110 protein-coding genes and 1 riboswitch are annotated in these 112,096 nt (G+C 64.3%); of the genes, 77 read left to right on the top strand and 33 right to left on the bottom strand.

Features of this window, described 5'->3' with window-relative positions:
* Positions 1-27 precede the first annotated feature (27 nt).
* Complete coding sequence (locus VGN93_RS16005; protein ID WP_319323400.1) at positions 28-726, bottom strand: B12-binding domain-containing protein; 699 nt, start codon at positions 724-726, stop codon at positions 28-30.
* A gap of 337 nt (positions 727-1,063) precedes the next feature.
* On the opposite strand from VGN93_RS16005, the gene VGN93_RS16000 reads away from it, so the two are divergent.
* The 5 genes from VGN93_RS16000 (at position 1,064) to VGN93_RS15980 (ending at position 6,966) form a co-directional block, all read left to right on the top strand.
* A complete protein-coding gene (locus VGN93_RS16000) occupies positions 1,064-2,650 on the top strand; it encodes a trimethylamine methyltransferase family protein (protein ID WP_327508222.1) in 1,587 nt (528 codons plus the stop codon).
* A gap of 107 nt (positions 2,651-2,757) precedes the next feature.
* Entirely contained in the window at positions 2,758-3,450 is a 693-nt protein-coding gene (locus tag VGN93_RS15995; RefSeq protein WP_327508221.1) for a ferredoxin, read from the top strand.
* Positions 3,451-3,556: 106 nt separating this feature from the next.
* Complete coding sequence (locus VGN93_RS15990; protein WP_327508220.1) at positions 3,557-4,249, top strand: phosphodiester glycosidase family protein; 693 nt, start codon at positions 3,557-3,559, stop codon at positions 4,247-4,249.
* Positions 4,250-4,330: 81 nt separating this feature from the next.
* Positions 4,331-4,852: an RNA polymerase sigma factor gene (locus VGN93_RS15985; RefSeq protein ID WP_319323393.1), complete on the top strand. Its 522-nt coding sequence runs from the start codon at positions 4,331-4,333 to the stop codon at positions 4,850-4,852.
* 14 nt (positions 4,853-4,866) lie between these two features.
* On the top strand, positions 4,867-6,966 hold the full coding sequence (locus VGN93_RS15980) for a VWA domain-containing protein (RefSeq protein ID WP_327508219.1): 2,100 nt from the start codon (positions 4,867-4,869) through the stop codon (positions 6,964-6,966).
* A 36-nt stretch (positions 6,967-7,002) separates the two neighbouring features.
* On the opposite strand, the gene VGN93_RS15975 is transcribed toward VGN93_RS15980, so the two are convergent.
* Positions 7,003-7,218, bottom strand: coding sequence for a hypothetical protein (locus tag VGN93_RS15975; protein WP_327508218.1), 216 nt, complete (start codon positions 7,216-7,218; stop codon positions 7,003-7,005).
* Positions 7,219-7,318: 100 nt separating this feature from the next.
* On the opposite strand from VGN93_RS15975, the gene VGN93_RS15970 reads away from it, so the two are divergent.
* Positions 7,319-8,203: a LysR family transcriptional regulator gene (locus VGN93_RS15970; RefSeq protein WP_319323387.1), complete on the top strand. Its 885-nt coding sequence runs from the start codon at positions 7,319-7,321 to the stop codon at positions 8,201-8,203.
* Here the strand turns inward: VGN93_RS15970 and VGN93_RS15965 are convergent.
* Positions 8,188-8,535, bottom strand: coding sequence for a hypothetical protein (locus VGN93_RS15965; RefSeq protein ID WP_327508313.1), 348 nt, complete (start codon positions 8,533-8,535; stop codon positions 8,188-8,190). The genes VGN93_RS15970 and VGN93_RS15965 overlap by 16 nt on opposite strands.
* A gap of 127 nt (positions 8,536-8,662) precedes the next feature.
* On the opposite strand from VGN93_RS15965, the gene VGN93_RS15960 reads away from it, so the two are divergent.
* The 3 genes from VGN93_RS15960 to VGN93_RS15950 are packed head-to-tail and all read left to right on the top strand — an operon-like array spanning position 8,663 to position 10,969.
* On the top strand, positions 8,663-9,307 hold the full coding sequence (locus VGN93_RS15960) for a helix-turn-helix transcriptional regulator (RefSeq protein WP_327508217.1): 645 nt from the start codon (positions 8,663-8,665) through the stop codon (positions 9,305-9,307).
* A complete protein-coding gene (locus tag VGN93_RS15955) occupies positions 9,304-10,437 on the top strand; it encodes a pyridoxal phosphate-dependent aminotransferase (protein WP_327508216.1) in 1,134 nt (377 codons plus the stop codon). The genes VGN93_RS15960 and VGN93_RS15955 overlap by 4 nt, the downstream gene beginning before the upstream one ends.
* Positions 10,438-10,489: 52 nt before the next feature.
* Entirely contained in the window at positions 10,490-10,969 is a 480-nt protein-coding gene (locus VGN93_RS15950) for a hypothetical protein (RefSeq protein ID WP_327508215.1), read from the top strand.
* Here the strand turns inward: VGN93_RS15950 and VGN93_RS15945 are convergent.
* From VGN93_RS15945 to VGN93_RS15920, 6 genes are all read right to left on the bottom strand, one after another.
* Positions 10,959-11,336 carry a DUF1330 domain-containing protein gene (locus tag VGN93_RS15945; RefSeq protein ID WP_327508214.1) on the bottom strand — a complete coding sequence of 126 codons (378 nt, stop codon included), beginning with the start codon at positions 11,334-11,336 and terminating at the stop codon, positions 10,959-10,961. The two genes, VGN93_RS15950 and VGN93_RS15945, sit on opposite strands and share 11 nt — an antisense overlap.
* A 155-nt stretch (positions 11,337-11,491) precedes the next feature.
* Positions 11,492-12,508 (bottom strand): betaine--homocysteine S-methyltransferase, encoded by a 1,017-nt coding sequence (gene bmt, locus VGN93_RS15940; RefSeq protein ID WP_327508213.1) that lies wholly within the window; start codon positions 12,506-12,508, stop codon positions 11,492-11,494.
* A gap of 212 nt (positions 12,509-12,720) precedes the next feature.
* Positions 12,721-13,764 carry a glycine betaine/L-proline ABC transporter ATP-binding protein gene (locus VGN93_RS15935; RefSeq protein WP_327508212.1) on the bottom strand — a complete coding sequence of 348 codons (1,044 nt, stop codon included), beginning with the start codon at positions 13,762-13,764 and terminating at the stop codon, positions 12,721-12,723.
* On the bottom strand, positions 13,757-14,668 hold the full coding sequence (locus VGN93_RS15930; RefSeq protein WP_319323369.1) for a proline/glycine betaine ABC transporter permease: 912 nt from the start codon (positions 14,666-14,668) through the stop codon (positions 13,757-13,759). The genes VGN93_RS15935 and VGN93_RS15930 overlap by 8 nt, the downstream gene beginning before the upstream one ends.
* Positions 14,669-14,924: 256 nt before the next feature.
* Positions 14,925-15,923 (bottom strand): ABC transporter substrate-binding protein, encoded by a 999-nt coding sequence (locus tag VGN93_RS15925; protein ID WP_319323365.1) that lies wholly within the window; start codon positions 15,921-15,923, stop codon positions 14,925-14,927.
* Positions 15,924-16,698: 775 nt separating this feature from the next.
* Entirely contained in the window at positions 16,699-16,842 is a 144-nt protein-coding gene (locus tag VGN93_RS15920; protein WP_319323364.1) for a hypothetical protein, read from the bottom strand.
* 234 nt (positions 16,843-17,076) lie between these two features.
* Between VGN93_RS15920 and VGN93_RS15915 the strand changes: the two genes are divergently transcribed.
* From VGN93_RS15915 to cobO, 9 genes are all read left to right on the top strand, one after another.
* Positions 17,077-18,540 (top strand): cobyric acid synthase, encoded by a 1,464-nt coding sequence (locus VGN93_RS15915; RefSeq protein WP_327508211.1) that lies wholly within the window; start codon positions 17,077-17,079, stop codon positions 18,538-18,540.
* Between the two features lie 141 nt (positions 18,541-18,681).
* Positions 18,682-20,577: a peptidoglycan-binding domain-containing protein gene (locus tag VGN93_RS15910; protein WP_327508210.1), complete on the top strand. Its 1,896-nt coding sequence runs from the start codon at positions 18,682-18,684 to the stop codon at positions 20,575-20,577.
* 71 nt (positions 20,578-20,648) lie between these two features.
* Positions 20,649-21,017: riboswitch (cobalamin riboswitch) on the top strand.
* A gap of 47 nt (positions 21,018-21,064) precedes the next feature.
* Complete coding sequence (locus tag VGN93_RS15905) at positions 21,065-21,241, top strand: CbtB domain-containing protein (RefSeq protein WP_256115483.1); 177 nt, start codon at positions 21,065-21,067, stop codon at positions 21,239-21,241.
* 12 nt (positions 21,242-21,253) lie between these two features.
* Positions 21,254-22,042 carry a CbtA family protein gene (locus VGN93_RS15900; RefSeq protein ID WP_327508209.1) on the top strand — a complete coding sequence of 263 codons (789 nt, stop codon included), beginning with the start codon at positions 21,254-21,256 and terminating at the stop codon, positions 22,040-22,042.
* Positions 22,039-22,563, top strand: coding sequence for a bifunctional adenosylcobinamide kinase/adenosylcobinamide-phosphate guanylyltransferase (gene cobU, locus VGN93_RS15895; RefSeq protein ID WP_327508208.1), 525 nt, complete (start codon positions 22,039-22,041; stop codon positions 22,561-22,563). Before VGN93_RS15900 ends, cobU begins: the two co-directional genes overlap by 4 nt.
* Positions 22,564-22,567: 4 nt before the next feature.
* Positions 22,568-23,617: a cobalamin biosynthesis protein CobW gene (gene cobW / locus VGN93_RS15890; RefSeq protein ID WP_327508207.1), complete on the top strand. Its 1,050-nt coding sequence runs from the start codon at positions 22,568-22,570 to the stop codon at positions 23,615-23,617.
* A gap of 255 nt (positions 23,618-23,872) precedes the next feature.
* On the top strand, positions 23,873-27,817 hold the full coding sequence (cobN, locus tag VGN93_RS15885; RefSeq protein WP_327508206.1) for a cobaltochelatase subunit CobN: 3,945 nt from the start codon (positions 23,873-23,875) through the stop codon (positions 27,815-27,817).
* Positions 27,817-28,203 (top strand): GFA family protein, encoded by a 387-nt coding sequence (locus tag VGN93_RS15880; protein WP_327508312.1) that lies wholly within the window; start codon positions 27,817-27,819, stop codon positions 28,201-28,203. The genes cobN and VGN93_RS15880 overlap by 1 nt, the downstream gene beginning before the upstream one ends.
* 1 nt (position 28,204) lies before the next feature.
* Positions 28,205-28,846, top strand: coding sequence for a cob(I)yrinic acid a,c-diamide adenosyltransferase (gene cobO / locus VGN93_RS15875; RefSeq protein ID WP_327508205.1), 642 nt, complete (start codon positions 28,205-28,207; stop codon positions 28,844-28,846).
* A gap of 5 nt (positions 28,847-28,851) precedes the next feature.
* On the opposite strand, the gene VGN93_RS15870 is transcribed toward cobO, so the two are convergent.
* Positions 28,852-29,637 carry a TSUP family transporter gene (locus tag VGN93_RS15870; protein WP_327508204.1) on the bottom strand — a complete coding sequence of 262 codons (786 nt, stop codon included), beginning with the start codon at positions 29,635-29,637 and terminating at the stop codon, positions 28,852-28,854.
* Between the two features lie 165 nt (positions 29,638-29,802).
* Between VGN93_RS15870 and VGN93_RS15865 the strand changes: the two genes are divergently transcribed.
* The 7 genes from VGN93_RS15865 to VGN93_RS15835 all read left to right on the top strand — a co-directional run bounded on the left by VGN93_RS15865 (position 29,803) and on the right by VGN93_RS15835 (position 36,254).
* Positions 29,803-30,864, top strand: a complete 1,062-nt coding sequence (locus tag VGN93_RS15865; protein ID WP_327508203.1) for a serine hydrolase — start codon at positions 29,803-29,805, stop codon at positions 30,862-30,864.
* A 200-nt stretch (positions 30,865-31,064) separates the two neighbouring features.
* Positions 31,065-31,541 carry a cobalamin biosynthesis protein gene (locus VGN93_RS15860; protein WP_327508202.1) on the top strand — a complete coding sequence of 159 codons (477 nt, stop codon included), beginning with the start codon at positions 31,065-31,067 and terminating at the stop codon, positions 31,539-31,541.
* The gene (gene cobA / locus VGN93_RS15855; RefSeq protein WP_327508201.1) at positions 31,541-32,383 is read left to right on the top strand and encodes a uroporphyrinogen-III C-methyltransferase; all 843 of its coding nucleotides are present in this window, start codon (positions 31,541-31,543) and stop codon (positions 32,381-32,383) included. Before VGN93_RS15860 ends, cobA begins: the two co-directional genes overlap by 1 nt.
* Positions 32,380-33,687, top strand: coding sequence for a cobyrinate a,c-diamide synthase (locus VGN93_RS15850; RefSeq protein ID WP_327508200.1), 1,308 nt, complete (start codon positions 32,380-32,382; stop codon positions 33,685-33,687). The genes cobA and VGN93_RS15850 overlap by 4 nt, the downstream gene beginning before the upstream one ends.
* Positions 33,684-34,697 (top strand): threonine-phosphate decarboxylase CobD, encoded by a 1,014-nt coding sequence (cobD, locus tag VGN93_RS15845; RefSeq protein ID WP_327508199.1) that lies wholly within the window; start codon positions 33,684-33,686, stop codon positions 34,695-34,697. The genes VGN93_RS15850 and cobD overlap by 4 nt, the downstream gene beginning before the upstream one ends.
* Positions 34,694-35,674, top strand: coding sequence for an adenosylcobinamide-phosphate synthase CbiB (gene cbiB / locus VGN93_RS15840; RefSeq protein WP_327508198.1), 981 nt, complete (start codon positions 34,694-34,696; stop codon positions 35,672-35,674). Before cobD ends, cbiB begins: the two co-directional genes overlap by 4 nt.
* A gap of 151 nt (positions 35,675-35,825) precedes the next feature.
* On the top strand, positions 35,826-36,254 hold the full coding sequence (locus VGN93_RS15835; protein WP_256115500.1) for a L,D-transpeptidase: 429 nt from the start codon (positions 35,826-35,828) through the stop codon (positions 36,252-36,254).
* Between the two features lie 14 nt (positions 36,255-36,268).
* Here the strand turns inward: VGN93_RS15835 and VGN93_RS15830 are convergent, their stop codons facing one another.
* Entirely contained in the window at positions 36,269-36,994 is a 726-nt protein-coding gene (locus VGN93_RS15830) for a Crp/Fnr family transcriptional regulator (protein ID WP_319323331.1), read from the bottom strand.
* Positions 36,995-37,194: 200 nt separating this feature from the next.
* On the opposite strand from VGN93_RS15830, the gene hemN reads away from it, so the two are divergent.
* The 8 genes from hemN to VGN93_RS15790 all read left to right on the top strand — a co-directional run bounded on the left by hemN (position 37,195) and on the right by VGN93_RS15790 (position 45,103).
* Positions 37,195-38,535 carry an oxygen-independent coproporphyrinogen III oxidase gene (gene hemN, locus VGN93_RS15825; protein WP_327508197.1) on the top strand — a complete coding sequence of 447 codons (1,341 nt, stop codon included), beginning with the start codon at positions 37,195-37,197 and terminating at the stop codon, positions 38,533-38,535.
* 124 nt (positions 38,536-38,659) lie between these two features.
* Positions 38,660-38,944 (top strand): acyl carrier protein, encoded by a 285-nt coding sequence (locus VGN93_RS15820; protein WP_256115503.1) that lies wholly within the window; start codon positions 38,660-38,662, stop codon positions 38,942-38,944.
* 115 nt (positions 38,945-39,059) lie between these two features.
* Positions 39,060-39,542 (top strand): 3-hydroxyacyl-ACP dehydratase FabZ family protein, encoded by a 483-nt coding sequence (locus tag VGN93_RS15815; protein ID WP_327508196.1) that lies wholly within the window; start codon positions 39,060-39,062, stop codon positions 39,540-39,542.
* Complete coding sequence (locus VGN93_RS15810; protein ID WP_327508195.1) at positions 39,539-40,738, top strand: beta-ketoacyl-ACP synthase; 1,200 nt, start codon at positions 39,539-39,541, stop codon at positions 40,736-40,738. The genes VGN93_RS15815 and VGN93_RS15810 overlap by 4 nt, the downstream gene beginning before the upstream one ends.
* Positions 40,739-40,748: 10 nt before the next feature.
* Positions 40,749-42,035, top strand: coding sequence for a beta-ketoacyl-ACP synthase (locus VGN93_RS15805; RefSeq protein WP_327508194.1), 1,287 nt, complete (start codon positions 40,749-40,751; stop codon positions 42,033-42,035).
* Between the two features lie 149 nt (positions 42,036-42,184).
* Positions 42,185-43,213, top strand: coding sequence for a zinc-binding dehydrogenase (locus VGN93_RS15800; RefSeq protein ID WP_327508193.1), 1,029 nt, complete (start codon positions 42,185-42,187; stop codon positions 43,211-43,213).
* Positions 43,214-43,223: 10 nt separating this feature from the next.
* Entirely contained in the window at positions 43,224-44,153 is a 930-nt protein-coding gene (locus VGN93_RS15795; RefSeq protein WP_327508311.1) for a lipid A biosynthesis lauroyl acyltransferase, read from the top strand.
* Positions 44,154-44,476: 323 nt separating this feature from the next.
* On the top strand, positions 44,477-45,103 hold the full coding sequence (locus VGN93_RS15790; RefSeq protein WP_327508192.1) for a PAS domain-containing protein: 627 nt from the start codon (positions 44,477-44,479) through the stop codon (positions 45,101-45,103).
* A gap of 1 nt (position 45,104) precedes the next feature.
* Here VGN93_RS15790 and VGN93_RS15785 read toward each other — a convergent pair whose 3' ends face one another.
* Entirely contained in the window at positions 45,105-45,587 is a 483-nt protein-coding gene (locus tag VGN93_RS15785; protein WP_327508191.1) for a hemerythrin domain-containing protein, read from the bottom strand.
* Between the two features lie 211 nt (positions 45,588-45,798).
* On the opposite strand from VGN93_RS15785, the gene ccoN reads away from it, so the two are divergent.
* The 4 genes from ccoN to ccoP are packed head-to-tail and all read left to right on the top strand — an operon-like array spanning position 45,799 to position 49,194.
* Positions 45,799-47,421 carry a cytochrome-c oxidase, cbb3-type subunit I gene (gene ccoN / locus VGN93_RS15780; RefSeq protein ID WP_327508190.1) on the top strand — a complete coding sequence of 541 codons (1,623 nt, stop codon included), beginning with the start codon at positions 45,799-45,801 and terminating at the stop codon, positions 47,419-47,421.
* A 10-nt stretch (positions 47,422-47,431) separates the two neighbouring features.
* Positions 47,432-48,163 (top strand): cytochrome-c oxidase, cbb3-type subunit II, encoded by a 732-nt coding sequence (gene ccoO, locus VGN93_RS15775; RefSeq protein WP_327508189.1) that lies wholly within the window; start codon positions 47,432-47,434, stop codon positions 48,161-48,163.
* 12 nt (positions 48,164-48,175) lie between these two features.
* A complete protein-coding gene (locus VGN93_RS15770) occupies positions 48,176-48,328 on the top strand; it encodes a cbb3-type cytochrome c oxidase subunit 3 (RefSeq protein WP_327508188.1) in 153 nt (50 codons plus the stop codon).
* Between the two features lie 2 nt (positions 48,329-48,330).
* Complete coding sequence (ccoP, locus tag VGN93_RS15765) at positions 48,331-49,194, top strand: cytochrome-c oxidase, cbb3-type subunit III (RefSeq protein WP_327508187.1); 864 nt, start codon at positions 48,331-48,333, stop codon at positions 49,192-49,194.
* 236 nt (positions 49,195-49,430) lie between these two features.
* On the opposite strand, the gene VGN93_RS15760 is transcribed toward ccoP, so the two are convergent.
* The 3 genes from VGN93_RS15760 to VGN93_RS15750 all read right to left on the bottom strand — a co-directional run bounded on the left by VGN93_RS15760 (position 49,431) and on the right by VGN93_RS15750 (position 51,052).
* Entirely contained in the window at positions 49,431-50,168 is a 738-nt protein-coding gene (locus VGN93_RS15760; RefSeq protein WP_327508186.1) for a GGDEF domain-containing protein, read from the bottom strand.
* A 117-nt stretch (positions 50,169-50,285) separates the two neighbouring features.
* Positions 50,286-50,642, bottom strand: coding sequence for a VOC family protein (locus VGN93_RS15755; RefSeq protein ID WP_319323303.1), 357 nt, complete (start codon positions 50,640-50,642; stop codon positions 50,286-50,288).
* Complete coding sequence (locus VGN93_RS15750) at positions 50,639-51,052, bottom strand: SRPBCC family protein (protein WP_327508185.1); 414 nt, start codon at positions 51,050-51,052, stop codon at positions 50,639-50,641. The genes VGN93_RS15755 and VGN93_RS15750 overlap by 4 nt, the downstream gene beginning before the upstream one ends.
* 228 nt (positions 51,053-51,280) lie before the next feature.
* On the opposite strand from VGN93_RS15750, the gene ccoG reads away from it, so the two are divergent.
* From ccoG to VGN93_RS15720, 6 genes are all read left to right on the top strand, one after another.
* Positions 51,281-52,852 carry a cytochrome c oxidase accessory protein CcoG gene (ccoG, locus tag VGN93_RS15745; protein WP_327508184.1) on the top strand — a complete coding sequence of 524 codons (1,572 nt, stop codon included), beginning with the start codon at positions 51,281-51,283 and terminating at the stop codon, positions 52,850-52,852.
* Positions 52,852-53,346: a FixH family protein gene (locus VGN93_RS15740; RefSeq protein WP_327508183.1), complete on the top strand. Its 495-nt coding sequence runs from the start codon at positions 52,852-52,854 to the stop codon at positions 53,344-53,346. The genes ccoG and VGN93_RS15740 overlap by 1 nt, the downstream gene beginning before the upstream one ends.
* Complete coding sequence (locus VGN93_RS15735) at positions 53,343-55,631, top strand: cation-translocating P-type ATPase (RefSeq protein ID WP_327508182.1); 2,289 nt, start codon at positions 53,343-53,345, stop codon at positions 55,629-55,631. The genes VGN93_RS15740 and VGN93_RS15735 overlap by 4 nt, the downstream gene beginning before the upstream one ends.
* Positions 55,628-55,783 (top strand): cbb3-type cytochrome oxidase assembly protein CcoS, encoded by a 156-nt coding sequence (ccoS, locus tag VGN93_RS15730; RefSeq protein ID WP_327508181.1) that lies wholly within the window; start codon positions 55,628-55,630, stop codon positions 55,781-55,783. Before VGN93_RS15735 ends, ccoS begins: the two co-directional genes overlap by 4 nt.
* Positions 55,784-55,951: 168 nt before the next feature.
* Positions 55,952-57,382, top strand: coding sequence for an NADP-dependent phosphogluconate dehydrogenase (gene gndA, locus VGN93_RS15725; RefSeq protein ID WP_327508180.1), 1,431 nt, complete (start codon positions 55,952-55,954; stop codon positions 57,380-57,382).
* Between the two features lie 172 nt (positions 57,383-57,554).
* Positions 57,555-58,541 carry a class I SAM-dependent methyltransferase gene (locus tag VGN93_RS15720; protein ID WP_319323289.1) on the top strand — a complete coding sequence of 329 codons (987 nt, stop codon included), beginning with the start codon at positions 57,555-57,557 and terminating at the stop codon, positions 58,539-58,541.
* 108 nt (positions 58,542-58,649) lie between these two features.
* Here the strand turns inward: VGN93_RS15720 and VGN93_RS15715 are convergent, their stop codons facing one another.
* Positions 58,650-59,675, bottom strand: a complete 1,026-nt coding sequence (locus VGN93_RS15715) for a LacI family transcriptional regulator (protein WP_319323287.1) — start codon at positions 59,673-59,675, stop codon at positions 58,650-58,652.
* A gap of 425 nt (positions 59,676-60,100) precedes the next feature.
* On the opposite strand from VGN93_RS15715, the gene VGN93_RS15710 reads away from it, so the two are divergent.
* From VGN93_RS15710 to mgrA, 8 genes are all read left to right on the top strand, one after another.
* The gene (locus VGN93_RS15710; protein ID WP_327508179.1) at positions 60,101-61,336 is read left to right on the top strand and encodes an ABC transporter substrate-binding protein; all 1,236 of its coding nucleotides are present in this window, start codon (positions 60,101-60,103) and stop codon (positions 61,334-61,336) included.
* 91 nt (positions 61,337-61,427) lie between these two features.
* On the top strand, positions 61,428-62,330 hold the full coding sequence (locus VGN93_RS15705; RefSeq protein WP_327508178.1) for a sugar ABC transporter permease: 903 nt from the start codon (positions 61,428-61,430) through the stop codon (positions 62,328-62,330).
* Positions 62,323-63,255: a carbohydrate ABC transporter permease gene (locus tag VGN93_RS15700; protein ID WP_414714097.1), complete on the top strand. Its 933-nt coding sequence runs from the start codon at positions 62,323-62,325 to the stop codon at positions 63,253-63,255. The genes VGN93_RS15705 and VGN93_RS15700 overlap by 8 nt, the downstream gene beginning before the upstream one ends.
* A gap of 3 nt (positions 63,256-63,258) precedes the next feature.
* Positions 63,259-64,347, top strand: coding sequence for an ABC transporter ATP-binding protein (locus VGN93_RS15695; RefSeq protein ID WP_327508177.1), 1,089 nt, complete (start codon positions 63,259-63,261; stop codon positions 64,345-64,347).
* A gap of 210 nt (positions 64,348-64,557) precedes the next feature.
* On the top strand, positions 64,558-67,017 hold the full coding sequence (locus VGN93_RS15690) for a glycoside hydrolase family 2 protein (RefSeq protein ID WP_327508176.1): 2,460 nt from the start codon (positions 64,558-64,560) through the stop codon (positions 67,015-67,017).
* A 15-nt stretch (positions 67,018-67,032) separates the two neighbouring features.
* Positions 67,033-67,794 (top strand): sugar phosphate isomerase/epimerase, encoded by a 762-nt coding sequence (locus VGN93_RS15685; protein ID WP_327508175.1) that lies wholly within the window; start codon positions 67,033-67,035, stop codon positions 67,792-67,794.
* Between the two features lie 11 nt (positions 67,795-67,805).
* Positions 67,806-68,939, top strand: coding sequence for a Gfo/Idh/MocA family oxidoreductase (locus tag VGN93_RS15680; RefSeq protein WP_327508174.1), 1,134 nt, complete (start codon positions 67,806-67,808; stop codon positions 68,937-68,939).
* A gap of 277 nt (positions 68,940-69,216) precedes the next feature.
* Positions 69,217-70,239 carry an L-glyceraldehyde 3-phosphate reductase gene (mgrA, locus tag VGN93_RS15675; protein ID WP_327508173.1) on the top strand — a complete coding sequence of 341 codons (1,023 nt, stop codon included), beginning with the start codon at positions 69,217-69,219 and terminating at the stop codon, positions 70,237-70,239.
* On the opposite strand, the gene zigA is transcribed toward mgrA, so the two are convergent.
* Both zigA and znuA read right to left on the bottom strand, forming a co-directional pair.
* Positions 70,240-71,445: a zinc metallochaperone GTPase ZigA gene (gene zigA / locus VGN93_RS15670; protein WP_327508172.1), complete on the bottom strand. Its 1,206-nt coding sequence runs from the start codon at positions 71,443-71,445 to the stop codon at positions 70,240-70,242. It lies immediately after the preceding gene.
* 251 nt (positions 71,446-71,696) lie between these two features.
* The gene (znuA, locus tag VGN93_RS15665; protein ID WP_327508171.1) at positions 71,697-72,713 is read right to left on the bottom strand and encodes a zinc ABC transporter substrate-binding protein ZnuA; all 1,017 of its coding nucleotides are present in this window, start codon (positions 72,711-72,713) and stop codon (positions 71,697-71,699) included.
* 102 nt (positions 72,714-72,815) lie between these two features.
* On the opposite strand from znuA, the gene VGN93_RS15660 reads away from it, so the two are divergent.
* From VGN93_RS15660 to VGN93_RS15650, 3 genes are read left to right on the top strand one after another with little or no spacing between them, the layout of a single operon-like run.
* The gene (locus tag VGN93_RS15660) at positions 72,816-73,748 is read left to right on the top strand and encodes a metal ABC transporter ATP-binding protein (protein ID WP_327508170.1); all 933 of its coding nucleotides are present in this window, start codon (positions 72,816-72,818) and stop codon (positions 73,746-73,748) included.
* Positions 73,741-74,571, top strand: a complete 831-nt coding sequence (locus VGN93_RS15655; protein ID WP_327508169.1) for a metal ABC transporter permease — start codon at positions 73,741-73,743, stop codon at positions 74,569-74,571. Before VGN93_RS15660 ends, VGN93_RS15655 begins: the two co-directional genes overlap by 8 nt.
* A gap of 11 nt (positions 74,572-74,582) precedes the next feature.
* Positions 74,583-74,978 (top strand): Fur family transcriptional regulator, encoded by a 396-nt coding sequence (locus VGN93_RS15650; RefSeq protein WP_327508309.1) that lies wholly within the window; start codon positions 74,583-74,585, stop codon positions 74,976-74,978.
* Positions 74,979-74,981: 3 nt separating this feature from the next.
* Here the strand turns inward: VGN93_RS15650 and VGN93_RS15645 are convergent, their stop codons facing one another.
* Together VGN93_RS15645 and VGN93_RS15640 are read right to left on the bottom strand one after the other, a co-directional pair.
* On the bottom strand, positions 74,982-76,997 hold the full coding sequence (locus VGN93_RS15645) for a caspase family protein (RefSeq protein WP_327508168.1): 2,016 nt from the start codon (positions 76,995-76,997) through the stop codon (positions 74,982-74,984).
* 98 nt (positions 76,998-77,095) lie between these two features.
* On the bottom strand, positions 77,096-77,626 hold the full coding sequence (locus VGN93_RS15640) for a gamma carbonic anhydrase family protein (protein WP_327508167.1): 531 nt from the start codon (positions 77,624-77,626) through the stop codon (positions 77,096-77,098).
* A 106-nt stretch (positions 77,627-77,732) separates the two neighbouring features.
* On the opposite strand from VGN93_RS15640, the gene dusA reads away from it, so the two are divergent.
* The 7 genes from dusA to VGN93_RS15605 all read left to right on the top strand — a co-directional run bounded on the left by dusA (position 77,733) and on the right by VGN93_RS15605 (position 82,813).
* Positions 77,733-78,824, top strand: a complete 1,092-nt coding sequence (gene dusA / locus VGN93_RS15635; RefSeq protein ID WP_414714096.1) for a tRNA dihydrouridine(20/20a) synthase DusA — start codon at positions 77,733-77,735, stop codon at positions 78,822-78,824.
* Positions 78,825-78,981: 157 nt separating this feature from the next.
* Positions 78,982-79,557: a J domain-containing protein gene (locus VGN93_RS15630; RefSeq protein ID WP_319323444.1), complete on the top strand. Its 576-nt coding sequence runs from the start codon at positions 78,982-78,984 to the stop codon at positions 79,555-79,557.
* Between the two features lie 294 nt (positions 79,558-79,851).
* Positions 79,852-80,061 (top strand): cold-shock protein, encoded by a 210-nt coding sequence (locus VGN93_RS15625; protein ID WP_306035620.1) that lies wholly within the window; start codon positions 79,852-79,854, stop codon positions 80,059-80,061.
* Between the two features lie 107 nt (positions 80,062-80,168).
* Positions 80,169-80,336: a hypothetical protein gene (locus VGN93_RS15620; protein WP_327508166.1), complete on the top strand. Its 168-nt coding sequence runs from the start codon at positions 80,169-80,171 to the stop codon at positions 80,334-80,336.
* 41 nt (positions 80,337-80,377) lie between these two features.
* On the top strand, positions 80,378-80,632 hold the full coding sequence (gene rpsU / locus VGN93_RS15615) for a 30S ribosomal protein S21 (protein ID WP_256115548.1): 255 nt from the start codon (positions 80,378-80,380) through the stop codon (positions 80,630-80,632).
* Positions 80,633-80,669: 37 nt separating this feature from the next.
* Positions 80,670-80,873: a hypothetical protein gene (locus VGN93_RS15610; RefSeq protein ID WP_256115549.1), complete on the top strand. Its 204-nt coding sequence runs from the start codon at positions 80,670-80,672 to the stop codon at positions 80,871-80,873.
* Between the two features lie 479 nt (positions 80,874-81,352).
* Positions 81,353-82,813 (top strand): AAA family ATPase, encoded by a 1,461-nt coding sequence (locus VGN93_RS15605; protein ID WP_327508165.1) that lies wholly within the window; start codon positions 81,353-81,355, stop codon positions 82,811-82,813.
* Between the two features lie 120 nt (positions 82,814-82,933).
* Here the strand turns inward: VGN93_RS15605 and uvrB are convergent, their stop codons facing one another.
* Complete coding sequence (uvrB, locus tag VGN93_RS15600; RefSeq protein ID WP_327508164.1) at positions 82,934-85,924, bottom strand: excinuclease ABC subunit UvrB; 2,991 nt, start codon at positions 85,922-85,924, stop codon at positions 82,934-82,936.
* Positions 85,925-86,035: 111 nt separating this feature from the next.
* Between uvrB and VGN93_RS15595 the strand changes: the two genes are divergently transcribed.
* A complete protein-coding gene (locus VGN93_RS15595) occupies positions 86,036-86,980 on the top strand; it encodes a DUF3137 domain-containing protein (RefSeq protein ID WP_327508163.1) in 945 nt (314 codons plus the stop codon).
* Positions 86,981-87,033: 53 nt separating this feature from the next.
* Here the strand turns inward: VGN93_RS15595 and VGN93_RS15590 are convergent, their stop codons facing one another.
* Complete coding sequence (locus tag VGN93_RS15590) at positions 87,034-87,666, bottom strand: hypothetical protein (protein WP_327508162.1); 633 nt, start codon at positions 87,664-87,666, stop codon at positions 87,034-87,036.
* Between the two features lie 204 nt (positions 87,667-87,870).
* Here VGN93_RS15590 and VGN93_RS15585 point away from each other — a divergent pair, with 204 nt between their 5' ends.
* Together VGN93_RS15585 and VGN93_RS15580 are read left to right on the top strand one after the other, a co-directional pair.
* Positions 87,871-88,962, top strand: coding sequence for a sensor histidine kinase (locus tag VGN93_RS15585; protein ID WP_327508161.1), 1,092 nt, complete (start codon positions 87,871-87,873; stop codon positions 88,960-88,962).
* A complete protein-coding gene (locus VGN93_RS15580) occupies positions 88,959-89,735 on the top strand; it encodes a LytTR family DNA-binding domain-containing protein (protein WP_327508160.1) in 777 nt (258 codons plus the stop codon). The genes VGN93_RS15585 and VGN93_RS15580 overlap by 4 nt, the downstream gene beginning before the upstream one ends.
* Before the next feature lie 9 nt (positions 89,736-89,744).
* Here the strand turns inward: VGN93_RS15580 and VGN93_RS15575 are convergent, their stop codons facing one another.
* A complete protein-coding gene (locus VGN93_RS15575) occupies positions 89,745-90,650 on the bottom strand; it encodes a LysR family transcriptional regulator (RefSeq protein ID WP_327508159.1) in 906 nt (301 codons plus the stop codon).
* 88 nt (positions 90,651-90,738) lie between these two features.
* Here VGN93_RS15575 and VGN93_RS15570 point away from each other — a divergent pair, with 88 nt between their 5' ends.
* Positions 90,739-91,326, top strand: a complete 588-nt coding sequence (locus tag VGN93_RS15570; protein ID WP_327508158.1) for an NAD(P)H-dependent oxidoreductase — start codon at positions 90,739-90,741, stop codon at positions 91,324-91,326.
* A 17-nt stretch (positions 91,327-91,343) separates the two neighbouring features.
* Here VGN93_RS15570 and VGN93_RS15565 read toward each other — a convergent pair whose 3' ends face one another.
* The gene (locus tag VGN93_RS15565) at positions 91,344-93,341 is read right to left on the bottom strand and encodes a putative bifunctional diguanylate cyclase/phosphodiesterase (protein WP_327508157.1); all 1,998 of its coding nucleotides are present in this window, start codon (positions 93,339-93,341) and stop codon (positions 91,344-91,346) included.
* 165 nt (positions 93,342-93,506) lie between these two features.
* On the opposite strand from VGN93_RS15565, the gene VGN93_RS15560 reads away from it, so the two are divergent.
* The 3 genes from VGN93_RS15560 to VGN93_RS15550 all read left to right on the top strand — a co-directional run bounded on the left by VGN93_RS15560 (position 93,507) and on the right by VGN93_RS15550 (position 96,576).
* Positions 93,507-93,860, top strand: a complete 354-nt coding sequence (locus VGN93_RS15560) for a DMT family protein (protein WP_319323230.1) — start codon at positions 93,507-93,509, stop codon at positions 93,858-93,860.
* A 63-nt stretch (positions 93,861-93,923) separates the two neighbouring features.
* Positions 93,924-95,393 (top strand): DUF1800 domain-containing protein, encoded by a 1,470-nt coding sequence (locus VGN93_RS15555; protein WP_327508156.1) that lies wholly within the window; start codon positions 93,924-93,926, stop codon positions 95,391-95,393.
* 10 nt (positions 95,394-95,403) lie between these two features.
* Positions 95,404-96,576, top strand: coding sequence for a DUF1501 domain-containing protein (locus VGN93_RS15550; protein ID WP_327508155.1), 1,173 nt, complete (start codon positions 95,404-95,406; stop codon positions 96,574-96,576).
* Here the strand turns inward: VGN93_RS15550 and VGN93_RS15545 are convergent, their stop codons facing one another.
* Together VGN93_RS15545 and VGN93_RS15540 are read right to left on the bottom strand one after the other, a co-directional pair.
* On the bottom strand, positions 96,577-97,167 hold the full coding sequence (locus VGN93_RS15545; protein WP_327508154.1) for a hypothetical protein: 591 nt from the start codon (positions 97,165-97,167) through the stop codon (positions 96,577-96,579).
* Positions 97,168-97,187: 20 nt separating this feature from the next.
* Positions 97,188-97,568: an acyl-CoA thioesterase gene (locus tag VGN93_RS15540; protein ID WP_319323221.1), complete on the bottom strand. Its 381-nt coding sequence runs from the start codon at positions 97,566-97,568 to the stop codon at positions 97,188-97,190.
* Positions 97,569-97,773: 205 nt separating this feature from the next.
* Between VGN93_RS15540 and VGN93_RS15535 the strand changes: the two genes are divergently transcribed.
* The gene (locus VGN93_RS15535; RefSeq protein WP_327508153.1) at positions 97,774-99,594 is read left to right on the top strand and encodes a methyl-accepting chemotaxis protein; all 1,821 of its coding nucleotides are present in this window, start codon (positions 97,774-97,776) and stop codon (positions 99,592-99,594) included.
* A gap of 275 nt (positions 99,595-99,869) precedes the next feature.
* Entirely contained in the window at positions 99,870-101,093 is a 1,224-nt protein-coding gene (locus VGN93_RS15530; RefSeq protein WP_327508307.1) for an extensin family protein, read from the top strand.
* Here the strand turns inward: VGN93_RS15530 and VGN93_RS15525 are convergent.
* Positions 101,052-101,441 (bottom strand): glyoxalase/bleomycin resistance/dioxygenase family protein, encoded by a 390-nt coding sequence (locus VGN93_RS15525; protein WP_327508152.1) that lies wholly within the window; start codon positions 101,439-101,441, stop codon positions 101,052-101,054. The two genes, VGN93_RS15530 and VGN93_RS15525, sit on opposite strands and share 42 nt — an antisense overlap.
* A 577-nt stretch (positions 101,442-102,018) precedes the next feature.
* Between VGN93_RS15525 and VGN93_RS15520 the strand changes: the two genes are divergently transcribed.
* Both VGN93_RS15520 and VGN93_RS15515 read left to right on the top strand, forming a co-directional pair.
* Entirely contained in the window at positions 102,019-102,945 is a 927-nt protein-coding gene (locus VGN93_RS15520; protein ID WP_327508151.1) for an ABC transporter ATP-binding protein, read from the top strand.
* Entirely contained in the window at positions 102,942-103,703 is a 762-nt protein-coding gene (locus VGN93_RS15515) for an ABC transporter permease (protein WP_327508150.1), read from the top strand. Before VGN93_RS15520 ends, VGN93_RS15515 begins: the two co-directional genes overlap by 4 nt.
* On the opposite strand, the gene VGN93_RS15510 is transcribed toward VGN93_RS15515, so the two are convergent.
* Genes VGN93_RS15510 through VGN93_RS15500 form a run of 3 tightly spaced genes read right to left on the bottom strand, consistent with a single transcriptional unit; the run spans position 103,700 to position 105,436 of the window.
* Positions 103,700-104,398, bottom strand: coding sequence for a TIGR02281 family clan AA aspartic protease (locus VGN93_RS15510; RefSeq protein ID WP_319323212.1), 699 nt, complete (start codon positions 104,396-104,398; stop codon positions 103,700-103,702). The two genes, VGN93_RS15515 and VGN93_RS15510, sit on opposite strands and share 4 nt — an antisense overlap.
* Positions 104,395-104,616 carry a DUF1289 domain-containing protein gene (locus VGN93_RS15505; RefSeq protein ID WP_256115577.1) on the bottom strand — a complete coding sequence of 74 codons (222 nt, stop codon included), beginning with the start codon at positions 104,614-104,616 and terminating at the stop codon, positions 104,395-104,397. Before VGN93_RS15505 ends, VGN93_RS15510 begins: the two co-directional genes overlap by 4 nt.
* A 37-nt stretch (positions 104,617-104,653) precedes the next feature.
* Entirely contained in the window at positions 104,654-105,436 is a 783-nt protein-coding gene (locus VGN93_RS15500) for an adenosylcobinamide-GDP ribazoletransferase (RefSeq protein ID WP_327508149.1), read from the bottom strand.
* A 128-nt stretch (positions 105,437-105,564) separates the two neighbouring features.
* On the opposite strand from VGN93_RS15500, the gene cobT reads away from it, so the two are divergent.
* Both cobT and VGN93_RS15490 read left to right on the top strand, forming a co-directional pair.
* Entirely contained in the window at positions 105,565-106,581 is a 1,017-nt protein-coding gene (gene cobT, locus VGN93_RS15495; protein WP_327508148.1) for a nicotinate-nucleotide--dimethylbenzimidazole phosphoribosyltransferase, read from the top strand.
* Between the two features lie 163 nt (positions 106,582-106,744).
* Complete coding sequence (locus VGN93_RS15490; RefSeq protein ID WP_327508147.1) at positions 106,745-107,122, top strand: diacylglycerol kinase; 378 nt, start codon at positions 106,745-106,747, stop codon at positions 107,120-107,122.
* Between the two features lie 16 nt (positions 107,123-107,138).
* On the opposite strand, the gene VGN93_RS15485 is transcribed toward VGN93_RS15490, so the two are convergent.
* A complete protein-coding gene (locus VGN93_RS15485) occupies positions 107,139-108,674 on the bottom strand; it encodes a HAMP domain-containing sensor histidine kinase (RefSeq protein WP_327508146.1) in 1,536 nt (511 codons plus the stop codon).
* Positions 108,675-108,843: 169 nt separating this feature from the next.
* Between VGN93_RS15485 and VGN93_RS15480 the strand changes: the two genes are divergently transcribed.
* The 3 genes from VGN93_RS15480 to VGN93_RS15470 all read left to right on the top strand — a co-directional run bounded on the left by VGN93_RS15480 (position 108,844) and on the right by VGN93_RS15470 (position 110,620).
* Positions 108,844-109,410: a thermonuclease family protein gene (locus tag VGN93_RS15480; RefSeq protein WP_327508145.1), complete on the top strand. Its 567-nt coding sequence runs from the start codon at positions 108,844-108,846 to the stop codon at positions 109,408-109,410.
* A 12-nt stretch (positions 109,411-109,422) separates the two neighbouring features.
* A complete protein-coding gene (locus VGN93_RS15475; RefSeq protein ID WP_319323197.1) occupies positions 109,423-110,064 on the top strand; it encodes a uracil-DNA glycosylase family protein in 642 nt (213 codons plus the stop codon).
* A gap of 67 nt (positions 110,065-110,131) precedes the next feature.
* The gene (locus VGN93_RS15470; protein WP_319323195.1) at positions 110,132-110,620 is read left to right on the top strand and encodes an Lrp/AsnC family transcriptional regulator; all 489 of its coding nucleotides are present in this window, start codon (positions 110,132-110,134) and stop codon (positions 110,618-110,620) included.
* Between the two features lie 5 nt (positions 110,621-110,625).
* Here VGN93_RS15470 and VGN93_RS15465 read toward each other — a convergent pair whose 3' ends face one another.
* Both VGN93_RS15465 and VGN93_RS15460 read right to left on the bottom strand, forming a co-directional pair.
* A complete protein-coding gene (locus VGN93_RS15465; RefSeq protein ID WP_327508144.1) occupies positions 110,626-111,000 on the bottom strand; it encodes a hypothetical protein in 375 nt (124 codons plus the stop codon).
* Positions 110,927-112,003, bottom strand: a complete 1,077-nt coding sequence (locus VGN93_RS15460) for an NAD(P)-dependent oxidoreductase (RefSeq protein WP_327508143.1) — start codon at positions 112,001-112,003, stop codon at positions 110,927-110,929. Before VGN93_RS15460 ends, VGN93_RS15465 begins: the two co-directional genes overlap by 74 nt.
* Positions 112,004-112,096: the final 93 nt, after the last annotated feature.

Here is a 112,096-nt window from a genome sequence, read left to right as displayed (position 1 = left end):
AAGACCGGCGCCATCGCAATTCGCGTTTCAGGCGCCAGCCAGCATGTTGTGCTTGCGCTTCATGAATTCCTTTGCCGTTTCGACCGCCACGGCCGCGTCGCGGCAATAGGCGTCCGCACCGACGGCCTTGCCGAATTCCTCGTTGAGCGGCGCGCCGCCGACGAGAACGACATAGTCGTCGCGCAGGCCCTTTTCCTTCATCGTGTCGATGACGACCTTCATATAGGGCATGGTGGTGGTCAAGAGCGCCGACATGCCGAGGATGTCCGGCTGTTCGCGTTCGATGGCTTCGAGGTAGTTTTCGACCGGGTTGTTGATGCCGAGGTCGACGACGTCGAAGCCTGCGCCTTCCATCATCATGCCGACGAGGTTCTTGCCGATGTCGTGGATATCGCCCTTGACCGTGCCGATGACGACCTTGCCCTGCTTCGGCGCGCCGGTTGCGGCCAGCAGCGGACGCAGGATCGCCATGCCGGCCTTCATGGCATTGGCCGAAAGCAGCACTTCGGGAACGAAAAGAATGCCGTCGCGGAAATCGACGCCGACGATGCGCATGCCTTCGACGAGGGCCTGGGTCAAGACGTCGTAGGGCGCCCAGCCGCGTTCGAGCAGGATGTTCGTGCCCTCTTCGATTTCCTCCTTCAGGCCGTCGTAGAGGTCGTCGTGCATCTGCTGCACGAGCTCTTCATCGGAGAGATCGGCGAGAATGATTTCGTCGTCAGCCATGGTGTTTCCTCGTCTCCAGTGGCACTGCGGGCAGCAGGCTCGTCGAACAAGGAATAACCTTCCTGTCGCGCGAACCTGATTTTGAAAGCGACGTCGCATACAGCGAAAAGCGACCCGCCGAACTCTTGTTCCACCCATAGCCCGCAAAGCCGTGAATTGACAGCGCAAACAAGCGAATGGCGCTACGATGGCCGTCGCATTCCCGCTATAGTCCGCGCCGAGCCGGTATCCAGCGTGCGCCACGGCTTGGCGCATTGAGAACCGTCCCGCCCCGGCGGCTTGCTAGCATAGGAAAAGAGGCGTCGCGATGCGCCGCGATAACAAGGAAAGACGGATCATGAGCGAGGAAATCCAGCAGGTGGCAGGCGAGGGCGCAAGCGAGGGCGGTGGCCGCCGTTCGCGTGGTGAGGGACGTGGTGCCGCCGCGCGGCGTGCATCGCGCACGGGGGGCGGTCCGGGCCCGTCGCTGCCCTACATCACCCGCAAGATCAAGGAATACGAGGTCCTCGACGAAGAAGGCCTTCAGCTCATCGAGAACAATGCCGACCGCGTGCTGGAAGAGATCGGCATCGAGTTCCGCGAAGATCCCGAAGCGCTTGCGCTCTGGAAGGAAGCCGGCGCCGATGTGCGCGGCGAGCGCGTGCATTTTCCCAAGGGGCTCTGCCGCGACCTCTTGAAGACCGCGCCGAACACCTTCACCTGGCATGCCCGCAATCCCGAGCGCAATGTGCAGATCGGCGGCAAGGCCACCGTCTTCGCGCCGGTCTACGGCCCGCCCTTCGTGCGCGACCTCGAAGGCGTCAGACGTTACGCGACGATCGAGGATTTCCGCAACTTCGTGAAACTCGCCTATATGGCGCCGTCGATGCATTCCTCCGGCGGCACGGTCTGCGAGCCGGTCGACGTGCCGGTGAACAAGCGCCACCTCGACATGATCTACAGCCACATCAAATATTCCGACAAGCCGTTCATGGGCTCGGTCACCGCACCCGAGCGCGCGGAAGACACGATCGCCATGGCCAAGCTCGTCTTCGGCGAAGAGTTCGTCGAGAACAATTGCGTGACGCTGAACCTCATCAACGCCAACTCGCCGATGGTTTTCGACGAGACCATGGTGGGCGCGCTGAAGGTCTATGCGCGCCATAACCAGGCCTGCGTCGTTTCGCCGTTCATCCTGTCGGGCGCCATGAGCCCGGTCACGGTTGCCGGCACGCTGACGCAGATCCTTGCGGAAGTTTTGGCCGGTGCCTCCTTCACCCAGCTCATCCGCAAGGGTGCGCCGGTGCTGTTCGGCACGTTTGCCGCGTCGATCTCCATGCAGTCGGGCGCGCCGACCTTCGGTTCGCCGGAGCCGTCGCTGGTGTCCTATGGTGCGGCCCAGCTTGCCCGCCGCCTCGGCATTCCGTTCCGCACCGGCGGCTCGCTCTGCGGCTCCAAGGTTCCGGATGCGCAGGCGGCGCACGAATCGGCCAACACCATCAATATGACGCTGCTCGCCGGCACGAATTTCGTGCTGCATGCCGCCGGTTGGCTCGAAGGCGGCCTCGTGTCGTCCTACGAAAAATTCATGATCGACCAGGACCAGCTCGGCATGATGCAGAAGCTTGCCGAGGGCGTCGACCTTTCCGAAAACGCGCAGGCGCTCGATGCCATCCGCGAAGTCGGCCCCGGTAGCCACTATCTCGGCTGCGCCCACACCCAGGCCAACTTCCAGACCGCCTTCTACCGCTCGCCGCTCGCCGACAACAACTCGTTCGAGCAGTGGGAAATCGAAGGCCAGAAGCGCATCGAGGAGCGCGCCAACGCGCTTTGCCGCACCTGGCTGGAAAGCTACGAGGCGCCCTATCTCGACCCGTCGATCGACGATGCGCTGCTCGCTTACGTCGCAAGCCGCAAGAACTCGATGCCGGACGCCTTCACCTGAAAGGGTCCCGATCGCGCCAGGGAGCAAGGCGGAGCGACGCGGGTGGCCGACATGATCCAGAAGGAAGTCTGGCGCCCGCATTATGAACTCAAGGGGGACGTGACCAAGTGAGGGCGCGTCGCCCCGATCTCGACAGCATCCGTGCGGCGCTTGCGCCGCACGGTCTTTTTTTGCGCGGTGCCGTGAATTTCGGCGAAGGCGAGGCGGCTCCGGCACTGGCGGATGGTCGCCCCGCCGCCAGCGTCGTGCTCGTCGGCAATATCGGCAGCTCGATCTGGTCGGCCTTTTCGCGCTGGCGGGAGGAGCAGCCAGACCGTGGCGGCGACGACCCGCTCGACACCTGGTCCAAAGCGGCCCTGCGAACCGTGGCCGCATCGGCTGGCGCCACCACCTGGTTTCCCTCCGATCCGCCCTGGCAACCTTTCCAGCAATGGGCCATGCGTGCGGAAAGCCTGAAGGCCTCGCCGCTCGGCATCCTGATCCACCCCGTCTACGGCCTCTGGCACGGCTATCGCGGTGCTCTCGGTTTTGCGGAGCCGGTGGAGGATGCGGCGCCACCTAGCGAGCCGCATCCCTGCGACCACTGTCCGGACAAGCCGTGCCTCACCACCTGTCCCGCGGGCGCCGTGCGGTCGGATGCCTTCGATGTGCCGGCGTGCCGAGGCCATTTGCGCTCACTGGGGGGGCCGGGCGGCTGCATGGCCTCCGGCTGTCTCGCCCGCGCCGCCTGTCCCGTCGGCGCCGGCTACCGCTATGAGGATGCCCAGCTTCGTTTCCACATGGCGGCGCTGTCGCTTTGAGCTTTCGCTGCTAAATTCGCCGCATTGCCATCCGAGCCAGGAGTTCATGCGCGCCCATCTGTTTCTCTTCACCCTGTTTGCCGTCCTTCTTCTGCGGAGCACCGCCATGGCCGAAGCGCCGAAATGCGCCGAGATCGAACATCTCTCCGGCCGCTACACCGTCTGCACCTTCGATCCGGCGACGGAGACGATCCGCCTCTACGGCGCGGCAACGCTCGGCAAGGACGGCGCGCGCTACGACCAGCTCAACACGCATCTCTTGCGCAACCGGCAGCACATGAGTTTCGCCATGAACGGCGGCATGTATCATGCGGACTATGGACCGGTCGGGTTGCTGGTGGAGCATGGCCGGCAAGTGGGCGCGCTGAACCGGGGCGATGCCTTCGGAAATTTCTTCCTGAAGCCGAACGGCGTGTTCTGGGTGGGCGATGGCAAGGCCGGGGTGATGGAAACGGAAGCCTATGCGAAGGCCGGGCTTTCGCCGCAGGAGGCGACGCAATCCGGGCCGATGCTGGTGGTGGATGGACAAATCCATCCGAAATTCTTGGCCGACGGCACGAGCTTCCAGATCCGCAACGGCGTCGGCATCCTGCCGGACGGGCGCGTCGCCTTTGCGATCTCCAACAGTCCTGTGCGCTTCCACGATTTTGCGACGCTGTTTCGCGACCGGCTGCACTGCCGGAATGCGCTCTTCCTCGATGGCAGCATTTCCAGCCTCTATTCCCCGGAAATCCGGCGTCACGATCGCAAGGCCGTCATGGGGACGATCATCGCCGTCGTAAAAAATCTGCCCGGTTGAGAAAAAAACGTGCGCCTCCACCCAAGGATTGCCGCCCGACGGACGTCGTAGGGAATAGTGCACTGCAATCGGGATGGACCCGTGGAAACAGAACTCGTCGAAAAGGCGGCCTTGGGCGACAGGCAGGCTTTTGCCGCGCTTGTCGAAAGCCGCTATGATTTCATCCATGCCGTCGCCTGGCGATGGTGCGGCGACCGGCAGGATGCCGAGGACGTGGCGCAGGAGGTGTGCATCCGTCTCGCCGCGGCGATCCGCGGTTTCAAGGGCGCCAGCCGGCTCAGTACCTGGCTCTATACCGTGACGCTCAACGCGGCGCGTGACCAGATGCGCAAGCGCCGGCGGGCCGAATGGCGCGACGCCGCCTATCTGCGCGAACAGGCGGTGCTGGACAGCCGGCCCGACGATGATGGCAGCGAGGAGTTGTGGCACGCCGTGCGCCAGCTTCCCGACAAGCAGCGTGATGCCGTGCTGCTGATCTACGGCGAAGGCCTGAGCCATGCGGCGGCAGCCGACGTGCTGGGCTGCGCCGAAACGACGATTTCCTGGCATGTGCACGAGGCCCGCAAGCGCCTGAAGGTGCTTTTGCGCGATGCGGCCGCGTGACGGAAGGATAGACGATGACCGATCTCGACCTCGACAAACTCGCCCGCCGCACACCGCCGGCTCCCGATGCGGATGCCCGCGCCCGTGCGTTCGCCTCCGCCATGCAGGCTTTCGACGGTGCGGAAAAAAATTCGGACCTCGCCCAAGGATCGACCGGCGGCGGGCGTCGAAGCTCCATGTTCAACCGGATATGGAGCCCTATCATGAACCGCAGACTTCTCGCCGGCTCGGCGCTTGCCACGCTTCTCGTCGTGCCAGTCGCCGGCCTCGTGACCTATGAAATGGTGCGCAACGGCACCGTGGCGCTGACATCAGAGACGGAGATCGCGGCAAAGCCGACCGATCAGGATCTTCGCCTCCGCAAGCCCACGACGGGCAGGGATGAGTTCTCCGCCGATGAAATTGCCAATCTTGTAAACCGTCCCAAGAGAGAAGCGGACGCGACGGCAAAATCGCAATCCTCCGCAGAAGCAGATGCGCGCGCGACCGCCGCCGACAGTGCTCAGTCCACGAACACGCTGGCCGTCGAGCCCGCGCCGCTTGCCGAAAGCAGCGAAGAAGAGGCGGTCGCAGCGGCGCCCGATTCCTATATGCTCGGCGGTGCCGCCACGACGCAGGCCCTGACGCGTAGCGTCGTGCAGCCTTCCGCCACGGCGGATGCCATGCCGACGCCCGTGGAAGACCGCGAGCGTTTCGCCTCCGCCGATGCGAACCCGGTGAAGAGCGTTGCGACCGATCCTGTGTCGACCTTCTCGGCGGATGTCGACACGGCGTCCTATTCCTACGTTCGCGGTGCGCTGCTCGGCGGCAGCCTGCCGGAGCAGGATTCCGTGCGCGTCGAGGAGATGGTCAACTACTTCCCCTATGACTGGAAGGGGCCGGAGACGGCGGACAAGGCGTTCAACGCCACCGTCACCGTCATGCCGACGCCGTGGAACAAGGACACGCAGCTTCTGCATGTCGGCATCAAGGGCTTCGAGACGGCGGCGACGGCGCAGCCTTCCGCCAACCTCGTCTTCCTCATCGACGTGTCCGGCTCGATGGACGAGGCCGACAAGCTGCCGCTGCTGAAGAGCGCCTTCCGCCTGCTCGTCGGCAAGCTGAAGGATACCGACACGGTGTCGATCGTCACCTATGCCGGCAATGCCGGCGTGGTGCTGGAGCCGACGGAGGCGAAGGAGCGCGACAAGATCCTGTCGGCCATCGACAATCTCCAGCCAGGCGGCTCGACGGCCGGCGCGGAAGGCATCGAGGCGGCCTATGCGCTGGCCAGGAAGGCCTTCAAGACGGATGGCGTCAACCGCGTCATGCTGGCGACGGATGGCGACTTCAATGTCGGGCCGGCGAGCGACGAGGACCTGAAGCGCATCATCGAGGCGCGTCGCAAGAGCGGCATCTTCCTCTCGGTGCTGGGCTTCGGCCGCGGCAACTACAATGACGGCATGATGCAGACGCTGGCGCAGAACGGCAACGGCACGGCCGCCTATATCGATACGCTCGCCGAGGCCCAGAAGACGCTGGTGGAGGAGGCGGGGTCCTCGCTCTTCCCGATCGCCAAGGACGTCAAGTTCCAGATCGAGTTCAACCAGGCGCGCATCGCCGAATACCGCCTCATCGGCTACGAGACCCGGGTGCTCAACCGCGAGGATTTCAACAACGACAAGGTGGATGCCGGCGATATCGGCTCCGGTCACCGGGTGACGGCGATCTACGAGGTGACGCCGAAGGGCAGCCCCGCCGTGCTGAACGATGCGCTGCGCTACGGCAAGGAGCAGGCGGCAGCGACACCGGCATCCGACGGCGGCGAACTTGCCTTCCTGAAGATGCGCTGGAAGAAGCCGGACAGCGACACGAGCGAACTCGTCACCATGCCGGTGACGGACGCCAATGCGGTCGCCGACATGAATGCGGCTTCCACGGACGTTCGCTTCTCCGTCGCCGTCGCCGCTTTCGGGCAGAAGCTGAAGGGTGTCTCCGCTCTTCAGGATTACGCCTACGGCTCGATCCTCGGCCTCGCGCAGGCCGCCAAGGGCGAGGATCCCTTCGGCTACCGGGCGGAATTCCTGAAGCTCGTGCAGCTCGCCGGCGGTCTTTCGGGGGAGAAGGCGCAGTAAAGCCTTTTCCGCTCCTACAATGGGGAGTGGCTGCTATCAGTCCCTCCGGTCACGCCCCGTGTCGCTTCGGCCCTTCCCCCCGCGGGGAGGGCCGATCGATTCGGCCTCATGCAGCGTCAGCCCGACATCGCGTAGCAAATGCTCGTCCTTGCGCGCCATGATCAGCCGCAAGGAATCCCGTTGCGCCCGGACCTGGCGGTAATTGTCGGCCCATGTTTTCAGTCCCTTGACCAGCGCCCGAAAGATATTCATCGCCTTCGCCCTTCCATTTTCCGGAGAGAGCCAAGCAAAGCGCTAGACATTTCACAAACGAATAGCGATTATGGCTGGCATCAGAAAAAGCGATGGCGCCATGTATCCACCCCTCGAAAGCGATCTGCTCAGAATTTTCGTTGCCGTGGCGCAGGCCGGCAATGTCACCCATGCGGCCGAGAGGCTCGGACGCACGCAATCCGCCGTCAGCATGCAGATACGCAAGCTGGAGGATTCGGTCGGCGCGACGCTTTTCGAGCGGGGCCCGCGCGGTGTCGCGCTTTCGCTGGAGGGCAAGCGGCTTCTGCCTTATGCGCGGCGCATCGTCGGTCTGGTCGACGAGACGACGGCGGCCATGCGCACGGCGCCGCTCGACGGGCCGGTGCGGGTCGGCATCCCGGAAGAGTACAACCAGACCGTCCTGCCCAATGCGCTCGCCGCCTTCGCCGAAATCCATCCGGGTACCGAGGTGACGGTGTTTTGCGGCTACACGGAACAGCAGATGGAGGCTTTGGAGGCCGACGAAATTGACCTCGCCGTCATCTTCGACTGGTGCGAAGGCACGTCCGGCGAGATCCTGGCAATCGATCCCACCGTCTGGGTGGCCTCCGTCGCGCACAAGCGCCATCTCGAACGCCCCGTGCCCGTCGCCGTCTACTGGCAATCAAACTGGTGCCGGGATTTTGCGTTGCGTTCGCTGGAGCAACATACGATCCCGTATCGCATCGCCTATACGTGCGATACCAGAGGGGGCTTGTGCTCGGCCGTTGCAAGCGGCCTCGCGATCGCGCCGCTCTCGCGCAGCAATATCCCGCCGGGCGCGCGCGAACTCACCGGCGCCGATGGCTTTCCGTCGATCGATTCCTCGCGTGTCGTGCTGAAGCGCAATCCGCGGCGCGGCGGGCCGGCGATCGACGGCATGGCGGACATGCTGCGCAAATCTTTCGGCCCGGTCGCGGCCGCGGCGAATCAGGCTTTCGGGTAAGCCCGTTCCAGGCCGCCGGAGCGGGTCAGCCCCGCGCGGAAGGCGGCATAGGTGGCGTGCTGGCTGGAACGGGCGGTTTCCGTCAGCCGCACTTGCAGGCGCGCCGGGGCAACGGTTCCAAGCCATTCGCCGAGCTTTTCCAGCTTAAGCGTGTTGAGGAAACGCGCGGTGGCGGCGTGGTCAAGATGCAACGCCAGCCCCTCCAGCAGGTTCTCGTCCTGCTTGGCGTTTTCCATCAGCAGGCGAAGATAGGCCTGGTCGGCCTCGCCGAGGCCCGCAAGCTTGTCGGCCACGGTCTGCCGGTCCGGAAAGGCTGCAAGGTCCGCGCTCATCGTCATCCCCCAGAGAATCGTGTCGCCTCTGGATAGGCCGCCGAAAAACCGGTCGCAAGCCTGCGGGGTAAGTTTGGATGAAAAATCCAATATTGACAAAATATCCATGATCGGATTGTTTGCCGCCATGTTCGACTCATCAAACGCCGATACGCTGCTTCGCCAGCACAGTGCCACGGCCGCGGCCATCTCGACCCTGTTCTATCCGCATGCCGAAATCGTGCTGCACGATCTCGAAACGGGCCTGATCGCCGGGATCTGGAATGCCTTTTCCGGCCGCAAGGCGGGCGTGGAATCGCTCGTCGAGGAGGCGCTGGAAGGGGCGGGGGAAGCGGGCGTCTACGGTCCCTATGAAAAGACCGGCGAGGACGGGCGGCGGTTGAAATCGGTGACGGCCGTGCTGAAGGACGATCACGGCCAGGCGATCGGCCTTCTCTGCATCAACATGGACGTCTCGCATTTCGACGCGGCTTCGAAACTGCTGGCGGCTTTTTCCGGGGTGGTGGCGCCACGCCCGCCCTCGCTTTTTGCCGGCGACTGGCGGGAGGAGATCAACACGGCGCTGCACGACTGGCTGCGCAGCCGCGGCCTGGCGCTAACGGCGCTCAAGAAGGGCGACCGGGTGGCGCTCGTCGGGGCCCTCGACAGCCGCGGCCTGTTCCAGACGCGCAACGCCGTCGATCACCTGGCCTCCCTTATCGGCACCTCGCGCGCCTCGATCTACAATTATCTCGCCGATGCCCGGCGCAGCCAGAAGGACAGGACATCGTGACCACGCTGCCGGATTTCCGCCTCGAAACCCATTTTTCGCGCTGGGAGTTCAAGGCGCGCCACCACATGACGGCGAGCGACGCCGAGACGATGACCATGTCCGACCTGCTGGCTCTGGCCGGCCCGGAAGACCTGGAGACATGGGAGCGCGTCTCGCTCGGCTATACCGAGACCTGGGGTGCGCCGGCGCTGCGCGAAACGATCGCCACCACCTATGACACGCTTTCCGGTGCCGATATCCTGACCTTCGCCGGGGCGGAGGAGGGGCTTTATTGCGCCATGCTGGCTTTGCTTTCGCCGGGCGACCACGCCATCGTCACCGTGCCGAACTACCAGTCGATGGAGACCATGCCGGTGACCATCACCGGCAATGTCACGGGTGTGGCGCTGCGGCCGGAAAACCGCTGGCAGCTCGATCTCGACGAGGTGCGCGCGGCACTCCGGCCCGAAACCAGGCTCATTGCTGTCAATTTCCCGAACAACCCGACAGGCACCATTGCCGACCAGGATATTTTCCGCGGCCTCGCCGAACTCTGCGCCGAACGCGGCATCCATCTCTTCTCCGACGAAGTCTATTGCGGGCTGGAGATCGATGGGGCCAAACGCCTGCCGCAGGCGGCGGACCTGTTCGACAAGGGCATTTCGCTCAACGTGATGTCGAAGGCCTATGGCCTGCCGGGCCTGCGCATCGGCTGGATCGCCTGCCGCGACCACGCGCTGCTGTCGCGCATGGAGAAGATGAAACACTACCTTTCCATCTGCAATGCGCGGCCTTCCGAAGTACTGGCCGGCATCGCCATCAAGGCGCGCGAGACGATCTTCGCCCGCAACCGCGTGCTCTGCGCGGAAAACATGGCAAAGCTCGGTGGTTTCTTCGCGGATTTTCCGCATCTTTACGAATGGGCCGCGCCGGATGGCGGCTGCGTCGCGTTTCCGCGGTATCTCGGCAAGGACGGCGTGGAAGAGCATTGCCGGCGGCTGGTGGAGGAAAGGGGCGTGCTGCTTCTGCCCTCCACCCTTTATGTCTCCGACCTCCTGCCCGTACCGATGGACCGCTTTCGCGTCGGCGTCGGGCGGCGCAACATCGATGCCGGGCTCGACGCGTGGCGGGCGTTCTTGTCGGGGGCTTGAGCGCGTCAGTTACCGCAGGGTAAGCTTCGCCACAGCCGAATGGAGACAGGGATTGGCCACAAAAGCAGGTTTTCTCTCATCCGCTATTGTTTTGCTCGCGCTCTTGGCATCGCTCTCATCTGCGTCATCCAAGGAGTTTAAGCAATGCGGCGTCGGGCGCCATGTGCCGGTGCTACGGGTTGTCGACAAGGTGCTTGGAAAGGATCCTTCCGGCCAAGTCTACGCAGATGTCTGGGTGATAATGAATACGGATTCTGCCTTCGTCCGGGATATGAAGGTGCGGCCCGATGCGGTGACGCAATTCAACGGCACGCTCCAATTTGCATTGCCCGACGAGGGAGGCGCTCACGGTGTCGGAATATCGCTTTCAAACCAGTCGATTACCGCTACGGTCCCCACAAAACTCCGCATCGCGGTAAAGCACAGAGCTTATCGAGAGAGGCTCCTGGCGATTCCGGCCAAACAGCTGGAGGCGTGGGTATGTCATCGATCTTTCACCTACGACGACGGAACCAGCATCATTATGAATTAATGGGTTTTCCCTCGCCAATTGCTGTGCTCCTGGGAGCAGGTTCCTTCTTCAGAATGTCGGTCGCTTTATGATCAGCGTCGACGCCGTCGATCAGCAGCACGTCGCCCACCGAATTCAGCGTGCGTAGCGGCAGGATCGCGCGGTAGGCCTCGGAGGTGTACCAGCCTTCAGCGTCCTTGCGCGTCGGGAACGACAGCATGATCACGTCGCCGGCGAAGCTGCCTTCGAGCACGCGTTTGTTGCCGTCGCCATGGATCACGAACTTGCCACCGAAGGGCGCCATGGTGGCGTCGATCCCCTCCAGATAGGCGACGATCTGCGGACCCATCGTGACATTGTGCAGGTGGGCGAGAGCGTAGGTGGTCATCGGGTTTCTCCTGTGAACGGGTTTAGTTGACAGGCAATCTAGGCAGTCGGGTGCGGCGGATCGATTACCTTTCAGGTAATGCCAAGGCCTACGCGCAAGAAAAAGCCGCCCGCGGCGTTGGCCGGGGCGGCTTGTGATATCGCGCTAGTGAGCAATTAGCCGCGGCGGCGGCTGCTGCGTTCGCGGGCCGGCTGGGCGGCGCTTTCGTCGGCGGTCTTGTTGCGCAGCGGGCCGATCCGCTCGATGATCGTTTCAAGCGCCGGGCGTTCGCGCGGCTCGTGCGCGTCGAGCGCCACCCGCATGGCGGCGAGGTGCTCGCAGGACGTGCCGCAGCAACCGCCGATGATGCGGGCGCCGGCATCGCGGGCAAGCCGCGCATATTCGGCCATCAGCGGCGGCGTGCCGGAATAATAGATTTCCGAGCCGCGAAATTCCGGAATGCCGCAATTGCCCTTGACGACGACGGTCGCCGACGGGTCGGCGCCGGTCATGTCGAGCAGCGAGGAGAGGATGTCGGAGGCGCCGACGCCGCAATTGGCGCCGACCGCGAGCGGGCCTTCGCCGATATCGCCGGCAACGCCGTGGATGTCCTTCGGGTGAAGGCCCATCATGGTCTTGCCGGCGGTGTCGAACGAACCGGTATAGACGAAAGGCATACCGACCTTGGCCGCACCTTCGGCCGCGGCGCGAATCTCTTCCGGCGACGACATGGTCTCGATCCAGGCGACATCGGCGCCGCCGGCCTTCAGGCCCTCGATCTGTTCGACGAAGGCGGCGACGGCGTCGTCATAGGTCATCGCGCCGAGCGGCACGAGCAATTCCCCCGTCGGGCCGACGGAGCCGGCGACGATGACCTTGCGATCGGCCTTGTCGGCGACGGCGCGGGCGATCTCGGCGGCCTTCCTGTTGAGGTCGAAGACGCGGTCCTGCGCGTGGTGCAGTTTCAGGCGATGACGCGTGCCGCCAAACGTGTTGGTGAGGATGATGTCCGCGCCGGCATCGACGAAGTCCTGGTGGAGCTTGGTGATGTTTTCCGGCTTGGCCTCGTTCCAAAGCTCAGGCGCTTCCCCGGCTTCGAGGCCCATGGCGAAGAGCGAGGTCCCGGTTGCGCCATCGGCAAGCAGGAAGGGCTTTTCGGCAAGAAGCTCGGCAAGCGGGTTCGTCGCGGTCATCGGCATATCCTTCTGTTTGTCGCATCATATAAAGATTTCTTTATGTGATTGCAATCGTGTCGACGGCAAAAGAAAAGAGCGCCCGCGAGGGCGCTCAAAAAAACAATACCTCACCTCGTCATGGTCGGGCTTGACCCGACCATCCATCCACCGGCACGCTGCGGACGTGGATCCTCGGGTCAAGCCCGAGGATGACGGAGGAGAGGCGTGCTTCAGGCCGCCTTCGCCTCGTGGCTCGTCGGCGTCACCATGCTGGAGATGATGGCGCTGAGGCTGAGGGCGCCGATCGGCTTGCCGGTTTCGTCGACGACATGGGCGAGCGTCTGGTTGACGGCGGTCATGGCGCGGGCCGCGACTTCCAGCACGGTTCCCTTGACGATCGGCATGCCTTCCGGGTTGCCGGATAGCGGTGCCATGATCGTCTCGACATTCACCACGCGGCCGCGGTTCACTTCCTTGACGAAGGCGGTGATGTATTCGTCGGCCGGGTTCAGCACGATTTCCTGGCCGGTGCCCTGCTGCACGACCAGACCATCGCGCAGGATGGCGATCTTGTCGCCGAGGCGCAGCGCCTCGTCGAGATCGTGCGTGATGAAGACGACGGTCTTCTTGAGTTCCTTCTGGAGATCGAGAAGCACGGTCTGCATGTCGACGCGGATCAGCGGGTCGAGCGCCGAATAGGCTTCGTCCATCAGCAGGATGTCGGCATCGTTGGTCAGCGCCCGGGCAAGGCCGACGCGCTGCTGCATGCCGCCCGAAAGCTGGTTCGGGTAGTGGTTCTCGAAGCCGGCAAGGCCGACGCGCTCGATCCACTGCTTTGCCCGTTTTTCACGGTCGGCAGCGCCGACGCCCTGGATTTCCAAGCCGTAGACGGTGTTTTCCAGAACGGTGCGGTGCGGCAGCAGCGCGAACTTCTGGAACACCATCGCCGTCTTGTGGCGGCGGAATTCGCGAAGATCGTTCTCGCTCATCTTGCAGACGTCGACGCCGTCGTAGAGCACTTCGCCCGCGGTCGGGTCGATCAGCCGGTTGATGTGGCGGATCAGGGTCGACTTGCCGGAGCCCGACAGGCCCATCACCACCATGATGCCGCCCGCCGGCATGGAGATGTTGATGTCGCGCAGGCCCAGCACATGGCCGTATTTCTGGTTCAGTTCGGCCTTGCCCATGCCGTTCTTGACGGCATCGACATGGTCGCCGCCGCGGGGTCCGAAGATCTTGTAGAGATTGCGGACCTCGATTGCATGACTAACCATGAATTACCTCCGAATGCTTCTGCAGCCGTCTGCCATAGGCCTGGCTCGTACGGTCGAAAATGATGGCGATGGCCACGAGCGCGAACCCGTTGAGGAACCCGACCGTGAAGAACTGGTTGTTGATGGCCTGCAGCACGTTCTTGCCGAGACCGCCCACACCGACCATCGAGGCGACGACCACCATGGCGAGCGACATCATGATGGTCTGGTTGATGCCGGCCATGATGGTGGGAAGGGCGAGCGGCATCTGCACGTTCTTGAGCTTCTGCCAACCGGAGGAGCCGAAGGCATCCGCCGCCTCCAGAACCTCCTTGTCGACGAGCCTGATGCCCAGGTTTGTAAGGCGGATCATCGGCGGCACGGCGTAGATGACGACCGCGATCAGCCCGGGCACCTTGCCGATGCCGAAGATCATGACGACGGGGATGAGATAGACGAAGCTCGGCATCGTCTGCATCACGTCGAGCACCGGGTTGACGAAGGACTGCACCCGGTCGGAGCGCGCCATGACGATGCCGATCGGTATGCCGACGATGATCGCGATCATCGTACAGACCGTCACCATGGCGAGCGTCACCATCGTGTCGTTCCACAGGCCGAGAAGGCCGATGGCAAGCATCGAGAGCGCGGTGCCGATGGTAATCTTCATGTTTCGGCTGCCGTAATAGACGATCGCCACCATGATGATCAGGATGATCGGCCAGGGTGAGCTGACGAACAGCCGTTCGAGATAGTTCAGGAACAACTGCAATGGCTGCACCATTGCATCGATAATGTTCACATATTCTCTGACGAGGCCCTTGAAGCCGTCGTCGATGACTTTTCGTGCCGCGCGGACGCTGGCGTCACTGAAGGCCGGAAACTTGCATAGAAAGCCTGGCAAAAATTCGCATATGCCTGCCATCCTTTTCCCCTCTTCTACCGGAAGTTATTGTCCCGCATCGCAATGAAACGAGTTTGCAATTGCGAACGGGACGGTGCGCACAGGGATATTCTTGTTCTGGTTCCCGGCTTGCAGTCCGTCTTCGCACGAACTGCCGCTTGATACTGTGCTGTTTGCGACCTCTGCAGTTTCTTGGGCGGGCGTCAGGCAAAAAGCCAGCGTCCTCGTTCAGGTCGCGAAAGGCCGGCAGCCGGGGAGGGCTGCCGGCGATGGTGCGTCAGAGAGCGGCCTTGACCTTCTCCGCGACGTCCGGGGCGACCCACTTGGTCCACATGTCCGGATAGTTTTCGAGGAAGTACTTCGCAGCATCCTCGTTCGTGCCCTGGTTGTCGGTCATCCAGGCGAGAACCTTGCCGACCGTGCCGTTGTCCCACTGGCGGGTCTTCATATAGTCCATCGCGACGCCGGCCTTTTCGGAGAAGGACTTGGTCACGACGGTGAAGACGTCCGAGGTCGGGTAGGAGTTGACCTTCGGATCGGGGCAGTCCGGAACCGCCGTGCAGGCATCCCAGTCGGCCTTGTTGTGTTCGACGCCGAAGGAGAGGCGCGTCATCTCGTACTTGCCGAGGATGGCGGTCGGTGCCCAGTAGTAGCCGAGCCAGCCGGCCTTCTTTTCGAAGGCGTTGGCGATCGAGCCGTCGAGGCCGGCCGCCGAGCCCGTGTCGACCAGTTCGAAGCCGTCGGCATCGGCGTTCAGCGCCTTGTAGAGGTTGGCGGTCGACACCTGGCAGTTCCAGCCCGACGGGCAATTGTGCACGGCGCCCTTCGAGGCGTCTTCCGGCGCCGGGAAGAGGTCCGGATGCTTCAGCGCGTCCTGAACGGTCTTGATGTCCGGATGGGCGTCGGCAAAGAATTTCGGAATCCACCAGCCTTCGACGCCGCCTTCCGAGAGAAGGGGAGCGAGCTGGATCAGCCGGCCTTCGCCGATGGCCGCGTCGAGCGGTGTGCGCACGGCATTCACCCACATTTCGGGTGCGACGTCCGGCTCGCCCTTTTCGTTCATCGAGGTGAAGGTCGGCATGGTGTCGCCGGTCACCAGCGTGACCGTGCAGCCGTAGCCGTTTTCGAGGATGAGCTTGTCGACATGCGCGGCAACGCCGGCAGACGCCCAGTTCATTTCGGCGATCGAGACTTCACCGCAATCGGCCGCCTGTGCGGCACCGGCAAAGCCGTAGAGGCCGGCAGCGAGGATAGTGGAAGCAAGGAGCTTCTTCATGAGTTTTAAGACCTCCCAGTCTTGGATGCAGCGATCAACCCGGAAGGCAGCGCAGGCTACTGCGTTGTCCCGTCTGCCCGAAAGTTTTACGGCAGCCATGGAGGTTCGATGCCAGGTGAGGCGAGCCAAATCCCCCTGCTGCAACGACGTCGAGCTTTTTTCTGGTCCGCCGGCGGAACCCTGTCACCGGCGTCGTATCCTCGTCCGTCACAGGGGTAGCCTACGGGTTCTCATTGAGAAATCAACCTCCTGCGCGTCCGTCCGCTGCCGGTTGCGGCCCGGCGGGCGGGCAAGATGCTGAAAAACCGGCAACCCTGTGGTGGAAAAAATGAGCGTTTGCTCGCATCGGGGCAAATGTCCGCGGGGTCGATTGCCCGGTTGCGCGCGATGGTCGTTGGATGCGGACATATCCTGTCCCGTATGCGCCGCTTTGAGCTTGCAAAAAATATTTTGCGATTTTTCAAAAAAAGTCGCGATTCATCTTTGCTTAAGCTCCCGATAACGGTCCGGTAAGGATGTGCCGCTATTGCTTTGGACATGGCGGGGGACACCGCCGTCCGCTCCGGAAAGGTCTAGCGTACCGGAGTGCCTTGGCTCCGATGCGTATTTGTCGGAAGCCGCCATGCGTATCTGGCAAGCCGTGCATCACTTAACGGGATGCACGGCTTTCGCCGTTCTGGCGGCACGTTCAAAAAGCAAAAATCCATAAAAAACGCCGCCTCCCGGAGAGAGGCGACGTTCCATGCGAGCGGACCTGACGTCGCGCTCGAAACAATCAGCCGACGGAGCGCGTGCGGATGAAGCCAAGCGGACCGAGTGGCGCGTCCATGACGACGTTGCGCACGCGGGACTGGCTCCGGGGGGCTTCGCCGTTCCAGGCGATCTGTACGAAATTCGGCTTGCTGAAGATGAACAGCATGGTCTTTGTCCTTGAAACCCGAAGCCACTCGCCTCGGCTGTGTGATGACGTGGATATAGGCATGTCCGGGGCGAAAGTCACGATCGTTCACGGCGCAAAATGTCGCAGAATGAACAGCAGATCTGCCATGCTCGAATTGCATGGCGTTCTGTTGCGCAATTGCATCTGCCGTCGCTCCGGAATTGCGGTAAGTCAGGGCTTTTCGGCGACGGAGCGGAATGCTAGGGGGGAGGCATGACAAGAACGATCATGCTGCAGGGAACCGGCTCCGATGTCGGAAAAACGGTATTGGTGGCGGGGCTCTGCCGCATCGCCGCAAACCGCGGCCTCAGGGTGCGCCCGTTCAAGCCGCAGAACATGTCGAACAACGCCGCCGTTTCCGCCGATGGCGGCGAGATCGGCCGGGCGCAATGGCTGCAATCGCTCGCGGCCCGCGTCCCGTCCTCCGTGCACATGAACCCGGTGCTGCTGAAGCCGCAATCCGACGTCGGCAGTCAGATCATCGTGCAGGGAAAAGTGTTCGGGCAGGCGAAGGGGCGGGACTATCAGGCGCTGAAGCCGAAGCTGATGGATGCGGTGCTGGAAAGTTTCGGGATCGTCTCGGACGGTGCCGATCTCGTCGTCGTCGAAGGCGCGGGCTCGCCGGCGGAAATCAACCTCCGGGCCGGCGACATCGCCAATATGGGCTTTGCGACGCGCGCCAATGTGCCGGTCGTGCTCGTCGGCGATATCGATCGCGGCGGCGTCATCGCCTCGCTGGTCGGCACGCACGCCATATTGCCGGCGGAAGACCGGCGCATGGTGACCGGCTATCTCATCAACAAGTTCCGCGGCGACGTGACGCTGTTCGACGACGGGATTACCGAGATCGGCCGCTTCACCGGCTGGCCCTGTTTCGGCGTCGTGCCGTGGCTGAAGGACGCTGCGCGCCTGCCGGCCGAGGATTCGGTCGTGCTGGAGCGGCTCGCCAAGGGCGGCGGCGGGGCCCTGAAGGTGGCCGTGCCGGTGCTGCCCCGCATTGCCAATTTCGACGATCTCGATCCGCTGAAGGCCGAGCCGCAGGTCGATCTCGTCTTCGTGCGGCCGGGCGAGCGTTTTCCGGCCGATGCCGGGCTCGTCGTGCTGCCCGGTTCGAAATCCACCATTTCCGACCTCGGCGATTTCCGCGCCGCCGGCTGGGACAGGGACCTCGCCATGCATATGCGCCGCGGCGGCCGCGTCATCGGCATCTGCGGCGGCTACCAGATGCTGGGTCACCGCGTCACCGATCCGCTCGGCATCGAGGGCAGCGAGCGCGAGGTCCAAGGCCTCGGGCTGCTGGCGGTCGAAACGGAAATGGCGCCGGAAAAGACCGTGCGCAACAGCACGGCCCGCTCGCTGCAATATGATGTGCCGCTGGAGGGCTACGAAATCCACCTCGGCCGCACCACCGGGCCGGATGCGCTGCGTCCCGCCGTCAGCATCGACGGGCGGGCGGATGGCGCGGTCTCGCCGGATGGCCGGGTGACGGGCACCTATCTGCACGGTCTGCTGTCGAGCGACGCCTACCGGGCGCGGCTGCTCGCCGACTTCGGCATCGAGGGCGGCGGCTTCGATTATCGGGCAGGCGTCGATGCGGCCCTGGACGGTGTCGCGGCGGAGCTGGAGGCCGTTCTCGACCCGGCCTGGCTCGACCGCCTTTTAGGCAGCGCTGATTAAATCGCGCGCCTGAAACGTTCAGCCATCGGGTTCCTGTGACGACCGGCCTGTCGCACCAAAGTTGCGCCAGAATTCGGTGCGAGGACAGATGGAAATCCGCCCGGTCGCCGGGCGCAGCGCCTTCGAAAGGGTGAGACGACTATGGGTTCTGGACCTCTCGCACGATCCGTTCTGGTAAGGATCGGCCTTGCAAGCCTCGTCGGGCTGACGCTCGCAGGCCAGCCGGCAATCGCCTTCGCCCAGGCCACCACCGGCAAGGAAACCGGAAGTGCCGGAAAACGCTGGGAAGAGGAGTTTTCGCTCTGGCAGAAGGTTTCCGCCGGCAGCGACCTCACGCAGTACGAAACCTATCTGAAGCAATATCCGAACGGCACTTTCGCCTCGATGGCGCGCCTGCGCATCGCCGAATTGCAGGCCGCCGCCAAGGTGAAGCAGACGACCGGCACCTCCACCGAGCAGGCCGAGGCGGACGCCAAGGCCAAGGCGGAACAGGCGGCCGCTGCCGAAAAGGCCAAGGCGGAAGAGCAGGCGGCTGCGGAAAAGGCCAAGGCCGAGGAAGAGGCCCGGAAGACCGCGGAAGCCGAGAAGGCGAAGGCTGAAGAGGAAGCGCAGAAGGCTGCCGAGGCTGAGAAAGCCAGGGCGGAGGCCGAGACGGCGCGTCTGAAGGCCGAGGCCGACGCGAAGAAGGCTGAAGAGGAAGCGCAGAAGGCGGCGGAGGCCGAAAAGGCCAAGGCTGATGCGGAAGCAGCGCGCCTGAAGGCGGAAGCCGAGGCGAAGAAGGCGGAAGAAGAAACCGCCGCCCGTGCGCTGGCCGCAGAAAAGGCCGCCGCCGAGGAGAAGGCAAAGGCGGAAGCCGCGGCCGCGGAAAAAGCCCGCACCGAAGAGGCCGCCCGCCTGAAGGCGGAAGCGGAACAGAAGGAAGCGGCTGCGCGCAAGCTGGCCGATGAAAAGGCTGCCGAGGCCGAGCGCCTGAAGGCGGAGGCCCAGGCGGCTGCGGACAAGGCGAAGGCGGAAGAGACGGCGCGCCTGAAGGCCGAAGCCGAACGCCAGAAGGCCGAAGAGGCCGCGGCCGCGCAGAAGGCGCGGGCCGAAGAGGAAGCCGCCGCCCGCCGCGAGGCCGAAGCCAAGCGCATCGAGACCGAGAAGGCCGCCGCCGAAGAAAAGGCGCGCATCCAGGAAGAAGCCGCCGCCGCGCGCAAGCTTGCGGAAGAAAAGGCTGCCGAAGTGGAGAAGCTGAAGGCCGAGGCCGCGAGGGCTGCGGCGGACGCCGAGGCCAAGGCAGCCGAAGCCGCGCGCCTTGCGGAAGAAGCGGAAAAACGCGCCGAAGAGGCTGCGGCAGCCGAAAAGCAGGCCGACACGGGTGAGGCCGCGACGGCCACCCGCGAAGCCGAAACGCAGGATGCCGAGCGGAAGGACCGCGGCCTTGCCATCGAACAGGCTGCCGATGCCAGGAAGCGCGAGGAAGACACGTTCGAAAAGGCCGTGCTCGGCGGCACGCGGGAATCGTTCCAGGCCTATCTCGACGAATATCCGAATGGTCGTTTCGTCGGGGATGCCCGCGAACGGCTCGCAGCCCTTGCCGATACCAGGCGCGAAGAGGCCGTGAAACCGAAGCAGGAAACCGAGACGGCCATCATCGACACCGAGCGCCAGGCCGTCGAGCAGCGGCCGGTCGTCGATCCCCGCGAGGCCTATATGGACCGTTCGGTTCGCGTGCAGGCGCAACGCTTTCTGAGCGCGCTCGGCTATAACACCTATGGCGTGGACGGCGTCTTCGGCCCGCGCACCCGCTCGGCGATCGCCGCCTGGCAGGGCTCTTCCGGCTATCGCGCCGACGGCTACCTGTCGCGTCCGCAATACCGCGCGCTGCGGCAGGCCGCGCAATATGCCGAGGCCCGGCAGAACCGCCAGCGCCGCTACCAGCGGGACTACGACGTGCTCGAAGGCCCGGTCGACGGGTACTACGAAGAGCGCGATTATCGTGGCGACAGCTACTACAACGATGGCGGCGGTCTGGTGATCATTCCGGGCTACTGAGATGCCAACGGCGGTTTCAGCACAGGCGATGCCGCTGCCGATCGATTGACTTGCGCGGCGTGGAAGCATAATCATCCGCAGTATTGGATGGTTCCCGGATCCGGAAACGGATCGGGGAGTAAATGGGAATGTGACGCGGCGGACCCAAATAGGGCGCTGCAATCACGGCCGACCCCGCGACTGTAGAGTGGCGAGGGACGTTCATCCGGAAAGCAGGATCCGGTGTGGGAGGAAGCAATGGTGCTTCAGGCCGCGCCGGGGAGAGCCAGCCGGAAAAGCCACTGGGTGGCATCGCGATAAGCCGGGGCCGGACGCCTCTCAGTCTACGAATCGTCCACCCTTTTGCGATGCGTCTGCCCGGGAAGGTGAGAATGTTCCGCAGGCGTTGAAAAACGCCCGACGCCGCGAGCCAGGAGACCTGCCAGCCGATGAGGGCATTTCGCCCGACCTGGGGAGGGGCTTCCCCAACGCCTGCACGGAGGTTGTCATGGCTGTTTCTTCAACGTCTTCTGTTACCCTTTCCGCAAACGACCGCCTTGTTGCCGGCGTTTTCGCGCTTCTGATCGGTGCTTTCCTCGTTTTCGGCGCGGGCCTGGCGAATTCGGCCGTGCTGCACGACACGGCGCACGACACCCGTCACTCCTACGGCTTTCCCTGCCACTAAGGAGTTTTTGACATGATCGTCCGTTATCTCCTGGCCGCCCTGGTGGCCGGGCTGTTCTCCGGCGTGCTGATGACAGCCGCCCAGGAGGCGCGAGTCGTGCCGCTCATTCTCCATGCAGAGGAATTCGAGGGCGGCGGGGAAACCGCGCCGGCCACCGAAGGCACCACGCCCTCCACCGATGGCGCCACCCAGACGCAGGAGCATTCGTCGCTTGGCGCCGTCCTTCTGAACGTGGCTTCGTCCTTGTCGCCGATCTCCGTTGCCTATGCCCATGAGGGCGAAGAGCACGAGGAGGGCGGCATCATGTTCGGCATGAGCCGGTTCTCCGGCACGCTGCTCGCAAACCTGGTGACCGGCTCGGGCTTCGCCCTGCTGCTCGCCGGCTTCAGCCTCGTTTCCGGCCACCCGATCACGGTGGCGAACGGTGCGCTGTGGGGGGCTGCCGGCTGGCTTGCCGTGCACATGCTGCCGGCCATCGGCCTGCCGCCGGAACTTCCGGGCTTCCCGGCCGCCGATCTCGGCGATCGTCAGGTCTGGTGGGTTGCGACCATCGTGCTTTCGGCGGCCGGGCTCTATCTGCTCTTCCTCAAGGACGGGATCGTCGCCAAGATCGCCGGCATCGTGCTGATTGCGGCGCCGCAGGTCTACGGCGCGCCGCAGCCAAGCGACATTTCCAGCAATGTTCCCGCCGTTCTCGGCGCGGAGTTCGCCGTCGCGGCGCTCGCCACGACGCTGTTCTTCTGGATCGTGCTCGGCCTCTCGCTGGGTTTTGCCAACGAGAAGATCGCCAAGGCCACATGACAACGACATCGCCCGGAGCCGTCCTGGTTCTGGGCGGTGCGCGTTCCGGAAAATCCGCTTTTGCCGAAAGGCTGGTCGCCGAGACCGGCCTTTCGCGTCATTACATCGCCACCGGCCGGGCATGGGACGACGAGATGCGCCAGCGCATCGCCAAACACCGCGAGGATCGCGGCGAGGGCTGGCAGACCCATGAGGAGCCGCTTGCGCTCGCCACGCGCATCAGGGATGTGGCACGCGAGGACCGGGCGGTGCTCGTCGATTGCCTGACGCTGTGGGTGACCAACCTGATGCTGGAGGAACGCGACATGGCCGCCGAATTCGCCGGTCTCGCGGAAGCGATCAAGGCGGCGCCGGGCCGGCTGGTCTTCGTCTCCAACGAGGTCGGCCTCGGCATCGTGCCGGAAAACCGCATGGCGCGCGAATTCCGCGACCATGCCGGGCGGCTGCACCAGCAGATCGCCGCCCTCGTGCCAGAAGTCTATTTCGTCGCGGCCGGATTGCCGCTGAAAATGAAGGGTTGAGCCTATGCTGCAACAGAAAATCCCCGCCACCGTCATCACCGGCTTCCTTGGTGCGGGCAAGACGACGCTGATCCGCAACCTGCTCCAGAATGCCGGCGGAAAACGCATCGCGCTCATCATCAACGAGTTCGGCGATCTCGGCGTCGATGGCGACGTGCTGAAGGGCTGCGGCGCGGAAGCCTGCACCGAGGACGACATTATCGAGCTCACCAACGGCTGCATCTGCTGCACCGTCGCCGACGATTTCATCCCCACCATGTCGAAGCTGCTGGAGCGCGAGAACCGCCCGGACCACATCGTCATCGAAACGTCCGGCCTTGCGCTGCCGCAGCCGCTCGTCGCCGCCTTCAACTGGCCGGAGATCAAGACGCAGGTGACGGTCGACGGCGTCGTCACCGTGGTGGACAGCGCCGCTGTCGCCGCCGGCCGCTTTGCCGACGACCATGACAAGGTGGATGCGCTGCGCGTTGAGGACGACAACCTCGACCACGAGAGCCCGCTCGAAGAACTGTTCGAGGACCAGCTCACGGCCGCCGACCTCATCATTCTCAACAAGACCGACCTGATCGACGCGGCCGGTCTCCAGATCGTGCGCGACGAGGTCGCATCCCGCACCGTTCGCAAGCCGGCGATGATCGAGGCGAAGAACGGCGACGTCGCCGCCGCCGTGCTGCTCGGCCTCGGCGTCGGCACGGAAGACGACATTGCCAACCGCAAGTCGCATCACGAGCTGGAGCACGAGAACGGCGAGGAGCACGACCACGACGAGTTCGACAGTTTCGTCGTCGAGCTTCCCGCCATTGCCGAGCCGGCTGCCTTCCTCAAGCGCCTCAAGGGCGTGATCGCCGAACACGACGTGCTGCGCCTCAAGGGTTTTGCAGACGTGCCCGGCAAGCCGCTGCGCCTGCTCGTCCAGGCCGTCGGCAGCCGCATCGACAGCTATTTCGAGCGCGCCTGGACCCCGGGCGAAAACCGCAGCACCCGCTTCGTCGTCATCGGCCTGCACGACATGGACGAAGCGGCCGTGCGCGCCGCCATCGCCGCGGCGGTGTGATTTCGGCATGAGGATGCGGCAGTCCCTCTCTTCGGCGCTTCGGGCGCGGTTTGCCGCGCCGGTGGATCCTCGGGTCAAGCCCGAGGATGACGGTGGGGAGGGGTGGCTGTCGGTCTATCGCGGGGCTTGCTTTGGCAGGCGGCGGTTTTCTTGCGGGGTGATTTTAGGTGCTCCGCAGCTACCACACCCTCCGTCATCCTCGGGCTTGACCCGAGGATCCACCGTCACGGCACGCTGGCAACCGGGAGGCGCCGCATGCACCTCCTGCTAGCCCAGAAGGGAACCATCGCCGACGGCAAGGAGGCGATCGACCTTGGCCAGACGCCGGGCGACATTCTCTTCCTCTCCGCCGCCGACACCGAACTCGCCGCGATCGCCGCCGCCCATCGCGGGCGGGATACGCAAACGCGGCTGCGCCTCGCCAGCCTCGCGACGCTCTCGCATCCGATGTCGGTCGATACCTATATCGATCGCACGGCGCGCCACGCCAGGCTCATCGTCATCCGCGCGCTCGGCGGCGCCAGCTATTTCCGCTATGTGCTCGAAGCCTTGCTGGCGACGGCGGTCGCCAACGGAATCACGTTTGTGGCACTGCCCGGCGACGACCGGCCGGACGACGGCCTCGTGCCGTTCAACCGCGTCGATGGCGAAGACCGCCAGCGTCTTTGGGCCTATCTGAACGAGGGCGGGGCGGACAATGCCGAGCGCTTCCTCGCCTATGCCGACGCCCTGGTCTTTGGCGGTGAGAAGCCCGATGCCGCGACACCGCTGGAAAAGGCCGGCATCTGGTGGCCGGGGCGGGGTGTCGTGGATATCGGGACGTGGCGCGAGGTATCCAAAGGGGTTGTGGTCCCGGAGGGACTCGAACCCCCGACCGCCGCAATCTCCTTCTACCGTGCCTACGTCCAGAGCGGTGAGACACGCCCCGTCGAAATGCTGATCGAGGCGCTTGCGGCCGAGGGGGTGCGCGCCTTGCCGCTCTTCGTCTCCAGCCTCAAGGAGCCGGCCTCCATCGAGACCGTGCGGGCGGCCTTCGCCGAAATCCGGCCGGAGGTCGTGCTGAATGCCACGAGCTTCGCCGTCTCCGCCCCCGGCGCCGGGCGCAAGCCGACGGTGCTCGACGAGACCGGTGCGCCGGTGCTGCAAGCCATCTTCTCCGGCTCGTCGCGGGCGGCCTGGGAGGCGTCGGGGCAGGGGCTGACGGCGCGGGATCTCGGCATGAACGTGTCGCTGCCGGAGGTGGACGGCCGCGTGCTCAGCCGCGCCGTCTCCTTCAAGGCGGCCGCGCGCTATGACGAGCGCGTCGAGACCAATATCGTCAGCCTCGATCCCGTGGAGGACCGCATCCGTTTCGTGGCGCGGCTTGCCGCCGGCTGGGCGCGGCTCAGGCGTGCGAAACCGGCCGAGCGGCGCATCGCCATCGTCATGGCCAACTATCCGAACCGCGACGGCCGCCTCGGCAATGGCGTCGGGCTCGATACGCCCGCCGGCACGATGGAAGTGCTGCGCGCCATGGCGGCGGAAGGGTATGCGATCGCCGATCTGCCGGCCGATGGCGACGCGCTGATCGCGCACCTGATGGCCGGGCCGACCAATGCCGCCAGCGACGGCCGGGAAATCCGCGAAACGCTTTCGGTGAATCATTACAAGGCGTTCTTCTGCTCTCTTCCCAAGCAGATTCAGGATGAGATGACGGACCGCTGGGGCATGCCGGAAGACGATTCCTTCGTCACCGGTGACGTCTTCGCCCTGCCGCTTGCCCGCTTCGGCGAGACGCTGGTCGGCATCCAGCCGGCGCGCGGCTACAATATCGATCCGAAGGACACGTATCATTCGCCGGATCTCGTGCCGCCGCATGGGTACCTCGCCTTCTACGCGTTCCTCCGCCGGCACTATGGTGCGCATGCCGTCGTGCATATGGGCAAACACGGCAATCTCGAATGGTTGCCGGGCAAGGCGCTGGCGCTGTCGGAAAGCTGCTATCCGGAAGCGGTGCTCGGCCCCATGCCGCATCTCTATCCCTTCATCGTCAACGATCCGGGCGAGGGCACGCAGGCCAAGCGCCGCTCCGCCGCCGTCATCATCGACCACCTGACGCCGCCGCTCACCCGCGCCGAGACCTATGGTCCGCTGAAGGACCTCGAAGCGCTGGTCGACGAATATTACGAGGCGTCGGGCGGTGATCCGCGGCGCATCAGGCTGCTGACGAAGCAGATCCTCGACCTCGTGCGCGACATCGGCCTCGACCAGGACGCTGGCATCGCCCGTTCGGACGGCGAGGAGGCGGCGCTGCAAAAGCTCGACGCCTATCTCTGCGATCTCAAGGAAATGCAGATCCGCGACGGCCTGCACGTCTTCGGTGTTTCGCCGACGGGACGTCTCCTCACCGACCTGACGGTGGCGCTCGCCCGCGTGCCGCGAGGCCTCGGCGAGGGTGGTGAGGCGAGCCTGCAACGGGCGATCGCGGCGGATGCGTTTGCGATACCCCCCTCTGCCCTGCCGGGCGTCTCCCCCTCAAGGGGGGAGATCGAAGGAGGAGAGATTTCGTCCTTCTCTCAAACGGAAGCGATAAGCGCAGGTGTTGCCGGGGAAGTCGGCGCCCACTCCTTGCCGATCTCCCCCCTTGAGGGGGAGATGCCCGGCAGGGCAGAGGGGGGTGCCCCACGTCACACCTTCGACCCGCTAGACTGCATCCCCTCCGACCCGTGGACCGGCCCGCGCCCGCAAAGCCTCGAAGCCCAGTCCGACGCTCCATGGCGCAGCAAGGGCGATACGGTGGAGCGCATCGAGCTGCTCGCCGCAAAGCTCGTGGACGGCACGCTTGCCTGCCCGGAGGATTGGCACGCCACCCGCGCCGTTCTCGACACGATCGAAAGCACCATCGGCCCCGCCATTGCCGCCTGCGGCGCGGCGGAGATCACGGCGCTCATGCGCGGCCTCGACGGCCGCTTCATCGAGCCCGGTCCCTCCGGTGCACCGACGCGCGGGCGGCCGGACGTGCTGCCGACGGGGCGCAATTTCTACTCCGTCGACAGCCGCGCCGTGCCGACGCCGGCGGCCTGGGAGCTTGGCAAAAAATCCGCCGAACTGCTGGTCACCCGCTATGCGCAGGACCATGGCGAATGGCCGACGGCCTTCGGCATCACCGCCTGGGGCACCTCCAACATGCGCACGGGCGGCGACGACATCGCGCAGGCCATGGCGCTGATCGGCGTGAAGCCGACCTGGGACATGGCCTCGCGCCGCGTCACCGGCTTCGAGATCATCCCGCCCGCCATGCTGCGCCATCCGCGCGTCGACGTGACACTGCGCATTTCCGGCTTCTTCCGGGATGCCTTCCCGGAGCAGATCGCGCTGTTCGACCGGGCCGTACGCGCCGTGGGGGCGCTCGAAGAGGACGATGCGGACAATCCGATTGCCGCTCGCATGCGCAGCGAGGCTGCAACGCTGGCCGCAAAGGGCGCGTCGGAAGCCGAGGCAATGAAACAGGCGGGTTTCCGCATTTTTGGCGCGAAATCCGGTGGTTATGGCGCCGGGCTACAGACGATGATCGACGAGGGCCTTTGGACGGAGCGGGGCGATCTAGCGGAAGCCTGGCTCGCTTGGGGCGCGCACGCCTATGACGGGACAAGCGACGGCGTGCCGATGCGCGAGCGGCTGGAGGCGCGCATGACGAGCCTGCAAGCCGTCGTGCAGAACCAGGACAGTCGCGAGCACGACCTGCTGGACAGCGACGAATATTACCAGTTCGAGGGCGGCATGGCCGCCGCCGCCGAGCACCTCTCCGGCAGGCAGCCCGTGATCTACCACAACGACCTGTCGCGGCCGGAAAAGCCGGTGGTGCGCACGCTGGAAGACGAGATCGGCCGTGTCGTGCGTGCCCGCGTGGTCAATCCGAAATGGATCGACGGCGTCATGCGCCATGGCTACAAGGGTGCCTTCGAGATCGCCGCGACGGTCGATTTCATGTTCGCCTTCGCCGCCACGACGGGTGCCGTGAAGGACCATCATTTCGAGGCCGCCTACCAGGCCTATATGCTCGACGAGCGGGTGCGCGATTTCCTGCTGGAGAAGAACCCGGCGGCGCTCGCCGAGATGGCTGCGCGCTTCGCCGAGGCGATCGACCGGCGGCTCTGGACACCGCGCTCGAATTCGGCGCGCTATGATCTCGACAGGATCGGAAAGAGGAGAGCATCGTGATGAACCTTACCGGCCGTTGCCTTTGCCGGTCTTTGGCGTTCGACGTGACCGGCGATATTCTTCGCACCGGGCATTGTCACTGCGAGAGCTGCCGGCGCGCCACCTCCTCGCCGGTGACGACATTTTTCTGCGTCGCGACCGCTGATGTGGCGTTTCGCGGCGACACGCTTCGTCACTATGCATCCTCGCCCGGCGTCAGCCGTGGCTTCTGCAACGGGTGCGGTTCTCCGATGAGCTTCGAGACCGAGGGACGACCGGGCGAGATTGACCTCTATGTCGCCTCGCTCGAGGACGCCACGGGCGTCGAGATCACCCAGCACTGGTATTGGAACGAGCGTGTCTACTGGCTTCATTGCGAGGATGACCTGCCGAAACGGGAAGACTGACATGACCGAGAACCACGACGAAACCGCCGGCATGAGCGAAGCCGAACTTGCCCGCCACTCGGAAAAGATGGCGAAGAAGAAGCACGCGCGTGAAAAGATCATGGCGACGAAGACGGACGAGAAGGGGCTCGTCATCGTCCATACCGGCAAGGGCAAGGGCAAGTCGACCGCCGGCTTCGGCATGATCTTCCGCCATATCGCGCACAAGAAGCCCTGCGCCATCGTGCAGTTCATCAAGGGCGCCTGGGCGACCGGCGAGCGTGATCTGATCGAGGCGCATTTTTCCGACATCTGCCAGTTCTACACGCTCGGCGAAGGCTTTACCTGGGAGACGCAGGACCGCGCCCGCGACATCGCGATGGCGGAAAAGGCGTGGGAAAAGGCGAAGGAACTGATCCGCGACGAGCGTAACTCCATGGTGCTGCTCGACGAGATCAACATCGCGTTGCGCTACGACTATATCGACGTCAAGGACGTGATCGCGTTCCTGCAGGCCGAAAAGCCGCATATGACCCATGTGGTGCTGACCGGCCGCAACGCCAAGGAAGAGCTGATCGAGATCGCCGACCTTGCGACCGAGATGGAGCTTTTGAAGCACCCCTTCCGCTCGGGCATCAAGGCGCAGCAGGGCGTCGAGTACTAAAAAACCTACCAGCCGAGCCAGACGCGGACCGGATGGCTCGGATCGGCCATCAGCCGGGTGGCGAGCGCCATGCAGGTGATGACGAGGAGGGGCTTTATGACCCTCGCGCCGACCTTCATCGCCACGCGCGAGCCGACCTGCGCGCCGAGGAACTGGCCGGCGCCCATCACCAGGCCGACCTTCCACAGCACGACGCCGTAGAACAGGAAGACGGCGAAGGCGCCGGCATTCGAGCCGAAGTTCAGGAGTTTCGTATGCGCGGTCGCCTTCAGCACGCCGAAGCCGGCGAGCGTCACGAAGGCCAGCATGAAGAACGAGCCGGTGCCCGGGCCGAAGACGCCGTCATAGAAGCCGATCAGCGGCACGATGGTGACGGTGAAGAGGAAGACGCCCATGCGGCGGTGTTTGTCGACATCGCCGATATTCGGCTTCAGCCCGAAATAGATGGCGATCGCCACCAGCAGAAAGGGCAGCGCCGCCTTCAGCACGTCGCCGGGAACGATGGTGGCGAGCAGCGCGCCGAAGACGGCGCCGAACGCCGAAATGGCCGCCATCGGCAATTGTTCGCCGAGCCGCACATGGCCGGCGCGGGCATAGGCGAGCGTCGCCGAGCCGGAGCCGAACAGCGATTGCAGCTTGTTCGTGCCGAGCGATTCGAGCGGCGGAATGCCGGCGATCAGCATGGCGGGAATGGTGATCATGCCGCCGCCGCCCGCAATGGAATCGATGAAGCCGGCGAGGAAGGCGGCAAGGAACAGGAAGAGCAGGATCTGGAGGGTGATGTCGGCCAAGGGGGGGTGCTCGAAGCGCGGGAAGGAGAGGCGTGGCCGGTCTTCTGTCAGAGTGCGCGGCAAAAGCAAGGCCTCACCTCGGCAAACCTCTTGTGCGTTGCGCGCAACGCGGATCAAACAGGCTGGCTGCTCGTGTGTAGAGTGGGCTCGCGAAAGAGAGGCGACATGGACGGATCAATGAACGCTTGGGTGACCGAGGCGGCCGAAGAGCTGGGGTTCGCCGCCGGGCTGGAGCGGAAACTGCTGGCTGGAATCGAGTCGGGGCTGATCCGTGATGTGCATGCCGTGTTGATCAGCCGTCGCGGCAAGCTGGTGCTGGAGCACTACCGCGCGGCGCCGGACGAGAGCTGGGGCATGCCGCTCGGCACCGTCGCCTTCGATGCCGGCACGCTGCATGACCTGCGCTCGGTGACGAAGAGCGTCGTCGGCCTGCTTTATGGCATCGCGCTCGATCGCGGTCTCGTTCCGCCGCCGGAGGCACCGCTGCTTGCCCAGTTTCCGGAATATCCTGACCTTGCGGCCGATCCGGCGCGTGCCGGCCTGACGATCGATCATGCACTGACCATGACGCTCGGGCTCGACTGGGACGAATACCGCTCCTATGCCGATCCGTTGAACAGCGAAATCGCGATGGAAAACGCGCCGGACCGCTATCGTTTCGTGTTGGCGCAACCGGTTCTGCATGCGCCCGGCACGCGCTGGGTCTATTCGGGTGGCGCGACGGCGCTGGTGGGCGCGGTGATCGAACGTGGAACGGGTCTGAGGATCGAGGATTTTGCCCGCGATGCGCTGTTTGCCCCGCTCGGCATCTCGCATTTCGAGTGGATGAGCGGGCGGGACGGTGTTGCGTCCCCCGCATCCGGCCTTCGCCTGCGGCCGGGGGATCTGCTGCGGATCGGCCAGATGGTGCTGGACCATGGCCTCGCCGGCGGCCGGCAGATCGTCTCGCAAGGCTGGATCGAGACATCATGTGCCCGGGTCGTCTCGACCGATGACGGGCTCGGTTATGGCCGCTTCTGGTTCACGGACGCGGCCTTCGTGCCGGCCTTCGGTGAGGTGCGGCCCTGGGTGGCCGGCTTCGGCAATGGCGGCCAGCGGCTGTGGCTGATGCCGGATGCGGAACTCGCCTGCGTCATTTTCTCCGGCAATTACAACGCGCCGGACGCCTGGGTGTCGCCGACGCGCATCTGGCGGGAGATCGTGCTCGCCAACCTGCAAACCATCTGAGGCGTGCCGCATCCGGCATCGTCGCTGCCGCAATCCGGTTTGACCGGTCTTGCGCCCTCCGGTACTAAGGAGGGTGCGACGGTGCCCGCCTGGCGGGCCGAGCGGTGTCCGGTGCGGCCGACCAAGACGGGGCTTCATCCGGAACTGTCGGAGACGGCATGGCCGGGCCCTTTCGCGTGGAATTTTGCGAGAGACCGCCAATGCGCCAAGAGGCCACATCAGGGGACGCCGGACGACGATCGCTCGTGCTCGGCCTCGGCTGCGAACGCGGCACGTCCCCCGCCGAACTCATCGATCTTGCCATGTCGGTCGTCGTGCGCCCCTCGGACGTCGTCTTTGTTGCGACGCTGGATGTGCGCGCCGACGAGCCGGCCATGCATGCCGTCGCGCGGCATTTTTCGGCCCGCCTCGTGACCTTCCCGGCGGCACGCCTTGAGGCGGAGACGCCGCGACTTGCCAATCCGTCGGCGGTCGTCTTCGCCCATACGGGCTGCCATGGTGTTGCCGAGGCGGCGGCGCTGGCGCAGGCCGGGGCAGGCGGCAGGCTGATCGTCGAGAAGACGAAGTCGGCGCATGCGACCGTGGCGATCGCGGAATCTTTCCAATCGTTTACGGGGGATTCTTCTTTAAGTGATTCCGTCTCCTCCTCCCTTGATTCAAGCCGGGACCACGCCTGATGCAGACCCTGTTTTCCGCCCTTCCGTCGATGGAAAAAGGCAGCGTCTGGCTCGTCGGCGCCGGGCCGGGCGATCCGGGCCTGCTGACGCTGCATGCCGCCAATGCGCTTCAGCAGGCGGATGTCATCGTGCATGATGCGCTGGTCAATGCCGAGTGCCTGTCGCTGGCGCGCGCCGGCGCCGTGCTGGAATTCGCCGGAAAACGCGGGGGCAAACCCTCGCACAAGCAGCGGGACATTTCGCTGCGGCTTGTCGAACTGGCGCGCGCCGGCCACCGCGTGCTGCGGCTGAAGGGCGGCGATCCCTTCGTCTTCGGGCGCGGCGGCGAGGAGGCGCTGACGCTGGTCGAACATGGCATACCCTTCCGCATCGTGCCGGGCATCACGGCCGGCATCGGCGGGCTTGCCTATGCCGGCATCCCGGTCACCCACCGGGAGGTCAACCACGCCGTCACCTTCCTGACGGGCCACGATTCCTCCGGCCTCGTGCCGGACCGCATCAACTGGGAAGGCATCGCCAAGGGCTCCCCCGTCATCGTCATGTATATGGCGATGAAACATATCGGCCAGATCGCCGCCAACCTGATCGCCGGAGGGCGCTCACCGGACGAGCCGGTCGCCTTCGTCTGCAATGCCGCGACCGCCGAACAGCAGGTGCTGGAAACGACGCTTGCCCGCGCCGAGAAGGATGTCGCCGCCGCCGGCATCGAGCCGCCCGCCATCGTCGTCGTCGGCGAGGTCGTGCGGCTGCGGCCCTCGCTCGACTGGCTCGGCGCCCTGACGGCGGGCCGCACGTTGGCGCCCGATCCGTTTCGCTCGCACGAGATGAAGGACCAGGCATGAGCGGATTGCTCATCGCCGCGCCCGCGTCCGGCTCCGGCAAGACGACGGTGACGCTGGGGCTGGCGCGCGCGCTGGCCGATGCCGGCCTTAGCCTCGTCTCCGGCAAGGCGGGGCCGGACTATATCGACCCGGCCTTCCACGCCGCCGCCAGCCGCAAGCCCTGCCTCAACTACGATCCCTGGGCGATGCGCCCGGCGCTCATCCGCGACAATGCCGCGACGCAGGCCGGCGCGGGGGATTTCCTGCTCATCGAGGCGATGATGGGCCTCTTCGACGGGGCCGCCGACGGCACGGGCGCACCGGCGGATCTTGCCGCGACGCTCGGCCTGCCGGTCGTGCTCGTCGTCGATTGCAGCCGCCTGTCCCAGTCGGTCGCGGCCATGGTGCTGGGCTACCGGGATTTCCGCCGCGATATCCAGGTTGCCGGCGTCATCCTCAACAAGGTCGGCAGCATCAGGCACGAGGCGATGCTGCGCGGCGCGCTGGAGGCAAGCGGCATCGAGATTTTCGGCGTGCTGGAGCGGGATCCGGCGCTCGCCCTGCCGGAGCGCCATCTCGGCCTCGTGCAGGCGGGCGAGCATGGCCGGCTGGAAAGTTTTATCGCGCATGCGGCGGATGTGGTGAAGCGCTGCTGCGACCTCGACCGGCTGGTTTCGGTGGCCTCAACACGGACCCCGCCGGCGCCGGCGCCGTCCGTCTCGCGCCTGCCGCCGCTCGGCCAGCACATCGCCATCGCCCAGGATGTCGCTTTCGCCTTCTCCTACGAGCACCTGCTGATCGGCTGGCGCGGGGCCGGTGCAAGCCTCTCCTTCTTCTCGCCGCTGGCCGATGAGGCGCCGGGCGCTGGTGCCGATGCGATCTATCTGCCCGGCGGCTATCCGGAACTGCATGGGGCCGCTCTTGCCAATGCCGGCCATTTCCGCCTAGGCATGCATTCGGCGGCGCGCCGGGGGGCGCGTATCTATGGCGAATGCGGGGGGTATATGGTTCTGGGGGAGGCTCTGGTTGCGGCGGATGGCTCCCGCCACGAGATGCTCGGCCTGCTGCCGCTCGTCACCAGCTTTGCCGAACGTCGCCGCCATCTCGGCTATCGCCGCGTCATGCCGCTTGAGGGCAGCGGCTTTGCCGCGCCGATGACGGCGCACGAATTCCACTATTCGACGGTCGTGCACGAAGGAGAAGCGGAGCGCCTCTTTACCGTGACGGATGCGATGGGCGACGACCTCGGCGAGGCCGGGCTACGGCGCGGCGGCGTCGGCGGCTCCTACATGCACCTGATCGACCTCGCGCCGGAGGCCGCATGACCGCGCCGCGCATCGTGCATGGCGGCGGCATTGCCGCGGCGGCCGCGCGTTACGGCGGCCGGCCGGAGGACTGGCTCGACCTTTCCACCGGCATCAACCCTAATCCCGCTATTCTCCCCGAAGTGGACATCACCGCCTGGCACCGCCTGCCGGATCGCCACCGGCAGGACGAAACCCGCGCCGCCGCCGCCCGCTTTTACGGCACGCCCAATGCGCTGCCGCTCCCGGTTGCCGGTACGCAATCCGTCATCCAGCTTCTGCCGCGTCTCGTCGCCGCCGGCCGTCGCGCCGCCGTGTTCTCGCCGACCTATGGCGAATATGCCCGCGTGCTCGGCAATGCCGGCGTGCCGGTGGATCGCGTCGCCAGCCCCGCTGAGGTGACGGGCGCGCATGGCCTCGTCATCGTCGTCAACCCGAACAATCCGGACGGCCGTCTGTTTTCGCGCGAGACGCTGCTCGACCTGCATGCCCGCGTCGCGGGCGAGGGCGGCCTGCTGGTCGTCGACGAGGCCTTCGGCGACATGCGCCCGGAAAGCTGCATCGCGCCGTATGCCGGCGATGGCCGGCCGGGGCTTCTCGTCTTTCGCTCCTTCGGCAAGTTTTTCGGCCTCGCGGGCCTGCGCCTCGGCTTCGTGATCGGCGAGACGGCGGTGGTCGAGCGTATCGAGGACGGGCTCGGCCCCTGGGCCGTCTCCGGCCCGGCGCTCACCATCGCGACCCGTCTGATGGGGTCCGACACCGCCGCCATCGGCCGCTCCATCGCGGCGCGCAAGGCGGCGCTCGATGCGGTGCTGACCGGCGCGGGCCTCGCGGTCGTCGGAGGCACGGGCCTCTTCTCGCTGGTGGAGCATGCGGATGCCGCAACCCTCCACGAAGCGCTGTGCCTCCGCCATACCCTTGTCAGGCCGTTCGACTACAATCCGCACTGGCTGCGCTTCGGTCTGACACCGGATGCCGCAGGGGATGTCCGGCTTGCAGCGGCGCTGGCGGAGGGGATGGCCGGCCGATGACGGAGACGCTTTTCCTGCTGTTCTTCGCCCTCGTGCTGGATCGCCTCGTCGGCGATCCGGACAAGATCTGGCGGCGCGTGCCGCATCCGGTCGTGCTGTTCGGCCGGGCGATCGGGCTGATGGACAAGCTCTTCAACGGAAAACGCCTCTCTGCCGATACCAAGCGTTTCAATGGCGCTGTCGGGATTGCCGTGCTGATTGCGGCAAGCGTCTTCCTCGGCGTCCTCGTGCACCGGCTTCTCGGCCCCCTCGGGCTCGTCGGCGCCGTCGTCGAGATCGTCGTCGTTGCGATCTTCCTCGCCCAGAAGAGCCTCTACGACCACGTGCGGGCCGTCTCGAGTGGCCTCAAGCGTGGCGGCCTCGACGGTGGGCGCCAGGCGGTGTCGATGATCGTCGGGCGCGATCCGGCGACGCTCGACGAACCGGCGGTCTGCCGGGCGGGCATCGAGAGCCTTGCGGAGAATTTTTCCGACGGCGTCGTGGCGCCGGCCCTGTGGTATGCGCTGTTCGGCCTGCCCGGCCTCTTCGCCTACAAGATGCTGAACACGGCCGATTCGATGATCGGCCACAAGAACGCGAAATATCTCGATTTCGGCTGGGCCTCCGCCCGGCTGGACGACCTTGCCAACTGGCCGGCCGCACGCCTGTCGATCGCCTTCATCGCCGCCGGCGCCTGGCTGCACAAAAGCCGGGCGGCGCCGCGGGCGGCCATCGGCACGGCGCTGCGCGACAGCGGCCTGCATCGCTCGCCGAATTCCGGCTGGCCGGAAGCCGCCATGGCCGGGGCGCTCGGCATCGGCCTTGCCGGCCCGCGCATCTACGGCGGCACGCGCGTCGACGAGCCGATGATGAATGCGAGCGGCCGCACCGTGGTGACGATCGCGGATATCGATCTGTCCTTGCGGATATTTTCCGCAGCCTGTGCTGCTCTTGCGGCTGTTGTATTGCTGGCGGCGCTTCTTTCCGCTCTGCTTTGAGCGACCGGGCCGCACTTCACTAAAATTTTACAGCTTAACTTCGTTTTCTTTTCGCCACCCCCGTCAATATTGCGGAAGGCTGAAACGTCTATATTCTGTCTCGCTGTGAGACATGGCGTTCAAGCCATGCCAATCGTTTCGAGGGGAAGTCATGCGTAAGTTATTTGCGACCGCAGTCGCATTCCTTCTTGTACTGTTTCAAACCCAGACCGCACTTGCCGCCAACATTACCGCGCAGATCAGCCTTTCTTCGCAAACCATGACCGTTACTCAGAACGGCGTCGTAAAACACCGTTGGCGCGTCTCCACCGGCCGCAAGGGCTATGGCACGCCGACCGGTGCCTGGAGCGCGAAATGGGCGTCGCGCAACCATCGTTCGCGCAAGTACAACAATGCGCCCATGCCCTTCGCGATCTTCTTCAAGGGGGGATATGCGGTGCACGCGACCTACGAGACCAAGCGCCTCGGCAGGCCGGCCTCGCATGGCTGCGTGCGGCTTTCGCCGGACAATGCGGCGACGTTCTACCAGATGGCGAACCGCAGCGGGCTTTCCAACACGCGCATCGTCATCACGCGCTGACGCGCGCGTCGGCCTCAGTCGTTGCCGGCGTGGCGCATCAGCCGGTCCATGTCGGGAACCGTGACGTGGCGGTTGTTCTCGATGCGGATGACGTTTTCCTTGCGCAGCTTGGTGAACTGGCGGCTGACGGTCTCGATCGTCAGCCCGAGGAAATCGGCGATATCGGCGCGCGACAGCGGCAGGTCGAACGAGGACATGTCGAGGCTTTCCGGGTCGATATGGGTGGCAATGAGATAAAGGAAGCTCGCGACCTTCTCCTGCGCCGACTTGCGGCCGAGCGTCAGCATCCAGTCGCGCGCCTCGTCCAGCTCCTTCAGCGCCTGCTGGTGCAGCCGGTGCTCCAGCTCCGGCGTTCTCTTGACCAGTCGGTCGAGCACGTTGCGCGGGAAATTGCAGATCTCGCTTTCGGTCGCCGCTTCCGCCGAGATCGCGCTTTCGGCAAGGAACGGCCGGCCGAGGAAATCGGGCGCGAACTGCAGGCCGACGATCTGCTGGCGGCCATCCGCCATCACCTTCGTCAGCTTCACCACGCCGCGCATGATGTTGGAATAGTTCACCACCGTCTCGCCCTGGCCGATCACTTCGGCGCCGCTGTCCAGCCGGTGGCGGGAGGAATGTTTGTTGAGCTCGGTCAGCTGCTCGGCCGTCAGCACGCCGCATACGCCGCCATGGCGCGCCTCGCAGGCGCGGCAGACAAGGGGGATATCGGAATTATGGATATCTTGGCGGCGAATTTCCATATCGGCTTCCTTTCGCCTTGCGGCGCATATGGCGGTGCTACCGCACGCAGACAGGAACATAAAGCGTGCCGCCTCGCGGCAAAATGGCGCTTCCTGACTATTGTCAAATCCTAGCCGAGTCATTCCGGCTTTCACTTGATCAAAATCAAATGGCGGCCGCCATTTCGGGTTTATTTGCCTTGGCGAGCAAGGAGATGACCATGCAGGATGCCCTCGTAGAACGCCTTTCGTCGCCAGTGCCGCGCTATACAAGCTATCCGACCGCGCCGCATTTCAACGATAGTATCGGTACGCAGGTCTATGCGGACTGGCTCGACCTGCTCGGGCGGGACAATCGGCTGTCGCTCTATGCGCACATTCCCTATTGCGACCGGCTCTGCTGGTTCTGCGCCTGCCACACCAAGCAGACGCTGCGCTACGAGCCGGTCGAGGCCTACCTGAAGGGGCTCCACGCCGAAATCGCCGCGGTCGGTGGCCGGGTTTCGCGGGATGCACCCGTTACCGCGCTGCATTTCGGTGGCGGCTCGCCGACACTGCTGCGGCCGGAGGACATGGTCGCGCTCAAGGCCTGTCTGGCGCAAAACTTCGCCTTCGTGAGCGATGCGGACATCTCCGTCGAGATGGACCCGAACGATCTCGACGAGGCCCGCCACGACGCACTTGCCGAAATCGGGATGACGCGCGCCAGCCTCGGCATCCAGGATTTCGATCCAAAAGTGCAGAAAGCGATCAACCGCATCCAGACCTTCGAACAGACGCGCGGCGTGGTGGAGGCGGCGCGGGGGCGGGGCGTGCGCTCGGTCAATTGCGACGTTCTTTACGGGTTGCCGTACCAGACGATGGAAACGCTGGCGGAAACCGTGCGCGCGGTCATCTCGCTGGCGCCGGACCGCATCGCGCTCTTCGGCTATGCCCATGTGCCGTGGATGAAGAAGCACCAGACGATGATCGACGAGGCGAGCTTGCCTGGCGTCGTTGCCCGTTTCCACCAGATGACGATGGCGGCGGAGATGTTGATGGCGGCGGGCTACGAGGCGATCGGCATCGACCATTTCGCGCTTCCCGCCGACCGGCTCGCCGTTGCGGCCCGGCAAGGCACGCTGCGGCGCAATTTCCAGGGTTATACCGATGACCAGGCGGATGCGCTGATCGGGCTTGGCGCCTCCTCCATCGGCCAGCTGCCGCAGGGCTATATCCAGAACATGCCGGCGACGGGCGAATATCTGCGCCGGGTGGAGGAGGGTGGTCTAGCGGCCGTGCGGGGCTATGCACTGACCGAAGAGGACCGCGCCCGCGCCTGGGTGATCGAACGCGTCATGTGCGATTTCGGCTTCTCCTTTGCGGACCTGCCGCCGGCGTTTCGCCGCACCATCCGCGCCGAAGCGTCCGGCTTTGCGGCCGCCGACAGGGACGGCCTCTGCCGCATCGAGGAGGACCGCTTTCTCCTGACCGCGACCGGCCGGCCCTTCGCCCGTACGGTCGCCGCCATTTTCGACGCGCACCTCGCCAGCGGCCGTGGCCGGCACTCCACTGCGGTCTGACCGTCGGTTGTGGCATGCTGTTTGCGCAACACAGCATCGCCGACTGCGCAGGGCCCTCATCAAACCCCATTGGCAATTGCGTCGGTTTTCCCTATAGGATCGCGCGACCAAAGATTCATGAGGTATGGGCGTGACTGCTACATTCGACAAGGTTGCCGACATCATTGCTGAGACGAGCGAGATCGATCGCGAGACGATCACGCCTGACAGCCACACGATCGACGATCTCGGCATCGACAGCCTGGACTTCCTCGACATCGTCTTCGCGATCGACAAGGAATTCGGCATCAAGATTCCGCTGGAACAGTGGACGCAGGAAGTCAACGAAGGCAAGGTCGCGACGGAAGAGTATTTCGTCCTGAAGAACCTCTGCGCCAAGATCGACGAACTTCGGGCCGCCAAGGCTTGAGGTTACGGCGCCCGCCTCGGCGGGATTGACCGGACGATCCCGGTGCCTTTGGCTCGCGGCCTGCCGACTTCGGCAGGCCTTTCGATTTCCGGACCTTGCCGGAGGTGATACCCCGATGCTGCTCGAATATTTCCAGATGATCGATCGCGTGGAAGCCGTCGACGGCGCGCGCCGCAGGCTTACCGCCCGCTCGGTCGTGCCCGCGCAAAGCCCCGTCTTCGAGGGCCATTTCCCCGGTATGCCGCTCGTTCCGGGCGTGCTGCTCATCGAGACGATGGCGCAGGCTTCCGGCTTCCTCGTGCTGGCGGCCACCGATTTTGCGGCCATGCCCTTCCTGATGACCGTCGACGGCGCCAAGATGCGCACCTTCGTCGAGCCGGACGCCGTGCTCGACATCGAGGCGGTGCTGGAGCATGACGGGTCGGGTTATGCGGTGACCAAGGCGAAGATAACGTCTGCCGGCAAGAAGGTCTGCGACGCGCAGCTGAAGCTGCGCACCGTGCCGTTCGCCGAGGTGCCGCTCGGCGATATCGTGCGCAAGCGCGCGGGCGAGGTGGGTTTGTTCGAGGCGCTCGAAGCGTCTGCGGAAGGAAAGTGAGCATGGCGAACAACGATGTGGTGATCACCGGCGTCGGCATCGTCACCTGTCAGGGTGTCGGGGCCGAGGCGCATGTGGCGATCCTCGGTGCCGCGACGGCGCCGGACCTGAAGATCGAGACGGAACGTTTCGCGCCCTATCCGGTGCATCCGATGCCGGAGATCGACTGGAACCAGCAGATCCCCAAGCGCGGCGACCAGCGCCAGATGGAGAACTGGCAGCGCCTCGGCGTCTTCACCGCCGGCCTCGCGCTCGACGATGCCGGCTTCAAGGACGATGCGGAGGCCTGCGGCACGATGGACATGATCGTCGCGGCCGGCGGTGGCGAACGCGACATCGCGGTCGATTCGCTGATCGTCGACGAGGGCCTGAAGCGCAACGACCGCGAGCGGCTGCTCAACGAGAAGCTGACCACCGAGCTTCGCCCGACGCTGTTCCTCGCCCAGCTTTCCAACCTGCTCGCCGGCAATATTTCCATCGTGCACAAGGTCACCGGCTCCTCGCGCACCTTCATGGGCGAGGAGGCGGCCGGCATCAGCGCCGTCGAGACCGCCTTCCACCGCATCCGCTCCGGCCAGTCGACGCATACGCTCGTCGGCAGCGCTCTCGTCGCCGAGCGGCAGGACGTCATCCTGCTCTATGAGGCCATCGGCGCGCATGCGACCGGCGGCTGGGCGCCGCTCTGGTCGCGCGACGAGGATGCCGGCGGCGGCATCATCACCGGCACGGCGGCGGCCTTCCTGATGCTCGAATCCCGGGCGCATGCAGAGGCCCGCAACGCGCGCATCTATGCGACGATCGATGCCATCGGCGGCGACCGCGGTTCGCGCGACGAGGGGCGGCTGGAAGCCCGCCTCGACCGGCTCGCCGAAGGGGCAACGGCCGGCGCCGACACCCTTATCCTTTCCGGCGCCTCCGGCCAGCATGACCCGACGGCACGGGAAAGGGCCTGGCTCGACCAACGCTTTCCCGGCAGCCCGGTGCGCGGCTTCAGCGCCGTCACGGGCCAGGCGCTCGAAGCGCAGTTTCCGCTTGGGCTGGCACTTGCCGCGCTGACGCTCGGCGCCGGTCTCGAGGTCGCTCCGTTCGATGCGGCGGCCGAGGCGGCCATGAGTGCGCCCGCGCGCGCCGCGGTCGTGACCACGGTCGGTCATTCGCGCGGCGAGGGCGTCGCAATTCTTGTCGCAGAGAAGTGAGGTTACGGCCATGACGAAAGCCGCTTACAGGGATCATCTCGGTCGCCCGATCGTCGCCATTACCGGCATGGGCGTCATCACCTCGCTCGGACAGGGGCTCAAGGACAACTGGGCGGCGCTGACCGGCGGCGTCTCGGGCATCCACGGCATCACGCGTTTTCCGGTCGAAGGGCTCAACACCCGTATTTCCGGCACCGTTGATTTTATAGACCTTCCCGTCGAAAACCCGGTCGAGCGTTCCTTCGCCTATGCCCGCGAGACGACGGACGAGGCTTTGGCGCAGGCCGGCCTGTCCGGCGATTTCGGCGGCCCGCTCTTCCTCGCCGCTCCGCCGATCGAGCCGGACTGGAGCGACCGCTTCGCGCTCGCCGACCGCGCCCCGCCCTCGCAGCGTCCGGGCGATGCCTATGACCGCTTCCTCTCCGTGCTGCGCGGAAAGCCCGAGCCTGCGCTGCACGAGGCCTGGGCTTTCGGCGCGATTTCCGAGCGCCTTGCCGATCGTTTTGGCACGCGCGGGCTGCCGGTCACGCTCTCCACGGCTTGCGCCTCCGGCGCTACGGCCATCCAGCTCGGCGTCGAGGCGATCCGCCAGGGCCGTACCGACCGCGCGCTGACCGTCGGCACCGATGGCTCGGTGACGGCCGAGGCCCTCATCCGCTTCGCACTGCTTTCCGCGCTGTCGACGCAGAACGACCCGCCGACCAGGGCCTCAAAGCCCTTCAGCAAGGATCGCGACGGTTTCGTCATTGCCGAGGGTGCGGCGACGCTCGTGCTGGAATCGCTGGAATCGGCGATTGCCCGTGGCGCCAAAGTGCTCGGCATCCTCAAGGGCTGCGGCGAGAAGGCCGACCATTTCCACCGCACGCGCTCCTCGCCGGATGGCGGCCCGGCGATTGCGACGATCCGCGCGGCGCTGGAAGATGCCGGAATCGACGAGAGCGGCATCGGCTATATCAATGCGCATGGCACCTCGACGCCGGAAAACGACAAGATGGAATATCTCTCCATGTCGACCGTCTTCGGCGACAAGCTTGCGGGCATTCCGGTCTCGTCCAACAAGTCGATGATCGGCCATACGCTGACGGCGGCGGGTGCCGTCGAGGCGGTGTTCTCCATCCAGACCATGCTGACCGGCACGCTGCCGCCGACCATCAACTACACGAACCCCGACCCGGCGATCGTGCTCGACGTCGTGCCGAACGTGAAGCGCGATGCGCGCGTCACCGCGGTTCTCTCCAACTCCTTCGGCTTTGGCGGCCAGAACGCCAGCCTCGTCATGACGGCCGAACCGGCCTAGACACCTGTCGAGTTCGAGACGAGGTGTTTTTTACCGTCATCCTCGGGCTTGTCCCGAGGATCTACCGACGCTACGCAATGACCGCTGGCAGATGCTCGGGACAAGCCCGAGCATGACGATGGTCTAAGTGGAAGAAAGAGCGAAATATCATGCGTGCCCTGCAGCTTCTCGACGACCGCAAACTCGAACTGACCGATATTCCGGAACCGGACGCACCCGGTCCCGGCGAGGTCACGTTGCGGGTCAAAGCCGTGGCGCTCAACCATATCGACGTCTGGGGCTGGCGCGGCATGGCCTTCGCCAAGCGCAAGATGCCGCTGGTCATCGGCGCGGAAGCGGCCGGCGTCGTCGAGACGCTTGGCCCCGGCGTCTCCAGCGTGCTGCCCGGCCAGCTCGTCTCGATTTATGGCGCGCGGACCTGCGGGCTTTGCAAGCCCTGCCGCGAAGGCCGCGACAATCTCTGCGAACATGTCGGCGGCGTGCATGGCTTCCACCTCGATGGTTTCGCGCAGGAGAAGGTGAACCTTCCCGCCCGCCTGCTCGTGCCGGCACCGCCCGGCGTGGATGCGGTCGCGGCCGCCCTTGCCCCCGTCACCTTCGGCACCGTCGAGCACATGCTATTCGACAATGCCAAGCTCGAGCCGGGCGAGACGATCCTCGTGCATGCCGGCGGCTCCGGCATCGGCTCCGCCGCCATCCAGCTCGCCAAGAAGATCGGTTGCACCGTCATCACCACCGTCGGCTCGAACGACAAGATCGAACGGGCCAAGGCGCTCGGCGCCGATCACGTCATCAACTACCGCGAAGACCGGTTTGAAGGCGTCGTGCGCAAGCTGACGAAGAAGAAGGGCGTCGACGTCGTCTTCGAACATGTCGGCAAGGATACCTGGGCGGGCTCGATGCTCTGCATGAAGCGCGGTGGGCGTCTGGTCACCTGCGGCTCCACCTCCGGCATCTCGACCGACATGAACCTGATGATGCTGTTCCAGCAGCAATTGAAGCTGCTCGGCTCCTTCGGCTGCCGCATGGAGAACATGGCGAATGCCATGCAGAAGATGGCGCGCGGCCTCGTGTACCCGGTCATCGACACGGAAATCACCTTCGACGGTATCGCAACCGCTTTGGAACGCATGGAATCGCGCCAGATTTTCGGCAAGATCGTCCTGAGGCTGGACTGACCCGGTGCGGATGGTCGTCACACGCCTGGTTCTGGCGGCAAGGAACACCAAGCAATGGCTGGTGGCGCAGTTCGCCTTCGGCCTGCTCAACCTCCTGAAGCTGCTGCCGGCGGATGGCGCCATCAACTTCGCCGACCGCTTCGCGCGCTGGATCGGCCCGAAGACGAGCCGCCACAAACTGACGCTCACCAACCTGCGCAATGCCTTCCCGGAGAAGTCGGATGCCGAAATCGAGGCGATCGCGCTCGATGCCTGGGGCAATATGGGCCGGCTTGCCGCCGAATATGTCTTCCTCGACCGGCTGTTCGACTTCGATCCCGCGCGCCCGACGCCCGGACGTATCGAGGTCTCCGGCATTCCGCTCTTCGTGGATCTGCGCGACAATCCGCGGCCCTTCATCGTCTTCACCGCGCATACCGGCAATTTCGAGCTGCTGCCGGTGGCGGGGGCGGCCTTCGGGCTCGACGTGACGGTGCTCTTCCGGCCGCCGAACAACCCCTATGTCGCGGAAAAGGTGTTCGAATTCCGCCGCGCGCGCATGGGCCACCTGGTGCCGTCCCATGCCGGTTCCTCCTTTACGCTCGCCCGCAAGCTGGATTCCGGCGGCCCGGTCGGCGTGCTGGTCGATCAGAAGTTCAACAAGGGGCTGCACACCAAATTCTTCGGCCGCGACGTGCAGACCAACCCGCTGCTCGCAAAACTCGTGCGCCAGTTCGACTGCGAGGTCTATCCCGCCCGCTGCATCCGCCTGCCCGGCAACCGCTATCGCCTGGAACTGGAACCGGCGATGACGGTGCCCCGCAAGGAGAACGGCGCCGTCGATGTCGATGCGACCGCGCAGATGCTGAACGACAAGGTGGAGCAGTGGGTGCGGGAATATCCCGGTCAATGGTTGTGGTACCACGACCGGTGGAATATCAAGCGCAGCCTTATTACTTGACTGCTCACGATTTCTTTCTTTGTATTCTAAATCTGAACGTATTCATTATTCCAGATTATACGACTTTGGGCTAATTAAGGGTTTGACATCCCTCCATACGCTGTTACCATTTTGCTAATTGAAGCGCTTTGGACGGCATATTTTCGGGAGGAAATATCGAAACCATATCCCCTTTCCAGAAGGTTTAAGTAGTGTAGTTATGAAATTGCTGTAGAGTTCAGCAATTCAGGGAGCAAGAATTGAAAGCTCTTGTAGAGTTGTTCTGGTTTAAGTATTCGCAACTCCAGCATGCCGTGAAGGTCGGAAACGAAAGGCTCGTTTCCATGCTGGACAGAGAAATCGAGCCGGCCCTGGCGGCCGTTTTGCAGAGGGAGGCCCGCGACGTCTCCGAACTCCGCTTCCAGTTCCAATTCGTGGTGGACCTCCTGCGCGAGGAATCGGAAGACAGGGCCTGCGTGCTCCGGCAGGCGCATAGTTTCAAGCTCTTGCTGGATCGTTATTTCGGCACCGACGAGGCCGCGCAGCCCTTCCGCGTGGACATGCCGGAGGTCGCGCGCCCTGTCGCCACGCCGCGCGTGGTGGAGGACGGTCTGTTGAACGAGGCGATCCTCGACAGCCTGCCGGATCGCGTGGCCGTCATCACGACGGATTATCGTTATCTCTATTCAAACCCGCTCAATGCCGAGCGTTTCAGCGAGAAGCCCATCGACCTCGTGGGGCGCCATATCGTGGAATTCATCGGCATGCAGCGTTTCGAGAGCCGCGTGAAGAAGCATCTGGACCGGTGTTTTGCGGGCGAGGTGGTGGAATATGACTACATGTCGCCGCGCCGGAGCAATTCCATCACCCGCTGCCGCATGACGCCCTGCATGTCGGCCGCCGGAAATGTGCTCGGCGCCATCCTCGTGCTCCAGGAAACGCTGGACGCGCGCGGGCCGATCGCGGCCTGAGCTACGATGCGAGCCCGGTGCCGCGCAGCATGAACTGCTGTTCGAAGGCGATGTGGCGCCGGATCGATTCAAAGAAGCCGCGGAGCATGTAGCCCGCGGCTTCCGCGTTGACGGTGCCGTCGCCGCTGCCGAGCCGCGTCAGCGTGTCGGTCAGCTCCTCCGCGAAACATTCGTCCTCGACATGTTCGAACTTCAGCCGCGCGATGGCGCCGGCCAGTTCCCCGTCATGGGCGCGCAGGCTTTCCAGCAGCGGAAACAGCGCCTCCTCTTCATAACGATGCACGCCATTGACCAGCGGAATCAGGGATTTCGCCGCATAGATGCATTTCTGCCGGTTGATGTTTGCCGGCAGGCTGTCGGCGATTTCCTCCAGCGCCGTGCAGAGCGTCAACTGGGCGTGATGGGCCTTCTTCAGCCAGTCCAGCGAAACCGTGTCCGTCGGGCGGTCCGAAAGCAGCCGGGCGATATCTGCATAGTCCGTCATCTCGTGCTTCCTCGTTTGGGAAGGGCCGCGGCGCCGTGCGACGCGCGGCTGCGTCAACCTGTCCCTTTGATGCCGCCGGCTTCCGTCCGCTGCCTTGATCCATGTCAAGGATGCTCGCCTGCGCATCTGCGAAGCCTCGATCGAGCGCAAGGGCCTGCTCCGCGAGGGAGCCGGCTTGAGCGGGAAATTGACCGGTTGGGGGATGCCAACGATGAAATTCATGACGGAAACGATCGTGCTGGCCGTGGGCGCGTTCATCGCGCTGCTCGGCGCGGCCTTTGCCGAGGACAGGCTCTTCGAGGCCCATATGTGGGTTCTCTTCTTCGTGTTGCTCGCCAGCACGCTCTTCATGGTGCGGCGCATTTCCTTTGCGCCCGCCGTCGCCGCCACGTCGCATTCGGATGACGACGGCTATTTCGACGAGGTCGTCAAGTACGGCGTCATCGCGACGGTGTTCTGGGGCATCGTCGGCTTCCTGGTCGGCGTCGTCGTGGCGCTGCAACTGGCCTTTCCCGATCTCACCATCGAGCCCTGGCTCAATTTCGGCCGCGTTCGCCCGCTGCACACCTCGGCGGTTGTCTTCGCCTTCTGCGGCAATGCGCTGATCGCGACGTCCTTCTACGTCGTGCAGCGCACCTCGCGCGTCCGGCTTTTCGGCGGCAATCTCGGCTGGTTCGTGTTCTGGGGCTACCAGCTCTTCATCGTCATGGCCGCCACCGGCTATCTGCTCGGCATCACGCAGGGCAGGGAATATGCCGAGCCGGAATGGTACGTGGACATCTGGCTCACCGTCGTCTGGGTCGCCTATCTCGTTGCGTTCCTCGGCACGATCATCAAGCGCAAGGAACCGCATATCTACGTGGCGAACTGGTTCTTCCTGTCGTTCATCGTGACGATCGCCATGCTGCACATCGTCAACAACCTGGCCATCCCCGTCTCGTTCCTCGGCGTGAAGAGCTACTCGGCCTTCTCCGGCGTGCAGGATGCTTTGACGCAATGGTGGTACGGCCACAATGCCGTGGGCTTCTTCCTAACCGCCGGCTTCCTCGGCATGATGTACTACTTCATCCCGAAGCAGGTGAACCGCCCGGTCTATTCCTACCGGCTGTCGATCATCCACTTCTGGGCGCTGATCTTCATGTATATCTGGGCCGGCCCGCACCACCTGCACTATACGGCGCTGCCCGACTGGGCGCAGACGCTCGGCATGGTCTTCTCGATCATGCTCTGGATGCCCTCGTGGGGCGGCATGATCAACGGCCTGATGACGCTGGCGGGCGCCTGGGACAAGATCCGCACCGACCCGATCGTGCGCATGATGGTCATGGCCGTCGCCTTCTACGGCATGGCGACCTTCGAAGGCCCGATGATGTCGATCAAGTCGGTCAACTCGCTCAGCCACTACACGGACTGGACGATCGGCCACGTGCATTCCGGCGCCCTCGGCTGGAACGGCCTCATCACCTTCGGCGCGATCTACTTCCTCGTTCCGAAACTGTGGAATCGTGAACGGCTCTACTCGATCCGCATGGTCAACTGGCACTTCTGGCTCGCCACCCTCGGCATCGTGGTCTACGCCGCCGTCATGTGGGTCGCCGGCATCCAGCAGGGCCTGATGTGGCGCGAATACGACGAGCAGGGTTTCCTCGTCTACTCGTTCGCCGAAACGGTCGCGGCCATGCTTCCCTACTACGTGCTGCGCGCCGTCGGCGGTGGGCTGTTCCTCCTGGGTGCGCTCATCATGGCCTGGAACGTGACCATGACAATCCTCGGCTACCAGCGTGACGAGGCCCCGATCCCGGGGGCTGCGCCCGCGCTTCAGCCGGCCGAATAGGAGGGACCCGATGTCCATTCTTGATAAACACGCCATCCTCGAACGCAACGCGACGCTTCTCCTCGTCGGCTCGCTCCTCGTGGTCACCATCGGCGGCATCGTTGAGATCGCGCCGCTCTTCTACCTGGAAAACACCATCGAGAAGGTGGAGGGCATGCGACCTTACTCGCCGCTGGAGCTCGCCGGGCGCGACATCTACGTCCGCGAAGGCTGCTATGTCTGTCATAGCCAGATGATCCGGCCGTTCCGCGACGAGGTGGAGCGCTACGGGCATTATTCGCTTGCCGCGGAATCGATGTACGACCACCCGTTCCAGTGGGGCTCGAAGCGTACCGGGCCGGACCTCGCCCGCGTCGGCGACCGCTACTCGAACGAGTGGCATGTCCAGCACCTGATCGAGCCGCGCTCGGTCGTGCCGGAATCGGTGATGCCGAGCTACGCCTTCCTCAAGGAGACGCCGCTCGAGGTGAAGACCATCTCCATGCACCTCTCGGCAAACCGCGCCGTCGGCGTGCCCTATACGGACGAGATGCTCGAAAACGCCGAGGCCGACATGAAGGCGCAGGCCGACCCGAATGCCGATACCTCCGGCATCGAGGCCCGCTATCCGAAGGCCAAGTTCGGCGATTTCGACGGCGATCCCAGGAAGCTCACCGAAATGGATGCGCTTGTCGCCTATCTGCAAATGCTCGGCACGCTGGTGGATTTCTCCACCTATGACGATGCCAGCGGCTACCGCTGAGGAGGCCCCCCTATGGAAACCTATACCGCCATGCGCCACTTCGCCGACAGCTGGGGGCTTCTCGGCATGACGCTGTTCTTCCTCGCCGTCGTCGTCTTCACCCTTCGCCCCGGCGCCCGCAAGGCCGCCGAGCGGGCCGCCGAAATCCCCCTCAAGGAGGACTGATCATGGCCGAGAAACACATTGACGACATCTCGGGCGTCGAAACCACCGGTCACGAATGGGACGGCATCCGCGAACTCAACAACCCGATGCCGCGCTGGTGGGTCTGGACATTCTACGCGACAATCCTCTGGGCGATCGGCTACACGATCGCCTTCCCGGCCTGGCCGCTGATCTCCGACACGACCAAGGGCATGCTCGGCTGGTCGAGCCGCGGCACGATCGCGACGGACCTTGCCGGCGCCAGGCAAGCCCAGGCCGGTTTTGTCGACCGGATCGCCAAATCCTCGCTTCAGGAGATCATGGCCGACCCGCAGCTCTCGCAATTCGCGATTGCCGGCGGCGCCTCGGCCTTCAAGGTCAACTGTGCTCAGTGCCACGGTTCGGGTGCTGCCGGTGCCGCCGGCTTCCCGAACCTCAACGACGACGACTGGGTCTGGGGCGGCACGGTGGACGCCATCTACCAGACGATCGCCCACGGCATCCGGCATCCCGGCGACGACGAGACCCGCATCTCGGAAATGCCGGCCTATGGCGACATCCTCCAGCCCGATGAGATCAAGCAGGTCGCGGCCTATGTCGTCAGCCTGACGGGTACCCCATCGGATGCGAGCCACATCGCGCCCGGCAAGCAGATTTTCGCCGATAACTGCGCCGCCTGCCACGGCGACGACGCGAAGGGCAACCGCGAGATGGGCGCCCCCGACCTTGCCGACGCCATCTGGCTGAAGGGCGAGGGCGAGGCCGCCATCGCCGCGCAGGTCAAGTCGCCGAAACACGGCGTCATGCCCGCCTGGCTGCCCCGCTTGGGAGACCCGGCGGTCAAGCAGCTCGCCGTCTTCGTGCATTCGCTCGGCGGCGGCGAGTAAGCGCCGCGCGTTCCGAACGGCAAGGCCGCGGGTTTGCGCGGCCCCAGACTGCCGACAAAGTCCGCCAACCTCTCTTCCGTCATGCTCGGGCCTGTCCCGAGCATCTGCAACGTCTTGATTTTTTTGAGATGTCGGCAGATCCTCGGGACAGGCCCGAGGATGACGGGAGAGTGTGACGGGAGGTTTTTCAACAAACCGAGGCCGCGGGTTTGCGCGGCCTTCGCCTTTTACGGCGCTCACGCGACGACCGTGTTCCGGCCTGCCGATTTTGCCCGGTAGAGATTGCGGTCGGATGCGGCGAGCGCCTCCACCGGATCGAAACGCGGCGCGCAATGGAAGGCGCCGATGCTGATGCCGAGCGCGATCCGTATTCCCTCCTGCGATCGCAGGTCGACGGCTTCCACCGCCTCGCGGATCGCCTGCGAACGATCGAGCATGCGCTCCGGCGAGGCCGCGTGCAGGAAGACGGCGAATTCCTCGCCGCCGAGCCGGCCGACCAGATCGTCTTCCGCGACCAGCCGGGACAGCAGGGTGCCGATGCGGCAGAGCGCCTCGTCGCCGGCCGCGTGGCCGAAGCGGTCGTTGACCGACTTGAAGTGATCCACATCGAGAAAGAGCAGGCCGCCATGCGCGCCGGCGCGGCTGCGTTCATCGAGCGCTGCCATGAAGGTTGCGCGGGTGAAGACGCCGGTCAGGGCATCACGCTGCGCCTGGTATTGCAGGCGGGCATAGGCGTCGGCCAATTCGTCCTTGGCCTGCGCCAGCGCGGCGTTCGCCGAGCGTACCTTTTCCGCCAGGTAGAAATGCACCAGCGAGGCCGGGATGGAGATGGCGATCGGGCAGACGATCGTCATGACGAGGCCGGCGCCCGCCACCTTGCCGCCCATCATGGGAACGAAGGCGAAGCTGATCATCAGCGATGCCAGCGTGGAGAGCACCCCCACCGCCAATGCCTTGCCCAGGATTTTGTACATAACGAGCCCGCGCCAATTGTTGATCGCGGGCTTGTCACTAGGAGCGTCTGATTGAAAAAGCCTGAATTGCTTCGATAAAAGTCTTCCGGCGATCACATTGACGCAACGGAAGGCATTCTAGCGGTCGGACCAGACCGCAAGCTCGTAGCCGTCCGGATCGGTGAACTGGAAACGCCGGCCGCCCGGAAAGTCGAAGATCGGCTTGACGATCGTCCCGCCCGCCTTTTCCACGCGGCCGAAGATGGCTTCCAGATCGTCCGCGAAGAGGATGACGAGCGGCCCGCCAACTGCATTGACCGGCGCGGTCGTCGTGAAGCCGCCGGTGAGGCGACCGTCCTGGAATTCGCAATATTGCGGGCCGTAGTCGGTGAAGGTCCAGCCGAAGGCATCGCCGTAGAAAGCCTTGCTCCTGGCGATATCCGCGACGTTGAATTCGATATAGTCGATCTTGCGATCCGCGCCTCTGCTGCTCATCGCGGTGTCTCCTCCTGTTCCATCAGTTTTGCGAGCGCCTCGAGGTCGCGCGTCACATGTGCCGCGTCCGACGCGAAGGCCGCATCGTCCATATCCGGCTGCCGCAGCAGTGTGAACATGACTTCGCATCCATCGCCATTCGGCACGATGCGCAGCGCGTTCTCCACCACCAGCCCGCTCGGTAGCGTTACCGTGTGGTCCACCACGCCAAAATCGTTCGGCGGCGCAAAGCGCACGCGGACATTGCCGATCGGGCCGCCATCGGCGATCCAGTCCTCGCCGTCGCGCGTCAGGCCGGAGGCGAGGCCGGACGCCCAGAGCGGCATGTTTTCCGGCTTGGCGGCAAAGGCATAGACCGCGCGCCAGTCGCGCTGGATGGTCCGGTGGATGATGCGGGCGGGCATGGTCATCGGTTGTCTCCTTCGGTGCGAACCATACGCGATCGGCAAGCGAAGTCTTTAACGAAACGGACAGTCAACCGCGCATCTGCCGCAGGATTTCGCCCGGCGTCAGGCTGGGCAGCGCCAGCACTGCGGCAACCCGCCACGCCGTGCCCTGCCGCAAACTTGACTTACATCAACGATGGCCGGGTTTGTTGGCGTCATTGTGGTGGCACAACGACAGGTGCCGCAGAAGCCATGCAACAGACTACCACCACGATCTACAATTCCGTCGAGCGCCATGACGCCGAACCCGTCAATTCGGCGAAGGTTCGCAAGCCGCTTTACGAGAAGCGCAAGAAGATCTTCCCGAAGCGCGCGGAGGGGCGGTTCCGGCAGTTCAAATGGCTGGTCATGCTGGTGACGCTCGGCATCTACTACCTGACGCCGTGGATCCGCTGGGACCGCGGCCCGCATGCGCCGGACCAGGCCGTGCTCGTCGATCTCGCCGGCCGCCGCTTCTACGTCTTCTTCATCGAGATCTGGCCGCAGGAGTTCTTCTTCGTGGCGGGCCTGCTCGTCATGGCGGGCTTCGGGCTCTTCCTCGTCACCTCCGCCGTCGGACGCGCCTGGTGCGGTTATGCCTGTCCGCAGACCGTCTGGGTCGACCTTTTCCTTGTGGTGGAACGGGCGATCGAGGGCGATCGCAATGCGCGCATCAAGCTCGATGCCGGGCCGTGGACGCTGGACAAGGTGTGGAAGCGCGTCAGCAAACACGCCATCTGGCTGGTGATCGCGGTCGCGACCGGCGGCGCGTGGATCTTCTATTTCGCCGATGCGCCGACCCTGCTCGTCGATTTCGCGACGCTTCGGGCGCCGCCGGTTGCCTACATGACGGTCGCCATCCTGACGGCCACCACCTATGTCTTCGGCGGGCTGATGCGCGAGCAGGTCTGCACCTATATGTGTCCCTGGCCGCGCATTCAGGCGGCAATGCTCGATGAAAGCTCGCTGGTCGTCACCTACAACGACTGGCGCGGCGAGCCGCGCACGCGCCACACGAAAAAGGCGGCGGCTGCCGGCGAGAGCGTCGGCGATTGCGTGGATTGCAACGCCTGCGTCGTCGTCTGTCCCATGGGCATCGACATCCGCGACGGCCAGCAGATGGAATGCATCACCTGCGCGCTCTGCATCGATGCCTGCGACAACGTGATGGACAAGCTCGGCCGGGAGCGCGGCCTGATCGCCTATGCCACGCTGTCGGATTATTCGAGCAACATGGCGCTCGCCACCGCAGGCGGCACGACGGCAATCGATCCCAGGCGCGTGCGGGACGCTAGAGGGCGTTTCAGCGACAAGATCCGCCATTTCGACTGGCGCATCATCTTTCGCCCGCGCACGCTTGTCTATTTCGGTGTGTGGTCGCTGGCCGGGCTCGCGCTCGTCTTCGCACTGCTGTCGCGCGACCGGCTGGATCTCAACGTCATCCACGACCGCAATCCGCAATTCGTGCTCGAATCGGACGGCTCGGTGCGCAACGGCTATGCCGTGAAGCTGCTCAACATGATCCCCGAGCCGCGCGTCATCACCGTGTCGATCGAGGGCATGCCGGGCGCCACCATGAAGGTCGCGGGCCACGACAGCGCCGATAGCAGGAGCGTCGATATCCCCGCCGATCCGGACAAGGTCACGGCGGTCCGCGTGTTTGTGACGCTGCCGAAGGATCGCCTCGCGGAGGCGGCCGACGGTTTCCGCATCATCGCCGAGGACCGGCAGGGCCACGAACGCGACGTCTATTCCGCCAATTTCAACACGCCGGGAGCGAAATGATGGCTACGCAACACAAACAAGATTTCGTCTTTACCGGCTGGCACATGCTCGGCGTCATGGTGCTGTTCTTCGGCACGATCATCACCGTCAACCTGATCATGGCCTGGAACGCCTCGCACAGCTGGAGTGGCCTTGTCGTGCCGAACACCTATGTCGCCAGCCAGCAGTTCAACGGCAAGGTGGCGGAAGCCGAGGCGCTTGCGGCCAGCGGCATCGAGGGCAGCCTGACGATCGAGGGCAACCGCATCACCTACACGGTCGTCGATGCGAAGGGCGGGGCGATCGTCGCCGACGACGTCCTGGCCGTGTTCAAGCGGCCGGTGGACGAACGCAAGGACTTTTCCGTCGATCTCCAGCCGGCCGGGCAGGGGCTTTTCGTGGCGGAATACGCCGTGCCGGCGGGCCAGTGGATCGTCGATATCAGCACGAAGCGGGACGGGGCGAAGGTTTTCCACCAGACGATCCGCACCGTTGCTGGCGGGGGCGTGCAATGAGCTGCTGCGCACCCGGCACGGAAGGCGCCGTCGAGGCGGCGCGCGCGGCTTTGCCCTCCTCGGAGGAACTGATGCTCGCCAGCCGCCCGGTCGGCGAGGGGCTGCGCCAGAGCGATCTCAGCGTGCCCGGCGTGTTCTGCGGCGCATGCATCTCGACCATCGAGGGCGCGCTGAACGCGCTGCCGGAAGTGGAGCGGGCGCGCGTGAACCTGTCCACGCGCCGCGTCTCCGTGGTCTGGAAAGAGGCGGTCGAGGGGCGGCGGACCGATCCGCAGGCGATCGCCGCCGCGATCGAGGCCACCGGCTATGATGCGCATCTCTTCTCGCTGGCCGCCGAGGGCGACGACCACCTGCGCAACCAGCTGATCCGCGCCGTCGCCGTCGCCGGTTTCGCCGCGACGAACATCATGCTGCTCTCGGTCTCCGTCTGGTCGGGCGCGGAGGCCGCGACGCGCGACCTGTTCCACTGGATTTCCGCTTTCATCGCCGGCCCGACGCTGATCTATGCCGGCCGCTTCTTCTACCAGTCGGCGTGGAAGGCGCTCTGCCACGGCCGCACCAACATGGACGTGCCGATCGCGCTCGCCATCACGCTCTCCTATGTGGTCTCGCTGTGGGAGACGCTGCACAGCGCGGAACATGCCTGGTTCGATGCGACGGTGAGCCTGCTGTTCTTCCTGCTCATCGGCCGCACGCTCGACCATGTCATGCGCGACCGTGCCCGTTCGGCGATCACCGGGCTTGCCCGCCTCTCGCCGCGTGGCGCCATGGTGGTGCGGGCGGATGGCACGCGCGACTATCGGCCGGTCGAGGAGATCGCCATCGGCGAACATCTTTCTATCGCAGCCGGCGAACGCATCCCCGTCGATTGCCGCGTGCTGTCCGGCGCCAGCGATGTCGACCGCTCGATCGTCAACGGCGAGAGCGATCCGCTCGCCGCCACGCCCGGCACGCGGCTCGAAGCCGGCGCGATGAATCTCACGGGCTCGCTGCTGGTCGAGGTCGTCGCTACGGCGCGCAATTCGTTCCTGTCGGAGGTCATCGGCCTGATGGAGGCCGCCGAAGGGGGCAGGGCGCGTTATCGCCGCATCGCGGATCGCGCGGCGCAGATCTATTCGCCGGCGGTGCATCTGCTGGCGTTCACCGCCTTCCTCGGCTGGGGCCTTTACGATGGTGATTGGAAACACGCCATGCTCGTCGCCATTGCCGTGCTGATCATCACCTGCCCCTGCGCGCTCGGCCTTGCCGTGCCCGTCGTGCAGGTCGTCGCGGCGGGGCGGCTCTTTGCCGGCGGCGTCATGGTGAAGGACGGTTCGGCCATGGAGCGGCTTGCCGAAATCGACACCGCCGTCTTCGACAAGACCGGCACGCTGACGCTCGGCAAGCCGCGCCTCGTCGATCGCGATAGGGTCACCCGCGGCCATCTGGCGCTTGCCGCAGCACTCGCCGCCCATTCGCGCCATCCGCTCTCGGTGGCGCTTGCGGGCGCCAATGCCGGTCCGATGCCGGTCATAGATGCGGTGGCGGAGATTGCCGGCGGCGGTCTCGAAGCCGCAACACCGCAGGGCCTGCTCCGTCTCGGCAACCGCGCCTTCGCTTGCGGCAAGGCGGTGACGGGCACGGAGGACCATGGGCTGTCCGAGGTCGTGCTGTCGCGCGACGGCGTGGAGCTAGAAACCTTCCGCTTCGAGGATTCTTTGCGCGCCGGTTCCACGGAAACCATTCAGACCCTGAAGCAGGACGGAATCGAGATGGCAATCCTCTCCGGCGACCGTGCGCCCGCCGTCGCCCGCATTGCCGGCCTGCTCGGCATCGGCCGCTGGCGTTCAGCCCTCTCGCCGCGGGAAAAGACGCAGGCCGTCGCCGAACGCGCGGCCGATGGCCATCGTGTGCTGATGGTCGGCGATGGCATCAACGATGCGCCGGCGCTGGCCGCCGCCCATGTCTCCATGGCGCCGGCTACGGCGGCGGATGCCGGCCGGCAGGCGGCGGATTTCGTCTTCCTGCATGAAAGCCTCGAAGCCGTGCCCTTCGCTTTGGAGACCGCCCGCCGCGCCGGTCGCCTGATCCGGCAGAACTTCGCGCTCGCCGTCGGCTACAATGTCATCGCCGTGCCGGTCGCGATTCTCGGCCACGCCACGCCGCTGATCGCCGCCATCGCCATGTCCACGTCGTCGATCATCGTGGTGCTCAACTCGCTGCGGCTGCGCGGAACGATGCCGGCTTTCGCGGCGCGCGCGGCCGGCGAGGCGCGCCCGGCCGAGCCCATGGTGCAAGCCGCATGAACACGCTGGTCTTCCTCATTCCCATCGCGCTTTTCCTCGGTGGGCTCGGCCTTGCCGCCTTTCTCTGGTCGCTGAAAAGTGGCCAGTACGATGACGTGGAGGGCGCCGCGTGGCGTGTTCTCGACGACGGCGACGACAAGCCTGCGGGCTAGTTTCAACTGGTTCTAAAAGCGTTGCTTCACCAAACATTTGCTTGTCGTAAATCGATTTGAATGCCAAAACACGTCGGCTGGAGCGGAGCTCCAAACTCTCTTTCTGCGCGGCGTTTCCGGCTGGGTCCGGACCAATCCCACGCCGCGCCATCCTACGGAGGTATGAACGTGGCACAGGCGGAAATCGGGCTTATCGGTCTCGGTGTGATGGGGTCGAACCTCGCGCTCAACATTGCCGAAAAAGGCAACAAGATCGCGGTTTTCAACCGCACGGTGGCGCGCACGAAGGAATTCTACGAAGAGGCCGGCGATCTCCAGGGGCAGATCGTGCCCTGCGACACGATCGAGGAATTCGTCGCCGCCATTCGCCCGCCGCGGCCGATCATCATCATGATCCAGGCCGGTGCTGCGGTCGACCAGCAGATGGACCTGCTGCGCCCCTATCTCGAAAACAACGACATCATGATCGATGCCGGCAACGCGAACTTCCGCGATACGATGCGCCGCTTCGATGCGCTGAAGGATTCCGGCCTGACCTTCATCGGCATGGGCGTTTCCGGCGGTGAAGAGGGTGCCCGCCACGGCCCCTCCATCATGGTCGGCGGCACGGAGGATTCGTGGAAGCGCGTCGAGAAGGTGCTGACCTCGATTGCCGCCAAGTACAATGACGACCCGTGCGTCGCCTGGCTCGGCGAGAACGGTGCCGGCCACTTCGTCAAGACCATCCACAACGGCATCGAATATGCCGATATGCAGATGATCGCCGAAATCTACGGCATCCTGCGCGATGGCCTGAAGATGAGTGCCGCCGAAATCGCCGACGTCTTCGCCGCGTGGAACAAGGGGCGCCTCGAATCCTATCTCATCGAGATTTCGGCGACGGTGCTCGCCGCCAAGGACCCGATCGGCGGCGGCCCGATGGTCGACATGATCCTCGACAAGGCCGGCCAGAAGGGCACCGGCAAGTGGTCCGCCATCGAGGCGCAGAACATGGGCGTGCCGGCAACCGGCATCGAGGCCGCCGTCGCCGCCCGCTCCATCTCGTCCTTCAAGGCCGAGCGTGAAGCCGCCGAGAAGATTCTCGGCCTGCCGGATGTTCCCGCACTCAAGGTTGCCGACAAGGCCGCCTTCATCAAGGACCTCGAAAGCGCGCTGCTCGCCGGCAAGATCGGCGCCTATGCGCAGGGCTTCGCCGTCATGGCAGCCGCCTCCAAGGAATACAACTGGAACCTGCCGATGCCGACGATTGCCAAAATCTGGCGCGCCGGCTGCATCATCCGCTCGCAGTTCCTCGACGAGATCACCAGCGCCTTCACCAAGGCGCCGGATGCCGCCAACCTGATCGTCACCCCGGCCTTCGCGACGATGGTCAAGGACACCGACGGGGCTCTGCGCCGCGTCGTCTCCGCCGCCGCCCTTCATGGCCTGCCGGCGCCCGCACTTGCTTCGGCCCTCGGCTATTTCGACAGCTACCGCCGCGGCCGCGGCACGGCCAACGTCATCCAGGCCCAGCGCGACTTCTTCGGCGCCCACGGCTTCGACCGCCTCGACGGCGCGGACAGCCACCACGGCCCGTGGGGCTCCGGCCTCAACGGCTGATTTCGGTCCCGCTCAACAAGAAACCGCCCGCGAAGCATTTTTTGCGGGCGGTTTTTCTTTGGGCCCCACAAGGGTTTGAACCCGGCCCATCATCTTTATGCCTATGAAGCTAAATGATTGCGTGGCAAATAGAGGTTGTGTAGAAAATATAGAAATAAACTGAGAGACCTTCATGTTCCCAGAATTTCAGTCTTTTCTCGCCAGCCGTCGTCAAGAGATCGCTCACAACGAGCAGGGGGAATTCAGAGAGACCTCGGAGCCGGATACGTCTCTGGCAAGCGCCAAGATCATGGAACAGCTCGGCATCGCCCGGCAACCCGGTATCACCGCGCATGACCAGCTTAGCAAATGGCTGCTCGCGGCCAGCCAGGCAGAGCGCGAGGAGGCGGGTCTCGGGTTGCAAATTCCCGAGGCACCGGTCCATTTCATACCGGGTCGGTATAATATCTACTACGACTTCAAGAATACCGACATCGCGCTTGATGAATTGCAGAAGGCAGGCGTCGATATCAAGGGCACGCTGCTCGACTTCGGGTGCAGTTCGGGCCGCAATCTCGCGGTGCTTCAGAAAGCGTTTGGCGAGCAGTTGGACCTGTTCGGTGTCGACCCCGCCACGGCGTCCATCGAATGGGTCAACAAGCATATTCCCGGCGTCGTCGCGAAGGTGAGCCAGCAAGAGCCGCCGCTGCCCTTTGATGACGATATGTTCGATCTCATCATTGCGAAGAGCATTTGGACGCACTTTTCGGAGGCAGCCGGCAAACGATGGTTTTCCGAGATGCGGCGCGTGTTGAAAAAGGGCGGTCATTTCCTCTTTTCGGTGCACGGTCCGCACGATATCGCATCACGCATAATCAAGAATATACCGCTACCCAAATACGAGCTTTTCGCTGGCCATCAGAAGTGGACCCGAGACACGTTCCTGCTTGATCTTGTGGCGACCTATGCGCGCGACGGCTTCTATTTTCAGCCATTCAAGCAGGTCGGCAATCAAGGCGATCTGAAATTGATCGAGGATGCCGTTACAGAAGATTGGGGCCTCACCTTCATCTCGCCAGACTATCTGCGTTCCATGCTGCCCGATGACATTTCGATCGTACAGCGCTCAATCGGCCGCACCGGGAATCGGCATGATGTCTACATTGTGAGGCGCGACTAGAGTATGTCTGGTTCAGACTGAACCAGACATACTCTCGTTTCCTTTGTTTTCGTTTGCCTTTTCGGGAAAACCGGGTCCCACTTTTCCCTGACAAACTCTAAGCGCCCCTCACTCGATGGGGATCGGATAGCTCAGCGTCTGGAGCTCTGCCGGCGGCTTGCCTTCGATGCGGGCGATCACGGCTTTTGCCAGTTCCCGGCCGGCGAGGCGGATGTCCTCGCGCATGGTCACGACCTCGGGCCGCAGCCATTGCAGCAGCATCTGCGATTCCTTCGAGACGAGGTCGATGTCGTGGCCCAACCGGCGGCCGCTTGCCTCGAGGGCCGCGACGAGCGCCACTGCGCCGGAGCCGCTGCCCGAAACGATGCCGTCCGGCGCGTCGGGGCCGCTTAGCAGCGCCTCGGCGGCATTGCGGATATCGACGAGGCTGGCATCGAGGTTGACCTGGCTGAACGGCAGCGCCGTGGCGCCGAAATCGCGAATGCCTTTTTCGAAGCCGGCGCGCATGTGCAGGTAGAAGGTCAGGTAGGGCGGCGGTTGCAGCAGCACGAGGCGCGTGCGTCCGCGCTCCACGAGTTTTCGCACGGCCTCGTAGGCGAAACGTTCGTTGTCGAAGTCGTGATAGGGATGGGCGAGGCCCATTTCCGTTCGGCCATGGGTGACGAAGGGAAAGTTTCGCTCCATCATCAGCGCGACGCGCGGGTCCTTCGGCTCGGTGCGTGAAATGATCACGCCGTCCGCGGCTCCCGTCTCCAGCACGTAGCGCACGGGGTCGAGCGCATTGCCCTGCGCGCGGTAGGGCGTCACCACGAGATGGTATTGCGTCGTGGCGAGGATTTCCGAGATGCCGATGACCATCGGGCTCGACAGGCCCATGATCTCTTCTTCCAGGCTGAGGATCAGGCTGATGACATTGGTCTTGCCGGTGCGAAGCCGCACACCCGCGCGGTTCGGCTGGTAGCCGATCTGGCGCGCGACGAGGCGCACGCGCTCCTTCGTCTCGGCGCTGATGTCCGACGCATCCTTGAGGGCGCGCGACACGGTGGTGATGCCGAGGCCGGTCATGAAGGCGATCGTCTTCAGCGTCGGCCGTTCGTTCGGTGCCGGAAGCGCTGTCGCCTGGCCCTCGCTCATCGTCTGTCCATCCCCCGCCTGCCACGCCTGTGCGCCAAGTGGGCCGGTTATACATTTTTTAACCCGGCCCGCCACTCCCTAGTGGTGGCGCCTTAAAACTGTAACGATACAGGTCGTTTGTCGAGCGGAAATTTCGCAAAATGCAGCGACAGCCCGTGCCTGAGCGCGCGTTGCACCGCAAAGCTATAATTTATGCGACTGCGAAATACTGGTTTTCGTGCAAAGCTGTTTTTCAGAGATAAATGTAGCTAATTCAGCTGGATATGGAAAATCCAGTCAAGGGGTAGCGATAGAAAGCATCGCCCTACAATGCCTGAAAAACCATCTCCGGGACGAAAGTTCGATTTTGTGATCGCTGCCCGGTTGCGCGATGAAATCGATTGAGTTACGTTTTTACTGCAACGTTTCAGTGAGGGAGGAAACTCATGAAAATTCGCTCTATGGCTGCTATCTTGGCAGCGACCGTGGTCCTGCCGTTCGCCGCAGCCAATGCGACCGATCTGGAAGTGACCCATTGGTGGACGTCCGGCGGGGAGGCCGCGGCGGTCGCCGAATTCGCAAAGGCCTTCGACGCCACGGGCAACAAGTGGATCGACGGTGCCATTGCCGGCGCCGGCGGCACGGCCCGCCCGATCATGGTGAGTCGCATCACCGGCGGCGACCCGATGGCGGCAACCCAGTTCAACCACGGCCGCCAGGCCGAGGAGCTGGTGGAAGCCGGCCTGATGCGCGACCTGACCGATGTCGCGACGCGCGAGAACTGGAAGGACATCATCAAGCCGGCGGGCCTGCTCGACAGCTGCACCATCGACGGCAAGATCTATTGCGTGCCCGTCAACATTCATTCCTGGCAGTGGCTGTGGCTTTCCAACGGGGCTTTCGAAACGGCGGGTGTCGCGGTTCCGAAGAACTGGGACGAGTTCGTCGCGGCAGCGCCCGCGCTGGAAAAGGCCGGTATCGTTCCGCTCGCCGTCGGCGGCCAGCCGTGGCAGGCCTCCGGTGCCTTCGATGTGCTGATGCTGGCGCTTGGCGGCAAGGACACGTTCTACAAGGTCTACAAGGACAAGGACGCCGAGGTGGCGGCCGGTGCTGACGTCGGCAAGATCTTCAAGGCCGCCGACGATGCGCGCCGCATGTCCAAGGGCACGAATGTGCAGGACTGGAACCAGGCGACCAACATGGTCATCACCGGCAAGGCCGGCGGCCAGATCATGGGCGACTGGGCGCAAGGCGAATTCGCGCTCGCCGGCAAGGTTGCCGGCAAGGATTACACCTGCCTTCCGGGTCTCGGCGTGAACGAGATGATCGCCACGGGTGGCGATGCCTTCTATTTCCCGGTCCTTGCAGACGAGGAGAAGTCGAAGGCGCAGGAGGTTCTCGCCTCCACGCTGGTCAGCCCGGCGGCGCAGGTCGCCTTCAACCTGAAGAAGGGCTCGCTGCCGGTGCGCGGCGACGTCGACCTCACTGCTGCCAACGATTGCATGAAGAAGGGCCTCGACATCCTTGCCAAGGGCAATGTGGTCGAGTGGGTCGACCAGTTGCTTTCGGCCGACAGCCAGAAGCAGAAGGAAGACCTGTTCTCCGAATTCTTCGCCAATGCGTCGATGACGCCGGAAGACGCCCAGAAGCGTTTCGCCGACATCATCGCTTCGGCGGATTGACCAGGGTCTCGTGACGCCGGCGCCTGACCTGGCCGAGCAGGCCGGGACAGGCGCCGTTCACCCCTGATCCAAGACCAAGGAGGAGTGACCCATGACGGGCCAGGTACACACCGGTCGCCCCAGCAGACTGCTGCGCAATCTCAATGCCAAGATTGCCTCCCTTCCCATGATGTTCACCGCCGTCGTCATCTTTCTCGGCGGCACGGTCTGGACGGTCGTCTATTCGTTCACCAATTCGAAACTGCTGCCGCGGGCGAAATTCGTCGGCTTCGACCAGTATGAACGCCTGTGGGACGCGCCGCGCTGGCTCATGTCGATCCAGAACCTGGCGATCTACGGCGTCTTCACGCTCATTTTCAGTCTGGTGATGGGCTTTTTACTCGCCGCGCTGATGGATCAGAAGATCCGCTTCGAAAACACATTCCGCACGATCTTCCTCTATCCCTTCGCGCTGTCCTTCATCGTCACCGGCCTCGTCTGGCAATGGATTCTGAACCCGGAATTCGGCGTGCAGTCGGTCGTCCGCTCGCTCGGCTGGACGAGCTTCACCTTCGACCCGCTCTACAATACGCAGATCGTCATCTACGGCGTGCTGATTGCCGGCCTCTGGCAGGGCACGGGGCTCGTCATGTGCCTGCTGCTCGCGGGCCTTCGCGGCATCGACGAGGATATCTGGAAGGCCTCGCGCGTCGATGGCATCCCGATGTGGAAGACCTATCTCTTCATCGTCATTCCCATGATGCGCCCCGTCTTCATCACCACGCTGGTCATCATCGCCAGCGGCATCGTCAAGGTCTACGACCTCGTGGTGGCGCAGACGAGCGGCGGTCCCGGTATCTCGTCGGAAGTGCCGGCAAAATACGTCTACGACTACATGTTCCAGGCGCAGAACCTGGGGCAGGGCTTTGCCGCCTCCACCATGATGCTCGTCACGGTCGCCATCATCATCGTGCCCTGGGCCTATCTCGAATTCGGAGGGCGCAAGCGTGTCTGACACCATCACCCTCAAGACGGCCTCTGCCGCCGCAACGAAAACCGGCGCGGAGCCCTGGGGCGCCAGACCCCGCCGCGTGCTCTCCGGCCGCAATATCATGCTCTACGGCACGCTCACCATCGCGGCGCTCTATTACCTGCTGCCGCTTTACGTGATGGTCGTCACGTCGATGAAGGGCATGCCGGAAATCCGCCTCGGCAACATCTTCTCGCCGCCGCTGGAAATCACTTTCGAGCCCTGGGCCAAGGCCTGGGCGAGCGCCTGCACCGGCCTCAACTGTGACGGCCTGTCACGCGGCTTCTGGAATTCGGTGCGCATCACCGTGCCCTCGACGCTGATCTCGATCCTCGTCGCCTCGGTCAATGGCTATGCGCTCGCCAACTGGAAATTCAGGGGCGCGGATATCTTCTTCACGATCCTCATCGTCGGCGCCTTCATTCCCTATCAGGTGATGATCTACCCGATCGTCATCGTGCTGCGCGAAATGGGCATCTACGGCACGCTCACCGGCCTCGTCATCGTGCACACCATCTTCGGCATGCCGATCCTGACGCTGCTCTTCCGCAACTACTTCTCGTCGCTGCCGGAAGAGCTGTTCAAGGCGGCGCGCATCGATGGCGCCGGGTTCTGGCAGATCTATTTCCGCATCATGCTGCCCATGTCGCTGCCGATCTTCGTCGTCGCGATGATCCTGCAGATCACCGGCATCTGGAACGACTTCCTGTTCGGCGTCGTGTTCACCCGGCCGGAATATTACCCGATGACCGTGCAGCTCAACAACATCGTCAACTCAGTCCAGGGGGTGAAGGAATACAACGTCAACATGGCCGCAACGCTGCTCACCGGCGCGGTTCCGCTCATCGTTTATTTTGTGTCGGGACGGCTCTTCGTCCGCGGCATCGCCGCCGGCGCAGTCAAGGGTTAAGCCATGCAGAAATCAGTCTCCATCAAGGACCTGTCTTTGAGTTTTGGCGCGGTCAACGTGCTGGAAAACCTCAATCTCGACATCGGTGACGGCGAATTCCTCGTGCTGCTCGGCTCGTCCGGCTGCGGGAAATCGACCCTGCTCAACTGCATTGCCGGCCTGCTGGAGCCGACCGGCGGGCAGATCTTCATCAAGAACAAGAACGTCACCTGGGAGGAACCGAAGGACCGCGGCATCGGCATGGTGTTCCAGTCCTATGCGCTCTATCCGCAGATGACGGTGGAAAAGAACCTCTCCTTCGGCCTCCAGGTCGCCAAGATGGCGAAGCCGGAGATCGAAAAGCGCATCGCCCGCGCCGCCGAAATCCTCCAGATCGGCCCGTTACTCAAGCGCAAGCCCTCGGAGCTTTCCGGCGGCCAGCGCCAGCGCGTGGCGATCGGGCGTGCCTTAGTGCGAGATGTCGACGTCTTCCTGTTCGACGAGCCGCTTTCCAACCTCGATGCCAAGCTTCGTTCGGAGCTGCGTGTCGAGATCAAGCGGCTGCACCAGTCGCTGAAGAACACGATGATCTACGTCACCCACGACCAGATCGAGGCGCTGACGCTCGCCGACCGCATCGCCATCATGAAGAGCGGCGTCATCCAGCAGCTCGCCGATCCGAACACGATCTACAATGAGCCGAAGAACATGTTCGTCGCCGGCTTCATCGGCTCGCCGTCGATGAACTTTCTGCGCGGCGAGATCGCCGAGCGGGGCGGCAGGCCGGTGTTCCTGGTGAACGGCGTCGATGTCTCGCTCGATGGCTACAAGGCGGGCGAACCGCTCCGGCCGGGCCGCAAGGTCGTGCTCGGCGTGCGGCCGGAGCATGTGAAGGTCAACGAGGATGCTGCCGGTATAGAAACCCATCAGGCGACGGTGGACATCGAGGAACCGATGGGCGCCGACAACCTGCTCTGGCTGAAACATGCCGGTCACACGATGTCCGTCCGCGTCGGCGGGGCGCGGCGTTTTGCACCAGGCACGGCGGTGACGTTGTCCTTCGACATGGGGCTCGCCTCGCTGTTCGATGCGGGGACGGAGGAGCGGATCTAGGATGGTCCGGATTGCGGCTACCCCCCTCTGCCCTGCCGGGCATCTCCCCCTCAAGGGGGGAGATCGGTAAGGCGCATAGGCATCGCTACAAAGGCAACCGTAGAGTTCTGCAAGACGTTGCAACGATTCAATCTCCCCCCTTGAGGGGGAGATGGCCGGCAGGCCAGAGGGGGGTAGATCCCCCGCACATCGCAAGCCAGAGACACAGACATGACCCAGACATCCACCATAACTGCCATCGACCTCTCGGGCATCTGGACCGTCACCAGCACCGACGCGGAAAAGGCGGCCCCAATGCGTGTCCCCGGCGACGTGCACAGCGCGCTTCTCGCCGCAGGCGTCATCCGTGATCCCTATGCCGGGCGCAACGAGCGCGACGCGCAGTGGGTGGCGGAAAAGGACTGGGTGATCGAGCGCACGTTCGAGGTCGCGCCGGAAATGCTAGAGGGCGGCTGGTATCTCGATATCGGCAGCATCGACACGGTCGCTTCCGTCTATGTCAACGGCGTGCTGGTGCAGGACACCGACAACTGCTTCCGCCGCTATCGGCCGGATGTCACGGACGCCCTGAAGGCCGGCGAGAACAGGCTGAAGGTGCTCATCCATTCGAGCGTCGCCACCGGTGCCGCCCGGCAGGCGGAACAGCCGTTCTTCATTCCCTGGTCGACCGGCAATTCGCCGATCCCGAACGGCAACATGCTGCGCAAGCCGCAGAGCCATTTCGGCTGGGACTGGAACATCGCGATCGCGCCGCTCGGCATCTACGGCGAGATTGTTTTGCGCAAGCTGGAGGTCGCGCGCATCGAGCATCTCACGACGCGGCAGTTCCACCATGCGGGTGGCGCCGTCGATCTCTACGTGACCGCGACGTTCCATGCCGAGGAGCCGGGCATCCTGCCGGTGCATTTCGCGCTCGGCGAGGAGCGTGTCCGCCTCGATATCGGTATCGGCGCCGGCGAGACGCAGCTCACCCACATGTTCCGCATTGAGAAGCCGGCGCTCTGGTGGCCGGCGGGGCATGGCGAGCAGGTGATTTATGCGGTGCGCGTCGAGACGGCGACCGAAACCGTCGTGCGCCGCGTCGGCCTGCGGCAGGTCGAGCTGCTCACCGACAAGGACGAGGCCGGCAGCCGCTTTGCGCTGAAGGTCAACGGCCGCGAGATTTTTTGCCGCGGCGCCAACTGGATCCCCGCCGATGCTTTGCCCTCGCGCATCACGCCCGCCGGCGTGCGCGACCTCTTACAATCCGCCGTCGATGCAAACATGAACATGCTGCGCGTCTGGGGCGGCGGGTTCTACGAGCCGGACTGGTTCTACGACCTTTGCGACGAAATGGGCCTGATGGTCTGGCAGGATTTCATGTTCGCCTGCAATCTCTATCCCTCGACCGTCGATTTTCTCGACAATGTCGCCGCCGAGGTGGACTATCAGGTCAGGCGTCTCGCCTCGCACCCCTCCATCGTGCTGTGGTGCGGCGACAACGAACTGGTCGGCGCTTTGACGTGGTTCGAGGCAAGCCGCGAGAACCGCGACCGTTACCTCGTCTCCTATGACCGCCTCAACCGCACCATCGAAGTGGCGATGAAGAAGGCCGCACCCGGCGCGATCTGGTGGCCGTCGAGCCCGGCGTCGGGCTATCTCGACTTCGGCGATGCCTGGCATGCCGACGGTTCCGGCGACATGCACTATTGGTCCGTCTGGCACGAGAACAAGTCGTTCGACAATTACCGCACCGTGCGCCCGCGCTTCTGCTCGGAATTCGGCTTCCAGTCCTACACCTCCATGCCGGTCATGAAGACCTTCGCGGACGCCAAGGACATGAACATCGCCTCGCCGGTGATGGAGAGCCACCAGAAGAATGCCGGCGGCAACGAGCGCATTGCCGGCACCATGTTCCGCTATTTCCGCTTCCCGAAGGATTTCGCGAGCTTCGTCTATCTGAGCCAGATCCAGCAGGGCCTCGCCATCCGCACCGCCGTCGAATACTGGCGCTCGCTGAAACCCCATTGCATGGGCACGCTCTACTGGCAGCTCAACGACACCTGGCCGGTCGCCTCCTGGTCGAGTCTCGATTACGGCGGTAACTGGAAGGCCATGCATTATATGGTGCGCCGCTTCTTCCAGCCCGTCGCGGTCGCCGCGATCCCGTCCAGGGACGGCGAGACCATCGGCTTTTCCGTCGTCAACGACACCGCGGAGCCGGTAACGGTGACGCTCGACACCTGGCTCGTCTCGCTGACGGGCCAGCGCCGGCCCTATCGCAGCACGGAAGGCGCATGCGGGCCGGACAAGGCAGAAATGCTGTTCTCCGTCTTCGCCGCCGACCTGCCGGAAGACACGCTGCTCTTCTGGTCCTTTACGGCCTCGAACGGCATGACGGGCGAGGGGCATCACGTCGCGGTCAACTACAAGGCGCTCGATCTCGAAGCCTCCCGCCTGACGCTCGAGGTGTCGCCGCGCGACGACGGCCGCTTCGCCGTCACCGCATCGGCAACCGGCCTCGCGCTGCACGTCATGATCGAGGCGGACGTCGCCGGCCGCTGGTCCGACAATGCCTTCGACCTCACGGCCGGCGGGCAGAAGACCGTGATCTTCACCCCGGCGACAAGCGGTGCAGTTCCGCAGTTCCATTGGCTCGATCTTCATTCCTGCCAGACCCATCACGCATAATACGAGGAGACATTCATGCAGACGGTCAGCTTCCAGCTCTACAGCGCCCGCAATTTCCAGCCTTTCGCCGAGGTGTTCCGCATTCTCGGCGATGCCGGCTACAAGGAAGTCGAGGGCTACAGCGCCCTCTATGCCGAGCTCGACGATGCGGCGATCCAGCGGGTGAAGGCCGATCTCGACCGCAACGGCCTCACCATGCCCACCGCTCACTTCAGCCTCGACATGCTGGAGGCGGAGCCCGACCGGGTGCTCGCGATCTGCCGCACGCTCGGCATCGAGGCGGTCTATTGCCCCTATCTCCTGCCGGAGCACCGTCCGACGGACGCCGCCGGCTGGCGCGCGCTCGGCGAACGCCTGCAGAAGGCCGGCGAGCCGATCCGCAAGGCGGGGCTTACCTTCGGCTGGCACAACCACGATTTCGAGTTCTTCGCGCTCGAAGACGGCACCGTGCCGCAGGATCACCTCTTTGCCGGCGGGCCGGACCTCACCTGGGAGGCGGATATCGCCTGGATCCTCCGCGGCGGTGCCGATCCCTTCGCCTGGATCCAGAAATACGGCGACCGCATCACCGCCGTGCACGTCAAGGACATCGCGCCGAAGGGCGAGAATGCCGACGAGGACGGCTGGGCGGATGTCGGCCACGGCACCGTTGCCTGGGCCGATCTCGCCAAGGCGCTCGCCGGCACGCCGGTCCAGCATTTCATCGTCGAGCATGACAATCCGAAGGATCTTACCCGGCTTGCCACCCGCTCGATCGCCACCATCAAGGCATTCTGAGGACTGAGCCCATGACACAGGAATACGGAGTCGGCATCATCGGCTGCGGCAACATTTCGGGCGCCTATTTCAAGCTGATCCCGACCTTCAGGAACCTGAAGCTCGTCGCCTGCGCCGACATCAACCCGGCCGCGTCGAAGGCGCGCTCGGAGGAATTCGGCGTGCTGGCGCAGGAGATCGACGCGCTCCTCGCCAATCCCGCCGTCGACGTCGTCGTCAACCTGACGGTGCCGGAGGCGCATTATCCGGTGTCGAAGAAGGTGCTGGAAGCCGGCAAACATGTCTATTCGGAAAAGCCCTTCGTGCTGTCGCTCGAACAGGGCGAGGATCTGCGCCGCATTGCAGACGCCAAGGGTCTGAAGGTCGGCTCGGCGCCGGATACCTATCTCGGTGGCTCGCACCAGTTCGTGCGGCACCTGATCGATAGCGGGCGCGTCGGAAAGATCATGTCCGGCACGGCGCATGTGCTCGGGCCGGGCATGGAGAGCTGGCATCCGAACCCGGACTTCTTCTTCGCGCCGGGCGGCGGGCCGATCCTCGACATGGGGCCGTATTACGTCAACAATCTCGTCAACCTCGTCGGGCCGGTGAAGCGCGTTGTGGCGCTCGCCAACAGGGCGCGCGAGGAACGCACCATCAGCAATGGTCCGCGCCTCGGCGAAAAGGTGCCGGTGGTCGTCGCCACCAACATCCACGCCATCCTGGAATTCGTCAGCGGGGCGCAGATCTCGCTGATGTCGAGCTGGGACGTCTGGGCGCATCGCCACCAGAACATGGAGCTCTACGGCACCGACGGCGCCGTCTTCGTGCCGGACCCGAATTTCTTCGGCGGCACGGTGGAAGTGGCGGGCAACGACCGGGAGCCGAAGGAAGTGGAGGTCTGGGACCATCCGCTGACTGCCCAGAACTACCAGTTCGACTGGGGCACACAGGCCAACTACCGCGGCATCGGCCTTGCCGACATGATGGAGGCGGTGACGACCGGTCGCGACTACCGCTGCTCGCTCGACCGCTCGCTGCACACGATCGACGTGCTGACGGCGATCCTGCGCTCGGCCGACGAGGGCAGGGCGGTGGATATCGTCACGACCTGCACGCAGCCGGAGGCGCTGGGCATCGAGGAGGCGCGGGCGTTGCTTCGGTAGACGGAGGTTTTTTGTCCATCCCGCTTGCTCCCATCGATCTCCCCCCTTGAGGGGGAGATGTCGCGAAGCGACAGAGGGGGGTGGCGACGGCGCGGCATAGTTGGCACCGGCTGTTTTTGCCGAAACGGTACCCCCCTCTGCCCTGCCGGGCATCTCCCCCTCAAGGGGGGAGATCGGAAGGCCGCACCGTCTGGGGGAAATGGGGACCTTGCCTCTTGTGAATGCGCCCCGGCCAAGGGTACGACACACATCTCAATTCAAGCAAAGGAACGTAACCATGGCCTGGCAGCCTGCGGACAACCGCTACGATACGATGACCTATAACCGTGTCGGGCGCTCCGGCCTGAAGCTGCCGGCGATTTCGCTCGGGCTGTGGCACAATTTCGGCGACGACACGCCGCATGACCGCAAGGTCGACATGTGCCGCACGGCCTTCGACCTCGGCATCAGCCATTTCGATCTCGCCAACAATTACGGCCCGCCGGGAGGCACCGCGGAAACAGCTTTCGGTGAGATTCTCCGCACCGACTTCGCGCATCTGCGCGACGAGCTGATCATCTCTTCCAAGGCCGGTTACAATATGTGGCCGGGTCCCTATGGCGAGTGGGGCAGCCGCAAATACCTGATCGCGTCCTGCGACCAGAGCCTGAAGCGCATGGGCCTCGACTATGTCGACATTTTTTACTCCCACCGCTTCGATCCCGATACGCCGCTGGAGGAGACCTGCGGCGCGCTCGATCATATCGTGCGCTCCGGCCGCGCGCTTTACGTCGGCATCTCCTCCTACAATTCGCAGCGCACCCGCGAGGCGGCGGCGATCCTGAAGGCGCTCGGAACGCCCTGCATCATCCACCAGCCGAGCTATTCCATGCTCAACCGCTGGGTCGAGGAGGATGGTCTCGTCGACACGCTGGAAGAGCTCGGCATCGGCTCGATCGTCTTCTCGCCGCTGGCGCAGGGCATGCTGACGACGAAATATCTCGGCGGCATTCCGGGCGACAGCCGGGCGGCGCTGAACCATTTCCTCAAGAAGGATTTCATCCGTCCCGAGATCATCGACAATATCCGCAAGCTGAACGCGATCGCCGAGCGGCGTGGCCAGACGCTGGCGCAGATGGCGCTTGCCTGGGTGCTGCGCGGCGGGCGCATCACCTCGGCGCTGATCGGCGCCAGCCGCGCGTCGCAGATCGTCGATTGCGTCAAGGCGCTGGAAAAGCCGGATTTTTCGGCCGAGGAGCTGGCCGAGATCGACGTCCATGCCAAGGGCGCAGACGTCAATCTCTGGGGCAGCGCAGCCTGATCAACCGGCCTGCCGTACCCAGAGCGGGAACGGGTCCGGCAGGTTCGCCCAGCGCGCCGGCTCGAATGTCTCGGCCTCGACGAGACAGGCATCGAGCCTGCGGCGGATTGCGGCTTCGTCCATCGGATCGGCGCCGATGAAGACGAGTTCCTGCCGGCGGTCGCCCCAGACCGGATCGCTGGCGCGGGCGATGCCCTCGCGCGCCGCCTGGTCCTGCGGCCAATGCTGTTGCGGCACGGCGGCCCACCAGAGGCCGAGGCGGCCGCTCTTCACCAGGGCGCCGGCCTGGCTCATCTCGCCGACATGGTGCGGGCGGGTCGCCAGCCAGAAAAAACCCTTGGCGCGGATGACGCCGGGCCAGCTTTCATCGAGGAAGGTTTGGAAGCGGGCCGGGTGGAACGGTTGTTTCGCGCGGTAGACGAAGGAGCGGATGCCGTATTCTTCGGTCTCCGGCACATGGTCCTTGAAACCGTGCAGTTCCTTGAACCAGAGCGGATGTTCGCTCGCCTTCTCGAAATCGAAGCGGCCGGTGCCGAGAATGTCGGTGAGCTCGACGCGACCGAAATCCGTTTCGATCACGCGGGCCGATGAATTGAGGCCGCCGACGATCTGGCGGGCGGCGAGCAGGGTGTCGAGCTTTGCCGCCCCGGCCTTGTTGAGCACGACGACGTCGGCGAATTCGATCTGCTCGACCAGCAGTTCCACCAGCGTGCGCGTGTCGCCTTCGCCGGCCGTCTCGCCGCGCTCTGCCAGAAAGTCCTGCGAGCTATAGTCGTTCAGCAGGTTTACGGAATCGACCACCGTCACCATCGTGTCGAGCCGCGCGACGTCGGACAGGCTTTGGCCGTTTTCGTCGCGGAAATCGAAGGTGGTGGCGACGGGCAGGGGTTCGGAAATGCCGCTCGATTCGATCAGCAGGTAGTCGAAGCGGTTCATCTCGGCGAGGCGGCGCACCTCGGCCAGCAGGTCGTCGCGCAGTGTGCAACAGATGCAGCCATTGCTCATCTCGACGAGCTGTTCGCCCGTGCGCGATAGGTTCGCCCCGCCATCGCGGATGAGGGCCGCGTCGATATTGACCTCGCTCATGTCATTGACGATGACCGCGACACGCAGGCCGCTGCGGTTGGTGAGCACATGGTTGAGAAGCGTCGTCTTGCCGGCGCCGAGGAAGCCGGAAAGCACGGTGACGGGGAGGCGGTTGTCCATGCGATTTGCCTTTTTGTGTTATACTATTACATCTGGTGCGCTGAAAAAGGCGGGGTGATCCCGCCTGGGTTCGATCTGCTATTGGGAGGCCCTGTTTTACCTCCCCCTTGAGGGGGGAGGTCGCCGCGCAGCGGCGGGTGGGGGTGATCTGCATCCGCACCGGCGCTTGTGGAGATGCGGCGTCACCCCACCCCGGAGCTTCGCTCCGACCCTCCCCCTCAAGGGGAGGGTGGCCTTCGGCCCGCCTTTTCTCAGCTAGCCCGGCCGAGGCAATCGCGCAGCGACGTGGCGATGCTCCTCATCAGGGTGAAATAGAGGTCCGGGCCGGGCTCCAGGGTCGCGGCTTCCGGGTCGAGCGTGCCGGATTTTGCCGGCGTGCCTTCGATCACCACGTTGACGAGCTTCGGCTCGAACTGCGGTTCGGCGAAGACGCAGGTGGCGCCCAGCGTCTTCACCTTGTCGCGGATCTGCGTCAGGCGCTCGGCGCCGGGCAGGGTTTCCGGGCTGACGGTGATGGAGCCGGCGGCGTGCACGCCGTAGTGATGTTCGAAATACTGGTAGGCGTCGTGGAAGACGATGAAGGGCTTGTCCTTTACCGGCGCCACCGTCTCGGCAACTTCCTTGTCGAGGGCGGCGAGCTTGTCGTTCAGGCTCGCGAGGTTCGCCTTGTAGGCCTCGGCATTGGCCGGGTCCTTGTCGGAAAGCACCTTTGCCGTCTCTGCGGCGATGGCGCGGGCATTGTCCGGGCTCAGCCAGAGATGCATGTCGAATTCGCCATGTTCATGGCCCTCGTGTCCGGCTTCCTCGCCATGCGCGTGTGCCTCTTCGGCCTCCTTGCCATGGTCGTGGCCTTCGGCGGCATGCTCGTGGCCTTCCTCGCCCTCGTGTTCATGCGCCTCGAACGGCCCGCCCTCGCGGAAATGCAGCTTTTCGAGACCCGGTGCATCGTCCAGTTCGACGACGGTCGCCTTGCTGCCGAGCGCTTCCAGCGGCTTTTCCAGGAAGGCCTCCAGCCCGTGACCGACCCAGAAGACCACGTCCGCATCCTGCAAAGCCGCCGCATTGGAGGGCTTTAGCGAATAGGTGTGCGGCGAGGCGGCGCCTTCGACGATCAGATCCGGCTCGCCGACGCCCTGCATGATCGCAGCGACGAGCGAATGGATCGGCTTGATCGACACGACGACGTTCGGCACCTCCGCCCGCGCGGCAAGGGGGCCGGCGGCGAGAAGCGCGGTGGAGAGAAAGAGGGCGCGAACGGCCTTTTGCATGGGGATCTCCGTCTTGATTGTGAACGTAATGTTATTACATCAATTGCGTTATGCTATAACGTGTGCCATATCCGGTGGCAACAGGCCTTTCGGAAAAAAGTGATGCTGCAGACCCCAACCAAGATCGTCCCGCCGCTCGTCTCGCTTGGCAGTGTCGGCGTGCGCCGCCAGGGCCGCTGGCTCGTGCGCGGCGTGGAGTTTTCCGTGGCTCCCGGCGAGATCGTCACGCTGATCGGCCCGAACGGCTCCGGCAAGTCGACGACCGCCAAGGCGGCGATCGGCGTGCTGAAGGCCGACGAGGGCAGGGTGGAGCGCAGGGCCGGCCTCAAGGTCGGCTATGTGCCGCAGAAGCTTGCCATCGACTGGACCATGCCGCTCACCGTCGACCGGCTGATGACGCTGACCTCGCCGCTGAAGGGCGCCGAGATCGATGCCGCGCTCACGGCCACCGGCATCCGCCATCTTGCGCGCGCCGAGGTGCAGCATCTCTCTGGCGGCGAGTTCCAGCGCGCGCTGCTTGCCCGCGCGATCGCCCGCAAGCCGGACTTGCTGGTGCTCGACGAGCCGGTGCAGGGCGTCGACTTTTCCGGCGAGATCGCCCTCTACGACCTCATCAAGACGATCCGCAACACGACCGGCTGCGGCATCCTGCTGATCTCGCACGACCTGCATGTCGTGATGGCCGAGACGGATACCGTCATCTGCCTGAACGGCCATGTCTGTTGCCGGGGCACGCCGGAGGCCGTCAGCCAGAGCCCGGAATATCTCCGCCTCTTCGGCGCGCGTGCCAGCCAGACGCTCGCCTTCTACAATCACGATCACGACCATACGCACCTGCCGGACGGCCGCGTGCAGCATGCCGACGGCTCGATCACCGATGATTGCCGGCCGGGCGACGGTCATCACACGCAAATCGTGCCGAGCGGCAAGGCGGGGCCGATGCGCATCGTGCACACGCACGGGCCGAACTGCGGCTGCGGCCATGATCACGGCCCGGCGCCTTCTGGCCAGGCCGGGGAGGCCCGTGATGCTTGACGACTTTTTTGTACGCGCGCTCGTTGCCGGCGTGGGGCTTGCCGTCACCGCCGGGCCGCTCGGCTGTTTCGTCGTGTGGCGGCGCATGGCCTATTTCGGCGATACGATGGCGCACTCGGCGCTGCTCGGCGTGGCACTGTCGCTGCTGATGGATTTCAACCTGCTGATCAGCGTCTTCCTCGTTGCGGCGGCCGTGTCGCTGCTGATGCTGCTGTTGCAGAAGCGCGGCACGCTCTCCACCGATGCGCTGCTCGGCATCCTGTCGCACGCGACGCTGGCGATCGGCCTCGTCATGGTGTCGTTCATGACCTGGGTGCGCATCGACCTCGTCGGCTTCCTGTTCGGCGATATCCTTGCCGTGACGCGGGCCGACGTCGACCTCGTCTGGGGCGGCGGCATCCTCGTCCTCTTCGCCATCGTCTGGATATGGCGCCCGCTGATCGCCTCCACGGTGAACCCGGAACTGGCGGAGGCCGAGGGCCTGCAGCCGGAACGGGCGCGGCTCGCCTTCATGCTGCTGATGGCGCTCGTCATCGCCATTGCCATGAAGATCGTCGGCATCCTGCTGATCACCTCGCTGCTGATCATCCCGGCCGCCACCGCCCGGCGCTTTTCCACCAGCCCGGAAATCATGGCCGTGCTCGCATCCGTCATCGGCGCGCTTGCCGTCGTCGGTGGGCTGTTCGGCTCCTTGAAATTCGATACGCCCTCCGGTCCCTCGATCGTGGTGGCAGCGCTCGGCCTCTTCGTCCTGAGCCTGCTGACCAAGCCGAGGACGGGCACAACCCACCAGCCGGCCATGGGCCAGGGAGGTCAGGCATGACCACGCAACACATGACCACACAGCAACTGACGCGCAACCAGGGCCTGGTCTTCGACGTGCTCTCGCATTCCGGCAACCCGCTCAGCGCCTATTCGATCCTCGACAAGCTGCGCGACAGCGGTTTTCGCGCGCCCTTGCAGGTCTATCGCGCGCTCGACAAGCTCTTGGAATTCGGTCTCGTGCATCGCCTCGAAAGCATCAATGCCTTCGTCGCCTGCGCGCATCCGGAAGACGGCTGCCACGCCCACGGCCTCACCGCGTTCACGATCTGCGAGACCTGCGGCAAGGTCGACGAATTCCACGACCATGTGATCGAGGACCGGCTGAAGGGGTTCGCCAAGGACCGCAACTTCAAGACCGGCAAGACGACGATCGAGATCCGCGGCACCTGCGCCGGTTGCGCGTGAGGGTCAGCCGGTCTTCTGGCTGAAAATGGCTTCGATGGCGCGGGTGGTCGAAGGGCCGAACTGGCCGTCGAGCTCGCCGGAATAAACGCCCGCATCACTCAGGCGGCGCTGGAGTTCCTTGCGGAAAGCCAGCGACCAGGCCTGGCTGTTCTCTTTCATCTGCCGCAGCGATTCCTTGTGGCCGAAACGCAGTGCGGTCTCCAGCCAGCGTGCCGATTCCTTCGGGTCGGATTGCTTGACGCGGCCGTCGAGCAGTGCGGCGATATTGTGGGCGCCGTAGCTGTTTCCGGCGTCGGCTGCCTTGCGATACCAAAGCAACGCCTCCTCCCGATCCTTCTTCACCGTCCGCCCGTCCTCGTGGAAGGTGCCGATATTGTTCATTGCCTGCGCGTCGCCTGCCGCGGCCGCCTTCTGGTACCATTGCATGGCCTCGACTTCGTTCTTCTTGACGCCGCGTGCGCGCTCCAGCGCCCAGCCGACATTCGTCATCGAAGAGGCGAAACCCTTATCAGCGGCCTTTTTGTACCAGACGAAGGCTTCCTTCGGGTCCGTCTTCACGCCCAATCCGAGATCGTAGCAATCACCGACATTCTGCATGGCCACGGGAATGCCGGCATCGGCCGATTTGCGATACCATTCGAGGGCGGTTGCGAGGTTTTCCTCGACGCCTTTGCCGTTGCGGTAGAACAAGCCGACACTGTTCATTGCAAGACCGTTTCCCAGATCCGCCGCCTTCCGGAACCAGCGCAGAGCCTCGGCATAGTCCTGCTTCGTGCCCTCGCCATTTTCGTAGAGGATCGCGAGGTTGCGCATCGCCTGGTCATTGCCGAGATCGGCGGACTTGCGATATTCCGGGAGTGCTTCCTCGAAGCGGCCGGCATGATCGAGCGAACGGGCGAGCTGGTATGAGAAGCGCTTTTCCGCGGGGTTTTGGCGTATCGCCTCCTGGCAGGCCGGTATGGCGCGGGCGACGTCGATCTCGTAGAAATCGACGCCTTTCACCGATGTCAGCTTGAACGGATCGTTTTCGGCACTCGCCAGTCGGTCGCATTCCGTTTCGCCGGTGGCCTCGCGCAGGCTTGCGACGGGGGCGAGTTCGCTTATGCGCTGCCGCGCGATGGTCGCGAAGGCGCAGGTCGAAAACAGACGGAGATGGTCTTCGAACATCGCCGCAGTCTTGCTCTCGCGAATTTCGGCCCAGTGCGCTGCCGCATCCCGGCAGGGATCGTTGTGGCCGACGGTTGACGAGGCCTCCGGCGCCAGGCCTTCGCCGAGCATGACCGTCTCGAACAGCGAGCCCGTCTTGAACGGGCGCTGCTTGCCGCCCGTCGCCTCGTGCACATCCTTGGCGACGGCCCTCAGCGCCGCCTCGACCTCAAGGCCCGGCGTCACGAGGTGGCGGGTCAGCGCCGTGGCATAGGGGCTGGTCGTGCCTTCGCCATCGAGCGCCACGTCGCCCGGCGCAGTCGCGTAGCCGATCAGCATGTTGCTGTCGGCACTGTCGATCCGCGCCAGGCCGCGGGTGGGAATGCCACGGGTCGCAAGCCGTTTCATCGACGTGAGGAAAGGGTTGTCGCGGCACGCATCGAGCAGCACCAGCTTCAGTTTCGTCGCACCGGCCAGCGCGTGCAGGAGGTCGTCGAGGAGGATCGTCTCGTATTTCACGTCGCGATCGGAGGCGAGCTTGGCATCGACGGGAATGAGGAAATTGTCGCCGCTCACTTCGATGCCGTGGCCGGAATAGTAGATCAATCCGATGTCGGCACCCGCGACCATCGCCTCGAAGCGGGCCAGCGCGTCGGACATCGCGGCACGCCCCGCATTCTCGATCACCATCACCTCGAAGCCGGCGCCCTCCAGCGTCGCCGTCATGGCCTTGATGTCGTTTGGCGGGTTGCGCAGTTCCGTCGCCGGCGCAGAATAGGCGGCATTGCCGATCAACAGCGCGGCCTTGCGCTCGGCAAGTGCGGGTTGGCAGACCAGCACGGCAAAAAACACAACGGCAAGACGAAGCAGCATGGTCCCCTCACGCAGCCTTCATGGCGCGGGGAAACTATGCCTCAGCCGCGGCGCGAGGGAAAGTTTCACAACTGGAAATTTCAGGCCCGATTTCGCTATCAGCCGATCGGCTTCAGCCCCTTCCTGAAGCGCTGCCAGTTGCGCACATAGCTGTCGGCGGAGCGCTTCAGGCCGGCGAGCGCCGCCTCGTCCAGCGTGCGGATCGCCTTGGCGGGCGCGCCGACGATCAGCGAATTGTCCGGAAAGACCTTGCCCTCCGTCACCAGCGCATTGGCGCCGACGAGGCAGTTGTTGCCGATCACCGCGCCGTTCAGCACGGTCGCCCCCATGCCGATCAGTGAATTGTCGCCGATGGTGCAGCCGTGGATGATGGCGGCGTGGCCGATCGTGCAGCCTTCGCCGATCGTCACCGGCTTGCCGGGATCGGTGTGCACGACGACGCCCTCCTGGATGTTCGAGCGCGCGCCCACCGTGATCGGTTCGTTGTCGCCGCGCAGCGTCGCGCCGAACCAGATGCCGACATCTTCGCCGAGGATGACCCTGCCGATGACATTGGCATCCGGCGCCACCCAATAGCGGTCGTCCGCGGGCAGCGTCGGCTTGTCGTCGTCCAGGGCATAGAGCGGCATCGGCATTCTCCTCCAAGATGATTCCCGGCGATACTGCACCCGCCCGGCCGCGCAGGGAAAGGGCCGAGGGTGGTTTTTCCGTCGCGTTTGGAGTATGAGCCCGGCCATGACAGAAAGAGCGAACGCCAGCACGATGTACCACCAGGCCGTCAGCACGGGGACGAAGATTTTCGCCACGGCGCCGATGATCGACTGGAGCGATCGTCGCTATCGCGTCTTCGCCCGGCAGATGACGAAGAACGCGCTGCTCTTCACCGAGATGATCGTCGCCGACGCGATCCTGCGCGGCAATCGCGAGCGGCTGCTCGGTTTCGATGCAGAAGAGCATCCCGTCGCCCTCCAGCTCGGCGGCAATGATCCGCAAAAGCTCGCCGAGGCGGCGCGGATCGGCGAGGGCTTCGGTTATGCCGAGATCAACCTCAATGTCGGCTGTCCCTCGGACCGGGTGCAATCCGGCACGTTCGGCGCCTGCCTGATGCGCGAGCCGCAGCTCGTCGCCGATTGCGTGGGGGCGATGAAGGCGGCGGTGTCGATCCCCGTCACCGTAAAATGCCGCATCGGCGTCGACGACCAAGACCCGGAGGTGGCGCTGCGCGAGCTGGTGTCGCGCATCAAGGACGCCGGCACGGACGCCGTCTGGGTCCATGCGCGCAAAGCCTGGCTGCAGGGCCTTTCGCCGAAGGAGAACCGCGATATCCCGCCGCTCGACTACGGTCTCGTGCGCCGGCTGAAGGCGGAAAATCCTCACCTTTTCATCGGGCTCAACGGCGGGCTTCACACATTGAATCAGGCTGTCGAGGAGATGCAGGGCCTTGATGGCGTCATGCTCGGCCGCGCCGCCTATCAGGACAGCGGCGTGCTCGTGGGCGTGGACGCGATCTTCCCGCATCCGCTGTCGCCGGAAGGCCATCGGCCCTCGGAGACGATTGCCAGCCCGCAGGATTTGCCGGCGGAATACTGGGAAGCCGTGCGCGACGCGATGATGGCCTATGCCGCGCGTGTCGTGGCGGATGGCGGGCGGGTGGCGCATGTGACGCGCCACATGGTCGGCCTGTTCCAGGGCTTTCCGGGCGTGCGGCGCTACCGGCAGATCCTTTCCACCGATGCGACGAAGCCGGGGGCGGGACCGGAGGTGATTTCGGCGGCCTTTGCCGCGGTTCTCGACGCGCGCACCACGACGGCCGCGGCGGCGGAATAGCGCTTTCTGTGCATCGCCGCAGCGCCACCACAATTTCGTCCCCTCGGGGTCGGAAACTTCCTGCCGCTTCGCCCTTGATGGCCGAGGGATGCGGGACTAGGACAGACGACGTAATGCTAAGAGACGGACAGGTGGCCGCGTGATCGATCCCTACGCCATGCTCGGTATAGAGCGCGATGCCGACGACAATGCGGTCAAGACCGCCTATCGCAGGGCCGCCAAGGGCGTGCATCCCGATTCGGGCGGCGATGCCGACCAGTTTTCCCGCCTCCAGGCCTGCTACGACCTGCTGCGCGATCCCGTGCGCCGCAAGGTTTTCGACGATACCGGCTTCGACCCGCTCCTCGCCGATCCGCGCGACCTGAAGGGCCTGATGCTGCTGGAGCCGCTGGTCAACGACGTCATCCTCGACGAGCGCGAGCCCGGCAGCTTCGATCCGCTGGCCGCCATGCGGCGCAAGCTTTCCGACGATATCGTCAAGAGCCGGTTCCATATCCTTGAGCTCGAGCGCCACCGCAACCGCGTGCGCCAGCATATCGACCGGCTCGGCCGCAAGGCGGGCACGGATTTTCTCGGCTCCATGCTGCGCGCCCGCTCGCAGTCGATCGCCGAGGCGATCCGCAATGCTGAGAGCCAGATCGCCGCCATCGAGCAGGCCTATGCCATGCTGGAAGGCTATTCCTACGAGCTCGCGACCGCCGTCGAGGTCCTCAAGGGGGAGGCGGCCGAGTAGCGCGATCGGGATCGGAACGGCGGTTGCGGCCGGCCATTCACCCGCAATCCGGGCCAAAAAAATTCGATGCCTATCTCCCTGATTAAACGAGGGATTATCAAATATTTTCCGTGCTTTGCCCGGCTAAATGGATAGAATTCCCTTGCGAAAGGCAGAAGAAAAGCCTACATCCCATAAATCGAACTTTGCTTGTGACCTTTGTCTCTCGCCTCTTGGCACGGTCAGATCTCCTCTCATCGTCGATTTACATGCGACTCTTTCGTCGCTTTCTCCAACGATTGAAAGGATATCGTTATGAATTCTGGCACCGTGAAGTGGTTCAACAGCACCAAGGGTTTTGGCTTTATCGCTCCGGATGATGGCGCCAACGACGTGTTCGTTCATATCTCCGCCGTCGAACGTGCGGGCATGCGCTCGCTCGCCGAAGGCCAGAAGGTGAGCTTCGACATCGTTCAGGACCGCAAGTCGGGCAAGAGCTCGGCCGACAACCTGCGCGCCGCATAAGAATTGTCGTTCCTCTTGGCTGACCACGGATGTACCGGCAGTCGAGACGTCGAGCGACAGGAAGAGGTCGGGGTAATGCCCGGCCTTTTTGTTTCGAACGCGCGCAGTTGATCACGTTCAAGGATCGTGTGCGTCTCGGCAACGAGACGTTCGAGCGCCGGATCGTTGCGAGCGACATCGATACGGTTGAAATAAGCAGTGGTGGCAGTGTCTCCGTTTCCTCCAAGGGAGGCGAACCCTGGCTCAAGCCATCCGGCATTCGCATCAACAAATAATCAACAGCGGCGGCCGCACGGCCGCGATGAAAGGATATGTTTTGCAGGTACTCGTCCGGGACAACAACATCGAGCAGGCCATCCGCGTTCTGAAGAAAAAGCTGCAGCGCGAAGGCGTTTTCCGCGAAATGAAGGCCCGCAGCGCCTATGAAAAGCCGTCTGAAAAGCGCGCACGCGAAAAGGCCGAAGCTGTTCGGCGCGCCCGCAAGCTCGCCCGCAAGAAGGCCCAGCGCGAAGGCCTCATCCCTGGTCCGAAGCGCAAGCCGCTCCCGGGTCCGGGCCGCGTTGCCGGTTGATCGGCACGACGCCACGACGGCGGCAGAGGAGCACGCGATGACAGCGACCCGACAGCAGTTTTTCAAGCCGACGAAGGTCAGCGCTGCGACGAAGGCTGCGGAAACCGATTCCGCCGCCAAGACCATCGTGGCCCAGGAAGCCGCCGCTCGCGACAAGAAGACGGAAAAGTTGCGGGCGATGCGCATCGCCCAGGAAGCGGCCCAACCCGCGCCCCTGCCGACGACCAAGAAGCGCAAGTAGCACACCCCGTCGAACAGGCTTCGCCCCTCTACGACGTGCATCGGACAAGCAGCCCGGCCCAACAGCCGGGCTCTTGCCGTTTTTGGGTTGGAAAGGCTAGCGGCGGCCGCTGCCCCGTTTCATCATATTCGGCCGTTCCTGTAGTGCGGCATGGCAGAATAACCTTTCAAGCGCCAAGAAAAAGACCGCGAATTAGTCCGGCGTCCCGACCCTCTCCTCGTATCGCCGGAAGCCACTATTTTCCGCAGGCCTATATCTAACACGCAGATAACGTCAGTTCCCATATCCAAGCGCTACCCTGTCGTTACTGCAACACTTTTTTGGTGCATATGTAGCGCGGTGAAGGGCTGGCGTATTACCGATTAAGGTTGATTACAATTTCTCGAACGATTAATCCGATATTTAAAGCTTTCTGCAACGTTGGGTCTGTTTTCCACTGCTATAAGCCAACTTCAACATGTAGTATCGGGTTTTGGAATATGCACATCAAGCCGAGTGACATCGCTAATTCCGTAAAAAAAGTATCTAAACTAAATTACGAAAAATATCTTCGATCCATGGTCATAACAGCTCGAGCATTCACGACAGAAGAATTGCGGCTGGATTTTCCTGTTACTGCGGTAATTGGTACAAATGGTGGAGGAAAATCGACGGTTTTGGGTTCCGCCGCCCTCGCCTACAAATCTGTTAAGCCGAGGACTTTTTTTCCAAAATCAAATGTTGGCGACAATTCAATGTCAAATTGGAGAATTGATTTTGTAATACTTGATAGATCTATTAATTCAAAGTCCACTTTCAATAAAAATGCGCACTTCACATCAAGCAAGTGGCGACGAGACGAGGCTGTTAATCGTAATGTTATATTCTTCCCGATTCAGCGCACGGTTCCGGCCGCCGAGCAGACACGCTACAAGAAATATATAGGAATATATAAAGCGAAGTCGGCTATAATATCGGATCTTGACGATGATACAAAGCAGTATGCCGGTGCAATACTTGGCCGTGATCTATCAGGTTATAAAATAGCGAGGAAGGATAAAAAGGACAAAGATTCAATTTTTCTGGGTGAGTCGAATAAAAAGGATTACTCTCAATTTCATTTTGGGGCTGGGGAAGCCTCTGTGATTGAAATGGTTTCGAAGATTGTATCTGCGCCAAAGAATTCTCTCATTCTCATAGAAGAGCTGGAGAATGGCCTTCATCCAATTGCTGTTCGTAATATGACGAGGTTTCTGGTAAAAGTCGCAAATGAGAATAACCATCAGGTGATATTCTCTACGCATTCTGAGGACGCGATTATCGATCTACCGCCTGAAGCTATTTGGGCCTGCATAGAGGGTAAAGCTATTCAGGGGAAATTAAATATAGAAAGTTTGCGGGCAATTGTTGGCTCTGTGGAAAAGTCACAAGTAATATTTGCTGAGGATGAATTTGCCGTAGACTTCACCACCGAAATAATAAGACAGAGCCTACCATCGGCGCTAAATACGTTAGAAATTCACAAGGCTGGCGGATATCCATATGTTTGCCAAGTCGCTCAATATCATAACAACAATCCCGCTATTAAGAGCACGGCTTACGCTGTTGTTGACGGTGACCAGGGGAACGTCGAAGATCCGGATTCCAACGTATATTGCTTACCAAATGGTATTCCAGAAAAAATTGTATTCGATTTTGTTTCGGAAAATATGGACGGCCTCCTTGGGGTTATGCAGCAGCGTTGTCAATGTACTCAGATATCTCATGATGAAATCAAAAAAAGAGTGTTAAAAGTAGGAAATATGTCGCTTGATCCGCACGACATATTTTCACAGCTTGCCTTAGAACTTGATTTTTCTTCGGAGATTGTTATACGGAGAGCGTTCATTTCTATATACGTCCAGCAAAATAAAGGCCTAATGGCGCCGCTTGTAAGTAAGATAAAAGATTCAATTAATTAAAATATGGAATATCGCCGAGTGCTCCTGTCAAAGGGGCGCTCGGTGGTGAGCCATTATTGTAATTCATAAATGAACTCTTCAATGCCTTAAGGTCAAAGCCCACTCTCTGGAAGTTGGGATTCAGCGCCCCGGCCGCCCCGTTTTCCCCTTTGTCCGCCCCTTGCGCTTCTCCTCACCCGGATCCTCATAACTCCCCGCACCGATCTTCCCACGACGAACCGGCTTGGCGTCCTCCGCGCTGGCGGCGCGTTCCGGCTGGCCTTCGAGCAAGGGGCCGGTGCGTTTCTTGCTGGCGAGGGTTTCGTCCGGGCGGGCGGGGGTGCTGCCGGCGATGGGTTTTTCGGTGCGGCCGACGGTCATTTCGTCGAGGCTGTTCTTGCGGAACAGCGACTTGCCGGCGGGTTCGGCGATGTCGCGGCCCATCTGGTCCAGGTCGGGCTTGCGGAAGAGGGGGCGTTCGGTGTCGGTGCCCGGGCCCATGTCGTCGAGCGAGGGTTTTTGGAAGAGGCTGCCGGCGGCGGGGGCCTTGGTTTTGGATGCCCGGGGCGAACCGGATGACGGGGACGCGGTTTTCGCCCCGCCTTTTTCCTGGGCCTTGGCCTCTTCCCGCGCCATCGGGTCGTCCATGACCGCGAGTTCGGCGGCCTTGAGGCGCTTGATCTCGTCGCGCAGGCGGGCTGCCTTTTCGAAGTCGAGATCGGCGGCGGCGTCGCGCATGGCTTTTTCCAGCGCGTTGAGATGGGTCTGGAGGTTGTTGCCGACGAGGTTGCCGCCATCCGCAAACCCCTTGCCGGCGACGCCGGAAATGTCGGCGCGCACGTGGTCGCGCTCGTAGACCGAGTCGAGGATGTCGGAAATCCTGGCCTTCACCGATTCCGGGGTGATGCCATGGGCCTCATTGTAGGCGACCTGCTTTTGGCGGCGGCGGGTCGTTTCCTCCATGGCGCGCTGCATGGAGCCGGTGATCTGGTCGGCATAGAGGATGACCTTGCCGTCGACGTTGCGCGCGGCGCGGCCGATGGTCTGGACGAGGGAGGTTTCGGAGCGCAAAAAGCCTTCCTTGTCGGCGTCGAGGATGGCGACGAAGCCGCATTCCGGGATGTCGAGGCCCTCGCGCAGCAGGTTGATGCCGACCAGCACGTCGAAAGCGCCGAGCCGCAGGTCGCGGATGATCTCGATGCGCTCCAGCGTGTCGATGTCCGAGTGCATGTAGCGCACGCGAACCCCCTGCTCGTGCAGGTATTCGGTGAGGTCTTCGGCCATGCGCTTGGTGAGCACCGTGACGAGGGTGCGGTAGCCGGCCTGGGCGGTCTCGCGGATTTCGCCCAGCACGTCGTCCACCTGGCTTTTCGCCGGGCGAACCTCGACCGGGGGATCGATCAGGCCGGTCGGGCGGATGACCTGTTCGGCGAAGACGCCACCGGCCGCTTCCATCTCCCAGCCGCCCGGCGTGGCGGATACGGCGATCGTGTCGGGGCGCATGGCGTCCCATTCCTCGAAGCGCAGCGGGCGGTTGTCCATGCAGGAGGGCAGGCGGAAGCCGTATTCGGCCAGCGTCGCCTTGCGGCGGAAGTCGCCCCGGTACATGCCGCCGATCTGCGGGACCGTGACGTGGCTTTCGTCGATGAAGATCAGGGCGTTGTCGGGGATATATTCGAAGAGAGTCGGCGGCGGCTCGCCGGGCTTGCGGCCCGTGAGATAGCGCGAATAGTTCTCGATGCCGGCGCAGGAGCCCGTGGCCTCCAGCATCTCGATATCGTAGCGCGTGCGCTGTTCGAGGCGCTGCGCTTCCAGCAGGCGGCCGGCCTTTTCCAGCTCGACCAGGCGGTGCTTCAGCTCCTCCTTGATCGCCTTGATGGCGCCGTTCAGCGTCGGGCGCGGGGTGACGTAGTGTGAGTTGGCGTAGATCTTGACCGATTTCAGGTCGCCGGTCTTCTGGCCGGTCAGCGGGTCGAACTCGGTGATCGCGTCGATCTCGTCGCCGAACATCGAGATGCGCCAGGCGGCATCCTCGAGGTGGGCCGGGAAGATTTCGATCGTGTCGCCGCGGACGCGAAAAGAGCCGCGCTGGAAATCCATCTCGCGGCGCTTGTATTGCTGGGCGACGAGGTCGGCGAGGAGCTGGCGCTGGTCGAGCCGGTCGCCGACCTGCATCTGGAAGGTCATCGCCGTATAGGTCTCGACCGAGCCGATACCGTAGATGCAGGAGACCGAGGCGACGATGATGCAGTCGTCGCGCTCGATCAGCGAGCGGGTGGCCGAGTGGCGCATGCGGTCGATCTGCTCGTTGATCGAGGATTCCTTCTCGATGAACGTATCCGAGCGCGGCACATAGGCTTCCGGCTGGTAATAATCGTAGTAGGAGACGAAATATTCGACCGCGTTTTCCGGGAAGAAATTCTTGAACTCGGAATAGAGCTGGGCGGCCAGCGTCTTGTTCGGCGCCAGGATGACCGCCGGGCGCTGCGTCGCCTCGATCACCTTGGCCATGGTGAAGGTCTTGCCCGAGCCCGTGACGCCGAGCAGCACCTGGTTGCGCTCGCCAGACGACAGGCCCTCGACGAGGTCCTTGATGGCGGTCGGCTGGTCGCCGGCGGGCTGGTATTCGCTGATCATGCGGATGGGGATGCCGCCTTCCGACTTTTCTGGCCGGGCCGGGCGGTGCGGCGTCCACATCTTGCCGTCCTTGAACAGCGGATTGCCGCTCTCGATGAGGGCCGAGAGCGCTTCCACCGTCGCGGTGACGGCCGTGCCGGCATTGGAGGAGACGGCGTCTTCCAGCGAGGTGTCCATGCCGGAGACCGGGTTGAGGCCGGCGGCGGCGCGGGTCTTCGGATCGGACGAGCCGCCGATCGACACGCCGCGGGCGGTTTTGGAGACCGTGACGTTTTCCGTATGGCGGCGGGCGGCGTTCTCCACCGTCTTGCGGTGTTTGCCGGCCTTGGAGGCGACCTCGCGCCGGCTCTCGATGCTCGCGGCCTCCGCCTCGGCTTCGAGCTGCTTCACCCAGTCGGAGACGCTGCCGGAGATCGGCGCGCCTTCGAAGTCAGATTGCGGGGCTTCCTCGAAACCGGGGTTCGAGGGCGAGGATTTTTTCGGGGATCTGGCCATGCGGGGAATATGGAGAGAGTCATCCGGAAAGAAAAGAGGGCATGAGTACAAAAGGGAAACGAATTTGCGGCCGCCCCCGCGCGTTATCCTCGAAGGTTGGCGGGGGCGATCATGGACAGGGTGGATGAGGCGGCACTGATGCCGAAGGAAGTGGCGCTGGAGGACCTGCACGCCGCGGTGGCGGCCTACAACGCCTCGCGGGGCGGGGTGACCCATCACATGTACATTCGCGTGGTGCTGATTTTCGGCGGCTTCCTGGTGTTTGCGGGCTTTGCCGGCTATCTGGCCATCGTGGAGATCAAGTCGGATGTCGCCGGCATCGTGCTCGGGCTGCTGTTCGTGGCGGGCGGCTTCGTCTGGCGCTTTGCCGTCGCACCGGCCAGGGAATTCCAGCAAAACCTGCGGGACCGTATGCTGCCGATCGTGTTCGGCTTTGTCGACCAGGTGCAGTATGTGCACGGCGCGACGCCGCATTTCCTGGCCGGCATGCCGGAAAAGGATTTCGTCAGGCGCAGCCGCAGCGAACATGGCGATATGATCGCGGGAAAACATGACGGGCTCGCCTTCACGCTGTCGGAGACGGAGTTGAGCACCGGCAGCGGCAAGAGCCGGGAGACGACGTTCAAGGGCGTGATCTTCCACTTCGAGCGCGAGGAGGCGTTTCCCGGCCTGCTGCTGGCGGCGCGCAAGCCGAACGCGGTGCATCGCTTCATGCGGGACCTGTTCGGCGGCACCGCGCTCACGCTCGTCACGAGCGACAACCCGGAGGTGGACGCATCGCACGAATTCCGCACCGACCGGCCGGACGCCGCCACGCCCCTCGTGCAGGGCACGCTTGCCAAGGCGCTGGATTATCTTGCGACCGAGTGGCGCGACGACGTGGTGCGCATCGCCCTCGACCAGAGGCAATGTTACCTGCTGGTGCCGACGAAGAAGGATTTTTTCGAGTTACCGTCCGTGGACACGCCCATCGACTTCGACCGGCATATAAGGCCGATGATCCGCGACCTCGTCCTGTTGCTGGCAACGGCGCAACTGGTGCGCAGGATCGGGTAGGCAAACGAAACGCCGGTGGGTGCCGGCGCTTCGCGTCAGTCCCGGGAGGATGGTTAGAGGATGAAGTCGCCCTTGTAGAGATTGCCGAATGCTTCGACTTCCAGGATGAAGTCGGCTTTCTTGTCACCGTTGATGTCGCCCATGACCAGCTTCGTGTAGTGGCCGTTGCTGAGTTCGGTTCCCGTCCACGTCAGTTCGCCCTTCTTGCCGCTGAAGGCGGCGCCTTCCTTGGCGACCCAGGTGAAGGCATCGTTCTTCTTGGTGCCGGCGATGGCGTCGATGGCGGAAAAGTCGATCTTGTCGCGACCGTCGAAGCTGTCGGCCTTGAATTGTTCGATGACGTCGCGGCGGCCTTCGGCTCTGCCGATTTCAGCGGCGCTCTTGAAGACGAAGCGGTCACCGCTGCCGCCGCCCCACAACCTGTCCACACCGGCGCCGCCGGTTATGACATCGCGGCCGGCGCCGCCGTGGATGTCGTCGTTGCCCTTTCCGCCGTTGATGGTGTTCTTGAAGTCGCCTCCATAGATGGCGTCGTTGCCGGTGCCGCCGTCGATAATGTTGTGGGCGCGATCGTTACCGAAGATCTGGTCGTTTCCGCCGTAGCCATAGATCTTGTAGACGGAATCGCTGTTCAGCGGATCTGCGAGGAGGAAGTTGTTCTTGTTGTCGCCTTTTAACGTAGCCATGCAATGTCTCCGGTATCGTGAAATAGACGGTGGTCCTGCGACCAGCCGGTTCGCATCAATGGTCGCGCGCGTCATAATCTGTGAAGCATGGGCGCGATGAAGCGGCTTTGGGGGCAGGCAAACGGCTGCTCTTTCGACGAACCGCCATTTTTCGTCGCCGAACGGCACTCGACAACCTCAAAGGGAAAACGGATTATCGATGGGATGACCATCGCGCCGAGCCTTCCCTATATCTCCCGCACCGAGCGCAGCGATTCGGACCTGCAACGGGCGACCGTGCGGTTCGGCGGGCTCTATCTCGTTGCGGCCTTCCTGAGTTCCAGCCTGCTCTGGGGCCTGGCGGGCACGGACCCGATCGAATCGGCGATCGGCAAGGTTTTCCTGCTTGCCGCGGCCGCGCTGCTGGCGGCGTTGCTGACGGCCCTGTTGATCCGGCTTCAGGCGCTCGCCTTGCCGGCCAAGGCGGCGCTGTGCTTCGTGCTGTCGCTCGTGGGCGGCGTGCTCTATTGCCTCGTCGATTATGTCATCTACATCGTCTGCGTCTATCCGGAGCCGGCCATCTGGGACAACCAGACCGCCGCCTATGTGATGATCCACGGGACGTCGCTGTTCTTCGGCTGGAGCTGCCTGTTCCTCGCGCTCTCCTACAGTTTCGAGCTGCGCGACCGCGAGCGGCGGCTGGCGCAGATGCGTGAGGAGGCGATGGCGGCGCAGATGCGGGCGTTGCGCTACCAGCTCAACCCGCATTTCCTGTTCAACACGCTCAATTCCATGGCGGGGCTGATCGAGGAGGGCGAGCGCGACGACGCGCGCGACATGGTGCTGTCGCTGTCGGCCTATCTGCGCACGACGCTGGCGCTCGATCCCTTGCAGGACCTGCTGCTGGAGGAGGAGATCGCGCTGCAGGCCGGTTATCTCGCCATCGAGCGGCGGCGCTTTTCCGATCGCATGCGGGTGGAGATCGACGTGCCGGAGGCGCTGCGCGAGGTGCTGGTGCCGAGCCTCATCCTCCAGCCGCTGGTGGAAAATGCCGTCAAGCACGGTGCGGGCCGCAAGACGGGCAGCGTGGCGATCGTCATCCGCGCCACGGCGCAAGCGGGCGCACTGCGGCTCGTCGTCGAGAACGACATGGCGGGCGGCGATCCGCTGCCGGGCAGCGAGAGCTTCGGCATCGGTTTGAAGAATGTCGGTGAGCGGCTGTCGCGGCGTTTTCCGGGCACGAGCAGCCTGGATTACGGCCGCACCGATGACGGCCGCTTCCGTGTCACGTTGACAATGCCCTTCAGGACCGCATGACCGAAATTTCCGTTCTTATCATCGACGACGAACCCATCGCGCGGCGCCGCATGGCCCGCATGCTTGCGACGATCGACGGCGTGATCCATGCCGGCGAGGCGGGCGACGTGCCGCAGGCGATCGCGCAGATCGCGGCGCTTTCGCCGGATGTGCTGCTGCTCGACATCCAGATGCCCGGCGGCAGCGGCTTCGACGTGCTGGAGCAGATGGCGCCGCAGACGCCGCTGCCGATCTTCGTCACCGCCTTCGACCATCACGCCATCCGCGCCTTCGAATGCAACGCCGTGGACTACCTGACCAAGCCGGTGACGCCGGAGCGGCTGCGCCAGGCGCTCGGCCGGGCGCAGGCGGCGATCGCGGCGCGCGAGAACCGGGACACGGTAGAGGAGCTGCGCGAAACCGTGGCGGCGCTTCGCAAGGCGCTGCGCGAACAATCCGCGCGGCCGACGCAGTTCTGGGTGAAATCGCGGCGCGAGACGATCCGCATTCCGGCGGAAAAGGTCACGCGCTTCCAGGCGGATGGCGACTATGTGCAACTGCATGCCGAGCAGGGCACCTTCCTCTACAACGAGAGCCTTGCCGGGCTGGAACGGCGGCTGCCAGCCGAGGATTTTCTGCGCGTCAGCCGCAGCGCGATCGTGCGGCGGGACCAGGTGACGCGGGTGAAGCGCGGGCCGCTCGGCGTGCTGCATGTGGTGCTGCGCGATGACAGCGAGGTCAAGGTCGGCCGCACCTATCTGCGCGTGGTGCGCGACGGCCTGATCCAGGAGTGAGGCCGCGGTTCAGGCGGCGCTGGTAAGAATATCGCGCAGATGATCGGCGACGTGCTGCACGGCGCGATCCTTGTCCCGGCGGCGATGCCAGGCGAGGTGCAGCGGAAAACCGGGCACGGGAATGGGCGGCGGCGCGAGGTGGAAACGGCTAGCCGCATTCGCCGGCAGGCAATGGCGCGGCATCATGACGATCAGGTCGCTCTCCTCCAGCAGCGGCGGCACCATCAGGAAGCTCGGGACGACGATGCCGACGCGGCGGAATTTTCCCAGCGCCGCGAGCTGGTCGTCGAGCCCGCTGCGCGTTTCGCCACGGCCGGAGACGATGATGTGCGGATAGTCGAGCCAGCGCTCGAGGCAGAAGCCGGTCGCGGCGGGATGATCGTTCCGCATCGTCACGACATAGTCTTCGTCGAGCAGCGTTTCGCAGTGGAAGGCGGTCTCGTCGAGGCTCGGGAAGACCGAGACGGCGATGTCGCTTGCGCCGCGCGCCAGCGATTCGAGCGCCGCCGGCGCGCCGTGCCAGGGCTGGATGACGATGTCGATGCCGGGGGCGGAGCGGGCGAGCGCCCGGTGCAGCGGGCCGGTGATGAGGATGCCGGGATGGTCCGCCGTGACGACGCGCACGCATTGCCGGATTTCGTGCAGCGGCTCTTCCGGCGCATCGACGACGGCGGCGATGCCGACGAGCAGGTTCTTCAACGGATCGCGCAGCGCCTCCGCCTTCGGCGTCAACCGCATGCCGCCCTTGCCGCGCTCCAGCAGGGGATCGCCGAAAAGGTGGCGGCAGCGCTCCAGCGCGCTGGAGGTCGCCGGCTGCGAGAGGTTCAGCTTGGCGGCGGCGCGCGAAACATGCGCCTCGTCGAGCAGCGCGTCGAGCACGACGAGAAGGTTGAGGTCGATCGATCTTAAATTCATGGCGTCGATAATAGCATATACAAATCATCCATTGGAATGATTTCTTCACGCGCGGCATTCTGTGGGCGTCAACACAGGAGATGCCGCCATGAGCAAGACACTGATCCTTCTTTTCCACCCCGATCTCGGCCGCTCGCGCGCCAATGCCGCGCTTGCCGGCGCGGCGCTGCGCCTGCCAGGCGTCGAGGTCATCGACCTCTATTCGCTCTACCCGGATGGCGCGATCGATGCCGACCAGGAAGTGGCCCGGCTGCTTTCGGCCGACCGTATCGTCTTCCAGTTCCCGATCCAGTGGTATTCCACCCCGCCACTGCTGAAGGCCTGGCAGGATGCCGTGCTGACCCGGATGTACTACATGGCCTACGAGACCGAAGGCCGTCTGATGGAAGGCAAGCCGCTGCTCGTGGTCGCGACGGCCGGCAATGTGCCGGAAGCCTATGCCCCGACCGGTGCCAACAAGTTCACCATGGCCGAATTGCTGCGTCCGCTGGAGGCGACGGCGCACCGCTGCGGCCTGCCGTGGCAGCCGCCGCACCTGATCTATCGGGCGGACAAGCTCGACGACCTGTCGCTGCGCAAAGCGGGGCTGCAATATATGGCGCGGCTCGAAGAATGGCGCATGGCGAGCGAACCGCAGGAGGATCGCAGCCGTTATCTTGTGGAAGCCTGGGGGTGACGACGATTTCTGCGCCCCTACGGCGCGCCGGCCGTGCTGCGGCCGAAGCGCATGGCATGCTCGTCCAGCCAACGGGGGATTTCCGCGGCCGGCATGGGCCGGGCGAAATAATAGCCCTGGGCGTGGCGGCAGCCGAGCATGCGCAGCACCTCGGCTTCCTCTTCCTCCTCCACGCCTTCCACCACGATATCGATGGAGAGTGCGCGGCCGATGCCGATGAGGGCGGCGATCAGCGCCTGGTTCTCGCGGCTCGTGGTGATGCCCTTGACGAAGCTGCGGTCGATCTTCAACCGGTCGATATGCAGGCTGACGAGATAGGCGAGCGAGGAATGGCCCATGCCGAAATCGTCGACCGCGAGGCGGAAGCCGGCGGCCTCCAGCCGGGCGAGCTCGGCGCCGGCCGCCTGGGTGTCGAGCGTCGCCTCCTCGGTGATCTCGATTTCCATCAGCGACGGGGAGATTTCGTGCTCGCTGGCGATGGCGATCAGCAGGCGCGACAGCGTGTCGCCGGAGAATTCGCGCGGCGAGACGTTCACCGCCACGGCGGCCTCCGGCAGGCCGAGGCGGGGCAGGATGCGCAGCAGCTCGGCGGCGCGCGTCGCGACATATCCGGTCAGCGCCGGTGAAATATGCAGCGCATGGGCGGCACGCACGATATCCGGCGGGCTGACCGGGCCGAGCTCGGGATGCGCCCAGCGCAGCAGCGCCTCGAAACCGGTGACGCGGCCATTGGCGAGCTCTACCTGCGGCTGGAAGACGACCAGCAACTGCCGGGCCTCGATCGCCTCGGCAAGCGTCGCCTCGATGAGGCGCTGCCGCTCTATGCGCGCCTTCAGCACCGGATTGAACAGGCCGAGCCGGCGGCGCCCGCCTTCCTTGGCGGCGTAGAGCGCGATGTCGGCGCTGGCAAAAAGATCGTCGGCCGTTTCGCCGTGTTGCGGATGGAGCGCCAGCCCGGCGCTGGCGCCGACGGTGACCGGCCGGTCGTGGATGTTAATTGGATCGCCGGCGAGGCGCACGATATCCTCGCCGATCTCCCGGCCGCGCATTTCGGCTCCCTCGCCCTCGATGATGACGGCGAATTCGTCGCCGCCGAGGCGCACCACCGTGTCGGTCGGATAGGTGAGGCCGGCAAGCCGGTCGGCGATCTCGACGAGCACGGCGTCGCCTGCGCCATGGCCCATCGTGTCGTTGATCGCCTTGAAACGGTCGAGGTCGACGACGAGAAGCGCCAGCGTGCCCGGCGGGACGGTGCTGTCGAGCAGGCCGCGCAGGCGCTGGTTGAAGAGGGCGCGGTTGCCGAGGCCGGTCAAAGGGTCGCGGTTCGCGAGCGAAGAGAGCTGGTGGTAGGACTGGCGGATTTCCGCATTGGCATCCGACAGGGAGGAGGCGAGCGCCACGGCCTTCAGCCGGTCGATCTGGCTGCGGATGAAGCCCGCTTCGCTGAGCTGGCTGGCGCGCACCATCATCACCGCGAGCAGCAGGGCATCGGCGGCGATGACGAGAGCTTCCGTCGTGCCGGAGATCAGCAGCGAGATGAAGGCGGAGACGAGCGGCGGGCCGGCAAAACACAGCGCCGTGCGGGAATAGGCCGTGCTCTGCATCAGCGATCCCGCGCAGATGCCGCCGATGATGAAGATGAGATAGGGATTGAGCCCGTTCGCCCCGTGCACGGCCCCGATGAAGGGCGGCAGGCTCCAGGCGATGCCGCCGCCAAGCGCGCCGAGCGATAGCACCTTCAGCGCCCGCTGCGGCCGTTCGACCGCGCAGTTCAACCGCTTGACGATGCGCACGGCGACATAACGCGCGAGGTTGATCGCCAGCACGGCGGCGAGCCAGAGCAGGATTTCGAGGCTCGGCCCGTCGAGCCAAAGCACCGTGGCCGTCGTTGCGGCGAGAAAGCTGTTGGCGGACAAGGACAGCACGATGCTGTCCAGCACGGACAGGGCCTGTGCGGACATGATCTGGCGTCTTGTCGGTTCATCCACCGGCATCATCCGGGTCGCATCCGTCATTTGGGCTCCCGGCCACGAGGAATTGCCGTCCGAACGGCTCGGGCGGATGGTGTGGTGGTGGGCATAAGATTGTCTTAACGGGGGATCGCGAGAATCCATGGGCTTGACGGCGGCGGCGGCTCGGCTATGTCGATCGCAGATCTCCCTCTGTTTCAGGATTCGTCCATGCCCTTCAGCCTCACCCCCGCGGCCGTCTGGCCGATCGTGCTGCTCTGCCTCTCCAACGTCTTCATGACCTTCGCCTGGTACGGGCACCTGAAGTTCAAGTCCTCGCCGCTGTTCATCGCGATCCTTGCAAGCTGGGGCATCGCCTTCTTCGAATATTGCCTGGCAGTGCCGGCGAACCGCTTCGGCTCCGCGGTCTACTCCGCCGCACAGTTGAAGACGATGCAGGAGGTGATTACGCTGGTCGTCTTCGCGGGCTTCTCGGTGTTCTGGTTGAAGGAAAGCCTCACCTGGAACCACGCCGTCGGGTTCGTGCTGATCGCAGCCGGTGCTGCCTTCGTCTTCAAGGGGTAGTGCGCGACCCCGAAAATAGTCGCAATCTGTTCCAAGCATGAGGACGGATCGAATGAGGCTCGCGTGACGACTTTTGCGACAACGGCGTCGATACGTTTCGGCTACGGCAGGCGACCGGGCGAGGCGCCGCCGGAAAGTGTCGACGCGCTGATCCGCCAGGTCGAGCGCGGGGTCGGCGAGACCTGTCTTTTCCCCTTCGAGGGCATTGCCGGACGGCGCGCGCACTTTCCCGCCTACCGGGAGGTCCAGCAGGCCTATAATATGGCGCGCGACGCCAACACGCTGGTGACGGTCGGCGAGAAGATCGTCAATCCCTACAACATCGTCATGGCCAACGCCTTCCGGCGCGACCAGCATCTGAAAGTCCGCCAGGCGGTCTTTTCGCCGAACGGTTTTTTCGAGCGCCTTGCCGCTTTCTGGTGCGATCATTTCGCGATCGATGCGCGCAAGGGCGGCGCCCTGCGCATTCTCGCAGGCTTGCACGAGGCGGAGGCCATCAGGCCGAACCTCGCTGGACCGTTTTCCGGCCTGCTGAAGGCCGCCGTGCTGCATCCGGCCATGCTCACCTATCTCGACCAGACCCGCTCCATCGGGCCGAATTCGCCGATCGGCCTGAAGTCGGGGCGGGGGCTCAACGAAAACCTGGCGCGCGAACTCATCGAGCTGCACACGATGGGGGCAGGGAGCGGCTACGACCAGAAGGACGTCCGCTCGGCGGCCTATGTGCTGACGGGGCTCTGGTTCCGGGCGCCGGCCTACGAGACCGCTTTTCGCGTGCGGTCCGCCGAACCCGGCACCTACCGCGTTCTTGGCAAGACGTATGGCGGGCGGGCGCGGCAGATCGAGCAGGTCTACGACCTCCTCGACGGGCTCGCCGAGCGGGAGGAGACCCGGCGGCACATCTGCCGCAAGCTCGTCGTGCATTTCATCGCCGACGACCCGCCGCAGCCGGTTGTGAACGCGATGGTGAAGGCCTGGATGAGGAATGACGGGCGATTGATCGATGTCTACCGGGCGATGCTGGAGCATCCGCTGAGTTTCGAGCAGCTCGGCCGGAAAGCGCGGCAGCCGTTCGATTTCGTCGTTGCGGCGCTCCGGGCGCTGAACGTGCCCGCGGAGGCGCTTGGACCCGGCGAGGGCGCGAAGAAGGCAGGCGTGCGGCCCATCGTGGATAGCGCGGCGCTCTCCGATGTGGCCATGATGACGGCGGACGGCAAGCCGGCGCTGGGTGTCAATCCGCTTTCCGTCGGCATTATCGACCGGCTCGGGCAGCCGATCTGGTCGGCGCCGAGCCCGGCAGGCTGGGAGGAAAAGCTTTCCGCCTGGATCACCGCCAGCCAGCTGACCGAGCGCATCGCCTGGGCGCGCCGGCTCGTCGCGCGTTTCGGCGAGGTCCACGATCCGCGCGTCCTGCTGGAAGCGACCATGGCGGATGCGGCGCGGGCGGATACGATCGAGACGGTTTCGCGCGCACCAAGCCGCGCGGTGGGGCTGGCGATGGTGCTGGCCTCTCCCGAATTCAACCGGCGTTAGGAGGAGCGCGATGACGAGCGACATCAACCGCCGCGCTTTCCTTTCGGGCGCCTGCTGCCTGGCGGCGTCGCCGCTGGTGACCCCCGTCAGCTTCGCCGCCATGCCCGGCGAAAACCGGCTGGTGACGATCGTGCTGCGCGGTGCGATGGACGGGCTGGCGCTGGTGCAGCCCTATGGCGACCCGGCGCTGCGGCTTTTGCGGCCCAAGCTGGCGCTGACGCCGGAGGATGGCCTTCTCGACCTCGACGGCTTCTTCGGCCTGCATTCCGCTGCGGCCGACCTGATGCCGCTGTGGAAGGCCGGAGAACTCGGTTTCGTGCATGCCACCTCGACGCCCTATCGTGCCGGCCGCAGCCATTTCGACGGGCAGGACATGCTGGAAAGCGGTGGCGCCGCCGTGAAGGACGAGCGCACGGGCTGGCTCAACCGCGCCATTGCCAGCATCCCCCGCGCGGCCGACCGCCGGGCGATCGACGTTACCACCACCGCCGAGCTCATCCTTTCGGGCGAAAACCCGGTCGATGTCTGGTCGACGCGCGCCGATCTTGCGCTTGCCGAGGACGAGCAGGCCTTTTTCGTGCGGCTCTACCGCAACGACCCGGCCTTCGCGGCGGCGATGCGGGAGGCGGCGGAGACGGACATGCTGTCGGATGTCGTGCACGGCACGGACAAGACGCGCAATGCCGGCATCCAGTCCGTCGCAAAACTGACCGCCGGCATGCTCTCGGCCGACCACCGCATTGCCAGTTTTTCCATCAACGGGTGGGACACGCATCTCGGCCAGGCGCGGACCTTCAAGCGACCGGTCAAGGACCTCACCGCCGCGATCACGACGCTGAAGGCGAACCTGTCTCCGGCGATGTGGCGCAGGACCGCGATCCTCGCGATCACCGAATTCGGGCGGACGGCGCGCGAAAACGGTTCCGAGGGCACGGACCACGGCACGGGTGGCGTCGCCATCCTGGCCGGCGGCGCGGTCGCGGGCGGCAAGGTCTATCGGAACTGGCCGTCGCTCTCGGATAGCGACCTGCTCGACGGACGCGACCTCAAGCCGACGCTGGACCTGCGGCAACTCGCAGCCGCCATGCTGCGCCAGCAGTTCGGCATTTCCGCACGCGACCTCGAAACCGCGGTCTTTCCAGGCCTGTCGTTCGACACGTCCGCGGCCTATCTGCGCGGATAATCACTCCAGCACGTCGAACGCGCGGAAAATCCAGCTGAGCTGATAGATGATGCCGAGGCTGACGAAGGCCGTGTGGAAGGTGCGGCTGCGCGTTCCGGCGGCGATGAGGCAGAGCGCGATGAAGGTGATGTTGCGGATCGGGTATTCGTAGCCGAACGAGCCGAAATAGGCTTTTCCCTTCAGTGCCGTATCGAGCAGGTCGACGGCGAAGACCAGGGCCAGCACGCCGAAGAACCATTTGCGGCGGGAATAGAAATAGTCCTCGTAGCCGGCATAGTCGTCGAGCGTCGTGGGAAACAGCAGCACGGCCAGCATGAAGAACAGGCAGCAATAGCTGATCAGGAAGAGATAGACGCCGAAGCCGATCGTCGTCAGCGCCTGCAGGCGGAATTCCCACCACCAGAAATGCAGGAGGAAGATCAACAGGAAGCCGGCCCAGGCGAGGTGGACGGGGTAGACCTTCATCTTGCCGGGATGCTGGATGAAGAGGGCGACGCCCGTCAATATGCGGGCGAGGCTGAGGCTCACCACCATGCCGATGACGACGCGCACATGGCTGAAGATGGCGGGATCCGGGGTCGTGTGCTCCATGCTCAGCCTCCGGACCGTGTTTATTCGACGGGAACGGGTGTCGGATGGCCGTCCTTGTCGAGCGCCACCATGACGAAGGTGGCGCCCGTCACCTTTTCCAGCGTCGTGGTGAGGTAGCGCTGTGCCCAGGCCTCGACAGACAGTGTGATGGACGTGCGGCCGACGCGGGCGATATCCGTATAGATGCTGAGCGTGTCGCCGATCTTCACCGGCAGGTCGAAGGCCATTTCCTTGACGGCGGCGGTGACGACGCGGCCCTGCGCGCGTTCGGCGGCGCGGATGCCGGAGGCCAGGTCCATCTGCGCCATGACCCAGCCGCCGAAAATATCGCCCGCGGCATTGGCGTCGCCCGGCATGGCGAGCGTGCGAAGGGTGAGCTGTCCGTTCGGCGTCAAGGTCATCGCGTCTTCTCCACTTTCCTCCGGTCTAGCCGAATGCGCGCCCGCGAGAAAGAGGGGGGCATGCATCGCCGCAGAGCGCGCGAAGCACATTTTCGAGTATGTTCAGACTCTAAAAATTGATGATTGTAATTTTAGATGATTTTAAAGGGTTTCCCGGACTTTCGGCATAGGGAGCATTGCGCCCGCAAATGTCGAGGAGACCACGGTGAAGAATTTTAGAATATCGACGCGTCTGTCATTGCTCGTCGGCCTTGCGCTGACCATCTTCGCCGCCGCACTCGTCTACAGTCTCTATCACTATCAGGATGCGATGGTCGTCGAGCGCAAGTCGAAGCTTGCCGCGATGGACGAAAGCATGCTGACGCTGTTCAAACATTACCACGAACTTGAAACCGCCGGCACGCTGACCCGCGAAGAAGCGCAGACCCGGGCGAAGGACGCGGTGCGCGCGCTTCGCTACGAGGACAGCGGCTATTTCTGGATCAACGACATGAACGCCGTGATCGTCATGCACCCGATCAAGCCGGCGCTAGACGGCACGGACCAGACCGGTATGGCCGATCCGACGGGCAAGCACATCTTCACCGAATTCGTGAAGGCCGTGAAGTCGAGCCCGACCGGCCAGGATTTCGTCGACTATTACTGGCCGAAGCCGGGCTTCGAGGAGCCGGTGCTGAAATATTCGCATGTCGCGGGCTTTGCGCCCTGGGGCTGGATCGTCGGCACCGGCGTCTATGCGGACGACCTTGCCGCCATGTTCCGCCGCAACGCGATCGAGACGGCGATGATCCTCGGCATCGGCGGTCTCGTCATCATGCTTGCGGCCTATGGCATCGTGAAGAGCGTGACCGGTCCCATCCTGCGCCTCAAGGCCTCCATGCAGGCGATTGCCGAAGAGGATGTGTCCGGCGACGTGCCGGAAACCGACCGCAAGGATGAAATCGGCGAGATGGCGACGGTCGTCTCCGTTCTCCGCCAGTCGGTTGCCGAACGCGCGCAACTGCGGGTTCGCGAGGGCGAGCAGCAGGTTCGCCTCGACGAGGAGCGCAGCGAGGGCGAGCGCCGCCAGCGCCAGGTGAGCCAGAGCCAGGCGGATGCCATGCATGTCGTCGGCGGCGCGCTGGAACGCCTTGCCAATGGAGACCTAACCGTCTCCATCGGCGCGATCGCGCCGGAATATGCGAAACTGCGCGACGACTTCAACCGCGCCGTCGATGCGCTGTCCAGCGTCATCAACGCCATCGCGCATTCCACCGAGATCGTGCATGGCAGCGCCGGCGGCATCGCGGAAGCGGCCAACAACCTCTCGCACCGCACCGAACAACAGGCGGCTTCGCTGGAGGAAACCGCGGCCGCGCTCGACGAAATCACCGCGACGGTGCGCAACGCCTCGGAGCGTGCTGCGGAAGCCAGCCGCATGGTGGCCGAGACCAAGCAGTCGACCGGCCGCTCCGGCACGATCGTGCGTGACGCCGTCGCCGCGATGAGCCGCATCGAGGACGCCTCCAGCCGCATCAGCCAGATCATCGGCGTGATCGACGAGATCGCCTTCCAGACCAACCTCCTGGCGCTGAACGCCGGTGTCGAGGCGGCTCGTGCGGGCGAGGCGGGTCGCGGTTTCGCGGTCGTGGCGCAGGAGGTGCGTGAGCTTGCCCAGCGCTCGGCCAATGCCGCGAAGGAGATCAAGGGTCTCATCAGCAACTCGGCCACGGAAGTCGGCACCGGCGTGGCGCTGGTGCGCTCGACGGGCGATGCGCTGACCGAGATCGAGGTGCTCGTCAACAAGGTAAACGACCAGGTGACGTCGATTGCGACCGCCGCCCGCGAGCAGGCGACCGGCCTTGCCGAGGTCAATACGGCGGTCAACCAGATGGACCAGATGACCCAGCAGAATGCCGCGATGGTGGAAGAAACCAACGCCGCCGGCCAGACGCTGACTCGGGAAAGCGAGCAGTTGAAGATGCTGCTTGGAAACTTCCAGCTGAACCCGGCTGGAGCGGCCGCCCCGCGGCGCCGCGCTGCATAAACAAAAGACGATCTCCGGACGACCTTGCCCCGGCGCCACAAGCGCCGGGGTTTTTCGTTGCACACGTTAATCTCGCGGGTCGGCCGACAACGGGTCCTTTACCCTGTTGCGACAAAATTGTCTGGAAATGCAGGTGGATCGGCCTGCGCGTCCGGTTTGAGGCCCTGTCGTCCGGAATGCGGACAAAAGCGGCCTGCACCATCACCGGACAAAGGTGTGCGCAACCGGGACCTCGCGATGGGCGAGGCGGCTGCCAGGCGGAAGTGACAATGGGTATTGCGTTTGTATCTCGTCTCCGCAGACCGCTTGGCCTGCTTCTCATCCCGGCCATGCTTGCCGCCTGTTCGGGCGGCCTAACGCCGCCCGACGATATCGACGGTGCCGGCGTCAGCGCGATCAGGCCGAGTGACAGTTCCAGCCGCCGCCCGTCCCGCGAGATGGGCGATACCGGCGGCGACGTCTCCTCCTATCCGTCTGGCGATCTGGGCGGGGTCGATACGGCCATGCCGGAGCCCATGGCGGAGAAGAAGCGCCTGCCGATGATCGACAGCGACGAGGCGATGGGCATCAACGAGCCCGTGCGGGCCTCCTCGGGTTTCCTGACTGTGCCGGAAGACGGCGTGAACATGGATGCCGGGCTCGGCGTCGAGCGTGTCGAGGGGCTGGCGGAATCGCAGGCGAACGAGATCGCCGAGGGCAATGCCACGCAGGTCGTCGTCGATGGCGTCGGCACCGATACGCCGCAGCAGATCGGCCAGCCGGAAACGCTGCCGATGTCGGAGGCGGGCATGGAGCTCGGCACGCCGGCCGACAGCGGCAACTATGTGCGCGTGCCGGCCAAGGGCTCGACGCGCCGCATGCCTGCCGTGGAAGAGGAGCAGCAGGTCGCTTTCCTGCCGCGGCTGAACAATCCCATGCAGATCCCGGAAACCATGGGCGGCATGCCGGCCTCGGAAAAGGCCTGCCGGCAACGCCTGCAAAAGCTCGGCGTGAAGTTCCGGGACGTGCCGCGCATCTCGAAGGGACGGTCCTGCGGCATCGCGTGGCCGGTGGAATTGTCGGGGCTTTCCGGCGGCATCCAGATCAAGCCGGCGGCGAACGTCAATTGCCAGATCACCGAGGCCTTTGCGCGCTGGGTGAAGCAGGAACTCGTTCCGTCGTCGCGCACGCGCTACCTCTCGGGCGTCGCGGCCATCCACCAGATGTCGTCCTATTCCTGCCGCACGATGAATTCGCAGCGCGGTGCCGCCATGTCGGAACATTCCAAGGGCAACGCCATCGACGTCGGCAAGATCGTGCTGAAGAACGGCAAGGCGATCGCCATCGAGAAGAAGGGCTTCTTCGCCTTCCGCGAGAAAGGGCTGCTGAAATCGGTGCGCAGCGACAGCTGCAAATATTTCTCCACCGTGCTCGGCCCGGGCAGCGACCGCTACCACAAGGACCACTTCCACTTCGACCTACGGGCCCGCAAATCCGGCTACCGGCATTGCAGCCTCTGATTCCGGCTGGTCAATTTCCTCGGCAAGCACGACGAGGTTCTTGTCGGGGTCCCGCAGGCGGATCAGCTTGACGTAGCTGGCGGCCTCCACGTCGCCCGGTGATAGACCGGCGCCGTCCAGCCGCTCCCGTTCCGCCTCCAGTTCGCCCATGATCAGGGTGAGGGTGCCGTGGCCGGCATCCTCGGCATTCTGGAAGAGCTGGAAACCGGCCGTATCCTGATGGTGCCATTCGGCGAGCCCCTCCATCGGACGCGCATCCGGTCCGCGGTTGAAGATGGCCGAAAACCAGCGGATGCTCTCGTCGAGATCCGAACAGCTCAGATGGGCATAGACCTTGCGCAATGTCATCGTCTCATCTCCCGAGGTGGTTGGCCCTGTAGGACGAAATGGGTGCGGCGCGGACAAGTTCCCGAAGACCCCCTGCCGATGGCGGGCGGACAAAAAAAGACCGGCGGGGCGCCGGTCGAAAAGGGGCGGCAGCACGCTTGGAGGGCGCCTGCCTGGAACGTCACATTCCATCACCCGCGCCGGTGCGTCGGCGAGGATGCATGCGGGGGCTTCCGCGGGGGAAGCGGGCGGATGGGGACCGCCGATGGGCTCCCTCAGGGTCGGGAGCAAGGCCGCTGCCGGGGGCAGTGGAGACGTTGGGGTGAGCGGGGTGCAGGATCGTCCCCGTCGGCCTCGCGCTGACGATGGTTGAAATGGGTCACGGTTTGATGACAGTCGGGCACCCGTCCCAAGAGAAATTCTCGCCTGCCGCCGCCCATCGCCGATCTCGTCCCGTTTGCGCTGGCGCCGCTTGCCGCGCGTCCTCGCCAGCATCTATGGCTGAGCGACTTTTTTGCGCTGCACGGGTGAAACTTGGCAGGAGACACGCCATATAGGGTGTCCTTCCGCATGAATTTCCTCCATTCCGGACCATCCCATGGCGCCCATCGTTTCCATTCGCAATCTCACCAAGAGCTACGCATCGGGCTTCAAGGCGCTGAAAGGCGTCGATCTCGATATCGAGGAGGGCGAGATTCTCGCGCTGCTCGGGCCGAACGGCGCCGGCAAGACGACGATGATCTCGATCATCTGCGGCATCGTCACGCCGAGCGGCGGCAGCGTCACCGTCGCCGGCCACGACATCCTGCGCGACTACCGCCAGACCCGCTCGATCATCGGCCTCGTGCCGCAGGAGCTGACGCTCGACGCCTTCGAGACGGTGTGGAACACCGTCGCCTTCTCGCGCGGCCTGCACGGCTGCGCGCCGGACCCGGCGCTGATCGAGCGCATCCTGCGCGAGCTCTCGCTCTTCGACAAGAAGGACACGATGCTGCGTCACCTCTCCGGCGGCATGCGGCGGCGCGTGCTGATCGCCAAGGCGCTGTCCTACGAGCCGAAGGTGTTGTTTCTCGACGAGCCGACGGCAGGCGTGGACGTCAACCTGCGCAAGGTCATGTGGCAACTCGTCGAGCGGCTGCGCGCCGCCGGCGTCACCATCATCCTGACGACGCATTATATCGAGGAGGCGGAAGAGATCGCCGACCGCATCGGCGTCATCAACCATGGGGAAATCCTGCTGGTCGAGGACAAGAAGGCGCTGATGGCGAAGCTCGGGCGCAAGCAGCTGACGGTAGAGCTTGCCGAACCGGTCGGCGCCATTCCCGATACGCTCTCGCCCTTCGGGCTGGCGCTCGGCGAGGCCGGCACGCGGCTCACCTATGAATTCAACGCATCCGGCGAGCGCACGGGCATTTCCTCGCTGCTCTCCGCGCTGTCGCAGGCGGGCCTCCGGGTCAAGGACATCTCCACCGAGCAGAGTTCGCTGGAAGACATTTTCGTGGAACTGGTGGGGACAAGCAAATGAACTTCGAGGCGATCAAATCCATCTATGCCTTCGAGATGGCGCGCACGCGCCGCACGCTTTTGCAGAGTGTCGTCTCGCCGGTCATCACCACCTCGCTCTATTTCATCGTCTTCGGTGCCGCGATCGGCTCGCGCATGCAGGAGGTGGAGGGCGTGCCCTACGGCGCCTTCATCGCGCCCGGCCTCATCATGCTGACGCTCTTGAACCAATGTATCGGCAACGGCTCCTTCGGCATCTATTTCCCGAAATTCACCGGTACGATCTACGAGATCCTCTCGGCGCCCGTCTCGATGATCGAGATCGTCATCGGCTATGTCGGGGCGGCGGCGACCAAGGGGCTGATCGTCGGCACGATCATCCTCATCACCGCCTCGCTCTTCGTCGATATCTCGATCAAACACCCCCTGGTGATGATCCTGTTCTTCGTGCTCACCGCCGTCAGCTTCAGCCTGTTCGGCTTCATGATCGGCATCTGGGCGAAGGATTTCGAGCAGCTGAACCTGTTCCCGATGCTGATCGTGCCGCCGCTCGTCTTCCTCGGCGGCAGCTTTTACTCGATCAACATGCTGCCTCCCTTCTGGCAGACCGTCAGCCACTTCAACCCGGTGCTCTACCTCGTCTCCGGCTTCCGATGGAGTTTTTACGAGATCGCCGACGTCAACCCGGTCGTCAGCCTCGTCACGGTGCTGGGCTTCCTGGTCGTCTGCCTGGGGATCACGGCGTGGATCTTCAAGACGGGCTACAAGCTGAAGAACTAATCCTTCAGCCGCAGTTCGTCGCGCGCGATCTCGATCGAGCCCAGCGTTTCCAGGAAACTCATGCCGAGCAGGCTCTGGTCGAGGCGGCCCTGTTCGGTGACCATGCCGCGGATGGTGCCGCGCCGGATCGGACCGATCGCGACCTCGCGCAAGGTGACCGGGGCGGCGAGCGCGCGGCCGTTGGCGGTGGAGACGTCGATCGAGAAGACCAGGTTGTCCGGATTGATGCCGAGGCGCATGGCATCCTCGTAGGACAGCACGACGGAGCTTGCGCCGGTATCCACCATCATGCGCAGCGGCGTGCCGTCGATCGACACGTCGGCCTCGAAATGGCCGGAGACGCCCTTGTGGATGACAAGAATCTGTTCGCCGCTGGCGCTTGTCGTCAGGATGGCGCGGCCGGGGATGAGGCCGGCGGTGAGGCGGCTGCCGAATTCCTGCAGGTCGAAGCGGTAGAGATAGCCGGCGACGAGCACGAGGATGATCAAAAGCCAGATGCCGGCCTGGCGCACGCTTTCGCCGATCTGCCGCCGGCCGGCCAGAATGCCCGCCGCCATCATCGTGGCGATGGCCGACAGCGTGACGAGGCGGCCGAAGTCGTTGTTGTCCATGCCCATCGTGCGGCCGCTGTCATGGTTGAGAATCAGGAAGGCGAGGCCGACGGCGAGGATGGCGAGAAGGAAATAGAACCTCATGCGTCGCCGCGCTCCCTGGCCATGCGGGTGCGGCGCGTCTCGCGCCGGGGTTTGCGTTCGACGGTGGCAAGCCGCGCCGGCAGCGCCGCCATGATGGCGCGCCGCTCCTCAGCGCTATAGAGCGTCCAGGCGCCGATCTCGTCACGCGTGCGGCCGCAGCCGAAACAGTAGCCGGTCACCATATCGATCGAACAGACGAGAATGCAGGGCGATTCCATCGCGTCTCCGGGTGTTTGCCCCTCCTATATCGGTGGGTCAGAGCGTGAGGGCAAGAGCGAAGAGCACTGACATTTCCGCGAGCTGCTCGGTCGCGCCGATCGTGTCGCCCGTATGTCCGCCGATCTTGCGCATGGCGATGCGGTTGAAGAGGAGAACGGCGGCAGCAGCGGCAATGAGCGTGAGGACGAGCGAAAGCAGCGTGCCGTGCGGCAGGAGCAGCAAGGCGGCGAGCAGGATGCCGCTGACGAGCGCCATCGTCGTCGCGCCCTTGTCCGGCTCGCCGACCGAGGCGGCGACGCCGTCGCGGCGGGCGGGCGGCAGCAGAGCCCAGTGCCAGACCATGGCGGTGCGGCTGGCGGCGGCCACGGCAAGCAGCACCATGCCCAGGCCGGAGGGTGTGAGCACGGCGGCAAGGGCCGCGATCGCGGCGGCGCGCAGCCCGAAAGAGAGCACGAGGGCCACGGCGCCGTAGGAGCCGACGCGGCTGTCCTTCATGATGGCCAGCGCGCTTTCCCGGTCCCGCCCGCCGCCGATGCCGTCCGTGCTGTCGGAAAGCCCGTCCTCGTGCAGCGCGCCGGTGACGAGCACCTGGAGCGCCAGCGTGGCGAAGGCGAGAAGCAGCGGCGGGGCGTCGATCGCCGACAGGACGGCAGCAAGTGCGGCGGAGGGCAGCACGACCAGCAGGCCGGCGAGGGGGAAGGCCCGCACCGCGCGCGACAGCCGCCCGTCATGGCCGGCAAAATGGCGCTGCGGCACCGGCACGCGCGACAGGAAGGCGACCGAGCGAGCCGTGTCGTCGATGAAATCCCGGATATCCACGTCGAAGAGCCCCTCCCGGCAAAAGGGCGACGCAAGCCGCCGCAAATGCGGTTGTCGGATTCGCGCCCTGCCTCTATTAGGAGACACGAAACCCGCCTTTGAAAGCCCAAAGCAAGGAATTCCCCAAGATGAGTGCCAGCGGCCTGCCGTTCGATGATTTTCGTGATTTGCTGCGCAATCTGCCCGGTCCCGATTCGGCAGCGCTCGTGGCTGCGCGTGAACGCGACAAGCAGCTCACCAAGCCGCCGGGCGCGCTCGGCCGGATGGAGGAAATCGCCTTCTGGCTCGCTGCCTGGACCGGCCGCCCGCCGGCCGTGACGCGCCCGCTCGTCGCGATCTTCGCCGGCAATCACGGTGTCACCAAACAGGGCATCACGCCCTATCCGTCCTCGGTGACGGCGCAGATGGTGGAGAACTTTGCGGCCGGCGGTGCGGCGATCAACCAGATCTGCGTCGCCTACGATCTCGGCCTGAAGGTTTTCGACCTGGCGCTGGATTACCCGACCGCCGACATCACGGAAGAGGCAGCGCTTTCCGAGCGCGACTGCGCCGCCACCATGGCTTTCGGCATGGAGGCGGTTGCCGGCGGCACGGACCTCATCTGCATCGGCGAGATGGGCATCGGCAACACGACGATCGCCGCCGCGATCAACCTCGCGCTCTATGGCGGCACGGCGGAAGAGTGGGTCGGCCCCGGCACGGGCTCGGAAGGCGAGGTACTGCAGCGCAAGGTCGCGGCCGTCAAGAAGGCCGTCGACCTGCATCGTGCGCATCTGTCCGACCCGCTCGAAGTGCTGCGCCGCCTCGGTGGGCGCGAGATCGCGGCGATGGCGGGTGCCATCCTCGCCGCCCGCATGCAGAAGATCCCGGTCATCCTCGACGGCTATGTCGCGACCGCCGCAGGGGCCATTCTGCGCGCCGCCAATCCGTCGGCGCTCGACCATTGCCTGATCGGCCACGTTTCGGCCGAGCCCGGCCACCTGAAGTCGATCGAGAAGCTCGGCAAGACGCCGCTGCTGGCGCTCGGCATGCGGCTCGGCGAAGGCACGGGCGCGGCGCTTGCCGCCGGCATCGTCAAGGCGGCGGCGGCCTGCCATTCCGGCATGGCGACCTTCGTTCAGGCGGGCGTCAGCAACCGTACCTAGAGCCATTTCCAGCAAAAGTGTGAAGCGGTTTTGCGTTCGGAAATGCGATAAAACAAAGCTTTAGAGCGCGGTCGGCAAAAAGCCCCAAATGGTATGAATGAGACCCGGGGCATTCCCGTCATACGGGCATGCTTTATGGGCGCGGCAGAATCAGGATGTTGGAATGGGTCAGGCACCAATCGAGAAGAAGACGGGCTTCAGCCATCTCATCGCGGCGGCGACCTATTCCGCAGGCGGCGCGCGGCGGCTGCTCGGCGAATCCGCCTTCCGGCACGAGCTGATCGCCTTCGGCGTCGCCATGGTGCTCTTCACCGTGGTCGGTGCCTCGTTCTTCCAATATGTCGCCATGGCGATCCTCTTCCTGCTGATGGTCGCCTTCGAGGCGCTCAACACGGCCATCGAGGAGATCGTCGACCGGGTCTCGCCGGAAATTTCGGAAATGGGCAAACATTCGAAGGACCTCGGTTCCTTCGCCGTCTTCTGCCTGATCATCTCGAATGCCATCTACGCCGTCTACGTCGTCGCCTCCAAGTTCATCTGAACTTAGTCATCCGCACTCAGGCGAAGCTCTTCTTGCGCGGTGCGACGGCCTGGGTTTCGGTGACGGCGGGCAGGCTCTGGAGCACGCGTTTTGCCGGCAGGATGGCGATGGCCTCGGTGCCCTCGCGCAGCTTCGACTTGAGGATGAACTCGCCATTGTGCTTGGCGAGGATGGCCTGGACGATGGGCAGGCCGAGGCCGGTGCCCTGTTCGGCGCTCTTGATGGCGATGGAGCCCTGGCCGAAGGCCGAAAGCACGACCGGGATTTCCTCCTCCGGAATGCCGGGGCCGTTGTCCTTGATCGAGACATATTGGCCGCCACCGGCCGTCCAGCCCGCCTTGACGAGGATCTCGCCGCCCTGGGACGTGAATTTCACCGCATTCGACAGGAGGTTCAGGATGACCTGGCGCAACGCCTTCTCGTCCGCCCAGACCGCCGGCATGCCACCCTCGACCTGCTCGGCAATGGTGATGTTCTTGGCGCGGGCGCGCAGCTGCACCATGCCGATGCAATCCTCGGCGATGTCCACGAGATAGACGGAATCCTCCGACAGGTCATATTTGCCGGCCTCGATGCGCGACAGGTCGAGGATCTCGTTGATGAGGTTCAACAGGTGCTGGCCGGAACGGTGGATATCGGACGTATATTCCTTGTAGACCGGGTTGTTGAGCGGCCCCAGCACTTCCGTGAACATGACTTCGGAAAAGCCGAGGATGGCGTTGAGCGGCGTGCGCAGCTCGTGCGACATGGATGCGAGAAAGCGGGATTTCGCGAGGTTGGCTTCCTCCGCCCGACGGCGGGCCTCGTCCGACATGGATTTTGCCACTTCCAGCTCGGCGATCAGATCGTCCTTCTCCGATTGCGAGGAGAGAAGCTGCGCGCTCGTGTGGCGCAGGCGATGCGTCATGAAGACGAGGAACATCATGGCAGCGGCGATGATCGCGGTCATGCCGACCGTTGCGGGATCCGGTCGCAGCAGGGCGGAAATCGACAGGGCGCCGACCGTCGGCAGGAAGGCGTAGAGCACGGCATGCCGCAGCATCAAGGTGCTGATGGCGGTGACGGCGAGCGCCACGAGCAGGGAGGAGCCCTTGTAGAAATCGAAGGTGACGCCCGAGCACTGGCCGCAGGTCTGCAACGCGAAGGCGGCCCAGGTGAGGCCCATGAAGACCTGGGCGGTGAGGAAGATCTGCTGCCAGCGGCGCGTGTTGTCGGTGGTGATTTCCTGTTTGCGGGCGCGGCGCGCCACGATCATGCCGAGTGCATGGACGCTGAGCGCCAGGATCGCCCAGGCGATCAGGCCGATTTCCTGCGTGAGATAGATGCCGCCGGCCGCGATCAGCACCACGACGACGGGCACGGCGAGCGCGCTCTGTGCGGCGGAGGCGATGTGGAGTTGCAGCATCTCGCGCTCGAAGCCGGGCGCCAGCCCCGTCGCCGTCTGCAACCGCTCGCGAGTCGTGCGCACAGCCCGCGAGACAGCCTTGTTTCGGTGGCTGCGCGACTTGTCGACGATGATCTTGTCGGTCGAGGTACTGACGCCGGTACTCATCACACTTGCAACTGTTACGGACAGCGTTGAATTCTAGGGTCGAATCCTTAAGAAGATGCTGCCGCGCATAAACCATTTGCGAACCATTCCGGCATTTTCCGTAACGTGAACCGGGCTTCGCGCCGCCATATGACGAAACGTCAGGACTCTAGGACAGGAACGGGGTTGCATGGGACTTACGAGGCGCGCGCGCGACGTCGGCGTGGCGATGGCGATACTGGCGCTGACGGCGCTTGTCGTGGTCCGCGTGAGCGGCGAAACCGGCGAGACGATCACCGGCGCCGCACGCGCGGCGGACGGCGACACGCTGACGCTCGACGGCCACCGCATCCGCCTCGTCGGCATCGACACGCCGGAACTGACGCAGGTCTGCAAGCGCGACGGTGCCGACTGGCGCTGCGGCGTTGCCGCGCGCTCGCGGCTTGCCGAGCTGTTGCGCGGCGGAACCATCACCTGCCGCACCGAGGGCACCGACAAGTACAACCGGTGGCTCGCGCGCTGCGAGACGCCGGAAGGGGACCTCGGCCGACGCATGGTGCGGGAGGGGCTGGCGGTCGCCTATGGCGGTTATGAGGAGGAAGAACGGTTCGCCCGGGCCGAGCGCAAGGGACTGTGGGGCGCCGAGTTCGACATGCCGCAGCAATGGCGCCGGACGCACGGCCGGCCGCAGGAGGATGCGCATGATGCGGAACCCGGCGTGCTCGGCGGCATTCTGGGCACATTGGGGCTGCTTTGAACGGACGACGCGATGAATGATGCAGGACCTGTCGGCGAGATTGCCGCGCTGCGTGCGGCGATTGCGGCCTGTCGGCTCTGTCGCGATGCGCCGGCCAAGGGGCCGGCCCATCGCCTGCCGCACGAGCCGCGGCCGGTCGCCGTCATTTCCGAGACCGCCCGTATCCTGATCGCCGGCCAGGCGCCGGGGCTTCGGGTGCATGGCAGCGGCCTGCCGTTCAACGACGCCTCGGGCGACCGGCTGCGCACCTGGCTCGGCGTGACGCGCGAGGACTTTTACGATCCGGCAAAATTCGCCATCGTGCCGATGGGCTTCTGTTTTCCCGGTTACGACGCTGAAGGCAGCGACCTGCCGCCGCGGCGCGAATGCGCGCCGCTCTGGCGCGCCCGGGTGATCGCCGCCATGCCGCAGGTCGAGCTGGTGCTGGCGATCGGCCAATATGCGCAAGCCTGGCATCTCGGCGCTGCGAAGGCCGCCAGCATGACCGAGACGGTGCGCGACTGGCGGCGCCATCTCGGCCGCAACGAGGGGCCGGCGGTTCTGCCGCTGCCGCATCCGAGCTGGCGCAATACCGGCTGGCTGAAGCGCAATCCCTGGTTTGAGCAAGAGATTCTTCCGGAGTTGCGAAAGCGGGTGAAAACTCTTACGGAATGAAATGCATTTCTTTCATTTTGCCGCTATCACGGTATATGAGGGAATTAAATTTCGTTAGGGGAAGTCGATGGATCGTCTGGACCGCAAAATCCTGCGCCTTTTGCAGGAAGATTCCACACTGGCAGTGGCGGACCTCGCCAAGAAGGTGGGTCTCTCGACGACGCCGTGCTGGCGGCGCATCCAGAAGATGGAAGAGGACGGCGTGATCCGCAAGCGCGTCGCGCTGCTCGATCCGATCAAGATCAACACCAAGGTCACGGTCTTCGTCTCGATCCGCACCAATTCGCATTCGACGGAATGGCTGAAGCGCTTTTCCGAGGTGATCGTCGAATTCCCGGAAGTCGTCGAGTTCTATCGCATGAGCGGCGAGGTGGATTACCTGCTGCGCGTCGTCGTGCCGGATATCGGCGCCTACGATGCCTTCTACAAGCGCATGATCGCGCGCATCGAGATCCGCGACGTCTCCTCCGCCTTCGCGATGGAGCAGATCAAGTATACGACCGAGATGCCGCTCGACTACATGGCCGTCGACAACCAGAAGAGCGGCGAAGAGTAAAGCGCCTACATCTCCGGCCGCCTGAAGGTCACCGAGACCGACTTCCAGGTGTCGTAGGGTGCGAGCTTTTCGAGGCCCGTGAACGGCGCGCAGCGCACGACCGCGCGCACGGCGCTCGCCACGAAGGTTTTCGTCGCCGGATCGCCGGCGACGGGGCCGTCGACCTTGGGCGAGCCATCGAGCTCGCCCGCTTCCGTCAGTGTGAAAGCCACCCGGACCGCTTCGACATGGGCGGGAAGGTCCGCCGGGACGTTCCAGCATTGCGCGATCTTCTGGTGCAGCGCGGTGGCGAGCGCCAGCGCGGCGCTATCGTCCGCCCGGGCTGGTGCTGCGAGGCCCGCCAGGGCCGCGACGGCGAGCAGGGCGCGGCGGGACACCACGTTTCTTCTTCTCCAACCGGGCGAGCAGGGACGACGTGTCCCAGCGGTTGCCGCCCATGTCCTGCACGTCGCCGTAGAACTGGTCGATGAGGGCGGAGACGGGGAGCTTGGCGCCGTTGAGGCGGGCTTCGGACAGCACGATGCCGAGGTCCTTGCGCATCCAGTCGATGGCGAAGCCGAAATCATATTTTCCGGCGATCATCGTCTTGTGGCGGTTGTCCATCTGCCAGGAGCCGGCGGCACCCTTGGAGATGACCTCGATGACCTTCTCCATGTCGAGCCCGGCCTGCTTGCCGAAATGAATACCTTCGGCAAGGCCCTGCACGACGCCGGCGACGCAGATCTGGTTGACCATCTTGGCCAACTGGCCGGCACCGGCCGGACCCATCAGGCCGACCATGCGGGCATAGGCGTCGATAACGGGCTTCGCCTTGTCGAAGGTCGCTTCCTCGCCGCCGCACATGACGGTGAGCACGCCGTTTTCCGCACCGGCCTGGCCGCCGGAAACCGGGGCATCGATGAAGCGCAGACCCTTGGCCCGCGTGGCGGCGTCGAGTTCACGGGCGACCTCGGCCGAGGCGGTGGTGTTGTCGATGAGGATGGCGCCCGGCTTCATGCCGTCGAGCACACCGTCCTTGGCCGTCGTGACGGAGCGCAGGTCGTCGTCATTGCCGACGCAGGTGAAGACGAAATCGGCATCCTTCGCGGCCTCGGCCGGTGTCGGGAAGGCCTTGCCGCCGAATTCGGCGGCCCATTTTTCCGCCTTGGCAAAGGTGCGGTTGTAGACCGCCACCTCATGCCCACCCTTGACCTTGAGGTGGCCTGCCATGGGGTAGCCCATGACGCCGAGACCGATGAATGCAACCTTTGCCATGCGATAATCTCCTGGAATCTTTGGCAGGAGGTGTAGCGGATCATCGATTTCGGCGAAAGGGTTTCTCGTCGGTGTGGCGGCGGATCCTCGGGTCAAGCCCACAGGTGTCCGGTTTAAATTCAGGCCCATTCGAGCACCATCTGGCTGGTGTCTTGCGGCGGGTCTGGTGGTGGCTTCAGCAGGCGGTCTGTTCGGCGGCGATGCATGAGGTTTGCGCGTATG

It is taken from the genome of Shinella sp., assembly GCF_035998705.1.
Taxonomy (GTDB): domain Bacteria; phylum Pseudomonadota; class Alphaproteobacteria; order Rhizobiales; family Rhizobiaceae; genus Shinella.
This window is presented reverse-complemented; position numbering and strand designations above follow the sequence as displayed.

Bases quoted from the DNA above. Each gene is read 5' to 3' on its own strand.
- VGN93_RS16005 (WP_319323400.1), bottom strand. From the start codon at position 726: ATGGCTGACGACGAAATCATTCTCGCCGATCTCTCCGATGAAGAGCTC.
- VGN93_RS16000 (WP_327508222.1), top strand. From the start codon at position 1,064: ATGAGCGAGGAAATCCAGCAGGTGGCAGGCGAGGGCGCAAGCGAGGGC.
- VGN93_RS15990 (WP_327508220.1), top strand. From the start codon at position 3,557: ATGGCCGAAGCGCCGAAATGCGCCGAGATCGAACATCTCTCCGGCCGC.
- VGN93_RS15980 (WP_327508219.1), top strand. From the start codon at position 4,867: ATGACCGATCTCGACCTCGACAAACTCGCCCGCCGCACACCGCCGGCT.
- VGN93_RS15975 (WP_327508218.1), bottom strand. From the start codon at position 7,218: ATGAATATCTTTCGGGCGCTGGTCAAGGGACTGAAAACATGGGCCGAC.
- VGN93_RS15970 (WP_319323387.1), top strand. From the start codon at position 7,319: ATGTATCCACCCCTCGAAAGCGATCTGCTCAGAATTTTCGTTGCCGTG.
- VGN93_RS15965 (WP_327508313.1), bottom strand. From the start codon at position 8,535: ATGAGCGCGGACCTTGCAGCCTTTCCGGACCGGCAGACCGTGGCCGAC.
- VGN93_RS15960 (WP_327508217.1), top strand. From the start codon at position 8,663: ATGTTCGACTCATCAAACGCCGATACGCTGCTTCGCCAGCACAGTGCC.
- VGN93_RS15945 (WP_327508214.1), bottom strand. From the start codon at position 11,336: ATGACCACCTACGCTCTCGCCCACCTGCACAATGTCACGATGGGTCCG.
- bmt (WP_327508213.1), bottom strand. From the start codon at position 12,508: ATGACCGCGACGAACCCGCTTGCCGAGCTTCTTGCCGAAAAGCCCTTC.
- VGN93_RS15935 (WP_327508212.1), bottom strand. From the start codon at position 13,764: ATGGTTAGTCATGCAATCGAGGTCCGCAATCTCTACAAGATCTTCGGA.
- VGN93_RS15930 (WP_319323369.1), bottom strand. From the start codon at position 14,668: ATGGCAGGCATATGCGAATTTTTGCCAGGCTTTCTATGCAAGTTTCCG.
- VGN93_RS15925 (WP_319323365.1), bottom strand. From the start codon at position 15,923: ATGAAGAAGCTCCTTGCTTCCACTATCCTCGCTGCCGGCCTCTACGGC.
- VGN93_RS15920 (WP_319323364.1), bottom strand. From the start codon at position 16,842: ATGCTGTTCATCTTCAGCAAGCCGAATTTCGTACAGATCGCCTGGAAC.
- VGN93_RS15915 (WP_327508211.1), top strand. From the start codon at position 17,077: ATGACAAGAACGATCATGCTGCAGGGAACCGGCTCCGATGTCGGAAAA.
- VGN93_RS15910 (WP_327508210.1), top strand. From the start codon at position 18,682: ATGGGTTCTGGACCTCTCGCACGATCCGTTCTGGTAAGGATCGGCCTT.
- VGN93_RS15905 (WP_256115483.1), top strand. From the start codon at position 21,065: ATGGCTGTTTCTTCAACGTCTTCTGTTACCCTTTCCGCAAACGACCGC.
- VGN93_RS15900 (WP_327508209.1), top strand. From the start codon at position 21,254: ATGATCGTCCGTTATCTCCTGGCCGCCCTGGTGGCCGGGCTGTTCTCC.
- cobU (WP_327508208.1), top strand. From the start codon at position 22,039: ATGACAACGACATCGCCCGGAGCCGTCCTGGTTCTGGGCGGTGCGCGT.
- cobW (WP_327508207.1), top strand. From the start codon at position 22,568: ATGCTGCAACAGAAAATCCCCGCCACCGTCATCACCGGCTTCCTTGGT.
- cobN (WP_327508206.1), top strand. From the start codon at position 23,873: ATGCACCTCCTGCTAGCCCAGAAGGGAACCATCGCCGACGGCAAGGAG.
- VGN93_RS15880 (WP_327508312.1), top strand. From the start codon at position 27,817: ATGAACCTTACCGGCCGTTGCCTTTGCCGGTCTTTGGCGTTCGACGTG.
- cobO (WP_327508205.1), top strand. From the start codon at position 28,205: ATGACCGAGAACCACGACGAAACCGCCGGCATGAGCGAAGCCGAACTT.
- VGN93_RS15865 (WP_327508203.1), top strand. From the start codon at position 29,803: ATGGACGGATCAATGAACGCTTGGGTGACCGAGGCGGCCGAAGAGCTG.
- VGN93_RS15860 (WP_327508202.1), top strand. From the start codon at position 31,065: ATGCGCCAAGAGGCCACATCAGGGGACGCCGGACGACGATCGCTCGTG.
- cobA (WP_327508201.1), top strand. From the start codon at position 31,541: ATGCAGACCCTGTTTTCCGCCCTTCCGTCGATGGAAAAAGGCAGCGTC.
- VGN93_RS15850 (WP_327508200.1), top strand. From the start codon at position 32,380: ATGAGCGGATTGCTCATCGCCGCGCCCGCGTCCGGCTCCGGCAAGACG.
- cobD (WP_327508199.1), top strand. From the start codon at position 33,684: ATGACCGCGCCGCGCATCGTGCATGGCGGCGGCATTGCCGCGGCGGCC.
- cbiB (WP_327508198.1), top strand. From the start codon at position 34,694: ATGACGGAGACGCTTTTCCTGCTGTTCTTCGCCCTCGTGCTGGATCGC.
- VGN93_RS15835 (WP_256115500.1), top strand. From the start codon at position 35,826: ATGCGTAAGTTATTTGCGACCGCAGTCGCATTCCTTCTTGTACTGTTT.
- VGN93_RS15830 (WP_319323331.1), bottom strand. From the start codon at position 36,994: ATGGAAATTCGCCGCCAAGATATCCATAATTCCGATATCCCCCTTGTC.
- hemN (WP_327508197.1), top strand. From the start codon at position 37,195: ATGCAGGATGCCCTCGTAGAACGCCTTTCGTCGCCAGTGCCGCGCTAT.
- VGN93_RS15820 (WP_256115503.1), top strand. From the start codon at position 38,660: ATGGGCGTGACTGCTACATTCGACAAGGTTGCCGACATCATTGCTGAG.
- VGN93_RS15815 (WP_327508196.1), top strand. From the start codon at position 39,060: ATGCTGCTCGAATATTTCCAGATGATCGATCGCGTGGAAGCCGTCGAC.
- VGN93_RS15805 (WP_327508194.1), top strand. From the start codon at position 40,749: ATGACGAAAGCCGCTTACAGGGATCATCTCGGTCGCCCGATCGTCGCC.
- VGN93_RS15800 (WP_327508193.1), top strand. From the start codon at position 42,185: ATGCGTGCCCTGCAGCTTCTCGACGACCGCAAACTCGAACTGACCGAT.
- VGN93_RS15795 (WP_327508311.1), top strand. From the start codon at position 43,224: ATGGTCGTCACACGCCTGGTTCTGGCGGCAAGGAACACCAAGCAATGG.
- VGN93_RS15790 (WP_327508192.1), top strand. From the start codon at position 44,477: ATGCTGGACAGAGAAATCGAGCCGGCCCTGGCGGCCGTTTTGCAGAGG.
- VGN93_RS15785 (WP_327508191.1), bottom strand. From the start codon at position 45,587: ATGACGGACTATGCAGATATCGCCCGGCTGCTTTCGGACCGCCCGACG.
- ccoN (WP_327508190.1), top strand. From the start codon at position 45,799: ATGAAATTCATGACGGAAACGATCGTGCTGGCCGTGGGCGCGTTCATC.
- ccoO (WP_327508189.1), top strand. From the start codon at position 47,432: ATGTCCATTCTTGATAAACACGCCATCCTCGAACGCAACGCGACGCTT.
- VGN93_RS15770 (WP_327508188.1), top strand. From the start codon at position 48,176: ATGGAAACCTATACCGCCATGCGCCACTTCGCCGACAGCTGGGGGCTT.
- ccoP (WP_327508187.1), top strand. From the start codon at position 48,331: ATGGCCGAGAAACACATTGACGACATCTCGGGCGTCGAAACCACCGGT.
- VGN93_RS15760 (WP_327508186.1), bottom strand. From the start codon at position 50,168: ATGTACAAAATCCTGGGCAAGGCATTGGCGGTGGGGGTGCTCTCCACG.
- VGN93_RS15755 (WP_319323303.1), bottom strand. From the start codon at position 50,642: ATGAGCAGCAGAGGCGCGGATCGCAAGATCGACTATATCGAATTCAAC.
- VGN93_RS15750 (WP_327508185.1), bottom strand. From the start codon at position 51,052: ATGACCATGCCCGCCCGCATCATCCACCGGACCATCCAGCGCGACTGG.
- ccoG (WP_327508184.1), top strand. From the start codon at position 51,281: ATGCAACAGACTACCACCACGATCTACAATTCCGTCGAGCGCCATGAC.
- VGN93_RS15740 (WP_327508183.1), top strand. From the start codon at position 52,852: ATGGCTACGCAACACAAACAAGATTTCGTCTTTACCGGCTGGCACATG.
- VGN93_RS15735 (WP_327508182.1), top strand. From the start codon at position 53,343: ATGAGCTGCTGCGCACCCGGCACGGAAGGCGCCGTCGAGGCGGCGCGC.
- ccoS (WP_327508181.1), top strand. From the start codon at position 55,628: ATGAACACGCTGGTCTTCCTCATTCCCATCGCGCTTTTCCTCGGTGGG.
- VGN93_RS15720 (WP_319323289.1), top strand. From the start codon at position 57,555: ATGTTCCCAGAATTTCAGTCTTTTCTCGCCAGCCGTCGTCAAGAGATC.
- VGN93_RS15715 (WP_319323287.1), bottom strand. From the start codon at position 59,675: ATGAGCGAGGGCCAGGCGACAGCGCTTCCGGCACCGAACGAACGGCCG.
- VGN93_RS15710 (WP_327508179.1), top strand. From the start codon at position 60,101: ATGAAAATTCGCTCTATGGCTGCTATCTTGGCAGCGACCGTGGTCCTG.
- VGN93_RS15705 (WP_327508178.1), top strand. From the start codon at position 61,428: ATGACGGGCCAGGTACACACCGGTCGCCCCAGCAGACTGCTGCGCAAT.
- VGN93_RS15695 (WP_327508177.1), top strand. From the start codon at position 63,259: ATGCAGAAATCAGTCTCCATCAAGGACCTGTCTTTGAGTTTTGGCGCG.
- VGN93_RS15690 (WP_327508176.1), top strand. From the start codon at position 64,558: ATGACCCAGACATCCACCATAACTGCCATCGACCTCTCGGGCATCTGG.
- VGN93_RS15685 (WP_327508175.1), top strand. From the start codon at position 67,033: ATGCAGACGGTCAGCTTCCAGCTCTACAGCGCCCGCAATTTCCAGCCT.
- VGN93_RS15680 (WP_327508174.1), top strand. From the start codon at position 67,806: ATGACACAGGAATACGGAGTCGGCATCATCGGCTGCGGCAACATTTCG.
- mgrA (WP_327508173.1), top strand. From the start codon at position 69,217: ATGGCCTGGCAGCCTGCGGACAACCGCTACGATACGATGACCTATAAC.
- zigA (WP_327508172.1), bottom strand. From the start codon at position 71,445: ATGGACAACCGCCTCCCCGTCACCGTGCTTTCCGGCTTCCTCGGCGCC.
- znuA (WP_327508171.1), bottom strand. From the start codon at position 72,713: ATGCAAAAGGCCGTTCGCGCCCTCTTTCTCTCCACCGCGCTTCTCGCC.
- VGN93_RS15660 (WP_327508170.1), top strand. From the start codon at position 72,816: ATGCTGCAGACCCCAACCAAGATCGTCCCGCCGCTCGTCTCGCTTGGC.
- VGN93_RS15655 (WP_327508169.1), top strand. From the start codon at position 73,741: ATGCTTGACGACTTTTTTGTACGCGCGCTCGTTGCCGGCGTGGGGCTT.
- VGN93_RS15650 (WP_327508309.1), top strand. From the start codon at position 74,583: ATGACCACACAGCAACTGACGCGCAACCAGGGCCTGGTCTTCGACGTG.
- VGN93_RS15645 (WP_327508168.1), bottom strand. From the start codon at position 76,997: ATGCTGCTTCGTCTTGCCGTTGTGTTTTTTGCCGTGCTGGTCTGCCAA.
- VGN93_RS15640 (WP_327508167.1), bottom strand. From the start codon at position 77,626: ATGCCGCTCTATGCCCTGGACGACGACAAGCCGACGCTGCCCGCGGAC.
- dusA (WP_414714096.1), top strand. From the start codon at position 77,733: ATGACAGAAAGAGCGAACGCCAGCACGATGTACCACCAGGCCGTCAGC.
- VGN93_RS15630 (WP_319323444.1), top strand. From the start codon at position 78,982: ATGCTCGGTATAGAGCGCGATGCCGACGACAATGCGGTCAAGACCGCC.
- VGN93_RS15625 (WP_306035620.1), top strand. From the start codon at position 79,852: ATGAATTCTGGCACCGTGAAGTGGTTCAACAGCACCAAGGGTTTTGGC.
- VGN93_RS15610 (WP_256115549.1), top strand. From the start codon at position 80,670: ATGACAGCGACCCGACAGCAGTTTTTCAAGCCGACGAAGGTCAGCGCT.
- VGN93_RS15605 (WP_327508165.1), top strand. From the start codon at position 81,353: ATGCACATCAAGCCGAGTGACATCGCTAATTCCGTAAAAAAAGTATCT.
- uvrB (WP_327508164.1), bottom strand. From the start codon at position 85,924: ATGGCCAGATCCCCGAAAAAATCCTCGCCCTCGAACCCCGGTTTCGAG.
- VGN93_RS15595 (WP_327508163.1), top strand. From the start codon at position 86,036: ATGGACAGGGTGGATGAGGCGGCACTGATGCCGAAGGAAGTGGCGCTG.
- VGN93_RS15590 (WP_327508162.1), bottom strand. From the start codon at position 87,666: ATGGCTACGTTAAAAGGCGACAACAAGAACAACTTCCTCCTCGCAGAT.
- VGN93_RS15585 (WP_327508161.1), top strand. From the start codon at position 87,871: ATGACCATCGCGCCGAGCCTTCCCTATATCTCCCGCACCGAGCGCAGC.
- VGN93_RS15580 (WP_327508160.1), top strand. From the start codon at position 88,959: ATGACCGAAATTTCCGTTCTTATCATCGACGACGAACCCATCGCGCGG.
- VGN93_RS15575 (WP_327508159.1), bottom strand. From the start codon at position 90,650: ATGAATTTAAGATCGATCGACCTCAACCTTCTCGTCGTGCTCGACGCG.
- VGN93_RS15570 (WP_327508158.1), top strand. From the start codon at position 90,739: ATGAGCAAGACACTGATCCTTCTTTTCCACCCCGATCTCGGCCGCTCG.
- VGN93_RS15565 (WP_327508157.1), bottom strand. From the start codon at position 93,341: ATGACGGATGCGACCCGGATGATGCCGGTGGATGAACCGACAAGACGC.
- VGN93_RS15560 (WP_319323230.1), top strand. From the start codon at position 93,507: ATGCCCTTCAGCCTCACCCCCGCGGCCGTCTGGCCGATCGTGCTGCTC.
- VGN93_RS15550 (WP_327508155.1), top strand. From the start codon at position 95,404: ATGACGAGCGACATCAACCGCCGCGCTTTCCTTTCGGGCGCCTGCTGC.
- VGN93_RS15545 (WP_327508154.1), bottom strand. From the start codon at position 97,167: ATGGAGCACACGACCCCGGATCCCGCCATCTTCAGCCATGTGCGCGTC.
- VGN93_RS15540 (WP_319323221.1), bottom strand. From the start codon at position 97,568: ATGACCTTGACGCCGAACGGACAGCTCACCCTTCGCACGCTCGCCATG.
- VGN93_RS15525 (WP_327508152.1), bottom strand. From the start codon at position 101,441: ATGACATTGCGCAAGGTCTATGCCCATCTGAGCTGTTCGGATCTCGAC.
- VGN93_RS15520 (WP_327508151.1), top strand. From the start codon at position 102,019: ATGGCGCCCATCGTTTCCATTCGCAATCTCACCAAGAGCTACGCATCG.
- VGN93_RS15515 (WP_327508150.1), top strand. From the start codon at position 102,942: ATGAACTTCGAGGCGATCAAATCCATCTATGCCTTCGAGATGGCGCGC.
- VGN93_RS15510 (WP_319323212.1), bottom strand. From the start codon at position 104,398: ATGAGGTTCTATTTCCTTCTCGCCATCCTCGCCGTCGGCCTCGCCTTC.
- VGN93_RS15505 (WP_256115577.1), bottom strand. From the start codon at position 104,616: ATGGAATCGCCCTGCATTCTCGTCTGTTCGATCGATATGGTGACCGGC.
- cobT (WP_327508148.1), top strand. From the start codon at position 105,565: ATGAGTGCCAGCGGCCTGCCGTTCGATGATTTTCGTGATTTGCTGCGC.
- VGN93_RS15490 (WP_327508147.1), top strand. From the start codon at position 106,745: ATGGGTCAGGCACCAATCGAGAAGAAGACGGGCTTCAGCCATCTCATC.
- VGN93_RS15485 (WP_327508146.1), bottom strand. From the start codon at position 108,674: ATGAGTACCGGCGTCAGTACCTCGACCGACAAGATCATCGTCGACAAG.
- VGN93_RS15480 (WP_327508145.1), top strand. From the start codon at position 108,844: ATGGGACTTACGAGGCGCGCGCGCGACGTCGGCGTGGCGATGGCGATA.
- VGN93_RS15475 (WP_319323197.1), top strand. From the start codon at position 109,423: ATGAATGATGCAGGACCTGTCGGCGAGATTGCCGCGCTGCGTGCGGCG.
- VGN93_RS15470 (WP_319323195.1), top strand. From the start codon at position 110,132: ATGGATCGTCTGGACCGCAAAATCCTGCGCCTTTTGCAGGAAGATTCC.
- VGN93_RS15460 (WP_327508143.1), bottom strand. From the start codon at position 112,003: ATGGGCCTGAATTTAAACCGGACACCTGTGGGCTTGACCCGAGGATCC.